The 115,343-nt window shown below is 68.8% G+C and carries 100 protein-coding genes and 1 pseudogene (2 of these 101 running past the window's edge); 53 read left to right on the top strand and 48 right to left on the bottom strand.

All coding sequences use genetic code 11. The features are described 5' to 3' along the window. A protein-coding gene (locus tag ASE01_RS21400) for an HAD-IC family P-type ATPase (RefSeq protein ID WP_082606293.1) crosses the window boundary here: on the bottom strand, window positions 1-549 show its 5' portion. It extends 213 nt beyond the left edge of the window; the window shows 549 of its 762 coding nt (coding positions 1-549); it begins with the start codon at window positions 547-549; its stop codon lies beyond the left edge, outside the window. 107 nt (window positions 550-656) lie between these two features. Between ASE01_RS21400 and ASE01_RS21405 the strand changes: the two genes are divergently transcribed. The 3 genes from ASE01_RS21405 (at window position 657) to ASE01_RS21415 (ending at window position 2,632) form a co-directional block, all read left to right on the top strand. After that, window positions 657-1,739, top strand: coding sequence for a sulfite exporter TauE/SafE family protein (locus tag ASE01_RS21405; RefSeq protein WP_056757503.1), 1,083 nt, complete (start codon window positions 657-659; stop codon window positions 1,737-1,739). 19 nt (window positions 1,740-1,758) lie between these two features. Next, window positions 1,759-2,040 carry a cation transporter gene (locus ASE01_RS21410; protein ID WP_200958945.1) on the top strand — a complete coding sequence of 94 codons (282 nt, stop codon included), beginning with the start codon at window positions 1,759-1,761 and terminating at the stop codon, window positions 2,038-2,040. Window positions 2,041-2,173: 133 nt separating this feature from the next. Continuing rightward, complete coding sequence (locus ASE01_RS21415; RefSeq protein ID WP_056757506.1) at window positions 2,174-2,632, top strand: DUF2752 domain-containing protein; 459 nt, start codon at window positions 2,174-2,176, stop codon at window positions 2,630-2,632. Between the two features lie 300 nt (window positions 2,633-2,932). Here ASE01_RS21415 and ASE01_RS21420 read toward each other — a convergent pair whose 3' ends face one another. Both ASE01_RS21420 and ASE01_RS21425 read right to left on the bottom strand, forming a co-directional pair. Continuing rightward, on the bottom strand, window positions 2,933-4,036 hold the full coding sequence (locus ASE01_RS21420; RefSeq protein WP_200958947.1) for a sensor histidine kinase: 1,104 nt from the start codon (window positions 4,034-4,036) through the stop codon (window positions 2,933-2,935). Beyond that, the gene (locus tag ASE01_RS21425; RefSeq protein WP_056757509.1) at window positions 4,033-4,761 is read right to left on the bottom strand and encodes a response regulator transcription factor; all 729 of its coding nucleotides are present in this window, start codon (window positions 4,759-4,761) and stop codon (window positions 4,033-4,035) included. The genes ASE01_RS21420 and ASE01_RS21425 overlap by 4 nt, the downstream gene beginning before the upstream one ends. Before the next feature lie 378 nt (window positions 4,762-5,139). Between ASE01_RS21425 and ASE01_RS21430 the strand changes: the two genes are divergently transcribed. From ASE01_RS21430 to ASE01_RS21465, 6 genes are all read left to right on the top strand, one after another. After that, window positions 5,140-5,328 (top strand): hypothetical protein, encoded by a 189-nt coding sequence (locus tag ASE01_RS21430; protein ID WP_056757512.1) that lies wholly within the window; start codon window positions 5,140-5,142, stop codon window positions 5,326-5,328. 69 nt (window positions 5,329-5,397) lie between these two features. Beyond that, complete coding sequence (locus ASE01_RS21435) at window positions 5,398-6,024, top strand: DUF305 domain-containing protein (protein WP_321164156.1); 627 nt, start codon at window positions 5,398-5,400, stop codon at window positions 6,022-6,024. Between the two features lie 78 nt (window positions 6,025-6,102). Beyond that, window positions 6,103-6,684 (top strand): class I SAM-dependent methyltransferase, encoded by a 582-nt coding sequence (locus ASE01_RS21440; RefSeq protein ID WP_235536142.1) that lies wholly within the window; start codon window positions 6,103-6,105, stop codon window positions 6,682-6,684. Window positions 6,685-6,961: 277 nt separating this feature from the next. Further along, window positions 6,962-7,627, top strand: coding sequence for a DUF3152 domain-containing protein (locus tag ASE01_RS24865; protein WP_162260329.1), 666 nt, complete (start codon window positions 6,962-6,964; stop codon window positions 7,625-7,627). A gap of 722 nt (window positions 7,628-8,349) precedes the next feature. Then, a complete protein-coding gene (locus tag ASE01_RS21460; protein ID WP_056757525.1) occupies window positions 8,350-8,601 on the top strand; it encodes a metal-sensitive transcriptional regulator in 252 nt (83 codons plus the stop codon). A 169-nt stretch (window positions 8,602-8,770) separates the two neighbouring features. Beyond that, on the top strand, window positions 8,771-11,152 hold the full coding sequence (locus ASE01_RS21465; protein WP_414858546.1) for a heavy metal translocating P-type ATPase: 2,382 nt from the start codon (window positions 8,771-8,773) through the stop codon (window positions 11,150-11,152). A 409-nt stretch (window positions 11,153-11,561) separates the two neighbouring features. Here ASE01_RS21465 and ASE01_RS25450 read toward each other — a convergent pair whose 3' ends face one another. The 3 genes from ASE01_RS25450 to ASE01_RS21475 form a co-directional block, all read right to left on the bottom strand. Beyond that, window positions 11,562-11,834, bottom strand: a complete 273-nt coding sequence (locus ASE01_RS25450) for a DUF305 domain-containing protein (RefSeq protein WP_157537738.1) — start codon at window positions 11,832-11,834, stop codon at window positions 11,562-11,564. A 176-nt stretch (window positions 11,835-12,010) separates the two neighbouring features. Then, window positions 12,011-13,039, bottom strand: a complete 1,029-nt coding sequence (locus tag ASE01_RS21470; RefSeq protein ID WP_082606329.1) for a DUF4192 domain-containing protein — start codon at window positions 13,037-13,039, stop codon at window positions 12,011-12,013. Beyond that, complete coding sequence (locus tag ASE01_RS21475; protein ID WP_056757536.1) at window positions 13,039-13,380, bottom strand: hypothetical protein; 342 nt, start codon at window positions 13,378-13,380, stop codon at window positions 13,039-13,041. Before ASE01_RS21475 ends, ASE01_RS21470 begins: the two co-directional genes overlap by 1 nt. 346 nt (window positions 13,381-13,726) lie before the next feature. Here ASE01_RS21475 and mobF point away from each other — a divergent pair, with 346 nt between their 5' ends. Next, entirely contained in the window at window positions 13,727-19,828 is a 6,102-nt protein-coding gene (gene mobF, locus ASE01_RS21480; RefSeq protein ID WP_082606330.1) for a MobF family relaxase, read from the top strand. Between the two features lie 897 nt (window positions 19,829-20,725). Further along, on the top strand, window positions 20,726-22,687 hold the full coding sequence (locus tag ASE01_RS21485) for a hypothetical protein (protein WP_157537693.1): 1,962 nt from the start codon (window positions 20,726-20,728) through the stop codon (window positions 22,685-22,687). A gap of 208 nt (window positions 22,688-22,895) precedes the next feature. On the opposite strand, the gene ASE01_RS24635 is transcribed toward ASE01_RS21485, so the two are convergent. The 5 genes and pseudogenes from ASE01_RS24635 to ASE01_RS21510 form a co-directional block, all read right to left on the bottom strand. Then, window positions 22,896-23,681 carry a hypothetical protein gene (locus ASE01_RS24635; RefSeq protein WP_157537695.1) on the bottom strand — a complete coding sequence of 262 codons (786 nt, stop codon included), beginning with the start codon at window positions 23,679-23,681 and terminating at the stop codon, window positions 22,896-22,898. Window positions 23,682-24,495: 814 nt separating this feature from the next. After that, a pseudogene (locus ASE01_RS21495) lies at window positions 24,496-25,404 on the bottom strand (IS3 family transposase); the annotation flags it as partial. A 21-nt stretch (window positions 25,405-25,425) separates the two neighbouring features. After that, entirely contained in the window at window positions 25,426-26,718 is a 1,293-nt protein-coding gene (locus tag ASE01_RS21500; protein ID WP_056757544.1) for an ISL3 family transposase, read from the bottom strand. Between the two features lie 99 nt (window positions 26,719-26,817). Beyond that, a complete protein-coding gene (locus tag ASE01_RS25080; protein ID WP_200958951.1) occupies window positions 26,818-27,123 on the bottom strand; it encodes a transposase in 306 nt (101 codons plus the stop codon). 180 nt (window positions 27,124-27,303) lie between these two features. After that, window positions 27,304-28,740, bottom strand: coding sequence for an IS1380 family transposase (locus tag ASE01_RS21510; RefSeq protein ID WP_056757548.1), 1,437 nt, complete (start codon window positions 28,738-28,740; stop codon window positions 27,304-27,306). Between the two features lie 388 nt (window positions 28,741-29,128). On the opposite strand from ASE01_RS21510, the gene ASE01_RS24645 reads away from it, so the two are divergent. The 7 genes from ASE01_RS24645 to ASE01_RS21540 all read left to right on the top strand — a co-directional run bounded on the left by ASE01_RS24645 (window position 29,129) and on the right by ASE01_RS21540 (window position 33,677). Beyond that, the gene (locus ASE01_RS24645; protein WP_157537697.1) at window positions 29,129-29,284 is read left to right on the top strand and encodes a hypothetical protein; all 156 of its coding nucleotides are present in this window, start codon (window positions 29,129-29,131) and stop codon (window positions 29,282-29,284) included. Window positions 29,285-29,369: 85 nt separating this feature from the next. Further along, a complete protein-coding gene (locus tag ASE01_RS21515) occupies window positions 29,370-29,675 on the top strand; it encodes a TraR/DksA family transcriptional regulator (RefSeq protein ID WP_056757551.1) in 306 nt (101 codons plus the stop codon). Window positions 29,676-29,776: 101 nt separating this feature from the next. Further along, complete coding sequence (locus ASE01_RS21520) at window positions 29,777-30,298, top strand: hypothetical protein (RefSeq protein ID WP_056757553.1); 522 nt, start codon at window positions 29,777-29,779, stop codon at window positions 30,296-30,298. 50 nt (window positions 30,299-30,348) lie between these two features. After that, window positions 30,349-30,669 carry a TraR/DksA family transcriptional regulator gene (locus ASE01_RS21525; RefSeq protein WP_056757556.1) on the top strand — a complete coding sequence of 107 codons (321 nt, stop codon included), beginning with the start codon at window positions 30,349-30,351 and terminating at the stop codon, window positions 30,667-30,669. Beyond that, on the top strand, window positions 30,666-31,961 hold the full coding sequence (locus ASE01_RS21530; RefSeq protein WP_056757558.1) for an NAD(P)/FAD-dependent oxidoreductase: 1,296 nt from the start codon (window positions 30,666-30,668) through the stop codon (window positions 31,959-31,961). The genes ASE01_RS21525 and ASE01_RS21530 overlap by 4 nt, the downstream gene beginning before the upstream one ends. Window positions 31,962-32,544: 583 nt before the next feature. Then, window positions 32,545-33,213: a molybdopterin oxidoreductase family protein gene (locus ASE01_RS21535; RefSeq protein ID WP_056757561.1), complete on the top strand. Its 669-nt coding sequence runs from the start codon at window positions 32,545-32,547 to the stop codon at window positions 33,211-33,213. Next, entirely contained in the window at window positions 33,213-33,677 is a 465-nt protein-coding gene (locus ASE01_RS21540) for a hypothetical protein (protein ID WP_056757565.1), read from the top strand. The genes ASE01_RS21535 and ASE01_RS21540 overlap by 1 nt, the downstream gene beginning before the upstream one ends. 202 nt (window positions 33,678-33,879) lie before the next feature. On the opposite strand, the gene ASE01_RS25340 is transcribed toward ASE01_RS21540, so the two are convergent. The 12 genes from ASE01_RS25340 to ASE01_RS21600 all read right to left on the bottom strand — a co-directional run bounded on the left by ASE01_RS25340 (window position 33,880) and on the right by ASE01_RS21600 (window position 47,521). Beyond that, entirely contained in the window at window positions 33,880-34,092 is a 213-nt protein-coding gene (locus tag ASE01_RS25340; protein ID WP_235536143.1) for a hypothetical protein, read from the bottom strand. 162 nt (window positions 34,093-34,254) lie between these two features. Further along, entirely contained in the window at window positions 34,255-34,734 is a 480-nt protein-coding gene (locus tag ASE01_RS21550) for a hemerythrin domain-containing protein (protein ID WP_056757567.1), read from the bottom strand. Between the two features lie 2 nt (window positions 34,735-34,736). Beyond that, complete coding sequence (gene narI, locus ASE01_RS21555; RefSeq protein ID WP_056757570.1) at window positions 34,737-35,465, bottom strand: respiratory nitrate reductase subunit gamma; 729 nt, start codon at window positions 35,463-35,465, stop codon at window positions 34,737-34,739. Continuing rightward, window positions 35,462-36,157, bottom strand: a complete 696-nt coding sequence (narJ, locus tag ASE01_RS21560; RefSeq protein WP_056757574.1) for a nitrate reductase molybdenum cofactor assembly chaperone — start codon at window positions 36,155-36,157, stop codon at window positions 35,462-35,464. Before narJ ends, narI begins: the two co-directional genes overlap by 4 nt. After that, window positions 36,154-37,803 carry a nitrate reductase subunit beta gene (narH, locus tag ASE01_RS21565; protein WP_056757575.1) on the bottom strand — a complete coding sequence of 550 codons (1,650 nt, stop codon included), beginning with the start codon at window positions 37,801-37,803 and terminating at the stop codon, window positions 36,154-36,156. The genes narJ and narH overlap by 4 nt, the downstream gene beginning before the upstream one ends. Before the next feature lies 1 nt (window position 37,804). After that, a complete protein-coding gene (locus ASE01_RS21570; RefSeq protein ID WP_082606297.1) occupies window positions 37,805-41,536 on the bottom strand; it encodes a nitrate reductase subunit alpha in 3,732 nt (1,243 codons plus the stop codon). Next, window positions 41,533-42,771, bottom strand: coding sequence for an MFS transporter (locus ASE01_RS21575; protein ID WP_056757578.1), 1,239 nt, complete (start codon window positions 42,769-42,771; stop codon window positions 41,533-41,535). Before ASE01_RS21575 ends, ASE01_RS21570 begins: the two co-directional genes overlap by 4 nt. A gap of 122 nt (window positions 42,772-42,893) precedes the next feature. Next, window positions 42,894-43,226, bottom strand: a complete 333-nt coding sequence (locus ASE01_RS21580; RefSeq protein ID WP_056757581.1) for a cupin domain-containing protein — start codon at window positions 43,224-43,226, stop codon at window positions 42,894-42,896. An 826-nt stretch (window positions 43,227-44,052) separates the two neighbouring features. After that, the gene (locus ASE01_RS21585) at window positions 44,053-44,637 is read right to left on the bottom strand and encodes a class I SAM-dependent methyltransferase (RefSeq protein ID WP_235536144.1); all 585 of its coding nucleotides are present in this window, start codon (window positions 44,635-44,637) and stop codon (window positions 44,053-44,055) included. A 384-nt stretch (window positions 44,638-45,021) separates the two neighbouring features. Next, complete coding sequence (locus ASE01_RS21590; RefSeq protein ID WP_056757588.1) at window positions 45,022-46,248, bottom strand: Fic family protein; 1,227 nt, start codon at window positions 46,246-46,248, stop codon at window positions 45,022-45,024. A gap of 455 nt (window positions 46,249-46,703) precedes the next feature. Further along, on the bottom strand, window positions 46,704-47,171 hold the full coding sequence (locus ASE01_RS21595; RefSeq protein ID WP_056757591.1) for a hypothetical protein: 468 nt from the start codon (window positions 47,169-47,171) through the stop codon (window positions 46,704-46,706). Then, window positions 47,168-47,521, bottom strand: a complete 354-nt coding sequence (locus tag ASE01_RS21600; RefSeq protein WP_082606299.1) for a GntR family transcriptional regulator — start codon at window positions 47,519-47,521, stop codon at window positions 47,168-47,170. Before ASE01_RS21600 ends, ASE01_RS21595 begins: the two co-directional genes overlap by 4 nt. Before the next feature lie 132 nt (window positions 47,522-47,653). On the opposite strand from ASE01_RS21600, the gene ASE01_RS21605 reads away from it, so the two are divergent. The 10 genes from ASE01_RS21605 (at window position 47,654) to ASE01_RS21650 (ending at window position 56,575) form a co-directional block, all read left to right on the top strand. Further along, the gene (locus tag ASE01_RS21605) at window positions 47,654-47,935 is read left to right on the top strand and encodes a DUF427 domain-containing protein (RefSeq protein WP_082606300.1); all 282 of its coding nucleotides are present in this window, start codon (window positions 47,654-47,656) and stop codon (window positions 47,933-47,935) included. A gap of 152 nt (window positions 47,936-48,087) precedes the next feature. Beyond that, window positions 48,088-48,915 (top strand): amidohydrolase family protein, encoded by an 828-nt coding sequence (locus tag ASE01_RS21610; protein ID WP_056757594.1) that lies wholly within the window; start codon window positions 48,088-48,090, stop codon window positions 48,913-48,915. A 59-nt stretch (window positions 48,916-48,974) separates the two neighbouring features. Beyond that, window positions 48,975-49,502 carry an MSMEG_0572/Sll0783 family nitrogen starvation response protein gene (locus ASE01_RS21615; RefSeq protein ID WP_235536145.1) on the top strand — a complete coding sequence of 176 codons (528 nt, stop codon included), beginning with the start codon at window positions 48,975-48,977 and terminating at the stop codon, window positions 49,500-49,502. Between the two features lie 19 nt (window positions 49,503-49,521). Further along, a complete protein-coding gene (locus ASE01_RS21620; protein ID WP_056757597.1) occupies window positions 49,522-50,604 on the top strand; it encodes an MSMEG_0568 family radical SAM protein in 1,083 nt (360 codons plus the stop codon). A 1-nt stretch (window position 50,605) separates the two neighbouring features. Beyond that, the gene (locus tag ASE01_RS21625) at window positions 50,606-52,033 is read left to right on the top strand and encodes an MSMEG_0567/sll0787 family protein (RefSeq protein WP_056757600.1); all 1,428 of its coding nucleotides are present in this window, start codon (window positions 50,606-50,608) and stop codon (window positions 52,031-52,033) included. Beyond that, entirely contained in the window at window positions 52,033-52,929 is an 897-nt protein-coding gene (locus ASE01_RS21630) for a carbon-nitrogen hydrolase family protein (protein WP_056757603.1), read from the top strand. Before ASE01_RS21625 ends, ASE01_RS21630 begins: the two co-directional genes overlap by 1 nt. A gap of 1 nt (window position 52,930) precedes the next feature. Next, window positions 52,931-53,227: an MSMEG_0570 family nitrogen starvation response protein gene (locus ASE01_RS21635; protein ID WP_235536171.1), complete on the top strand. Its 297-nt coding sequence runs from the start codon at window positions 52,931-52,933 to the stop codon at window positions 53,225-53,227. Then, window positions 53,224-54,573 (top strand): MSMEG_0569 family flavin-dependent oxidoreductase, encoded by a 1,350-nt coding sequence (locus tag ASE01_RS21640; protein WP_056757609.1) that lies wholly within the window; start codon window positions 53,224-53,226, stop codon window positions 54,571-54,573. Before ASE01_RS21635 ends, ASE01_RS21640 begins: the two co-directional genes overlap by 4 nt. A gap of 21 nt (window positions 54,574-54,594) precedes the next feature. Continuing rightward, complete coding sequence (locus ASE01_RS21645) at window positions 54,595-55,476, top strand: carbon-nitrogen hydrolase family protein (protein WP_056757613.1); 882 nt, start codon at window positions 54,595-54,597, stop codon at window positions 55,474-55,476. A 1-nt stretch (window position 55,477) separates the two neighbouring features. Then, the gene (locus tag ASE01_RS21650; protein WP_056757616.1) at window positions 55,478-56,575 is read left to right on the top strand and encodes an MSMEG_0565 family glycosyltransferase; all 1,098 of its coding nucleotides are present in this window, start codon (window positions 55,478-55,480) and stop codon (window positions 56,573-56,575) included. Window positions 56,576-56,899: 324 nt separating this feature from the next. Here the strand turns inward: ASE01_RS21650 and ASE01_RS21655 are convergent, their stop codons facing one another. Beyond that, the gene (locus ASE01_RS21655) at window positions 56,900-58,657 is read right to left on the bottom strand and encodes a sensor histidine kinase (RefSeq protein ID WP_056757619.1); all 1,758 of its coding nucleotides are present in this window, start codon (window positions 58,655-58,657) and stop codon (window positions 56,900-56,902) included. Then, window positions 58,654-59,301, bottom strand: a complete 648-nt coding sequence (locus ASE01_RS21660; protein WP_056757622.1) for a response regulator transcription factor — start codon at window positions 59,299-59,301, stop codon at window positions 58,654-58,656. The genes ASE01_RS21655 and ASE01_RS21660 overlap by 4 nt, the downstream gene beginning before the upstream one ends. Before the next feature lie 152 nt (window positions 59,302-59,453). Between ASE01_RS21660 and ASE01_RS21665 the strand changes: the two genes are divergently transcribed. Then, window positions 59,454-59,846, top strand: coding sequence for a hypothetical protein (locus ASE01_RS21665; protein WP_056757625.1), 393 nt, complete (start codon window positions 59,454-59,456; stop codon window positions 59,844-59,846). Between the two features lie 47 nt (window positions 59,847-59,893). Here the strand turns inward: ASE01_RS21665 and ASE01_RS24650 are convergent, their stop codons facing one another. Beyond that, window positions 59,894-60,049 carry a hypothetical protein gene (locus ASE01_RS24650; protein WP_157537701.1) on the bottom strand — a complete coding sequence of 52 codons (156 nt, stop codon included), beginning with the start codon at window positions 60,047-60,049 and terminating at the stop codon, window positions 59,894-59,896. Window positions 60,050-60,235: 186 nt separating this feature from the next. On the opposite strand from ASE01_RS24650, the gene ASE01_RS21670 reads away from it, so the two are divergent. The 3 genes from ASE01_RS21670 (at window position 60,236) to ASE01_RS21685 (ending at window position 64,222) form a co-directional block, all read left to right on the top strand. Further along, window positions 60,236-61,804 carry a peptide chain release factor 3 gene (locus ASE01_RS21670; protein WP_056757627.1) on the top strand — a complete coding sequence of 523 codons (1,569 nt, stop codon included), beginning with the start codon at window positions 60,236-60,238 and terminating at the stop codon, window positions 61,802-61,804. Between the two features lie 97 nt (window positions 61,805-61,901). Next, window positions 61,902-62,408: DUF222 domain-containing protein (locus tag ASE01_RS25345; protein WP_235536146.1), on the top strand; the 507-nt coding region annotated here is incomplete at its 3' end. A 1,391-nt stretch (window positions 62,409-63,799) separates the two neighbouring features. Next, window positions 63,800-64,222 carry a hypothetical protein gene (locus tag ASE01_RS21685; RefSeq protein ID WP_056757642.1) on the top strand — a complete coding sequence of 141 codons (423 nt, stop codon included), beginning with the start codon at window positions 63,800-63,802 and terminating at the stop codon, window positions 64,220-64,222. Window positions 64,223-64,245: 23 nt separating this feature from the next. Here the strand turns inward: ASE01_RS21685 and ASE01_RS21690 are convergent, their stop codons facing one another. Next, window positions 64,246-64,605 (bottom strand): hypothetical protein, encoded by a 360-nt coding sequence (locus ASE01_RS21690; RefSeq protein ID WP_056757645.1) that lies wholly within the window; start codon window positions 64,603-64,605, stop codon window positions 64,246-64,248. 224 nt (window positions 64,606-64,829) lie between these two features. Beyond that, complete coding sequence (locus ASE01_RS21695) at window positions 64,830-65,564, bottom strand: hypothetical protein (RefSeq protein WP_200958953.1); 735 nt, start codon at window positions 65,562-65,564, stop codon at window positions 64,830-64,832. Between the two features lie 324 nt (window positions 65,565-65,888). Between ASE01_RS21695 and ASE01_RS24660 the strand changes: the two genes are divergently transcribed. Continuing rightward, complete coding sequence (locus tag ASE01_RS24660; RefSeq protein WP_157537707.1) at window positions 65,889-66,278, top strand: hypothetical protein; 390 nt, start codon at window positions 65,889-65,891, stop codon at window positions 66,276-66,278. A 507-nt stretch (window positions 66,279-66,785) separates the two neighbouring features. Here the strand turns inward: ASE01_RS24660 and ASE01_RS21705 are convergent. Next, window positions 66,786-67,199, bottom strand: a complete 414-nt coding sequence (locus ASE01_RS21705) for a hypothetical protein (RefSeq protein ID WP_056757654.1) — start codon at window positions 67,197-67,199, stop codon at window positions 66,786-66,788. A gap of 109 nt (window positions 67,200-67,308) precedes the next feature. Next, complete coding sequence (gene wrbA, locus ASE01_RS21710) at window positions 67,309-67,902, bottom strand: NAD(P)H:quinone oxidoreductase (RefSeq protein WP_056757657.1); 594 nt, start codon at window positions 67,900-67,902, stop codon at window positions 67,309-67,311. A gap of 176 nt (window positions 67,903-68,078) precedes the next feature. Here wrbA and ASE01_RS21715 point away from each other — a divergent pair, with 176 nt between their 5' ends. After that, complete coding sequence (locus ASE01_RS21715) at window positions 68,079-69,593, top strand: sensor domain-containing diguanylate cyclase (RefSeq protein WP_056757660.1); 1,515 nt, start codon at window positions 68,079-68,081, stop codon at window positions 69,591-69,593. A gap of 1 nt (window position 69,594) precedes the next feature. Here ASE01_RS21715 and ASE01_RS21720 read toward each other — a convergent pair whose 3' ends face one another. Continuing rightward, entirely contained in the window at window positions 69,595-71,052 is a 1,458-nt protein-coding gene (locus ASE01_RS21720; protein ID WP_056757663.1) for a protein adenylyltransferase SelO, read from the bottom strand. Window positions 71,053-71,083: 31 nt separating this feature from the next. On the opposite strand from ASE01_RS21720, the gene ASE01_RS21725 reads away from it, so the two are divergent. Then, entirely contained in the window at window positions 71,084-72,592 is a 1,509-nt protein-coding gene (locus ASE01_RS21725) for an acetyl-CoA hydrolase/transferase family protein (RefSeq protein WP_414858543.1), read from the top strand. 21 nt (window positions 72,593-72,613) lie between these two features. Here ASE01_RS21725 and treZ read toward each other — a convergent pair whose 3' ends face one another. From treZ to ASE01_RS21755, 6 genes are all read right to left on the bottom strand, one after another. Next, window positions 72,614-74,374, bottom strand: coding sequence for a malto-oligosyltrehalose trehalohydrolase (treZ, locus tag ASE01_RS21730; RefSeq protein ID WP_056757665.1), 1,761 nt, complete (start codon window positions 74,372-74,374; stop codon window positions 72,614-72,616). Then, on the bottom strand, window positions 74,371-76,716 hold the full coding sequence (gene treY / locus ASE01_RS21735; RefSeq protein WP_056757668.1) for a malto-oligosyltrehalose synthase: 2,346 nt from the start codon (window positions 76,714-76,716) through the stop codon (window positions 74,371-74,373). Before treY ends, treZ begins: the two co-directional genes overlap by 4 nt. Then, window positions 76,713-78,887 carry a glycogen debranching protein GlgX gene (gene glgX / locus ASE01_RS21740; protein WP_056758199.1) on the bottom strand — a complete coding sequence of 725 codons (2,175 nt, stop codon included), beginning with the start codon at window positions 78,885-78,887 and terminating at the stop codon, window positions 76,713-76,715. Before glgX ends, treY begins: the two co-directional genes overlap by 4 nt. 130 nt (window positions 78,888-79,017) lie before the next feature. Continuing rightward, window positions 79,018-79,341 carry a hypothetical protein gene (locus tag ASE01_RS21745; RefSeq protein WP_157537709.1) on the bottom strand — a complete coding sequence of 108 codons (324 nt, stop codon included), beginning with the start codon at window positions 79,339-79,341 and terminating at the stop codon, window positions 79,018-79,020. A 10-nt stretch (window positions 79,342-79,351) separates the two neighbouring features. Then, window positions 79,352-80,572, bottom strand: a complete 1,221-nt coding sequence (locus tag ASE01_RS21750; protein ID WP_056757675.1) for a fatty acid desaturase family protein — start codon at window positions 80,570-80,572, stop codon at window positions 79,352-79,354. A gap of 78 nt (window positions 80,573-80,650) precedes the next feature. Beyond that, the gene (locus tag ASE01_RS21755) at window positions 80,651-81,742 is read right to left on the bottom strand and encodes a ferredoxin reductase (RefSeq protein WP_056757679.1); all 1,092 of its coding nucleotides are present in this window, start codon (window positions 81,740-81,742) and stop codon (window positions 80,651-80,653) included. Window positions 81,743-81,876: 134 nt separating this feature from the next. On the opposite strand from ASE01_RS21755, the gene ASE01_RS21760 reads away from it, so the two are divergent. From ASE01_RS21760 to ASE01_RS21770, 3 genes are all read left to right on the top strand, one after another. Continuing rightward, window positions 81,877-82,338, top strand: coding sequence for an SRPBCC family protein (locus ASE01_RS21760; RefSeq protein WP_056757682.1), 462 nt, complete (start codon window positions 81,877-81,879; stop codon window positions 82,336-82,338). Between the two features lie 181 nt (window positions 82,339-82,519). After that, window positions 82,520-83,308, top strand: coding sequence for an MBL fold metallo-hydrolase (locus ASE01_RS21765; protein ID WP_056757686.1), 789 nt, complete (start codon window positions 82,520-82,522; stop codon window positions 83,306-83,308). Window positions 83,309-83,380: 72 nt separating this feature from the next. Continuing rightward, window positions 83,381-83,833, top strand: coding sequence for a hypothetical protein (locus ASE01_RS21770; RefSeq protein ID WP_056757688.1), 453 nt, complete (start codon window positions 83,381-83,383; stop codon window positions 83,831-83,833). On the opposite strand, the gene ASE01_RS21775 is transcribed toward ASE01_RS21770, so the two are convergent. Further along, complete coding sequence (locus ASE01_RS21775) at window positions 83,824-84,708, bottom strand: oxygenase MpaB family protein (protein WP_056757691.1); 885 nt, start codon at window positions 84,706-84,708, stop codon at window positions 83,824-83,826. The genes ASE01_RS21770 and ASE01_RS21775 overlap by 10 nt on opposite strands. A 91-nt stretch (window positions 84,709-84,799) precedes the next feature. Here ASE01_RS21775 and ASE01_RS21780 point away from each other — a divergent pair, with 91 nt between their 5' ends. Then, complete coding sequence (locus ASE01_RS21780; RefSeq protein WP_082606301.1) at window positions 84,800-85,573, top strand: GTP pyrophosphokinase family protein; 774 nt, start codon at window positions 84,800-84,802, stop codon at window positions 85,571-85,573. A gap of 1 nt (window position 85,574) precedes the next feature. On the opposite strand, the gene ASE01_RS21785 is transcribed toward ASE01_RS21780, so the two are convergent. The 3 genes from ASE01_RS21785 to ASE01_RS21795 all read right to left on the bottom strand — a co-directional run bounded on the left by ASE01_RS21785 (window position 85,575) and on the right by ASE01_RS21795 (window position 88,175). Next, on the bottom strand, window positions 85,575-87,326 hold the full coding sequence (locus tag ASE01_RS21785) for a DUF429 domain-containing protein (protein ID WP_056757694.1): 1,752 nt from the start codon (window positions 87,324-87,326) through the stop codon (window positions 85,575-85,577). A gap of 3 nt (window positions 87,327-87,329) precedes the next feature. Continuing rightward, window positions 87,330-87,671, bottom strand: coding sequence for a DUF1801 domain-containing protein (locus ASE01_RS21790; protein ID WP_056757698.1), 342 nt, complete (start codon window positions 87,669-87,671; stop codon window positions 87,330-87,332). 63 nt (window positions 87,672-87,734) lie between these two features. Beyond that, window positions 87,735-88,175 (bottom strand): Lrp/AsnC family transcriptional regulator, encoded by a 441-nt coding sequence (locus ASE01_RS21795; protein ID WP_414858547.1) that lies wholly within the window; start codon window positions 88,173-88,175, stop codon window positions 87,735-87,737. Between the two features lie 185 nt (window positions 88,176-88,360). On the opposite strand from ASE01_RS21795, the gene ASE01_RS21800 reads away from it, so the two are divergent. Genes ASE01_RS21800 through ASE01_RS21815 form a run of 4 tightly spaced genes read left to right on the top strand, consistent with a single transcriptional unit; the run spans window position 88,361 to window position 92,316 of the window. Next, window positions 88,361-89,512: an ABC transporter substrate-binding protein gene (locus ASE01_RS21800; protein ID WP_056757704.1), complete on the top strand. Its 1,152-nt coding sequence runs from the start codon at window positions 88,361-88,363 to the stop codon at window positions 89,510-89,512. After that, on the top strand, window positions 89,496-90,662 hold the full coding sequence (locus ASE01_RS21805) for an ABC transporter ATP-binding protein (protein ID WP_056757707.1): 1,167 nt from the start codon (window positions 89,496-89,498) through the stop codon (window positions 90,660-90,662). The genes ASE01_RS21800 and ASE01_RS21805 overlap by 17 nt, the downstream gene beginning before the upstream one ends. Beyond that, the gene (locus tag ASE01_RS21810; RefSeq protein ID WP_082606302.1) at window positions 90,662-91,510 is read left to right on the top strand and encodes an ABC transporter permease; all 849 of its coding nucleotides are present in this window, start codon (window positions 90,662-90,664) and stop codon (window positions 91,508-91,510) included. The genes ASE01_RS21805 and ASE01_RS21810 overlap by 1 nt, the downstream gene beginning before the upstream one ends. Further along, complete coding sequence (locus tag ASE01_RS21815; RefSeq protein WP_056757709.1) at window positions 91,507-92,316, top strand: ABC transporter permease; 810 nt, start codon at window positions 91,507-91,509, stop codon at window positions 92,314-92,316. The genes ASE01_RS21810 and ASE01_RS21815 overlap by 4 nt, the downstream gene beginning before the upstream one ends. A 549-nt stretch (window positions 92,317-92,865) precedes the next feature. Here ASE01_RS21815 and ASE01_RS21820 read toward each other — a convergent pair. Next, window positions 92,866-94,263: an aspartate aminotransferase family protein gene (locus ASE01_RS21820; protein WP_056757712.1), complete on the bottom strand. Its 1,398-nt coding sequence runs from the start codon at window positions 94,261-94,263 to the stop codon at window positions 92,866-92,868. Window positions 94,264-94,386: 123 nt separating this feature from the next. On the opposite strand from ASE01_RS21820, the gene ASE01_RS21825 reads away from it, so the two are divergent. From ASE01_RS21825 to ASE01_RS21845, 5 genes are all read left to right on the top strand, one after another. After that, window positions 94,387-95,838, top strand: coding sequence for a gamma-aminobutyraldehyde dehydrogenase (locus ASE01_RS21825; protein ID WP_056757715.1), 1,452 nt, complete (start codon window positions 94,387-94,389; stop codon window positions 95,836-95,838). Between the two features lie 219 nt (window positions 95,839-96,057). Further along, a complete protein-coding gene (locus tag ASE01_RS21830; RefSeq protein WP_056757717.1) occupies window positions 96,058-97,266 on the top strand; it encodes a saccharopine dehydrogenase family protein in 1,209 nt (402 codons plus the stop codon). Continuing rightward, window positions 97,263-98,633, top strand: a complete 1,371-nt coding sequence (locus ASE01_RS21835) for an NAD(P)/FAD-dependent oxidoreductase (protein ID WP_200958955.1) — start codon at window positions 97,263-97,265, stop codon at window positions 98,631-98,633. The genes ASE01_RS21830 and ASE01_RS21835 overlap by 4 nt, the downstream gene beginning before the upstream one ends. A gap of 123 nt (window positions 98,634-98,756) precedes the next feature. Beyond that, on the top strand, window positions 98,757-100,862 hold the full coding sequence (locus ASE01_RS21840) for a fibronectin type III domain-containing protein (RefSeq protein WP_056757724.1): 2,106 nt from the start codon (window positions 98,757-98,759) through the stop codon (window positions 100,860-100,862). 15 nt (window positions 100,863-100,877) lie between these two features. Continuing rightward, the gene (locus ASE01_RS21845) at window positions 100,878-101,549 is read left to right on the top strand and encodes a hypothetical protein (RefSeq protein WP_056757729.1); all 672 of its coding nucleotides are present in this window, start codon (window positions 100,878-100,880) and stop codon (window positions 101,547-101,549) included. 221 nt (window positions 101,550-101,770) lie between these two features. Here ASE01_RS21845 and ASE01_RS21850 read toward each other — a convergent pair whose 3' ends face one another. Beyond that, window positions 101,771-102,385, bottom strand: coding sequence for a hypothetical protein (locus ASE01_RS21850; protein ID WP_056757731.1), 615 nt, complete (start codon window positions 102,383-102,385; stop codon window positions 101,771-101,773). A 138-nt stretch (window positions 102,386-102,523) separates the two neighbouring features. After that, window positions 102,524-103,762, bottom strand: coding sequence for an NAD(P)/FAD-dependent oxidoreductase (locus ASE01_RS21855; protein WP_056757734.1), 1,239 nt, complete (start codon window positions 103,760-103,762; stop codon window positions 102,524-102,526). Window positions 103,763-103,823: 61 nt separating this feature from the next. On the opposite strand from ASE01_RS21855, the gene ASE01_RS21860 reads away from it, so the two are divergent. Beyond that, window positions 103,824-104,741, top strand: coding sequence for an NAD(P)H-dependent flavin oxidoreductase (locus tag ASE01_RS21860; RefSeq protein ID WP_056757737.1), 918 nt, complete (start codon window positions 103,824-103,826; stop codon window positions 104,739-104,741). Window positions 104,742-105,020: 279 nt separating this feature from the next. Here the strand turns inward: ASE01_RS21860 and ASE01_RS21865 are convergent, their stop codons facing one another. From ASE01_RS21865 to ASE01_RS21880, 4 genes are all read right to left on the bottom strand, one after another. Further along, a complete protein-coding gene (locus ASE01_RS21865) occupies window positions 105,021-105,581 on the bottom strand; it encodes a hypothetical protein (protein WP_157537711.1) in 561 nt (186 codons plus the stop codon). Window positions 105,582-105,705: 124 nt separating this feature from the next. After that, window positions 105,706-109,173 carry an ATP-binding protein gene (locus tag ASE01_RS21870; protein ID WP_235536147.1) on the bottom strand — a complete coding sequence of 1,156 codons (3,468 nt, stop codon included), beginning with the start codon at window positions 109,171-109,173 and terminating at the stop codon, window positions 105,706-105,708. Further along, on the bottom strand, window positions 109,170-109,952 hold the full coding sequence (locus ASE01_RS21875; RefSeq protein ID WP_082606303.1) for a DUF4194 domain-containing protein: 783 nt from the start codon (window positions 109,950-109,952) through the stop codon (window positions 109,170-109,172). The genes ASE01_RS21870 and ASE01_RS21875 overlap by 4 nt, the downstream gene beginning before the upstream one ends. Next, window positions 109,949-111,451 carry a DUF3375 domain-containing protein gene (locus ASE01_RS21880; protein WP_056757744.1) on the bottom strand — a complete coding sequence of 501 codons (1,503 nt, stop codon included), beginning with the start codon at window positions 111,449-111,451 and terminating at the stop codon, window positions 109,949-109,951. Before ASE01_RS21880 ends, ASE01_RS21875 begins: the two co-directional genes overlap by 4 nt. A gap of 165 nt (window positions 111,452-111,616) precedes the next feature. On the opposite strand from ASE01_RS21880, the gene ASE01_RS21885 reads away from it, so the two are divergent. The 4 genes from ASE01_RS21885 to ASE01_RS24170 form a co-directional block, all read left to right on the top strand. Continuing rightward, the gene (locus ASE01_RS21885; protein ID WP_056757747.1) at window positions 111,617-113,245 is read left to right on the top strand and encodes a class I SAM-dependent methyltransferase; all 1,629 of its coding nucleotides are present in this window, start codon (window positions 111,617-111,619) and stop codon (window positions 113,243-113,245) included. After that, a complete protein-coding gene (locus ASE01_RS21890) occupies window positions 113,245-114,237 on the top strand; it encodes a hypothetical protein (RefSeq protein ID WP_056757750.1) in 993 nt (330 codons plus the stop codon). The genes ASE01_RS21885 and ASE01_RS21890 overlap by 1 nt, the downstream gene beginning before the upstream one ends. A gap of 237 nt (window positions 114,238-114,474) precedes the next feature. Beyond that, a complete protein-coding gene (locus ASE01_RS24665; protein ID WP_157537713.1) occupies window positions 114,475-115,323 on the top strand; it encodes a hypothetical protein in 849 nt (282 codons plus the stop codon). A gap of 4 nt (window positions 115,324-115,327) precedes the next feature. Then, a protein-coding gene (locus ASE01_RS24170; RefSeq protein ID WP_082606304.1) for a DUF262 domain-containing protein crosses the window boundary here: on the top strand, window positions 115,328-115,343 show its start. It continues 1,619 nt past the right edge of the window; only the first 16 of its 1,635 coding nucleotides appear in the window; its start codon is at window positions 115,328-115,330; the stop codon falls past the right edge of the window.

Below are 115,343 nucleotides of genomic sequence, written 5' to 3' on the forward strand. Positions count from 1 at the left end.
AGCGTCGTTCACCCCATTACCGGCCATCGCGACGACCTTGCCCTCCGCCTGCAGGCGCTTCACGTGGGCGACCTTATCCTCCGGGTGCACCTCGGCGATGACCTCGTCGATGCCGACCCGGGCCGCGACATGTCGCGCCGCGGCCTCATTGTCGCCGGTGAGAAGAACCGGGGCCAGACCCAGTATCCGCAACGCGGCTACGGCCTCGGCACTGGTCGGCTTGACGGTGTCGGCAACCACGAACCCGGCCCGGACGGCGCCGTCTCCGGAACCGCCAGCTCCTTCGGCCGCCGGCAAGGTCGCGCCGTACCCAGTCGCCTCCGCGCTCTCCACCAGATCCGATGACGACAGGTCGGCCGGAAAGGAGACACGGGCACTCGCAGTCGCGAAGTTCACCGTGGCCAGCACGCCAGGAACCCTGTTCAGGCTACGCTCGAAGCGGTTCACGCAAGAGGTGCACGTCATTTCGGTGATCGCAAGGTCGACCGTGCTCGACGATGGTCCAGACGGTTCTGCTCCGGACTCCTCGACGGATGTGGAGGCGCTCATGGAGTTGCTCTCTCGTAGCGGGCTTGACCCGAGGCATTAATACTATCTGACATAGTATTAATGCTTGGCGCAACCGTCGGGCCAAAGACCTCAGATCGGACACCCGCATGAACCTCCTGGCAGTGTTCCTCACCGGCTTGCTCGCCGGCGGCGTCTCCTGCGCCGCCGTCCAGGGCGGGCTGCTCGCCGGACTGGTGACCCGTCAGAAGGCAACTGCAGCCACGTCGGGTTCGAGGGCCAGGACCAACGGCAAGTCATTGACCACCGCAGTCGCTCCGAGGTCCGCTTGGCGCACCCAGTTGGGTGACGACCTGGCACCCGTTGGTGGGTTTCTGGCCGGAAAGCTCGTGTCGCACACCCTGGTCGGCGGTTTGCTCGGCGCACTCGGGACCCTGATCGCGTTGTCGCCGCACACCCGTGCCCTCGTCCAGGTCGCCGCCGGGCTCCTCATCATCGCGTTTGGTCTGGCCCAGCTCGGAGTCCGCGGCTTCCGAGGCTTCACCCTGACTCCACCGGAGTACTGGATCCGATTCCTGCGCGGCCGGGCCCGCTCGAGCTCTGCCATCGCCCCGTCGATCCTCGGCTTCGCGGCCATTCTCGTCCCCTGCGGGATCACCCTCTCGGTGATGGCGCTCGCGATGACCTCCGGGTCAGTGTGGGCAGGAGCCGCGACCATGGCCGTCTTCGTCGTGGGCAGCGCTCCCCTGTTCACCCTGATCGGGTACGCCGCGAACAAGGCCGCCACCGCATGGAAGGGCAGACTCGCCGCGGCGACCGGCATCGTCGTACTCGCCTCCGGCCTCTACGCCCTCAATGGCGGTCTCACCCTGATGGACTCGCCGTTCGCCGCGAAGAACCTCACGGCCACGCTCGGCATCGGTCAGCCGGCCGTACCCGACTCCTCGACCGTCTCGGTGGCCGCCGGCCAACAGACCGGCGTCATCACCGTGACACCGGGCAGATACTCGCCGGACAACCTCGCCATCAAGGCCGGGGTCCCGACCACACTGGTCTTCCGCTCCGATAACGCCCGCGGTTGCGTCGCTGCACTGGTCATCCCCTCACTCGGCGTCCAGACTGTGCTGCCTGAAAACGGCGACACCAAGATCGACCTCAGCACTCCCGAAGCCGGCCGCATCGACTACTCCTGCGCCATGGGCATGTACTCCGGCACCATCACCATCAACTGAACCCACGAGAGGACCACCGGTGGACACCACCCAGACCCAGCAGACCATGACCTGGAAGGTGACCGGCATGCACTGCAGCAGTTGCAGCATCCTCATCGACGAGAACGTCGAGGACCTCGAGGGGGTAACGTCCTCCAACACTTCGATGAAGAAGAAGGTCACCACCGTCACCTTCGACATCTCCCGGTGCAATCCTGCCCAGATCGCCGCTGCCATCATCGGCGCCGGCTACCAGGCAGCCCCCGCCACCGATGCCCCCCGCACCGCGCGCCGTTCCTGGTTGCGTCGTGCGACGGGATGAGCGAACCGACCCCGACCGCACCGGACACACACGATCATGACCAGCAGGAGCCTTGGCCGTGGTGGATGTACCTGATCCTCGGGCTCTTCGCGTTGGGGATCGCAGCCGCCCTCCTGGGGACCCGGACGTGTCTATGACCGTGACGACCCATGCCCACGTCGGGCTCACCGTCGATTCCCAGGACCGCTACCGGTGGATCACCCTAGCTTCGATCGGGCTGCTCGCGGTCGCGGCCGGCATGGCCGCTCTCGGCCTGCCACAGTTCGACCTCCATGGGCCGCTCCACTGGTTCGGGATCATGGATCCGCTCTGCGGAGGGACCCGCGCCGCCCGCTACACCGCACTGGGCGAATGGGATCTGGCCTGGAAGTACAACCCGCTCGGCATCGTGACCGTCATCGCGGTCGGACTGCTGGCTCTTCGGGCGGGCGTCGGTGTACTCACCCGCCACTGGATCACGCTCGACATCACCTGGACCAGGCGCGGCCGCTGGGTTGCGGTCACCATCGCCGCGCTGCTCGTGATCGCACTTGAGATTAGGCAACAAGGTCGGGCCGAGCTGCTCATGGCCGGCACCTTCACGCTCGTCTGAGTTCTTTGCCCGGACGATCGCCCACCACGGCCGGCTCGGTTTCCCGGGTATCGCCGAACTTGGCGTCAATGCCCGACCGCCGCATCGCCGAACTCCTGCCACGTGCTCACCGAGCGCGAACACGAACCTCCGGTCGCGATCGACACCAACGAAGGTCTGCGGTCAGACTAGTTTCCGTGCCTTGATCCGCGCGACCAGGCCGACCAGGCCGACCGCTCCTGGCTCACTTCCCCATCAGAGTTTCCTCCGGCCAGGTTGGCAACCTGTCGCATGGTATGACGCGTCTGCTGTCCTGTACGGTCACTGGGCCGCGCGTGTGAACCTGATCGTGAACACAGCCCCGCGCCCTTCGCCGGCGCTATGCGCCGTGAGGCGGCCTCCGTGCGCCTCGACGATGGCTTGCGACACGGTCAAACCGATGCCTGATCCTTGGTGCTCGCGGTCTCGGGCTGTGTCGCCGCGGTAGAACCGTTCGAATAGGTGCGGCAACTGTCCCTCCGGAATCCCGTCGCCGGTGTCGGCAACTGAGACTTCCACGGCCCCGTCAGCGGCCTGCCGTCGGCGGATCATCACCGCGCCGCCAGGGGGTGTGTGCCGAAGGGCGTTGTCGAGAAGGTTGGTTAGCACTTGGAGCATCCGCGGACGGTCGATGGTGATGACGGTGTTCGAGCCGGGTTCCGCAACCAGTTGCACTCCCTTGATGGCGTAGGCGTCGAGGTGGCTGCGGACGGCACCTTTCACGAGGTCCTCCAGCGGCTCGGACGCGAGCTCGAGGTGAATCCGTCCTTCCTCGGCGCGTGAGACAGAGTCGATGTCGTTCGCCAACCGCGAGAGCCGCTCGACCTGGTCGACCAAGACCGTCCGGGTGCCCTCGGTCCACGGGGTGATGCCGTCCTCAAGACCCTCCAGGTAGGCGCTCAACGTCGCGACCGGTGTGCGCAGCTCGTGCGCGAGGTCGGAGAGGAGTCGTCGCCGGGTGTCCTCGGTCTGGGCCAGTTGGAAGGCCATCGTGTTGAACGCGGTCGCGAGTGAGTCCATCTCCGGTCCGGCACCGCCCACGGGAACTCGGGCCTCGTACTGGCCGTCCGACACGGCCGACGCCGCTTGGGTGAGTGCTGTCAGCGGGGCCTGGAAGCGACGTGTGAGGTACCAGGACACGAGAAGTGCGATGAGGGTTGCAGACGCCATAGCGACGCCGAGGGAGAGGACGCTCGCGGTCTGGTAGGCCTCCTCAACGTGGTGGACCTCGGAGGGGGTGGCGTCATGCTCGGCTTGGAGCAGATGGGCGTGGAACAGTGATGGGCCAACCAATGCGGCGATGGCGCCTGCGGTCGCGATCGCTGCGACGAGGACCAGCGCTTGGGCGAGAAGAAGGCGAGTGCCGATCGACCAGTTCGGGATCACTGCGGAGCCCCGCCGATGAATCGGTAGCCGACGCCGCGGACCGTGTCGATGAACTGCGGAGCCGCCGCTTCGTCCTGGAGCTTGCGGCGAGTGTGCGCGATGTGCACGTCGACGATGTGCAGGTCCCCCACCCAGTCCTCGCCCCACACGGCGTCGACCAGTTGGCGTCTGCTGAAGGCGCGCCTGGGCTTCTGGGCGAGGGCAACCAGAATGTCGAACTCCGTGCGTGTCAACGCAACCGGCTCAGACCCGAGGAGCACCTCACGGGCGGCCACGTCGACCGACAACCCGTCGAAGAGCAGCAGGCCATCGACTGACGGGGCCCGGACCATCTTGCTCGCCCGCGGTCGACGCAGTGCGGCCTGGACGCGCGCCACCAGCTCGCGCGGCGAGAACGGCTTCGTCAGGTAGTCGTCGGCGCCGACGCCCAGGCCGATCAGCTTGTCGACCTCGTCGTCTCGAGCGGTCACCATCAAGACGTAGCAGTCGGAGAAGGTGCGGATCTCGCGGCACACCTCCACGCCGTCTTGGCCCGGCAACCCGAGATCGAGGATGACGAGGTCCGGGTTCAGATCACGTGCAGTGGACACGCCGTCCGGACCGGTGTGGACCTGGACCGCCTCGAACCCCGCCCGGGCCAGGTAGTCGGCGACGATCTGCGCCAGGGCGCGCTCGTCCTCCACGACCAGGATGGGTCCAGATGGCGGCGACTCGACTGACAGCATGATCAACAGTCTCCCTCGTCTGTGATGACCCGGCCTGCCGTCCGAGCCTTCCATGACGCCGGGGCGCGGGGATCTTCGTCAAACCTTCATGGTTTCGGTGCCGAATCCCAATCCGGAGCCGTCAGGGTTCGTGAGGTGAGCGAGGAGTTCGCGTGATGTGGCTGTGGGTCAGTCTGGGATTGGCGTCCCTGTGGTGCGCGGTCTGGGTTGCTGCCCGGTGGCTCACGACCCCGCGACGAACGTCGGAACCACCAAATGCGTTAGAGGTCCTGAGCGAGCGGCTCCGCCGGGGTGAGATCACCGACGAGCAGTACCGCCGCGATAGGCGGACGTACACGACCGGCCACTAGGGCAACGATGAACCGACGGAGGTGGGAAGTGAGCCACGAGGACGCCGCGGTTCGACGACACCATCGCGCCGCACTCTGGGCCTGCCTGGTGGCTGTGCTGGTCGTCGCGGCGCTCCTGACCTGGGCTGAGCTGCCGGGTGAGGTGTTCGCGGCGCTGTTCGCTGTCACGGTGATGGCTGGGGTGATGTTCGTGACGAACCGCATCGAGAACCACTGACCGCTGACGGTTGGCGCCGGGCTCACATCGTGATGCGCCTGGCAACCCTGCAAGGAGACCTGAGGAGAGATGATGCGACGGAAGAGTTGGGCCACCTTGGCGCTGCTGGTTGCTGCGGTACCCGCACTGGCGGCGTGCGGCGACGAGGGCAACGACCACGAATCGATGACGGGGACGGACACGCCTTCGCGTGGCGACTCCTCGGCCGGCGACTCCACGGCGGAGTTCAACGACGCAGACGTCGAGTTTGCGACGGGCATGATCCCCCACCATCAGCAGGCGGTCGAGATGGCAGCCCTTGCCGAGACCCGCGCGCAGAGCCCAGAGGTGAAAAAGCTCGCCGCCGACATCAAAGCCGCCCAGGACCCCGAGATCCAGACGATGACGGGTTGGCTGGAGAGCTGGGGCGAGCCGGTGCCGGGAAGTGAGCACGGCGGCCACGACATGTCCGAATCGATGCCCGAATCGATGCCCGGCATGATGACCGCCGACGAGATGACCGAGCTGGAGGGCCTCTCGGGCGCCGAGTTCGACCAGATGTTCCTGACCATGATGATCGAGCACCACGAAGGTGCAGTCGAGATGGCGCAAGCCGAGCAGACCGATGGCCAGTTCCCCGATGCGATCGCCCTCGCTGAGGAGATCGAGACGGCGCAGAATAAGGAGATCGCGACGATGCGGGACCTGCTCAAGTAGCAGCAACTACGTCCGCGCCTCCCGCCGAGCGCCATCAGCTCGGATCCAACCGGCCAGGAGATTCGCACCGTGCCCGTCATGTCCGCAGTCGAACGCGCCTTCTGCCGCAGCGCCGCGTGGGGGAGCTTCGCGCGACACGTCGTCCTTCCGTGGGCGCTCGAACGGCGCCCTCTGAGCGGGGACGTCCTCGAGCTCGGTGGTGGTGCCGGTGCAATGGCCGACGGAGTAGCACGCAGGTTTCCCGACCTACGGCTGACCGTCACCGACCTGGATCCCGCAATGGTCGACGCGGCACGGCGCCGATTGACCCTTCGCGGAGTGACGGTGCAGCAGGCGGACGTGACGGCCATGACGTTCGAGGACGCCTCGTTCGACTACGTCACCTCCTACCTGATGCTCCATCACGTCATCGAATGGAAGACGGCGCTCGCCGAGACCAGGAGGGTCCTGCGCCCAGGGGGCCAGCTTCTCGGCTACGACCTCACCGACACTCCCACAGCCCGATGGATTCACCGCCTTGACCGATCTCCCCACCGGTTGCTGCGGCGCGACGACCTCGCGGATGGACTCGCCGCGGTCGGGTTCGAGGAGATCACCGTGTCCCCCACCCTCGGCGGGCAGGTCATGCGGTTCCGGGCAACGAAGGCGATCGATGCCTAGAAGGACCGAACACCGGGGCGCACCGCCCGGTCGCCGGGTCGCTGAGTCCGGCGAACATCGAGCCCACCGCGAGCCCCCGCCGCCTCGTGGACAACACCGGGCCGCCCGACCGGGGCGCCGACGCAAGCAACGCCGTCGCACCCGGGCCGTCGCAGTCGGTGTCGCGATCGGTATAGCGGCAGTGGCGTCCATCGGCGGCGTGGTCGCCGCCCCCCGGAATCAGGAGCCCGGCGCCCGGCAGCACGCAACCGACGGGGCGTCCCGCCTGCCTTCACCGATGCCCACGGCACACTCGACGGACGTTGCCGCCGCGCAGGCTGCGGACATCGAGACCGACGCAAGTCGAGGGTCGAGCAACGAACTCAACCAAAACGTGCCCCCGGCCGGTGATGGCGCGGCCAAACTCATCGTCCCGGAGCGGGGCTCCGGCAGATTCGCCGTCGCGCCAGGTGCCTCAGTCACCTCCGGCCGCGGCAACCTGGTGACCTACTCCGTGGAGATCGAGAGCGACCTGGACCTGCCCCTGGTAGAGGTGGCCCGCCTGGTCGACGAGACGCTCGCGGACCGTCGCGGCTGGACCGCCGTCGCGGGACGCGCACTGCGCCGGGTCTCCGCGAACCCGATGATCCGGATCCGGATCGCGACCCCCGAGACAGCCGACCGACTGTGTGCGCCCCTCGACACCGGCGGCCGCCTGTCCTGCCGCAACGGCGAGAACGTGGTCCTCAACGCGTGGCGCTGGGCGAACGGCGCCGGCGGCTATGAGAGAAACCTCGCCAACTACCGGCGCTACCTGATCAACCACGAGGTCGGACACGCCCTCGGCTTCGACCACGCCTCCTGTCCGGGCCCAGGGGCGATCGCGCCCGCCATGCTGCAGCAGACCAAGGGCCTCGATGGCTGCACCCCCAATCCCTGGCCGGCCACAGGAGGGGCGCGCTGAGAGCGATTCAGAGGACATCTCCGTCGATCTCACCCACAGGCGTCCGGATTCGGCGCATGGATCTCCAAGACCTACAGCCTGTCGTTCAGGCTCACCTGACGACGTTCCCGAGAGGGTTCTTCGCGCGTCTCGGTTCGCGGTTCCTCACCCGCTACTTCCGCACGTTCCTCGACGGTCCCCTGGCGGTAGCGCTCGTGGTCGAACGCGACCGGTCCTTCGGGGCTACATCGTCAGTGTCCTGGACCCAGTGCCGCACCGCCAGCTGTTGCTGACCTACCACGGTGCATCGCTCGCACTGCTCGGTCTACTCGGTCTCATGCGACGCCCGCCCCTGCTGATCGGCTTCCTGCGGACCAGGATTCGCCGGTACCGGGCCACCCTCCTCGGACTCGAGGTCGGCACGAACAACAGCCAGGACAAGCAGCGCGACCAGGACCGAGAAGCCCGCCATCGCTATGGTCATGGCCAGCCAGCCGGGCCAACCCCAATCGTGGTCCCACCACATGACGACATCCCTTCGATTCCTTGCCTCCCCTCTCATCCTGACCACCCGGACCCGCACGGCACAGGGCAATTGGCCCTTGAACGCAGCCCCAAAGGACCTGCCAAACCCGGGACCTTCGCGGCTTGCGCAAATACCCCTAAGGGGTAATGGTCGAGTCATGGTCGAAAAGCCGAGCACCAGACCGGCCACACCCGCGTATCACGCTGATACTCACGCGTTGGTCAACCGACTGCGCCGCATCGAGGGACAGGTCCGCGGCCTGCAGCGCATGGTCGAGACCGAGGCCTACTGCATCGACATCCTCACCCAGGTCTCCGCAGTTACCAAGGCACTGCAGAACGTTGCGGTGTCCCTGCTCGACGACCACCTGCGCCACTGCGTCACCGACGCCGCCCGCCTCAGCCCCGAGGAAGGCAGCCACAAACTCGAGGAGGCAACCCATGCCATCGCCCGACTCATCCGCTCCTGAACAACCCTCGCCGGACGGCCGCCCCGAAACCGAAACCGAAACCGAGCCCGGCTTGAGCCTTCCGCTCACGACCGGCCTTGCTCCACGCGCCACGACGGAGAACATGAGCCCCCACACCCCCGGAACCGAGTCGGTGACCGCGCAGACCGCGACCGACCCGGTGTGCGGGATGACAGTGGACCCCGCAACGGCCGCCCACCAGACAACCTACGAAGGCCACGTCTACTCCTTCTGCAGCGCTGGATGCCTGGACCGCTTCACGGGCGACCCCGCCCGGTACGCCCACCACGACACACCCGACGGGCATGAACCAACAGCTCACGCGGCACATCACACAGTCGAGGACCATCTCGCGACGAGCACTGCACCAGCCCCGTCGACGGAGACATCTGCAGCCGTTGATGAAGCGACCGAGTGGACCTGTCCGATGCACCCCGAGATCCGCCGACCCGGGCCCGGGGCGTGCCCGATCTGCGGGATGGCCTTGGAGCCAGTCACCGTGTCGGCCGGCAATGGGCCGAGCGCCGAACTGGTCGACATGACCCGCCGGTTCTGGATCGGCCTTGCACTATCGATCCCCGTCGTAGCGCTGGAGATGGGGACACACTTCCTTGACTGGGTCGGCGACGCGGTCCCACAATCCGCGTCGAACTGGATCCAACTCGCCCTCGCCACGCCCGTCGTGCTCTGGGCCGGCTGGCCGTTCTTCGTGCGTGGCTGGGCCTCGGTGCGCACCCGGAACCTCAACATGTTCACCCTGATCGCGATGGGCACCGGCGTCGCGTGGCTCTACAGCGTCATCGCCACGATCGCCCCCGGAATCTTTCCTGACTCGTTCCGCTCCGCCTCCGGCATGGCCGACGACATGAGCGCGGGCGCCGTCGACGTCTACTTCGAAGCAGCAGCCGTGATCACCGTGCTGGTCCTCCTCGGTCAGGTGCTGGAACTGCGAGCACGCGAACAGACCTCAGGCGCGATCAAGGCACTCCTCGACCTCGCACCCACCACCGCACGCCGGGTGCGCCCCGACGGAAACGACGAAGAAGTCGGGCTCGAGGACGTGCAGATCGGCGACACGCTCCGCGTCCGACCAGGCGAGAAAGTCCCTGTTGACGGCGAAGTCCTCGACGGCCGGTCCAGCCTGGACGAGTCGCTCGTCACCGGGGAATCCATGCCAGTCACCAAAACCACCGGCGACCCGGTGATCGGCGGCACCATCAACACCACCGGCGCCCTCCTCATCCGTGCCGACCGCATCGGACGCGACACCATGCTGTCCCGGATCGTCGCCCTGGTGGCCGAGGCCCAGAGATCTCGCGCACCCATCCAGCGGATGGCCGACCGGGTCGCCGGGATCTTCGTGCCCGTGGTCATCACGATCGCGGCTCTCGCATTCGCCACCTGGGCCGCGGTTGGCCCCGACCCCCGGTTCGCCCATGGCCTCATCGTCGCCGTCGCGGTACTGATCATTGCGTGCCCCTGCGCGCTGGGCCTAGCAACCCCGATCAGCATCAAGGTCGGAGTCGGCCGCGGCGCCACCCACGGCGTCCTGATCAAGAACGCCGAAGCCCTCGAGCGGATGGAGAAGGTCGACACCCTCGTCGTCGACAAGACCGGCACCCTGACCGAAGGACGACCCTCCGTCACCGACATCGTGCTCACCTCAGCGGCCAGTACCGAGGACGAGCTGCTCAGGGTCGCCGCCGGCGTCGAACGCGTCTCCGAGCACCCGCTCGCACGCGCCGTCGTCGAGGCCGCCACCTCCCGCGGCCTGACCCTCCCCGACGTCAGCGACTTCGACTCACCGGTCGGCCGCGGCGTCCTGGGGACCGTCGAGAACCACCGAGTGGCCCTCGGTAGTGCCGAGTTTCTAACCTCTCAAGGCGTCGACCCCAGCGAGGTGGCCGACGAGGCCGACCGGCTCCGCGGCACCGGCGCGACCGTCATCCTGGTCGCCGTCGACCAGCGCCTGGCCGGGGCCCTGGCGATTGCCGACCCGGTCAAGACGACCACCCCGGCCGCACTGGCCGACCTCCGGGCCCAGGGCGTCCAGGTCGTCATGCTCACCGGCGACAACCATGTCACCGCCCAGGCAGTGGCCAACTCACTGGGCATCGACCGGGTCGAGGCCGGCGTGCTGCCCGACCGCAAAGCCGACGTCGTCCAGCGGCTGCGCGCCGAGGGCCGCGTGGTCGCGATGGCCGGCGACGGCGTCAACGACGCGCCCGCGCTGGCCGCCGCCGATGTCGGGCTGGCGATGGGCTCAGGCACCGACGTGGCGATGGAGTCCGCCGGGATCACCCTCCTCCACGGCGACCTCACCGGCATCGCCCTCGCCCGACGCCTGTCAGCGGCCACCATGCGAAACATCCGCCAGAACCTGGTCTTCGCGTTCATCTACAACGTCGCAGGAATCCCCATCGCCGCGGGCGTCCTCTACCCGTTCACCGGGCTCCTGCTGTCACCAATCATCGCCGCAGCGGCCATGGCGCTGTCGTCAGTCAGCGTCATCAGCAACGCCCTGCGACTCCGAACCACCCAGCTCGACTGAGCCAGCGACCGGTCTGCGCGCGTTTGAAGCAGGCAACAGTGGTGATCGCGGGACCGATCCATGTTTCGGGAAGGTCGCAACACCCAGGTGCTACGGCGTCCGCCGCGAAAGCCCGGGAGGAAGCCTTCAACGCACGGCGATCACGCGCCCGACGGCCGGGCGCTCGCGGACTTCGCCTTCCACGAGCGCCCGACAGGCTGGCCGTGGTCCACGCAAGACCCTCAGGCATGCGCGACCCAATGTCCGGCCCTCACAACGGCCTGCGTGATCGACGATGTACGGAGGTTCCGTGCGCAGGGCCCGAACGCCGATCCGCCGACTGACGCGTTGCGGCGCCTACTCATTCCCGAGCTGGGTCTCCATCTCGTCGATCTCGGCCTCTTGCGACGCGAAGATCATCTCGGCGAGGTCAACGGCGGCAGTCTACTCCCCCCTCGGACGTCGCCGCGCTGGCCGTCTTGATGGCGCCCTCATGGTGCTCGACCATCATCTCCTGCCACATCTGCTCGAGCGCCTCACCCTCGGCTGACTCGAGTGCGTTCATCTCCTCCACGCTCATCATTCCCGGCAGATCTGATCCCGGCTCGCCGCCGCCTGTTTGACAATCGCCGTGGCCATAGCAGGTCCGGATCTGTGAGGAATCGCCCAAATTGGTGCCTCCGTAATCCCGTGTGATGCGCATGAGGCGGTAGCGGCTGTCGCCAGACGTGTCGTCGACCACAAGGGAGGCGCAGGCGCGTGCTCGCCGTGAAGGCCACGGGAGTAGGCGTGGAAGTGATGAGGCGCAGTAGCCGCCTTTCGTTAATGCGGTGCGGAACCGACGCGTCACCTTCGTCGCAACCCATTGCGGTGGTCTTCTTAGCGTCCCGGTGCTGGTCGGCCTCCGCTCGGCTGAGTGCGCGACTGGTCACGCGGCGGGCCGATGGGCTTTGGCAGGAAGGACTCGTCAACGTCGCAGGTCAGGCCTCGCAACCTGGCCTGGTGCCGCTCCCACTCTCTGGGATGAATGCCGTCCTGAAGAACCGAGGCAACGACTGCCGCCATGGGATACGGCAGATCTGCGGGCACTTGATCGAGCGCACACCACGCCTTCGCACCATCACCGCGCAACCAACAGGCGAAGCCGAGCAGGGAGGCTGGTGCCGCGCGAACACCGTCAGGGCCGCGGCGGGTGAGATCACTCCAGACTGCTACGTGGGAACTGGAGCTCTCCACACTGATGTCATCCCAGACCGCGTCCCGGGTACTGAGCGTCTCCAGGGCCACCAGCATCCGGGCACCGTCGACATCTGAGAGTCGGTTGCCGTCGGCGTGAAACTGGTCGAGCCGGCCCAGTACCCACCTGTTCTCCGTCGCCCGGCCGCTGGTCTGTGCAGCGGCTCGCGCCTCGGCTAGCAAACGGGAGATTGGTGCGCGGCTACCGACCATGGAGGCCGCGAGGGCTGCCCGGTTGGTTGCGGGCTGGGCGATGCCGGCCAGCACGGCCGCCGCAGCGATGCGCTCAGCAGCCGTATGCGTCTGCAGGCCGGTGACACCGCTGTCGAACTCGCGCCAGCGGTCGCCATCGGACCACAACCGGAGGTGAGTATCGATGCCCAGACTCGCAAGGCGGTCAGACAGGTCCTCGCTGCCCAACCTTGCGAAGAGCCGGTTCTCGGTGAAGCAAAGAATTGCGACCCGCGCACCAGGGCGTGCGTGACGCCCGTAGGGGCCACTCAGGGCGTCCCAGACCTGCTCCCGGTCCGATGCCGACTTCGGCATGTCGACGCGGGTGACCGGCAATCCGGGACGGAGGGGAAGAAGCACGATCGACTCTTCCGGGTTGAATCCAAGAATGTGCGGCACCGCGGCCAGCAGCTCATCCGGCGTGTTCACGACAAGATCCATCACGCACCCGCTCCTCCGCCCGCAGTGCCGACTGGTCCGCTCGGCCTGTCGGTGACGTCCAACTGCCGTAGCCGCCTGGCCTCGCGCAGGGTCAGGGACTCGCCGCACCACTCGACGGCCTCGCCCAACGACAGGCCCTCCGCCACGGTCAAGTCGCGCAACGCCTCCCCGGCACGTTTCTCTGTCTCAGACACGGCCGCGTCTCGTTCGCCGATCGCGACCATGACCTGCTCGGCCAGTTCGATGACCCGTCGCTCCCGTTCGGCGCGTTCGCTCCGTCTCTTGTCGGCCATCTCGCGTGCCGTACGCCGTGCCTGCTGTCTGATGGTCTGCTGACTCATCCGGTCCTCACTTGTCTCCGAGGCAAGCCCACGTGGGCTCTGACAGTCACCTAGGACACCCGCCGGCTTCCGTGCGATCACGAACATGAAGATCTGCCCTCTGCACCAGCGCGATTCAGACCTGCGATCCGAGCCGCGAGCTGCCGTCCGAACACGTACGCCTCGCCCGTCATCGACCTCGATCAGCGTCCCCCCAACTTTTTGCGACCGACGAAGTGCCACACACCTAGTGCATTCCCGGTAGTAAGGCCGCGTGTCCACTCCCCGTTGACGATGACGAACGCCGGCGTTGTGGCCTGAATTCCGATCGCACCCATCGCGCTTCTGCCCCTTGTTGGTTGTGACGATGAGCCTCCACAAGCTGACCGCGGGGTCTGGGTACGACTACCTGACCCGCCAGGTCGCAGCTCTGGACGCCACCGACAAGGGCCACACCGGGCTCGCGAGCTACTACACCGAGAAGGGCGAAACCCCTGGCGTCTGGATCGGATCCGGCATGGACGGTCTCGAGGGGCTCGACGCCGGAGACATCGTCACCGCGGATCACATGCAGAGCCTGTTCGGCTCCGGCCACCACCCGCTGGCCACCCAGCGAACCAACGAGCTGAACCTGCGAATCGGCCGCCCGATCAACGCGGCCGGCGTCGATGTCGGCTCAGAGCAGCCGACCCGGGCGGACTACAAGAAGGCGGTGCGCTTGGGCACGCCCTACAAGGTCTACGACAACGACATCAGCCCGTTCCGGATCGAGGTCGCCAAGCGCATCGCGGCCATCAACGAGGCCGCCGGCCTGCCCGGCGACTGGCCCGTCCCCGCTGCTGACCGGGCCAGGGTCCGCACCGAAGTCGGCACCGAGTTCTTCCGTGCCGAGCACGGCCGCGAACCCGGCCAGGGCTCAGAGGGTGCCCGCGAGCTGGCCGCCGCGATCGCCAAGCACTCCCGCCCGAAGACCAACGCGGTGGCTGGCTACGACCTGACCTTCTCCCCGGTCAAGAGCGTCTCGGTGCTGTGGGCGATCTCCGACCCGAATACCGCCGCCGTGATCGAACGCTGCCACCAGGCGGCGATCAAGGACGCGCTGGACTTCATCGAGAAGAAGGCCCTGTTCACCCGCGAGGGCACCAACGGCATCCGCCAGGTCAACGTCCGCGGCCTGATCGCCACCGCGTTCACCCACCGTGACTCCCGCGCCGGCGACCCCGACCTGCACACCCACGTCGCCGTGGCGAACAAGGTCCAGACCCTCTCCCCTGACGGCACCGGCAAGTGGCTGGCCATCGATGGCCGGCTCATGTTCAAGGCCAAGGTCTCCGCCTCCGAGACCTACAACACCGCGCTCGAGCGACACCTCACCGAGGCGCTCGGCGTCCAGTTCGCCGAGCGCCCGAACACCGACGCACGCAAGCGCCCCATCCGCGAGATCACCGGCGTCGATCCCGAACTGAACACCCGCTTCTCCAAGCGGCGCGCCAGCGTGGAGGTGCGTCGCAAGGAGCTCGCTGCGATCTTTCAGGCCACCCACGGTCGTCCTCCAACACCGGTGGAGACCATTCAGTTGTCGCAGCAGGCGACCCTGGAGACCCGCGAGGCCAAGCACGCTCCGCGCACCCTCGAAGAGCAACGTCAGGCCTGGCGCCGCGAAGCTCTCGATGTTCTCGGCACCCCGCAGCACATCGACAAGATGATCGACCAGGCGCTGGACCCGCAGGGCGCCGGCGCTCAGTTGGCGGACCCAGCAGTCAGCGCAGCGTGGTTCGCCACGACGACCGCCCGGATCGTTTCGACGATGGAAGGCGCCCGGTCCACGTGGCAGTACTGGCACGTCTACGCCGAGGCACAACGCCAGGTCCGGACCGTGAACGTGGCCTCCGACCAGGTCGACCAGCTGGTCACGATGCTCGTCGAAGACGTACTCGACGGGCAGTCCGTCCGCATCACTCAACCGCTCGACTCAATCATCGAACCCAACGAGTTGCGCCGCGTCGACGGCTCCTCGGTCTACACCGTCGGCGGTGTCCACCTGTTCACCTCAAACAAAGTTCTGGCCGCCGAGCAACGCCTGGTTACCGCGGCAGGCCGACATGACGGGTACGCGGTCGAGGCGTCCTCGGTCGATCTAGCGCTGCTCGAGTCGACCGCCAACGGCATCACCCTCAACGCCGGACAGGCCACGCTGGTCAAGGAGATGGCCACCTCCGGCGCCCGGCTGCAGCTGGCGATCGCACCCGCCGGATCAGGCAAAACCACCGCGATGCGCGCCCTGGCCAGCGCCTGGACTGATGGCGGCGGCACCATCATCGGCCTGGCTCCCTCTGCGGCGGCCGCGGACGCCCTACGGTCCTCCATCGAGTGTCACGCGGGCGCACAGATCGATACCCAGACCGACACCCTCGCCAAGCTCACCCACTCCCTCGAGCAGGCCCGCGAGTCCGGCACTCCGCTCCCCGACTGGGTCGCCAGCATCAACTCCTCCACCCTCGTAATCATCGACGAAGCAGGCATGGCCGACACCGTCTCCCTCGACCTCGCGGTGGCCTCCGTCCTCGAACGGGGCGGCAGCGTCCGCCTGATCGGCGACGACCAGCAGCTCTCCGCGATCGGCGCCGGCGGCGTGCTCCGCGACATCCGCGCCACCCACGGGGCACTGCAACTGAGCGAGCTCGTCCGGTTCAAGGACCCCGCCGAGGGCGCCGCCTCTCTCGCGCTGCGCGAGGGCAAAGCCGAGGCACTGGGCTTCTACCTCGACCACGAACGGATCCACGTTGGCGACCTGACCACCATGACCGAGGAAGTCTTCGCAGCCTGGCAGGCCGACCGCGCCGCCGGCCTGGACTCGATCATGCTGGCCCCGACCCGCGACCTCGTCAGCGACCTGAACCAGCAGGCCCGCGCCCACCGCCTCGCCCAACAGTCGGGAACCGCGGCCGCCGACCCAGCCAGCTACCCCACCAACGGGCCGGTTCGCCGGCTCGCCGACGGCAACGAAGCCTCGATCGGCGAACTGATCATCACCCGCGAGAACGACCGTCGACTGCGTACCTCGGCCACCGACTGGGTGAAGAACGGCGACCGCTGGAACGTGCTGGAGATCCACGACGGCGGCGACCTCACCGTCCAACACACCGGTCGCAATGGGCACGGGCGCATCGTGCGGCTGCCCGCTGACTACGTCGCCCGATCCACTGAGCTCGGCTACGCGTGCACCGTCCACACCGCCCAAGGCGTCACCGCCGACACGATGCACGGCCTGGCCACCGGCAGTGAGTCACGCCAACAGATGTACACGATGATGACCCGCGGCGCGCACGCGAACCACGTCTACCTCGAGGTCGTCGGCGACGGCGACCCGCACTCGGTGATCCACCCGACGCTGGTCCGGCCGCTCACACCGACCGACATCCTCGAACAGGTACTGGCGCGCGACGACACACAGCGATCCGCAACCAGCATCCTGCGCCACCAAACCGATCCGGCCACCCGCCTCGGCGAAGCCTCCCAGCGCTACCTCGACAGCCTCTACGTCGCCGCCGAGAACCTCTTGCGCCACGACACGATCGACGGCATCGACGGCACCCAGGTCAACGTGGTCGACGCCCTGGACACCGCGGTCGAAACACTCGTCCCCGGGCTCGCCGACGAGGCCGCCTGGCCGACCTTACGAGCCCACCTGCTGCTGCTCGGCGCGGCCGGCACGAACCCCGTCAACGCGCTCCGGGCCGCTGCCGGCAACGGGGAGTTGATCAGCGCCCACGACCGTGCCGCGGTCCTCGACTGGCGCCTGGACGCCTCCGGACTGCGCAACGCCGGCGCCGGGCCGCTGCCGTGGATGCCCGCAATCCCCGCCCGGCTGGCTGAGGACCCGCACTGGGGCGACTACCTCGCCCGGCGCGCTCACCTGGTCGAGCAGCTCGCCGACCAGGTCCGCACCCGCACTACCGACCAGACAGATAAGGGGGCGTTGCCGGCGTGGGCACGGAACGGACTGCGGCCCGAACCCGCCACGATCGCCAACGTCGAGGTCTGGCGGGCCGCCATGCAAGTCCCAGTCGACGACCGCCGCCCGACCGGTGCACCGCAACTACAGAAGGCCTCCGCGACATGGCAACGACGCCTCAACCGGTCGGTCACCGGCGATCAAACGCCTGCTCTCAAGGAATGGCGCCAGCTGCTCTACTTGCTCGCCCCGCAGGTCCGCGACGACGAGTTCACCCCGCTGCTCGCCGAGCGACTCGCCGCGATGTCGCGCGCCGGCATCACCGCCCACGACCTGCTCCGCGCGGCGACCGCGCCCAACCACCCAGCCGGGCCGCTGCCCGACGAGCACGCCGCGGCGGCCGTGTGGTGGCGCATGGCCCGTCAACTCACCCCTGCCGTTGCCGCCCAGATCAGCGACGGCTCCCACCAATCGACCCGGGAAGGCGTCACCACCGAGTGGACTCCACGGCTCCCGGACCTGTTCGGCCCCGAGCGCGCCGCCAGCATCCAGACCAGCACATGGTGGCCCGCACTCGTCGCGAACGTGGACCACGGCGTGCAGCGCGGTTGGCAGGTCGAGGCCCTGCTCGGCGCCGGGCGGGCACAGACGGATCGGGCGAGCGACGGCGGGGATGACCCGCTCGATGGGATTGATGAGTGCCAGGCCCTGGTGTGGCGGACCTCGATCGCACTCGAGACCGCTCCCGACGAACACGCGCACTCCTACGACTTCGCCGAACCGCCGGCGGACCTGTGGGATGGGATCGAGCTGGCTCCGACGACACTCACCGACTGCACCGTCGACCCCACCTTCAACGACGCCACCGACGCCGATTGGGGCGACTGGCCGCTCGCCGAGGACCCGGTCCCGTACGACGAGCACTTGGTCGACGCTCCCGACAAGCACCTGGTCGACGTCGACGGAGACCAGTTCGTCGAACCCGATCTGACGCTGGCCGCCTACATCCGCGACCTCGGCGGCAGCCAACTGGAGCCCACCGACGCCGACCTCCGGCACATGTACCAGCGCGCCGACGAGTGGCACTCCTCCCCCGTCTCACGTGAGCGCATGCTGCAGATCAACGACATGACACAGGCCTTCTTCGAGGCCCGGTTCCAGTCACTATCGGGCTCGTGGGGCCGCGACTACCTCACCGACCGGCTCGGCGTCGACCTCGCCGGCGACGAACGATTCCGTCCCGGCCAAGCGCCGGCCGGCTGGACCAACCTGGTCGACCACCTGCGCCGCCGCGGAGTCAGCGACGCCGAGATGATGGCCACCGGCGTCGCCACCCAGGCCAGCACCGGTCGCCTCATCGACCGGTTCCGCGACCGGGTGATGTTCCCCGTGATCCACCACAACAACGGACAACACGAGGTACTCGGCTTCGTCGGCCGCCGCCGGCCCGACCTCACCGACGCCGACCAAACCAATGGCAAGGGCGGACCGAAGTACCTCAACACAGCCGACACCCCGCTGTTCCACAAGGGCACCCAGCTGTTCGGTGTCGTCGACAAACTGCTCGCCGAAGGTGCGATCCCGGTGATCGTCGAGGGCCCGATGGACGCCGTCGCCGTCACGATCGCCAGTCACGGCCTCTACCTCGGCGTGGCGCCGCTCGGCACGTCCCTGACCGACGAGCAGGCCGCCCAACTGGCCTCGATCGGACGCGATCCGATCGTGGCCACCGACGCCGATCTCGCCGGCAAAGTCGCGGCCGAGCGGGACTTCTGGATGCTCACCCCGCACGGCATGGATCCCGGCATTGCGCGGTTCCCCGACGGCCTCGACCCCGCCGACCTGCTCGCCCAGCGCGGGCCCGCCGCGCTCACGGCCGCGGTGGCCAGCGGCCAGCCGGCCTTCCGCGCACTGGGCGACCAGCTGCTCACCGAGCGACTCGACAACCTCGCCCCCGAGCACGCACGCATCGCGGCCATTAAGATCCTGTCAGCCCGTCCGACCCGCGCCTGGGAGCCGGGAGTCAACCAGGTCCGGGCCCGCCTGCAGCTCTCGCAGGTGCAGGCGCGACGAGACCTGCGCGACGCAATCAAGAGCTGGGATGCCGACCCGCGCAAGGCGGCACTGGTCGAGCTCCACAAGAGCAGCGAGGTACGCGCCCGCCTCTCGGCAGCAGCCGAGAAGGCCCCGGCCGAGCGGTGGGCTTCCCTGGCCCGCGAACTCGACCCGCGGCTGCTCGAGCAGGGCGACTGGCCCGCAACCGCCGCGATGCTGCAACAGGCCCACGAGCAGGGTCACGACGTCGACGCCGCCACACGCGGCCTGGTCGCTGAGAAGCCGCTGGGCCACAACCCCGCGCGTGACCTGCGCTACCGGATCGTGTCTCGCCTCGAGATAACGATCGACACACCCTCGCCCCTCGACAACCCCACGGTTCGCCAAGCCCACAGAACGGATCCTCCTTGGTCAACGCCGACTGGCGATCGCCGAACGCCACCGACCCCTCGACGATGAGCGGCGTACGTGGCCACGCCAATCGCCGGCCACGAGCGAGCTGCATAGCGCCGCACACGGTGTTGGCACCGCAGTTCGCAGGGACGGGTCGGCCTGCCGGTCGGATACTGGGGCGATGACTTCGATAGACCTAATGCGCAGCGCCGCGCTTGACGCCTACGAACGAATGAGCGACGTCTTCTGGCAAAGGGATCCCGATACCTACTTTGCGCCGCTGTCGGAGACGCTTGTCTGGCTCACGGCTATCGCAGACGCCATGGGCAGACTTCAAGAGCCTAGCTACAGCGGCATCGCCTACGCCCGCAACTGTGTGGTGCACGGGTTCGTCATCGTCTCCGACATCTACGTCCAGAATCCGCGTGAGCCGAGCTCCTTCAAGGGAGACCATGCTCGAGTGGTGTTCCAGGGTCCGTCCAAGGTGTGGGGCTTCACCCCGGATCCGCAGCCACACGACCCCGCCAATGGCAAGGAGCACCACCGAGCCCGCCGCGCGGCCTACAACAGGCACGTTGCTGAGCACGCAGTGCACGGGATAATCCCCAAGCTCCTACTCGGTGTTGGCGTGAACATCTGGGCTGTTGACGACAGCGATCGCACTCTGACTCCGAGGCGCCCTCCACGGCAGGCAAGCGTCCCAGCGGGGTATGTCCCAACATTCACGGACCGCTCGACGCTGAGGTCGAGGCACGAATTCGCGCGACACGACCGTCTGGGCAACCGGACACCCAGATGTGACGACCTATGCCGACGGCGCATCTTGCGCCGCGTAGCGTCGGGGTGGCAAGCCGAGGAAACGGACTCCCGCTCAGCGCGACGATCAGTCTCGGGAATGAGAAGCGTCTTGGGTTCCCGTCGGATCCTGCTGCTAAAACGGTCTTCGACCAATGGAGGAACCTCATGAAGACCCTTGGCTCGCCGCGCCCTTGGCCTCCTGAGGTGTGCGACGAACTTCGCCACCATTTGTCGAGGTACTCCTGGGCTCAAAATGAAGCCGCAGCAGTTGATGACCTGTTCGCGCTCGTGGAGGAACTCGGAGGGTGGCTTGGTGACGAGCGGCCCTACGATCGAAGCCACCGAAAGGACGAGTGGGCCTCCCTCATCGAGGACGTGAAGGCTTCGTTCGCTCTTGTCGGAAGCGAGCTTGGAGGTTTGTTGCCGTCGATGGGCTCGCTTCTCGTTGGACTCCATGACGGCCTGGGGCCGAGGAAGAGCGAGCGCGACGCGCTGCACCTTGTGTTCGAGCAGGTTCGGACCGAGCTGTGCGATGCGGCGGCGCCTGGAGCAGCGTTCGCCGACCTCGTTGCTGCCGTCCAAGATCCGGGCACCCGAACCGACGTTATCGAGGGCAGGGTCGACCTGATTGATGCGCTGCTCCGGTTCAGCGGCCGATCGCTCCGCGGCGTTGCGTCCAGTCTGCTTGGAATTCTGAACAACGACGCGACTTACGTTAACGGGGCCTTTTACTTGCTCGATGACCGCGAACCGCCACAAGGGTTACAGGTCGACGAGGACGCTGGCCTGGGAGAGGACGAGCGGTTCGAACTCGCTCGCCGCCTTATCGGCCGCAGCCAGGAAAGCAGACACCACGTCGTGTGGGTTTTCTACGGGAACGCGCGCATCTCTGGGTGGTGCCTTCCGGTCGGCGCGTGCGAGTTCTTCGACGGCCCAGCCTTGATGGCGGCGTTCGGAGGAATTGACGAAATGCTCGACGGCGGCGGTTCCTACTCCGCGGTCCTCCAGCAGTTTCATCAGGTGCCGACAGAGCTCATCGGCGATGAGACGCTCGGCAAGTACATTCGTGGCCACCTGAAGTGGCCGTCTGAAGACGCTTGGGTTGCGGTCCGCGTCGACCTCGGCGTTGGCCCGTTCTACGACATGGTGGAGACGGCCCGGGAACAAGTTCGAGCGCTCCTCGCGTTGGCTGTGTTCGATGTCGGCCAGACGTCATGGACGGAGTTGACCGGGTACAGGCACTTCGCCGACGGTACGGAGGGCGGCAGTTCTATGCCGTTCCGCGAGGTCGGCTTCGAGCGGCGCTTGGCCGCCAGCGACCGCACGGACTCCTGGCTGCATGACCACCGGTCTGAACTAGCCGCACGCGTGACCGCCGACCCCGCCATGCTGCATTTGCCGGAGGTACAAGCAGTGGTGACCGCGACGTCGGTTTTCGCTGCCACCGCAGACGCGACACCGGCGCTCACCCTGCTCGAGTCCGTCCGCGTGATCGAAACCCAGGCCAGTGTCCTGCGCATCCACTGGAAAGACCTAGTGGACCAGTACGCGACTCCGGGGAACGCGCTAAGGCGTGCTCAGTTCGGAGCGGCGCAGGCGATCGAAGCCATTGCATACAACGACGAACTCCGCGTTCAGCTTCCGCACCTGCATGACCTGCCAAACGAGTTCAATGTCTATCGGAACGGACAGCATCTGATCGACATGTCCATCGCTCACGACAGGATTCCACATGTGGTCGCTGAGCTGCCGACGTACAACAGCGCGTGCCGCAAACTCCGCCACGTCGCTGACGACCTGGCGACACCTGCCAGCATCGCAGCTTTCGTACAGCGCGAAAGAGAACTCGACCTACGACTACTCCGACGGGTCCACCGCGTTCGCAACAGCCTCACCCACGGCGGCCCGTCTCACCCCACCATCGTTCGCATCTCCAGCGACTTCATCACCGTCAAGGCTAAGCACGTCACAGGGGTGAACGTTCAAGCGCTCCTAGACGGCGAACCGCTCACGACGACGCTGCAGAACTACAAAGCAGAGATGACCAAGTGGATCGCCAACATCGCGACTGCAGCCGACACCACCGCAGCTCTGTTTCCGGCCAAGGTGAGGCGCAATACCACCTGATGCGCCCGGGTCAACGGCAGCAGGACCGCCGTCAGGTGGTCGCCGCCAACACTCGAACTCAAGTTCTCGAACCTGAAGTGCAAGCTGACTCGGCACCGGTTCTTCAGGTCCGTATACCGATGAAGCAACGTGCCAAGGGCGCCCGGGTGGTCGCGTCCTTTCGCCGCGACACGGCGCCCAGGTTGATGCGCGTTCCCGAGCGGAACAGTCAATTGCCGTACCGCGCGCACCGCTCCTCGTCCCGCCAGGCAGCGAGATCGGTGCCCGCCAGCAGGTCGCTCACGAGTTCTTGCAAGGGGTTGAGCCACTCGGCGAGATCACCAGGTTCGCTGCGCTTTCCGCCATGCGTGAGGCGGCTGCGAACGCCGTAGCACCGGCCGAAGAAGGCGCCCGGATTCATGTCCCGGTACGTTCGCTGGCCGAGGCGCTCGTTGAGGTACCGCCGACAGGCGGAACCCACCGACTCGTCGCGAAGATTGTTCAAGGCGCTGATCAACGGGAGCCGCTCGTCATCCGTCATGTCGGCTTCCTTGGTCATCTGCACCAGCGCATCGACGTGCGCACGTGCGGCGCCCGGCCGGGGCCTGGCTTCGGCTAGGACCTCAATCGCCATGACGAGCATCAGAAACCTCGCCTCTTCGCTCCCCGAAGCCGCGGCGGCTGTGTAGATCGAATAGGCCACACGCTCGTCGTCAGGTTTGTCCATCCAGGCGGCTGGCGACCTTAGGGCCGCGTCTAGCAGTTCGGCGGGAACATCGGCCCGCCCCTCCGCAGAGAAGCCAAGAAACGCAGTTGTTGGGGTAGTCGGATACACCGTGAGGCCGGCGTTGTCCGGCGCAATCAACTCGCCCGTTCTCTCTCGGACATGGTCAACAAGCGCCCGCGACAGGCTCAGTGAGCCGCGAGCGCGGCCGTCAAAGTAGGCGCCGATGCCAAAGGCGGCGAAAACTCGTTCGAGCGCCGAACGCGCCCTTCTCGCTTCCGCTTCTGCCAACTCCGCTGACGGGAAGCCACGGCCTACGAGGACTGGTCTCTTGCTCTCGTACAGGGTCTCCGATGACCCTCCCGGGACCATGCGGATCTGCCATCGGTCACCTGCGATCACCAACCACTCGCTGGTCCGAAACGGAAGACGTGGACCAACCGGGAACGCCAGGGGCCAGCGAAACGAGTAGGTCACACTGCATTGTTGTCGAACGACATCGAAAATCTGGCTGCGTCCAGCATCGGACCGCCGCGTCATGGCGCCGCTAGGGTCCAACTATGGTCTCGAAGCCAACGAGTCGCCCAAACACACCGTCCGAGGATGCCAATATTGCGCCCACGGCTGGAATCGCCGTCGTAGAAGCCGCACTCGCGTACCTCGCTGAACCAGATGGTCTAGACGACGGCCGCGACTGGACGCACTTCGTGGAACCGCTCGAAAGATCTCGCGCCGAACTTCAGGCAATGGATCTGTCGTATGCGACGAACGACAAGGTGGATCCCGACGACATCGATGCCTTTCGGCGTGCAGACCGGGCCGCCGAGAATGTGAGAACTCAGACGCGAGCCGATGACGTGAAGGTCCGTGTAGGCGCTGCTCTGGACGATTTTCGAAGCCTTTGGTCCAACGCTGCGAGAGGTACCTAGATCTTCTGCGGCTCGCTCAACGACGCGCCACTAGGGCCTTCTTGGCCGTGGTCCGCGGCCAAGGTCACCGCAATCGGCACATCAGCCATGTGTCGATTAGCGCCGCGACCCCGGCGTTGACTGAATCGTTGATATCGAAGCTTGGGTCTGCTGCACGAACTGGTGACAGTGATTAGTCACGCAGCCTGAGTGGCTGGCGTGGTCATGATGGCTTCGTACTCGATGGGGGTCAACCGGCCGAGACCTGCTTGCCTGCGGCGTCGGTGGTAAGTCCGCTCGATCCAGGTCACGATCGCGATCCGTAGGTCCTCGCGGTTGTCCCAGGTGCGGCGGTCGAGGACGTTCTTCTGGAGCAGCGAGAAGAAGCTCTCCATTGCCGCGTTGTCGCCCGCGGCTCCGACGCGGCCCATCGATCCGACCATGCTGTGACGGTTGAGAGCGTGGACGAATTTCCGGCTTCGAAATTGCGATCCTCTGTCGGTGTGGACCACGCATCCGGCGACGTCGCCGCGGCGTGCGACGGCGTTGTTGAGTGCCGCGACAGCGAGCCGGGACTTCATCCGTGAGTCGATGGAGTAGCCCACGATCCGGTTCGAGAACACGTCCTTGAACGCGCAGACGTAGAGCTTTCCTTCGTTCGTCCAGTGCTCCGTGATGTCGCCGATCCAGAGCTCGTTGGCGGCGTCGGCTTTGAACTTGTGCCGGGTCCGGCCCTTCTCGTCGGTTACGGCGCAGAGGTCGTCGTGGACCGGCGGGCCGGGCAACTTGTGGTTCTTGCCGCGCTTCTTCCCGAACGCGCTCCACCAGCCGTTGTCTGAGCAGATCCGCCACGCGGTGCGTTCAGCCATCGCCATGCCGGCCTCTTTGGCTTCGTCGGCCAGGAACCGGTAGCCGAACTCGGGATCATCGAGGTGGGCGTCGAACAACGCGTTGGCGCGGTAGGCCTGGTCGAGTTCGGCGTCGGTGACCGGGTTGGTCAGCCAGCGGTAGTAGGGCTGGCGGGCAATCTTGAGTACCCGGCACGTCACCGTGACGGGAATCCCGTCCTCGGCTAGCTCGCGGACGAGCGGGTACATCATTTTCGGCTCTTCTGACTGATCCGTGGGTCATCGGCCGGGCAGGGCGGGTCGGTGGCCGCCGAGGTTGAGCATGGCCAAGGCGATGAGGGCGTCGGGTGAGCGGAACCCGAAGGCCATCCTGGTGATCAGCCGGATCTTGGTGTTGACCGACTCAACCAGGCCGTTGGACAGGCCGTGCTCGATCGCGGCGAGGATCTCGTCGCGGTGCTTGGCGATTCGCTGCTGGATCTTGACGAAGGACTCGACCCGACAGCGTCGAGCCCACGCGATCCAGCGATCGAGGGCATCAGCTGCTTCGTCGGGCGGCAACCGGAACACAGTGCGCAGGCCCTCCTTGAGGAGGTAGGCGCGGTAGAGCCTCGGGTCGGTCTTCGCGATCCAGGCAAGCTTCGCCTGCTGATTCTCGGGGAGGTTCTCAGGGTTCTTCCACAGCGCGTAACGGGCGTTCTTGAGGGCTCGAGCATGACCGGTGGACACGACGAGTCGACGACCAGCCGCCCACCCGTAGACCTTGGTGTTTCCAGCGCGACGGGCCTGGTTCCAGGCGTCGCGGCGCACGGCGTCGAGGGCGTCAGTCGCCCAGCCGACGACGTGGAACGGGTCAGCACACCGCACAGCCTGGAGACATCGCTCGCGCACGACGTTGGCGATCCACTCTGCGCCATCAGCGGTGACGTGGGTGATCTGGGCGCACCTGCCTTCGCCGGAGGCTTCCAGGGCGTCGAAGAACTCCTCCATCGTGGCGCGGTCGCGTCCGGCCTTGGCCCATACGAGTCGGCCGGTGTCGTGATCGACCACGACGGTCAGGTACTTGTGCTTGCGCTTGTAGGAGATCTCGTCGATCCCGATGCGTCGCAGGCCGGCGAACGCGTCGATCCCTTCGGCGGTGTCGGCCCAGACGCGGGTGATGATCGCTCCGACGGTGCGCCACGCGATCCGCATCAGTTGGGTGATCGCGGACTTTGAGGACTGGGTCGCCAGCCAGGCGACCTGCTGGTCGAAAGCGAGCGTGTGGCCGGCGGCGTGTCGTGCCCACGGCACCTGCCTGACGGTCGGCCCGTGGGTCGGGCAGTTCACGCGCGGCGCGTCTGCCTCGAGAAACACCTCCACGGTGCCCAGGTCCAGGCCGCGCCAACGGCGGCGTCCTTCGCCGGGGTCGTACCAGGAAGGTCGTGTGCCGCATCGACCACACCGGCCGCGGGCAGCTCGTCGTGGTCGCACATGCGCGACGACCACCTCGCCTACTTCGTCGAACTCGATGTCCTCAATGACGGTCTTCTCGACGCCCAAGAAGGCGCGCCATAGGCTGGCGTTTCGCACGCCGTTCTCCGCTCTGCAGTTTCGGTTCTAGACAAGCCAGAAACCTAGAGCGGGAGCGGCGTGTGGCCGTTCAGGCGCGGTCAGCGACCCACGGAAGAGTCACAAGAGCCTCATTTTCCCGGCAGATGAGCCTGCGACAGATAGGCAGTCGCACGGGCGCAGCACTTCTACTTCTTGCTCGAGGGTCCTGATCCGCCGCTTCGCTTCACGCAGCTCAGCTGACTGCACTTCGGTTGTGCCGGGCCGGTCGCCCTCTTCGATGTCGGCCTTCTTCATCCACGAGTACAGGGTCGTGAAGTGGACGCCGAAGTCCTTCGCGATCTGGGAGAGCTCGACGCCCGGCTCACGGTTCCTCGCGACACGCACGACATCGTCGCGGAACTCTTTGGGGTACGGCTTGGACACGGTGAACATCCTTCCAGCCCAACCATCTGGTTAGGCCTCTCGGTTGTCACCTATTCGTGCAGCAGACCCTTGATCGTCAGCGCTGTGCGGTGAGGATGTCGGGGCGTGCTGATTCGCCGGACCTCGCTTGTCCGGGGTGTTCCATGTGCTCCTGGTCGCGCCGCTCTCGCTGCTGTGTTGTCAGGCCGCGAGGTAGGAGGGCGGGTCGCTGACCCGGTCGAACAGTGCCGTCCAGGGGCTCTCCCAGGGCCAGGCTTGTGGCAGATGCAGGGTGACCCGTCGCGCTGAGGTCGCGACTCGTGCCGGCACCGTGATCAGCTTGCGACGGATCGTCGCGGTGGTGGCCTTCGCCAGCTGCGGGTCGGTGAGGCCGGCGGCAGCACGGGTGAGGTTGAACGCCATCACGGCCAAGACGAGCCAGGCGGCGTTGGCGGTGAACACGCCTGAGGGCAGGTGCGCCAGAGCGGCGCCTTTGAGGTCGGCGTGAACCTGCTCGATGACCGCGTGATGGCGGTGGGTCTTGTCCGCGGTGACGGTGTCGAGCACGTCGGCGTCGGTGGTGGTGAAGAACGCGTGGAATCGCCAGGTGTCGAACAGGGTGTCCTGGCCGGCGGCCTTGTTCTTCTCGGCGTTGAAGTCCGGGATCCGCCGGACCACGAGCCGGCCCGGGACGTGGTCGATTTTCTTCTGTGCGGCGAACGCAGTGAAGTCGATCTCGGCGACCTCGGCCTGTGAGATCCACTGCTGGCTGGCCTCGTCGAAGATGGCGTCTGTGTACTCGATGGTGGTCCACGCATCGTCGCTGATGGTGGTGATTGCAGCCTTGACTCGCTTGTCCATTCGCACGGTCACCGAGACCGCGGCCCCGCCGGACAGTGCGGCGTGAACTGGTCCGCGGCCGTAGAACGCCGAGTCCATCCGCACCAAGACCGGGTGGCCCGTGCCGAGCAGCCTTCGGGCGGTCCTCACCGCGTCGCCGACCAGTCGCTTCGCCCCGCGTGGAGACCCGGTCGAGCCCTTGCGGAGCCGTTGGGCCACGACCACCGGGACAGCACCGGCAATGGTGAGGGTGGCGAGCAGCGCGTTGAGGCCGCGGACCCCGGAGTAGCCGAACCCCGCGCCCTGCTTGGCGTGGCCGTGAACCTCGATGATCGTGTCATCAACATCGAGCAACGCGTACCCGCGATCGGTGCCGACATCACCGGCTGCGGGACCTGCCGATGCGCCGAGCAAGCCGGTGAGGCCGGCCAGTGCGATCAGGAACCTCGAGGCGATCGCGTCGAGCTGGCGCACGTGCCCGAAGGTGAACGCCCGCAAGAACGAACCCAACGTCGAGGGCGCGTAAGCGCGGGCGAAGACCCGCCCCATCCCGCCGTGGCGCAACAACGCCATGTCATCGATCGAATCCGCGCCAGCGACCATGCCGCCGACCAGCGAGGCGACCTTCAACCCCGCATTCGCACCCTTGTCGGTCGGCACCGTCAAGTGCTGATCGGCAAGATCGCGCAGACCGGCGGACTCGGCCAACGCGAGCACCGGAACCAGACCCCCGGCCGACACGAGATTCGGATCGTCGAAGACCGCCGACGTCGCCCGCGGCGTGTGAGAGAGTTTCACCTCAGAGATGTCCCTTGTGTTCGGTCGAATCGTTCCGTGAAGAAGTCCGATTCTCCCGCTACACAAGGGCATTCTCGTTCTACGGCACGCTCACCCGACCAAGTTCATCGGTGGATCCGGGCTTAGGGCCCGACCACGTCGGCTGTAAGTCCCTCAGGGTGCCGTCTGCGTCCGATGCGGTCATTCTCGACTTCATCGGACACTGACCCGAACCCCCACGGAGTGAAGGACAACGCTGCGCACCAATCGCGTGCGCGAGGGTCGCGGCGTGTTAACCGGAGTCCTGTTCGCTGGAGCGAAAGGCGCACCCGCACGGGCCGCCGAGCGGCAGATCCCAGTGTCTCGCAGCAAGTCCTGCCGGACGCCTAGTCGGTGCTATGGTCCGGGCATGGCACCCTACGACGAGGCACTTGCGTTGACGGCTGAACCGTCGCACGTGCCCTCTGGTGCGGCTCTGCTCGCTATCGAGCTGAGTGAGATCGCCCGCGGGATCCGCGGTCTCGACGTGCTGCGCCGCAGCATCGACCGCGCGCCGCCCGCCTGACCTGTCGCTAGCACCAATACCAGGCACCCGGACTCGTCCTTGACGAGTCCGTGGCTAGTGCCTATTCAACGACAGGACACGTCCCATGCGTGTTTCACATCAGCTCGACCAGCAGTCACCTGACCACAGCACGGACCATTTCGCCGACCTGCTCGCCGAGGCCGAACAGACTCGTCGCAACCAGCTGGCCGGCCTCCCGCCCGACACCAGCTTGGTCTCGGCCGCACACCGGGCCAGCGTCACGCGGATCCTCAACTCGATCCTGGCAGCGCAGGCACGACTCAACGCCGGCACCTACGGCCTCTGCGACGACTGCAAGCACGAGATCGACAACCGGTCCCTACGCGCAAGGCCGTGGACAACACTCTGTGACCCATGCATTCGTCGCTGACTTAGCTCAGCACTGCACCCCCACCACTTCGCCGACCGGACTCGGCGCCACGCGCCACAGCAAAGCGCGCCTAGAACCGGTCCCCACCCGGGAGGTCTTCCATGATCCAGGAAGTCAACGGCATCACTGCCGCTTCTAGCTGGGTCGGACTATTCGCAGCGGTCTGGCTCAACAGAACAACTCAGGAGGAGCAGAGCCAACGGCCCGCCCGACGCGCCCCGAAACCCACGTGCTCCGCCGCACCACCCTCGGCCGGTGATGAGTCAGAGGCCCAGATCTGTTCCGATGTCCTGGCCCTCATCCAGCCGCTGACGCGGTCGTCATCGCGACGGTTCGACGACTTCGTCGCCATCCCCCTCGATGCCCCCCATCGTCTAGACGAGATCATCCGGATCGTGGGAGTCGCCCTGACGCGGCTGCCGCCGACCCACCAGCTCAGCCACCGCACCGTGCTCGCTCGGGCGAATCTTGAACGGATCGCGCGCGACGCGATCCGTGCCCGCACCCGCCTCGCTGACGGCACCTACGGCACCTGCACTGACTGCTCCGGTCCCATCTCCCTCTTCTCGCTTAGCGAGAAGCCTTGGACACCGCGCTGCATCTACTGCGCCCTTGACATCTGAACGCCCCAGGAGCGAGACAACCGCTCACCATGACGCAAAGGAGAAGCACCGTGACGACCCTGGACACCGCCATGCCGACCTCACGCACCGAGGAGCTGAGGAACGTCGACCGGGCGCTCGAGGGTGCCGCCACCAACCGACGCAACCAGCTCGAACGCGTAGCCGACCCTGGGGATGACCCTGTCGCGGTTCTCCAGCGTGCCGCGCTCCGACAGACCCTGACCGAGATCGCCGCGGCGCGACAGCGGATCGTCGCTGGGACCTTCGGGGCGTGTACTGCCTGCCGGCAACCGATCTCCCCCGACCGACTCGAGTTCCGCCCCTGGTCGGCCACCTGTATCCGTTGTGCGGGCAAGGTGACCAGGCCATGACTACTCCTCCACGCAATGTTGCCGTCGTCGGCGCCGGCATCGTAGGTCTGAGCGTCGCTTGGTTCCTGCAGGAGCGAGACGTCGCCGTCACCGTCTTCGACACCGACGATGCAGCGCGCGGAGCATCCTGGGGCAATGCCGGCTGGCTCGCTCCTTCATTGACGACGCCTCTGCCGGAGCCTGACGTCCTCCGCTACGGACTTCGTGCGGTCCTGCGACCGTCCTCACCGGTCTACGTGCCACCGCGCCTTGACCTGGCGACGTGGCGTTTCTTAGCCGGTTTCGCGCGTCACTGCACCAGCCGACAATGGCAGCGGGGCATGCGGGCGTACGCCACCGTCAACCGGATGTCAGTCCGTGCCTTCGACGACCTCGCTGACGCTGGGGCAGTGCCGCGCCCACTCGCCGCACGGCCGTTCCTGGCATGTTTCCGCACCACCACCGAGGCATCGGCGATGCTGCAAGAGCTCACCCAGATCGAGCGCGCCGGCCAAGCAGTCCGCTGCGACTATCTGACGGGCCACCAGGTCCAGCAGGCCGAACCAGCCATCGGTGGCGACATTGGTGCCGCCATCCTCCTGCACGGCCAGCGCTACATCCATCCACCCCAGTTCGTCCGTTCTCTGGCGGACTCCGTCGTTGCCCGGGGAGGGAAGCTGCGCGAGCGTTCACGGATCACCGACATCAGCACCGAACCGCAAGCGACCTGGCTCACCGACTCGCACGGAGACCAGCACCGGTTCGACGGGGTCGTCCTGGCCACAGGCGCCCTTCTGGGCCGGCTGGCTCGCGAGTTCGGCGTCCGGCAACCCGTCCAGGCAGGGCGGGGATACTCGTTCACTGTCAGTGGGGACCAGGTCCCCCAAGGCCCGATCTACTTCCCCCAGCAGCGGGTCGCCTGTACGCCGTTGCACGAAGCGCCGACGGCGACCACTCAAGCGATGCAGGGCAACGAGCCGGAGCAGCTGCTCCGAGTCGCCGGCATGATGGAGTTCCGTCGGCCTGACGAACCGCTCGACCCTCGCCGCATCCGCGCGATCGTCGACGCCGTACGCGAGCACCTTCCCGGCGTCCGCCTCGACCAAAGGCGCGACGAGTGGGTCGGGTCGCGACCCTGCACCACGGACGGCCTGCCGTTGGTCGGACCCACCAAGGACCCGAGAGTCTTCGCCGCCGGCGGCCACGGCATGTGGGGTGTGGCTCTTGGTCCGCTCACGGGGAAGTTGCTTGCCGAGCAGATCATGACGGGCCTCGCGCCTCCGGCGTTGCTTCCGTTCAACCCTCTGCGATGAACGCCAGGCACCGCACACCGGGGAGCTCTCGCGAGTCGTCGACCGCCGAGCCGGCGTCCGAGGGGAGGAACAAGGGGTCTCGTCCGCGAGAACGACTGCGACGGATCGCTGCGGCCCTTGTTCCGCGAGGACGTGTTCTACGAACTCGCCGAGGCTGACGCGCCGGCGACCTCATACATCGGGCGGTAATGTCTTATCGACGTCGGCCCCGGCCGATCCACCGGAAGCGACACTCGAGCGACCGGACGACGCTGGCAAGTCGTCTTCTCCCCGTAACGCCTCAGCCGCACGGGGTCGACATCGCGTCAAGCACGGGCTAAGAACTCGAGCAATCCGCGGCCGCTGTGGCAGTGAGCACCAGCGTCCCTCACTTGTCACGCATCTCGGTTCGGCCGCCACCCGCGAGACCGCTTGAGGCATCAGTTTGTGGCGAGCCAAAGGGTGAAGAACCGCCCGAGATGACGTCCACTACTGTTCGCTGCTCGTGCGGCTCGCGAGGAAGTCACGAAGCACGGTCGTACGAGCCCCACTTATCCGGCTCACCTGTTCCCCGCCACTGCACGACCTCCTCACCGGAGGCAGCGTGACCGAGTCCGCCCACAGGGCCATGGCACCGGCCGGGCGGGCGTTTCTCAAGGGAGCGCCGTACACGCCGCCGCACGAGGAGCCCTCCGAGGAGTACCCGCTGCGCTACACGACCGGACGCACCGTCTACCAGTTCCACACCCGTACCAAGACCGGCCGGTCCCGTTCCTTGAACGACGCCGCCCCGGACGCGTGGGTCGAGCTCGCGGTGGCTGACGCCGAACGGCTGGGCATCACCGAGGGTGACTGGGTGCGCGTGGAGTCGCCACGCGGCGCGATCGAGGTCCGAGCACGAGTCGGTCAGGTCATGGAAGGCGCGGTCTTCGCGCCGTTCCACTACGGACACTTCGACCCCGATGGGGGGACCACCGACGCCGGCCACCGGCAGGCGAACGCGCTCACCAAGACGGTGTGGGACCCGGTCTCCAAGCAGCCCTACTTCAAGACCGCGGCCTGCCGCGTCACCAAGGTCCGCGACGGTGAGGGTCCGGCCCCGGCACCCACCACGACAGTCTCCGCACCGGCGTCCGGAAGGTCTTCCCACCCAACGCCTGACACGGCCGGCGGTGCGCCGACGAGCAGCCGGGTGCTCGACAAGACTCCGCACTACAACCTCGACGCGAGCCAGACCACCGTCGGCGACCCGGATGTCACCGGGAGGCCGTAATGCCGCACCTCAGCACCTACATCGGCCTCGCCGACCACAGCGAGAAGACCCTCGCCGAGTCGCTCCGTGCCGTCGCCGGAGGACACGCCGCCGAGGCAGACGTCTTCCACACCTGTCAGATGCTCGCCCAGTGGAGCGAGGAGCACCGGCACCGGCTCGCGCCGGTCATCGAGCGGTACGGGGCGGACGACGACGTCACCGAACCCGAACGTCTCCACGCCGACGGCCTCGCCGAGGTCCGCTCCGGTCCGGTCGGGCTGCTGCGCGACCTGCAGGACCTGCACGTCCTGGCCTCCCTCGTCCAGACGACCTGGACCGTGGTGGCCCAGGGCGCCCAGGGTTTGCGTGACATCGAGCTGCTGCAGGTCGCGAGGGCCTCGAACGCCGAGACGTCTCGACAGCTCACATGGCTGAACACCCGCATGAAAGCCGCGGCACCCCAAGCCCTGATGGTCGATACCTGAGCATCCGCACAAGCGAAGACACCAGTACCCGGACATCCACGCGGGGTGCCTTCGTGCGCAGCATCCCCGACCGACCGTTGCCCGGCAGACATCGAAGGGTTGGCCGGGAAGCGGTCAGAGGTCACCGGCACCGTGTCCGAGCGGTCGTCAAACAGCGGATCTGCCCTGAATTCGGTGTTCGGACCTGAGATGGCTCGTCGCGTCAGCTTCGCATGGCCACCGTCAGGAGGACCACCGAATCGTCGACTGCCTCGAGCGCGTGCCGGGACTCGGGGATGGTCATCAGATCCCCGGGTGATCCGTTCCACCTGTTGTCGCCCGCGATCAGCGTCACGCGGCCGTGGAGGACCTGGAGTGTCGCTTCGCCCGGGCTCTCGTGTTCGTCCAGGTCCGAGCCGGCACGCAGAGCGATCAAGGTCTGGCGAGGCTGTGTTCGTGACCTCCATAGATGGTGTGCGCACTGCGGCCGCTGGACGCGGCCGATGCCGTCTCCAGATGGTGAAGCACGAGCGCGATCAGTGATTCTTTCTGCATCGGTTCTCCTTGTTGCGGGTGATCGATCGGGTGTGTTTGTGGCTTAGGACAGAGGTGCTGACGCGTCGTACAGGAAGCTGGGCGACTCGGCATGGGCGTCGTCCACGATGGCCCAGCCGGTGGCCCCGAGCGTGACGACTGAGACCGGGAAGATGCCGAGGTCCTCGCGCTCGATGTGCTGGTCCAGGTCGTCTAGCAGCCGGGTGAGGGTGGCCGCGAAGTCAGGTGCCGCGACGTCGAGCACGGCGATGGTCGACTCGAGGTCGCGGTGCTCGCCCTCGAGCGCGTCGATCTCCTCGAGGAACTCCCCGCTCGCGCTCAGGGCGCGGAAGATGCCGTCCTCCTCGCGCGCGACGTGCCGGGTCAGGTGGTCGACCATGCCGCGCAGCAGCGCCAACGCCTCGCGGTGGTCTCCGGCGCCCAGTGCTTGACGGACGTGGTGGGACTCGTGGCCCAGCGCCGAGTGCTCGGTCATGAGCTCACCGATGGGCTCGACGCCCTTGCAGCCGCAGTGCTCGCACATGCTCAGCCGACCCGGTCCCAGCCGCGGCGGGGGCGGTGGCTGCCCAGGCCCTGGTCGTCGCGGCTCCGGTAGACGATGTAGGGGCGGGTGAGGTAGCCCAGCGGGGCGCTGAAGACGTGCACGAGCCGGGTGAACGGCCAGAGCGCGAAGAGCGCGAAGGCGACCAGCGCATGGAGCTGGAAGCCGAGCGGTGCCTCACCCATCAGGTCGGCGTCGGGCTGGAACGCCAGGAACGAGCGGTACCAGACCGAGACTCCCTCGCGGTAGTTGTACTCACCGCCGAGGGTGAGGATCGAGCCCGCGATGGTGTTCCACATGCCGAGGACGATCGCCGCGGCGAGGAAGGCGTACATGACCTTGTCCATGACGGTCGTCGCGGAGAACACGGGTCCGACCGTGCGGCGGCGGTAGATCAGGATCACCATGCCGACCACGGCCATGATGCCTGCGAGCAGGCCGCCGCCCACGGCCACCACGTGGTAGGCCTCGTGGCTGATGCCGACCGCGTCGGTCCACGACTGCGGGATCAGCAGGCCGATCACGTGGCCGCCGACGACGCCGAGCATCCCGAAGTGGAACAGCGGGCTGCCGATGCGCAGCAGCCGGTTCTCGTAGAGCTGGCTGGACCGGGTGGTCCAGCCGAACTTGTCGTAGCGGTAGCGCCATACGTGGCCGACGACGAACGTCGTCAGGCAGACGTAGGGCACCACGACGAAGAAGAACTCGTTCATCGGCGTGCTCCCGGGAAGGACGGCATGGGCAGGAGGGTGGTCTCCGAGGAGGCCCCCGGGCTGAACTGCGGAGCGGCGAAGGGCGCCAGCCCCACCTCCTCCTCCGGCGGGCCCTCGGCGGCGAGGCGACGTACGGCGTCCCGCTCGTCGCCGCGCAGCGGCGGCAGGGTGGCGCTGACCGCGTCGATCAGCGGCGCCCAGGGCGAGGACATGTCCGCCAGCGAGACCCGCAGCAGCTCCAGGCCCGCCCGGTGGTCGAGCATCAGCTGCCGGCCGCGCTCCTGGTCGACGGTCGCCGCGAACTCCAGCACCACGCACAGGTGGTCGGGCAGCTCGGAGTCGGTCAGCTCGAAGCCGGCCTCGAGATAGGTCTGCTTGAAGCGCAGCAGGGCCATCCCCCGCTTGCGGGTGTCGCCGTGGGCGAAGTAGGTCAGGAACAGGTTGCACCGGCGACGGTTGTCGAAGGTCTCGACGTACTCGGCCTGGAGCTCGGCCAGCGACGCCCGCTCCAGGTGGCCGGCGAACCCTCGGATCGAGTCCCCGATGCCGACCGGCAGCCGCTGGGAGGCGGTGCGGATCACCTCGAGTCGTCCGAGCATCTCCTCGTCCGGGTAGTCCAGCAGCAGCGAGACCGACTGCCAGGCGATCGTCAGCTGGTGCACCGCCAGCGCGCCCTTCGACCGGCGGCTCACGAGTCCTTCCCCTGCGGCGGGAAGAGGCCGGAGGGCGTGCCTCTGCCGTCCCAGTTGAGCAGGTTGACTCGGCCGCTCTTGTCGGCGGGGCTCGCCACGGTGTCGGAGGTCTGACGGTCCTTCAGCGCCTGGAAGTTCTCGGCCGCGAGCGGCGTCGGCATCCCGGAGCCCTCGCCGAACAGGTCCTGCTGCCCGCCGCCGTAGTCCTGGACCGCGCACTCGGTCGCCAGCTCCTCGAGCGCGTGCGCCTGCTCGGCGTGCGCCGGCGGGATCACGTAGCGCTCGTCGTACTTGGCGATGGCCAGCAGGCGGTACATGTCGTACATGTCCTCCTCGCTCATCCCGACCGCGGCCGGGATCGAGCCGTCGGGGTCGCGGCCCATGTTGATGTCCCGCATGTAGCAGCGCATCGCGGCGAGCTTCTTCAGCACCAGGTCGACCGGCGCGACGTCACCGGCGGTGAACAGCTCCGCGAGGTACTCGATGGGGATCCGCAGCGCGTCGATGGCCGCGAAGAGGTTCCCCTTGTCCTCGGCGTCCTCCCCGGTCTCCTGCACGACGTCGACCACGGGCGAGAGGGGCGGGATGTACCAGACCATCGGCATCGTGCGGTACTCCGGGTGCAGCGGCAGCGCGACCTTGTAGGTGTTGATCAGCGCGTAGATCGGCGAGCGCTGCGCCGCGTCGACCCAGTCGCGGGCGATCCCGGCCTCCTCGGACGCGCGCATGACCTCGGGGTCGAACGGGTCCAGGAAGACCTCACGCTGGGCCTCGTACAACCCCTGGTCGTCGGTCGTGGAGGCCGCCTCGAGCACCTTGTCGGCGTCGTACAGCATGAGGCCGATGTAGCGCAGCCGGCCCACGCAGGTCTCCGAGCAGACCGTCGGCAGGCCGACCTCGATGCGCGGGAAGCAGAAGGTGCACTTCTCGGCCTTGCCGGTCTTGTGGTTGAAGTAGATCTTCTTGTACGGGCAGCCGGAGACACACATGCGCCAGCCGCGGCACTTGTCCTGGTCCACCAGGACGATGCCGTCCTCCTCGCGCTTGTAGATCGCGCCGCTGGGGCACGACGCGGCGCACGAGGGGTTGAGGCAGTGTTCGCAGATGCGCGGGAGGTAGAACATGAAGGTCTGCTCGAACTCGAACTTCACCTTGTCGCCGATCTTCTTCAGCATCGGGTCGAGGTGCGCGGTGGCGGTGGACCCGCCGAGGTCGTCGTCCCAGTTGGCGGACCACTCGATCTTCATGTTCTTGCCCGAGATCAGCGACTTCGGCCGCGCAACGGGCGTGTGCTCCTGGGCTGGCGCGTCGGTGAGCGTGGAGTAGTCGTAGGTCCACGGCTCGTAGTACTCCCCGATCGAGGGGAGCTTGGGGTTGGAGAAGATCGTCGCCAGCTTCTTGAACCGGCCACCGCCCTTGAGCGCGAGCCGCCCGCGCTTGTTGAGCTCCCAGCCGCCCTTCCACTTCTCCTGGTCCTCGTAGGTGCGGGGATAGCCGAGCCCGGGCCGGGTCTCGACGTTGTTGAACCAGATGTACTCGGTTCCGGTCCGGTTGGTCCACGCCTGCTTGCAGGTCACCGAGCAGGTGTGGCACCCGATGCACTTGTCGAGGTTCATCACCATCGCCATCTGGGCCATGACGCGCATGTCAGTACTCCACGTTCTGTGAGCGCTTGCGGATGATGGTGACCTCGTCGCGCTGGTTGCCCGTGGGGCCGAGGTAGTTGAATGCGAAGGCCAGCTGGGCGTAGCCGCCGATGAGGTGCGACGGCTTGACCAGGAGCCGGGTGAGCGAGTTGTGGATGCCCCCGCGCTTGCCGGAGGTCTCGGCGATCGGTACGTCGATGAGCCGGTCCTGGGCGTGGTACATGTACACCGTGCCCTCGGGCATCCGGTGCGACACGATGGCCCGGGCGACGACGACGCCGTTGCGGTTGACCGCCTCGATCCAGTCGTTGTCGACGATCCCGACCTTGGCGGCGTCGCGGTCGCTCATCCAGATGTTCTGACCGCCGCGCGAGAGCGAGAGCATGAACAGGTTGTCCTGGTACTCGGAGTGGATCGACCACTTGTTGTGCGGGGTCAGGTAGCGCACGGTGAGGCCCTCCACCTCCGCCCCGCTCCCGTCCGAGACGGTGCCGAGCTGGGGCTCCGCGAAGAGCGCAGCCATGTTGAGGGGCGGCCGGTAGACCGGCAGTCCCTCCCCTAGCTCGGTCATCCAGTCGTGGTCGAGGTAGAAGTGCATGCGCCCGGTCAGGGTGTGCCAGGGTTTCTTGCGCTCCACGTTGATCGTGAACGGCGAGTAGCGCCGTCCGCCGGTCTCGGAGCCCGACCACTCCGGCGAGGTGATGACCGGGACCGGTGGGCCCTGGGTGTCGGCGAAGGTGATCTGCTTGCCCTCGTGCTCGGCGGCCAGGTCTGCCAGCTGGACGCCGGTGCGCTTCTCGAGGGTCTTGAAGCCCTGCACCGCGAGATGGCCGTTGGTGGTCCCCGACATCGCGAGGATCGCCTCGCACACGTGGACGTCGCGCTTGAGCGAGGGGCGGCCGTCGGCGACCCCGCCGCGGACGGCGCCGTTCTTGTGGCGCAGGTAGTCGACCTGCTTGCCGAGCTCGAAGGTCACGCCCTTGGTGGTGGCGCCGAGGGTGTCCATCAGCGGGCCGAGGGCGTTCATCTTCTCGTAGACGGCGCCGTAGTCGCGCTCCACCTCGACCAGCTTGGGCATGGTCACGCCGGGCACGGGCTCGCACTCCCCCTTCTTCCAGTCGCGTACGACGCCGTGCGGGTTGGCCATCGCGTCCGGGGTGTCGTGGGTGAGCGCCACCGCCACGACGTCCTTGCGTACGCCGAGGTGGGTCTCGGCCAGCTCGCTGAACCGCTTGGCGATGGTCTGCCAGGCGTCCCAGTCGGTGCGGGTCTGCCACGGTGGGGCGATCGCCGGGTTGAACGAGTGCACGAAGGGGTGCATGTCGGTGGTGTTGAGGTCGTGCTTCTCGTACCAGGTCGCCGCCGGTAGGACGACGTCGGAGAAGATCGTCGTGCTGGTCTGCCGGAAGTCGATCGTCATGAGCAGGTCGAGCTTGCCCTCGGGCGCCTCGTCACGCCAGGTCACGTCGACCGGGCGGTGCTCCTCGGGCGTCTCGGTGGCCCGCACCGAGGAGTCGGTGCCGAGCAGGTGCTTGAGGAAGTACTCGTTGCCCTTGCCCGAGGACCCGAGCAGGTTGGCGCGCCAGATCGAGAGGATGCGCGGGTAGTTCTGCGGCGCGTCGGGGTCCTCACCGGCGAAGTCGAGGTCGCCGGACTTCAGCTGGTCGACGACGTACTCCCCCACCGGCTTGCCGGCGGCGGCCGCGTCGTCGCTGAGGTCGAGCGGGTTGCGGTCGAACGTCGGGTAGGACGGCATCCACCCCATCCGCGCGCTCTGGGCGATGACGTCGGCGGTGGACTTGCCCGCGAGCTGGCCCTTGCCGGTCGTGGCCGACAGCGTGTCGGCGCCGAACTGGTCGTAGCGGAACTGGTCGGTGTGGAGGTACCAGAACGCCGTCTGGATCATGTTGCGCGGCGGCCTGTTCCAGTCGAGCGCGTTGGCGATCTGCGTGTAGCCCGTGATCGGGCGGACCTTCTCCTGCCCGACGTAGTGCGCCCAGCCACCGCCGTTGACACCCTGGCAGCCGGTCAGGTTGGTCAGGGTCAGGAACGCGCGATAGATCGTGTCGGAGTGGAACCAGTGGTTGGTGCCCGCGCCCATCACGATCATCGAGCGACCGCGCGACTCCTCGGCGTTGGCCGCGAACTCGCGGCCGATCCGGGCCGCCGTCGCTGCCGGCACGCCGGTGATCGCCTCCTGCCACGCCGGTGTGTACGGCGCACTCGCGTCGTCGTAGCCCGAGGCCCACTCGCCCGGCAGGCTCCGTCCGCCCGCGCTGCGCCCCACGCCGTACTGCGCGAGGAGGAGGTCGAAGACCGTGGTCACGAGGTGGCCGTCGACGCGGCGCACGGGCACCCCCCGGGGCAGGTCGGCGGCGGCGCCGTCGGCGGTGTCGAAGCGCGGCATCCGCACGGTGACGGCCTCGGCGGTGTCGTCGAGCAGCGTGAGCATCGGGTCGACGTCCCCGAGGTCGAGGTTCCACTTGCCGACGCCGGCCTCGCCGTAGCGGTGCCCCAGGGAGCCGTGGGGCACCACGGCCTCACCGGTGCGCGCGTCGATCAGGACGGTCTTGAAGGCGGCGTTCTCATCGCTCTCGTGGCCGGCCAGGTCCGAGGCGGTCAGGAACTTGCCCGCGGTGAAGGTGCCGTCGGCGCTCTCGTCCAGACGGACCAGGTGGGGCAGGTCGGTGTAGCTCTTCACATACTCGGTGAAGTACGGCGTCTGCTTGTCGACGAAGAACTCCTGGAGCACCACGTGGCCCATCGCCATCGCGAGCGCCGCGTCCGTGCCCGGCTTGGCCGCGAGCCACTCGTCGGCGAACTTCACGTTGTCGGCGTAGTCCGGCGCCACCGCGACGACCTTCTGGCCGCGGTAGCGCGCCTCGGTCATCCAGTGCGCGTCAGGCGTGCGGGTCACGGGCAGGTTGGAGCCCCACATGATCAGGTACCCGGCGTTCCACCAGTCCCCCGACTCGGGTACGTCGGTCTGGTCACCGAAGACCTGCGGCGAAGCCACCGGCAGGTCGGCGTACCAGTCGTAGAAGCTCAGCATCGAGCCTCCGATGAGGTTCACGAACCTGGCCCCGGAGGCGTGCGAGACCATCGACATCGCGGGGATCGGGGAGAAGCCCGCGACCCGGTCGGGTCCGTACTCCTTGATGGTGTGCACGTGGGCGGCGGCGACGATCTCGGCTGCCTCGTCCCACGTGGCCCGCACCAAACCACCCTTGCCGCGGGCGGACTTGTAGGCCTTGGCCCGCTGGGGGTTCTCCACGATGTGCGCCCAGGCCTTGACCGGGTCACCGCCGTGCTGCGCCTTCGCCTCGCGGAACATCTGCAGCAGGACCCCGCGGACGTAGGGGTAGCGCACCCGCGTCGGCGAGTAGGTGTACCAGGAGAAGGCCGCGCCCCGCGGGCAGCCCCGCGGCTCGTACTCCGGCGAGTCCGGCCCCACCGACGGGTAGTCGGTCTGCTGGGTCTCCCAGGTGATGATCCCGTCCTTGACATAGACCTTCCACGAGCACGAGCCCGTGCAGTTGACGCCGTGGGTCGAGCGCACGACCTTGTCGTGGCTCCAGCGGTCACGGTAGAAGTCGTCGGCCTCGCGACCGCCCTTCTTGGTCAGTGTCCGGAGATCCTCGGACACGGTGCCCTTGGTGAAGAACCGGCGGCTGCGCACGAGAGCGTCGGCCAGCCCTCCGTCGATCCCGAGGTCCTGGCGGGGCTTGGTCACGTGGTCTCCTGTGCCTGGGCGGTGCGGCGGACGATGGTCAGGGTGAGGACGAGGGTCAGCGCGGCGGCGAGGGCGAGCAGCCACAGCCCGATCGCGTAGGAGTCGGTGCGGCCGTAGACGTAGCCCATGACCAGCGGCGGCACGAACCCACCGAGCCCGCCGGCCGCGCCCACCAGACCGGTCACGCCGCCGACCCGAGCAGGCTCGGTCACCTTCGCGATCAGCGCGAACGTCGCGCCGCTGCCGCTGCCCAGCGCGGCAGCCATCGCCAGGAACGCCGCGGTGCCGACGCCGTCCAGCGGCGGCGTGCCGGCCGAGATCGCGGCTCCGACGACCACCACGGCGTACCCCGAGGCCAGCACCGGGACGGCACCGAAACGGTCGGAGAGCCAGCCGCCGACCGGGCGCATGATCACCGCGACGAGCACGAACCCCGCCATCCGGTTGGCGGCGTCGCTCGCGCTCAGGTCGTGGGCCGTCTTGAGATAGCTGGGCAGGTAGACCGAGAAGGCCACGTAGCCGCCGAACGCGACGGCGTAGAGCACGCAGGCCTGCCACGTGATGGCGAGGCGGGCGTTGGCCGAGAGACGAGTCGCCAGTGAGGTGCTGGGCACCACCCGACCCGGGGCGTCACGCAGCACGACCCACGCGACCACGGCGTAGACCGCGAGTGCGACAGCGGTGAGGAGGAACGGCGATCGGGTGCCGAGGCCGTCGTAGAGCTTCACCGTGGTGAGCGCGCTGATCGCCGTGCCGCCCATGCCGGCGCCGAACACGCCGACGGCCAGTCCGCGACGCTCGGGCGGGAACCACGCGTTGACGAAGGGGACGCCGACCGCGAAGGCCGTGCCGCCGACGCCGAGGAAGAAGCCACCGACGAGCAGCAGGGCGTAGGAGTCGAGGGCGAAGAACGCGATGAAGAGGATCGGGACGATCGTGGCCAGCGAGACCAGCGGGAACATCACGCGGCCGCCGTAGCGATCCGTCAGGGCGCCCACGATGATCCGGCCCAGCGAGCCGACGACGACCGGGACGGCGACGAGCAGCGCGACGTCGGACTCCGTCAGCGTCCCGAGGGTGCCCTCGTCGTGGAACAGCGGCCCGAGCGGGCTGAGCAGCGCCCACGCCCAGAAGTTCACGACGAACCCGAGGGTGGCCACCACCAGCATCAGCCACGGGGAGCCGGTACGTCTCTCCGTCCCGGCTCCCTGTCTTCGGACTTCGACCTGGTCCATGCGTCACGCCTTCCGCTGAGATCACTTATGCGGCCGGTGGCCGCCTCCCCCCATTGGATGTTGGACGCGAGACCCGGCAGAAGGGACCAAGGTCCTCCGTAATCAGGTCGTTCGCGGGCGCGTCAGACCTGCACCGCGACGGTCAGCAGCACCACCGAGTCCTCGGTGGTCTCGAGCGAGTGCCGCGCGTCGGGGATGACCACGAGGTCACCCGTGGTCGCGGCATGCCGGTCGGCCCCCGCGACCAGGGTCACCGCGCCGGCCAGCACCTGCAGCGTCGCCTCGCCCGGGCTCTCGTGCTCGTCGAGCCGCTGCCCCGACGCGAGCGCGATCAACGTCTGTCGCAGCCGGTGCTCGTGACCACCGTGGACGGTGTGCGCGCTGCGACCGCTCGAGGCCTCACGCGCGATGTCGAGGTGCTGACGGACCAGGTCCGAGAGTGACTCTGCCTGCATGTAACGACTCCTGGTGCGGCTCGCCGGGCACTTCCACCAGCACCATAGACCCCGCCGGAGGGCGTCAGGTCAGCTTGCCGTCGAGCACGCTCCATGCGTACGGCGTATTGCGGCTGGACATGCCCCGACTCGGACGGCTCAACCGGACGGCGGGCGGCGGGGTCACAAACACTGTCGGCGAGCTTCCAGACGTAGCCAGTGTTGGCCGTGGTTCTGCGTCCTGGTGAGGGCAGATTGAGGGCAACAGGAATCGTCAAGTGTCCTGCTCACGTCACTCGTCCGATGCCGTGCAGCACTTGCGCCTTGGCTGTGAAACGTCGTCCTATCGACTGGCGCCGCCGACCATCGCGGCGAATGCCCCGCTCTGACTTACCAAAACCTTCCCGGCCTGAGTGAGCAGCCCTACACTGACAGAATTGGCAGTCGTTCCAAACCCGGGGCACGCCGAGGGCCCATCAGCACGGCGACGTTGAGTGATGGTGATCGCGCGGACCGTCGCTCCGCGCAAACGTGACCAGCAGGACCTTGGCCGGCCCGGTTCCGGTCCATGTCGGACCGTGCTAGTTCGCATGATCGACCCCGCTCGCGAGGAAGCTGCGACGGAAGAGGCACGTCAGCGCGCCGAGGGGACGGGGGTATCGACGATGCAGCTGCACGGGCACCGACCGCCGTCACACTCCTCTCCCCCGACACCGAGGTCACGCGGGTGCACCAGACCAGCGCAATGGGTTCGTTCGTTCGCTGGGAACATCAGTGCTCCCGGGCCGGTCCGGACGCCACTGAGATAGCCGGATCCTCACTGAGGTGTCCGATGCGCGTAGCAGTTTCAGACGGGTCTCAGGAGCGCAACTAAGAACTCGGAGCCTTCGCTCCACGGACGCAGGTCCCACGTGGACAAGAGCAGCTCGGGCTCCAGCCCAACTTCGCGGGCGTCGGTCAGGAACGCAGAGAACTCGTAGTCACGGTCGGCCCCGAAGCCGATGACGACCCGTCCCTCAGCATGGACGTGACTTCTGAGGCGCCGCAGCACCTCGACGCGAGTGCTCGGCGCAAGAAACGTCATCACGTTTCCGGCACAGACGATGGCATCGAAGCGCTCGGACATACTGCGCGCCGGCAGGTCAAGCTCCGCCAGGTCCTCGACGATCCAGCGTGGGCCCGGGTGATCCTGGACCGCGGCCTCGATCAGCACCGGATCGACATCGACGCCGGTCACGTCATGCCCGAGTTGGGCCAGCTCTGCTCCCACGCGCCCAGGGCCGCAGCCCGCATCGAGGATGCGCGCCCCACGCGGCACCATCGCGTCGACCAGACGGGCCTCGCCAGCCAGGTCACGACCGGCCGCTGCCATCGAACGGAAGCGCTCGACGTACCAAGACGAGTGGTTCTGGTCCGCCGCAACCTTCCGCATCCAAGAACTCTGTTCCACCATGTCTGCATTGTGCCGTCCATGGCTCCGTCGCTGGCTTCGGACCTGCTTCTAAAGAACCGCCAGATTCTGTCCAATCTAGGCGGCTGTCCGACGCCAGCACTCCTGCGAGAAGGGCTAGTCTGTTACAAGCCCGGTACATAAGGCTGGGTACTCTCGACGTTTGCGCAGGTCAGCATGGGTGAGTCAGTCAGTATTACGACATCTGACAGACGTCCTCAGCCCGACGGGGCCCCTGACCTGCGCTTGTGCAGGACAGGGGCCCTTTTCGTTGGCAGGAGGTTCCGCTGAGATTGTCGTCGGCTCGCGGTCAGATCAAGCAGGTCTCCGGTCGCACGACCAAGGGCGGTGGCGGCGTCCTCGCCGTCAGTGACCGCGACGACCAACGCGCTCGGCGAAAACATCAAGTGCGTCGATGACGTCTTGTGCGATCCAGACGCGATTGCGCTGGTTGCCGTTGGTGCGCGTGATGATCTCAGCATCCTCCAACTGCTCGACCGCTCTTTGTGCTGCCGACAGGGCGACCCCCGTGACGGCCACGATGTACGCGACGTTGACGGCGGGCTGGTTCAGCAGGTGCGGAAGCAGGCGGCGTGCCGCTGACCCACGTCGCGCGGGGAGCTTCTCGCTCCAGTCCTCGTAGACCTGCTCCAGGTCGTCGACGAGAATCCGTCCGTTGCCGATGGCACGGAAGGAAGCATTGATGAACTGTCGGATGATCGCCTCGACGTACCCCTCGCGGTAGTCCGTCAGCGCGTGGAAGTAGGCCGACGTGTCGGTCAACAGGCCGGCAGAGACCGGGACCGTCAGCGTGCGGGTGACGCCTGAGCGGCGCAGCATCGCGTGGACGAGGGTCCGCCCGATGCGACCGTTGCCGTCGTTGAAGGGGTGGATCGTCTCGAACTGCGCGTGCGCGATGGCGACCTGGACCAGCACGGGCAGGTCGACGCGGTGGACGAAAGCAATGAGGTCATCGAGAGCGGCCGGAACCCGTGATTGATGCGGCGGCACGAAAGATGCCGTGTGCGGGCTCAGCGCGTTGCTGCCGATCCAGACCTGCTGGTCCCGGAGTCGGCCAGGAGCGGCATGGGCATGCTGGTCGAGCAACGCCTGGTGGGCGGCAAGGATCGTGTCGATGCTGATGTTGTCGGCCAACGCGACAGCGCGCCGCATGGCAGTGACGTTCGCCGTCACCAGTTGAGCGTTCGGCCCAGCCTTCGCATCGATGGCAGCCATCGCCAGCGTGCGAGCACCAGCGGTCACGCCCTCGATCTCTGACGACGATGCTGACTCGGTGCGCAGGAGCACTGACGCCAGCGGTGCGAGCTCGGTGGCCGCGTCGTCGCCTTCGCGGGCGGCACGACGTTCGGCGATCGCAGTGACCTCGGCATCGAAGCGGGTGATCTCGCGAACGGCGTCCTCGGCCTCAGCCTGGAGCGCGCCATCAACCTGGAGCTTGGATTCAGCGACAGCTACCGGCAGAGCCGCTTGATACGGGCCACGAGCCGAAAGCTGCTGGCGGCGCGAGACAGCGTGGTCGGGTTCGCGGTCCCAAGGATGGGTCTCCCAGGCGACAGCGAACTCGGGCTCCAACTCGCCTCGGGCCTGATTCACAGCCTGATCTTATACCACTTTATGAGAACAAGGTGGTGCAACGCGGCAGATCGCACCTCTCGGACCACGAAGCGTCCACTGCTCCCGTCGACCGGACCGGCCGGTCAGGGAAAGTTGCGCTGGCCGCACACCGCGCACGTCCACCAGAACAGGACAACACTTCCGCCCTCGTCGACGAGCTGCCGTGGCCCAGGGGTGTGGTCGACCACGACCTCGCAAGCGATGCACTCGACGGGCTTCACGTCCATGGCTGATGCTCTCGCGTTGTGGTCGGGCTGGCTGCGGTCGGTCGACCCGGCCTCGCACGGTTCTTCGTCACCATCGTCCGGGCGGATTTCGGGGACGGCCGAGCGTCGGGGCCGTGACCTGACTTCCGGGCCGCGGCGGTCTTTCCCACACGGACCGCTACCCCAGATCGAGGGATCCGGCAGCCGTCAGCCGACCTCGGCCCGGTTGGCCTCCAGCGCAGCCAACGCCGCGCGCGGATCGGGAACGGTGATGGTGACGGTGCGACCGCTGAGGAGCTGGAGCCGGAGCGCGGGACCCCGGCGTACGGTGCACACCGTCCGGGTGGGCGTCCACCAGAACCCGTAGCTCACGGAGTGCCAGGGAATGTCGACGACCCAGGCGTCCTGGATGTCGTCCAGGGCATAGCGCGCTCGGGGCCAGCCGAGGAAGCCCCAGTTCACGGCGACGCCCCGCGGGCCGCACGTGGCCCGGACGTCCGATGCGGTGATCACCTCCGCGAGGAAGCCGACGAGGGCCACCGCGAGGATCAGTGCGCCGAGACTCGGCGACGACCCGGACGAGAGGCCCATCCCCAACAGCGGGATCAACAACAGGCCGCTGATCACGACACTGAACCAGTTGGTCGCTCGACCGGTGTAGACGGTGGTGTTCAACGCATCTCCTTGATGAGGGTGACGACATCATCGGAGTCCAGCCCGTAGCGACGGGCGAGCTCGATGACCGACTGGACGGCTTCACGGATCGGTGCGAGGTCGCCGGTCGTCGCCGTGTCGGCGATACGGGCACCGCGCCCGCGGCGGAACTCGAGGACGCCCGTCTCGCGGAGCTGCCGGTAGGCGGCGAGGACGGTGTTGCGGTCGACCGCCAGTGCCCTCGCCAGCTCGGCAGCAGGCGGGAGCTGGTCGCCGACGGCCAGGTCCCCGCTGCGCACACCGCGTACGACGCAGGCCGCCACCTGGTCCTGCAGGCGCTGCGCCGCCGTGTGATCGATCCTCCACTCCATGGTGCTAATAGTACTAGCACCATAAGCCGTTGTCATCAGGGCGCTCACTCAACTCCTCGGACGCCCTTGTGCCGGAGTGGCACGCTCAAGAGGCACCCCGCTGCGGGCGCACCCGACCTGGAAGGAATCCCCATGAAGGCAATGTGGAACGGCGTCGTCGTCGCCGAGAGCGAGGACACCGTCGTCGTGGAGGGCAACCACTACTTCCCCCTCGACTCGCTGGATCGGTCACTCGTGCAGCCGTCGTCGACCCACACCATGTGCGGGTGGAAGGGCCAGGCGTCGTACCTCACCCTCGAGGTGGACGGGAAGACCAACGCAGACGCCGCGTGGTTCTACCCCGAGCCCCTCGCCGGCGCCGAGGAGGTCGCGGACCGCGTGGCGTTCTGGCGCGGCGTCCAGGTCACCGACTGACCCGGCGCGGCAGCGAGAGCGGACCCACTCCGCAGGTCCCCGACCCCTGATCGGTCGCATCGACAGCAGGTAACCGCGAACTTACCGACCGGGTAGCACTCCGTATTCCAGGCGCAACCATTCCGAAACAGCGCCCCGGTGAACTACTCGACATGAGCCAGGCCACCCACGACGCCCATCGCCACATCGGCGTCCTGCCGTCGTACGGCTTCTACGGCGGCCCGCCCATCAGTCCCGACACCACGGCCCGCGCGACGGTCCGGGAGTTCTTCGCCGACCTCGATGCCGAGCGGACCGAGCGGGCGCTCGTGCTGCCGAACTACGGCGTACCCGACCCCGACGTCGCCTTCGACCTCAACAACCTGGCCATCGAGGCAGCCCAGTCCGACGACCGGGTCCGCTGTGGGCTCTGGGTCTCCCCCAAGGCCTCCGACAGCGCCCGGAACGACAAGGCGCTCGGCCTCGCGGGCGAGGACGGCGTCGTTGCGCTCAAGACCAGCTTCCTTCTCGGGGGCTCGGTCGACGGTCCGGACTCCGTCGAGGAGCTCCACAAGATCTTCACCACGGCGGCCGAGAGGGACCTGGTCGTGCACGTGCACACCTCCCCCGGCGCCGCCTCCGACGTCGACCAGATCGGCAAGCTCGTCGAGCAGTACGGCGCCGACGCCCGCATCCACCTCGTCCACCTCGGCGGTGGGATGAGCGGGCACCTGAAGCTGATCGGCGGCCGGTTCTTCGACTGGATCGAGCGCGGCCTCAAGGTCTACACCGACACCAGCTGGGCGATCGGCTTCGCTCCCGCCTGGCTGTGCCAGGAGATCGAGCGCCGCGGGATCGGCCACGACCGCGTCCTGTTCGCCACCGACACCCCCTGGGGCGACCACGCCGGCGAGTACGCCCGCCTGGCCGCCGCCACCGACGACCCCGAGCTCATCGCCGCGCTCTTCCGGGGCAACTTCGAGGCCCTGTACGGGTCCTGACCGCACCACACCGCTGCACAGCCCCACACCGCATTGCCACCCACCAACGAGGAGCAACCGTGACCACTGACATCGACGCCCAGATCAAGGCCAACATGGAGGCCTCGACCGCCGAGATCCCGCACCCGTCCCAGCCCGCGGGAACCAACCTCTACGGCTCGACCAAGGTCTTCCCCGACTACCAGGCCGAGGAGGGCGAGACCTACTTCACCCTCGTGCACGGCATCCCGCACGAGTCCTCGGTCAGCTTCGTCGCGATCCTGCAGGCCACCCGCGCCCTCCGCAAGGGCTTCGAATCGGCCATCTACTTCTACGGCCCCGGCACCCTCGCCTGCATGTCGACCCGCGGATTCCCGACGGTCGGCGACGCCGGCTTCCCGGGCGAGCTCAACACCAACGGCTCGATCGAGACCTTCATCAAGGAGGGCGGGACGATCTACTGCTGCCGGTTCGGACTGGCCCTGCACGGCCTTCGCGAGGAGGACCTGATCGAGGGCGTCGTACCGACGCACCCGCTCGACGTCCAGGACGCCCTGATCCACTACGCCCGCAAGGGCGCCATCATCAACTCGACCTACCAGCTCTGAGCGCGGACGGGACCTGACGATGGCCGCGCCGACCGACCTCCAGAGCACCAGCGCCACCCGCGTGGACCTGGCCATCCAGGGCATCCGGCTCGCCGACGCGCCGGTCTCCCGCCGCGCGGGGGCCGGACCGAGCGACGACGGGCACCTCCTGCTCGACGGTGTCGGCGCGGCCATCCCCCTCAACCCCCGCAGCCCCTACACCGTCCAGGGCGGCAAGCTGCTGCTCGACGGAGCCGACACGGGCATGGGGGTCGAGACCATCACCCGCCCCCGCTTCTACGACCTGGCGACGGCGGACGGCGTCCCGTACGAGCAGATCGCCCGGCTCCACTCCGCGCGGGTCCTCGCCACGACCGTCGTCCAGACCTGCGTGCGCTACGACGAGGCCGAGCGCTGTCGCTTCTGCGCGATCGAGGAGTCCCTGCGCCAGGGCAGCACCATCGCGGTGAAGAGTCCCGCACAGATCGCCGAGGTCGCCCAGGCCGCCCACGACCTCGACGGCATCACCCAGATGGTGATGACGACCGGCACGTCCAACGGCCGCGACCGCGGCGCCGTCCACCTCGCTCGTTGCGTCCGCGCGGTCCGCGAGGTGCTGCCCGACCTGGCGATCCAGGTGCAGTGCGAGCCACCGGGCGACCTGTCCGTCATCCAGGACCTGTACGACGCCGGAGCCCGGTCGATCGGCATCCACGTCGAGTCGCTGGACGACACGGTCCGACGGCACTGGATGCCGGGCAAGGGCTCGGTGCCGATGGCCGAGTACCGCGAGGCATGGGCCGAGGCGGTGCGGGTGTTCGGCTGGAACGAGGTCTCCACCTATCTCCTCGTCGGTCTCGGCGAGGACGCCGACGAGATGATCGCCGGCGCCGAGGAGCTCATCGCGATGGGCGTCTACCCGTTCGTCGTCCCGTTCCGGCCGTTGGCCGGCACCCTGGCCACCGACGTCGACCGGGTGCCTGCGCCCGACCCACGGACCGTCGCCAAGGTCACCACCCGAGTGGCGGCCGCACTACGTCGTGCCGGGATGCTCGGCAGCGCCCAGTCCGCCGGATGTGCCGCCTGCGGCGCCTGCTCGGCCCTGTCCTGCGAAGGAGCCTGACATGGGTCTCGACGTCTCGGTCCTCACCGGCCGTGCCCGGCACGCAGCTCCCGACCGGCTCCTCGATCCGTCGTACGTCGTCGTGGAGGCGGATCCCGCCGGGCTGCTCGCCTACCGGCGTCTCCGCAGGGACGTCTTCGTCCGCGAGCAGGGACTCTTCGTCGACGACGACGCCGACCTCGTGGACGACGACCCGCGAACTGTCGTGCTCGTTGCCCGAGCCACGGACGGCGAGGTCCTCGGTGGCGTCCGGCTGCATCCCGCTCCCGGCCCGGACGGCGCCCCTCCGGCACGAGACCTCGGTTGGTGGCGCGGCAGCAGGCTGGCCGTCGCGACCGACGCCCGGTTGCACCTCGGTGTCGGGGCGGCCCTCGTCCGGGCGGCGTGCGCCCGGGCCGAGGCCGAGGGTGCGCTGCGCTTCGACGCCGAGGTCCAGGCCCAGCACCGACGCCTGTTCGAGCGGCTCGGCTGGGTCGTCCGCAGCGAGCGGCTCCTGCACGGCCACCCGCACCTCGTCGTCGACTTCCCGATCACCCGGGTCCAGCGGCTCGCCGATGCGACCAAGTCCGCATTGGGCGGGCTCCTCTCGGAGCTCGCCGCCGGCGTGCCCGGAGGCTTCGTGGGCGACGATGCTGCGCCGGTGCCGGGCAGCGACCTCGTCGCGGCCTGCGACGCGATCCTGCCGTCGATGGTCGAGCGTGACCCCGAGTGGGCCGGGTGGTGCAGCGTGCTGGTCAACCTCAACGACCTGGCCGCGATGGGCGCCGCCCCCGTGGGCCTGCTCGACGCCGTCGGTGCTCGTGACGCCTCCTTCGCCCGACGGATCCTGCGCGGCCTCACCGATGCGGCTGCCGCCTGGGGGGTGCCGGTCCTCGGCGGACACACCCAGCTCGGCGTGCCGGGCCAGCTCGCGGTGACCGCGATCGGCCGTACGGCGCAGCCGGTCCCGGGCGGCGGCGGAGCACCCGGGCACGCGCTGCGCCTCACCGCCGACCTCGGCGGCGGGTGGCGCCCGGGCTACACGGGTGCGCAGTGGGACTCGACCTCCCACCGCAGCCCCGCCGAGCTGCGCGCCCAGGCGGGCGTCGTACCTGCCCTGCGACCGAGCGCGGCCAAGGACGTCAGCATGAGCGGCCTGGTCGGCAGCACGGGGATGCTGGCCGAGGCCAGCGGCTGCCGGGCGGTGCTCGACGTCGCTTCCGTGCCGACGCCCGTCGCGGCATCGACCGCCGACTGGTTCACCTGCTTCCCCGGCTTCGCCATCATCTCGGCCGAGACCGGCCCCGGTCGTCTCGACGACCTGCCCGCCCACCTGACCACCGCCGTCTGCGGCGAGCTCGAGCCGGGGCACGGCGTCGGGCTGCGCTGGCCCGACGGCGTGGTCACCGACGCCATCACACACACCGTCACCGGAATGGGGACTGCCTGATGACCTCCACCCACCATCGCTCGGCCGTGGCCGCTGCGTGCGCAGGCTTCGGTCGCGACGTCGCGGAGAACCTCGACCAGATCACCGCCCTCGTGGAGCAGGCCAGGGCGCGCGATGTCGGTCTGCTGGCGCTCCCCGAAGCCTGCCTCGGCGGCTACCTGTCCGCCCTCGGCGCAGGCCGCGACGGCAGTCACGACGAGCAACCCGAGGACCTGCCTCCGGTGATGGACATCGCTGGGCCCGAGCTGCGTCGCGTCGCCGAGATCGCCGGCGAGATGACCCTCGTCGTCGGGCTCTGCGAGTCCGACGGAACCGACCGCTACAACACGGCCGCGATCGTCTCCGGCGACGGCGTCCTCGGCATCCATCGCAAGGTCCACCAGCCCCTCGGCGAGTCGCTGTTCTACGCCGCGGGCAACGAGTTCGGGTGCGCGGACACGCCGGTCGGCCGCGTCGGGGCCCTCATCTGCTACGACAAGGCCTTCCCCGAGGCGGCCCGCGCCCTCGCCGTCGACGGCGCGGAGGTCATCGCGTGCATCTCGGCCTGGCCGGCCTCCCGCACCGCCACCGCGACCTCGATCGCCGACGACCGGTGGACCCACCGGTTCAACCTCTTCGACGCCGCCCGTGCGCTGGAGAACCAGGTCGTGTGGCTCGCGGCCAACCAGCACGGCACCTTCGGCAGGCTCCGCTTCGTCGCCAACGCCAAGGTCGTCGGTCCCGGTGGCGACGTCCTGGCCACCACCGGGACGGACGCGGGTCTGGCCGTGGCGACCATCGACGTGCCGAGCGCGCTCGAGACCGCCCGGCGAGCGATGTTCCACCTCGGCGACCGCCGCCCCGACGCGTACACCGCCGTGACCGACCTGCCGCTCCGGGAGGCCGTCGGTGCCTGAGATGACCTTCACCGTGCGCTGGCCCGACGGACGCGAGGTGCACCACTACTCGCCCTCGCTCGTCGTCCACGACCACCTGGACCAGGGCGCGAGCTACTGCGTCCACGAGTTCCGGTCCCGGTCAGCGACCGCCCTGGGCATCGCGAGCGACCGGGTGCGTGCCCGGTTCGGCTTCGCCTGCACCTCCGCCGCGGCCAGCCTCGAACAGATCGACGCCCTCGCCGCTTCGTACCCACCAGACGCCGAGGTGAGAGTCCTGCGCCTCCACCCGCCCCTTCCCCAGGAGACCTCCGCATGAGCAGTCCCCTCGCCCAGCGCCCCGTCCAGCGCACCACTGTCGTCGTCGTCGGCGGCGGTCACGCCGGGCTGTCCACCAGCTGGTTCCTGGTCCGCGACGGCGTCGACCACGTCGTCCTCGAGGCCGGTACGGCGACCCATGAGTGGGCCGACACCCGCTGGGACAACTTCACGCTGGTCACACCCAACTGGCACTGCCGGCTCCCCGGCTACGAGTACGACGGGCCCGACCCCGACGGCTTCATGACCCGGGACCAGGTCGTGGAGTGGCTGGCCGGCTACGCCCCCACCTTCGGGCCACCTCTGCGCGAGCACACCCGGGTGACGTCCCTGACCGAGCTGGCCGACGGCGGGTTCCGCCTGGAGGCGGCCGGCCCCGACGGCGCGGAGGTCTGGGAGGCCGAGCACGTCGTGGTCGCCACCGGTGGCTACCACCTCCCGATCGTCCCGGCGTGGGCCCCGGCGATCGACCCGTCGATCCGCCAGCTCCACTCCGCGGACTACAGGAACGCCGCCCAGCTGCCCGAGGGCTCCGTCCTGGTCGTCGGCTCCGGGCAGTCCGGGGCGCAGATCGCCGAGGACCTGCACCTCGAGGGTCGCCAGGTCCACCTGGCTCTGGGCGACGCGCCTCGCGTGGCCCGCTTCCACCGGGGACGCGACTGCATGACGTGGCTGGCCGAGATGGGTCTGTACGACACGGGCGTGACCCAGTACCCCGGCGGCCTCGCGGCACGCGAGAAGACCAACCACTACGTGACCGGGCGCGACGGCGGGCGCGACATCGACCTCCGTCAGTTCGCCCGCGAGGGCATGCGGCTCCACGGGCTGCTGGACTCCGGCGCCGGCACCGAGCTGACCTTCCTCCCGACCCTGCGCCAGGCGCTCGACAGTGCCGACGACACCTACCGCTCGATCTGCCGCGACATCGACCGCCACATCGAGGCGGGGGGCATCGATGCGCCACCGGCCGCGCCGTACACGCCGGTGTGGGAGCCCGAGGACGAGACGACCACGCTGGACCTCGCGTCGGCGGGCATCGGCACCGTCATCTGGGCGATCGGCTACCGACCCGACTACCGATGGGTGCACGCCGGCGTCTTCGACGGCGGCGGGCGACCCACGCACACCCGTGGTGAGACGGGCCTCGCCGGCCTCCACTTCCTGGGACTCCCCTGGCTGCACACCTGGGGCTCGGGGCGCTTCGTGGGCATCGCAGCCGACGCCGAGCACGTGACGGGCCGGATCACCGGGCGCGCGGCCGGGCACGTCGTGACCGAGCCGGCCGCCGAGCTGGCGCGTCGCCGCTCCCCCGGCCCGGTCACGGCGACCGTGGCGCTGGTCGGCTGAGACGCCACTAGGTTGACCTCCGTGGGAGTCCTGCGCATCGGCGCCGTTGCGGCGCACTTCGGACGCGACCTCCACCGCGCGCTCGCGAAGATCGAGGGCATCGTGGCCGATGCACGCGCCGCGGGGGTCGATCTGCTCGTGCTCCCCGACGCCACCCTCGGCGGCTACCTGTCCGACCTGCGCCGACCCGACCCGAGCGCGCTGCCGCCCGGTCTGTCGGAGGACTCGTGGGAGATCCAGCGCATCGCCGCGCTCGCCGGCGACATGGTGATCTGCTTCGGCTACACCGAGGACGCCGTGCTCGACGGTGAGCCGAGGCTGTTCAACACCGCGCTCGCGGTCACGGGCAGCGGTGTCCTCGGCCGGCACCGCAAGGTGCACCAGCCCGCCGGCGAGTCGCTCGTGTACGACGCCGGCGACACCTTCGCCGCGTTCGACTCCCCCGTCGGCAGGCTCGGACTGCTCATCGACTACGACAAGACCTTCCCCGAGGCCGCACGGACGCTCGCCCTGGACGGTGCCACCGTGCTGGCGTGCCTGTCGGCCTGGCCGGCGTCGGTCACCGACCGCGCGTCGCGCCTCCCGCAGGACCGCCAGTCGCGCCTCTTCGACCTCTACGACTGTGCGCGTGCGGCCGAGAACCAGGTGGTCTGGGCATCCTCCAACCAGACCGGCGTGATGGGCGGTCTCCGTTTCCTCGGCCAGGCGAAGGTCGTCGGCCCCGGAGGCGACATCCTGGCGCGCACGTCGTCCAAGGGCGGGCTCGCCGTCGCGGAGATCGACGTGGAGACGGAGGTGGCCAGGGCCCGCCGCGTGCTGCACCACCTGCGCGAGCGCACCCCGTCGGCCTACCGGGCGCTGCAGGCCGCCGACGACACCGAGCGCAACCAGGGGACGGACTGAGATGCGGATCGCCCTGCTCACCTACTCGACCAAGCCCCGCGGCGGTGTCGTGCACACCCTGGCGCTCGCCGAGGCACTCGCCGCGCTCGGCGAGCAGGTCGACGTGTGGACTCTCGGTCGCGACGGCGACACCACCTTCTTCCGACCGGTCGACCCCCGCGTCGGCGTACGTGCCGTGCCCTTTCCGGCGGTGGACGGCGAGGACGTCGGCGCACGGATCGTGCGCTCCATCGCAGTGCTGCGGGCGGCGTTCGGGGCCGAGCGGGCGGCGTACGACGTCGTGCACGCCCAGGACTGCATCAGCGCCAACGCAGCCCTGCCGTGCCTGCGCACCATCCATCACCTCGACCAGTTCACGACCCCCGAGCTGGCCGCCTGCCACGAGCGGGCCGTGGTCGAGCCGATCGGGAGGATCTGCGTCTCGGAGGCAGTCGCCGCCGAGGTCGAGCAGGGCTGGGGGCTGAGGCCGACGGTGATCCCCAACGGCGTCGATGCCGACCGGTTCGCCGCGGCGTCCGGGGACCTCGTCGGCCGGGCCCGGTGGCGCGAGCGCATCGGCGGACGCTACGTGCTCGCGCTCGGCGGGATCGAGCCCCGCAAGGGCAGCATCGACCTGCTGGAGGCCCACGCCGAGCTGGTCTGCCGTGAACCCTCGCTGGCCGACGTCCGACTGGTGTTCGGTGGCGGCGAGACGCTCTTCGACTACCGCGCCTACCGCGCGGACTTCGAGGAACGCGCCGCTGCCCTCGACACCGCCCCCGTGGTGCTGGGTCCCGTCCCGGACGACGACCTGCCGGCGCTGGTGGCCGAGGCGTCCGCGCTCGGATTCGTGTCGACCAAGGAAGGCTTCGGGCTCGCCGCGATGGAGGCCCTCGCCGCCGGTGTCCCGGTCATCGCTCGCGACCTGCCGGTGCTGCGGGAGGTGTTCGGTGACGCGGTGCACTTCGCCGGGGACGTGCCCGGCATCGCGCGCGTGCTGACAGGAGTCCTGGTCACGCGACCCGACCCCGCCCCCGGACGTGCCCTCGCCGCGTCGTACACGTGGTCGGCCGCAGCCCGCGCCCACCGCAACCTGTACGCCGACCGGCTCAGGTCGTGACGACCGGCTTTGCCGGCGTACGTCCCGTCCTCCAGGCCGCGGTGCCCCTAGTCCGGCGGCTCCGACCACCCGAAGCGCTCGGCTCCGGGATCGTCGGCACGCGCAGGCGCACCGACCGTCTGGAGCTCATCGATGGGCAGGACCGCCGACTCGATCGAGTCGAAGATTCCCCGCGCCCGGTCGGGCGTGCATGGTGACGCGTTCACTGGGGCTCCCCGAAGGTGGATGCCGATGCCCGAGAGGGCGCCGCCGGAGGCTCGACGGCCTTCAGCCAGTACCCGCTCGAGCCCATCCCAGACTGCCCGGAGCCCATCGCGTCCGGAGTCAACCGGCGGGCAGCGGGATCGTGGCTTCGACCAGTCCCCCGGCGGGCCCCGCATCAGCTCGCAGCGTGCCGCCGACCTGGTCGGAGCGCACTCTCATCGAGGTGATGCCGACGCCCGGCGACCACGACTCGCTGGACGTGCCGTCGTCGCGCACGGCGACCACGAGCACCCCGTCCCGGGTGTCCAACGAGACCGAGGCGCGGGTCGCCCCCGCGTGCTTGGCGACGTTGGTCAGTGCCTCGACCACGATGCGGTAGGTGGCCACCTCGGTCGCCGCCGACAGCGTGGGCAGCGCGGGCGGCACCGCCATGGTGACCGTCAACGGCGTGCCGGAGGCAGAGTGCAGGGTCACGGCGTGCTGCTGGATGGCCCCGAGGAGGCCGAGCTCGTCCAGGGCAGGCGGCCGCAGGCCCTCGACGAGCCGTCGGATCTCCGCGATCGCGCCCGCGGTGTCGGCGCGCAGCCGGACGAGGAGCTCCTCAGCCAGGTCCGGGTTGCCACGCAGCTGGTTGCGAGCGGCATCGGTGGCGAAGGCCACTCCGCTCAGCGTCGGACCGAGACCGTCGTGCAGGTCCCGCCTCAGCCGCAGGCGCTCCTCCTCCACCGCGGCGACCACGGCCTCGCGCGACTGCTGCAGCTCACGGCTCAGCGCGCGGGCCCGCAGTGTCTGGGCGAGCAGCGGCGCGACGATCCGGAGCACGTGCTCATCGGCCGAGGACAGCCGGAGGTCGCCGGCACGCAGTCCCACGACGACCTCACCGACCTCGTCGTCGCCGAGCCGCAGCGGCAGCACCCGGGTGTGGGTGACCTCCGACCCCGACGACGCGAGCACCGCACCGCCGGCACGGAGGCTGGCGAAGGGCAGCACCAGGGCCTCCCGGAGGGCGTCCAGCGCCAATGTCGGGTCGTCCCCGATCCGGTCCACCAGCGATGTCGCTGCCGCCAACGGGTCCGGCCTGTCGCCGAACAGGAGCTGGTCCACCACCCCACGCAGGAGCACCTGCAGGGGGCGGACGCCGAAGGCGAGCAACGCACACAGGACGATCGCAGGTGTCGCGGCGAGCGGCTTGCCGCTGAGCTCCCCGATCGCCGAGGAGACGGCGGCGGCGACAGCGACCAGGGTCGTGAACACGGTCGCGGTCACCACGGCTCGGGTGACGAGCCCACGCACGTCGACCACATCGGGACGGACGGCGCCGACCACCATCGCCACCGGACCCGCCACGAAGCAGGCCAGGCAGACCGCAGAGAGTCCCGTCGCGGTCCCCCGCTCCAGGGACTCACCCCAGAAGGCGAGGAACGCGGCGAACAGGGCGGCACCCGACCAGGCCAGGGCGCTCCACGTCAGCGCCCGACGCTCCTCCACCTCGCCGCGCTCGAAGGCCCACCACACGTGCAGCAGCAACGCCCCGACGACCACATATCCCGCGACCGCGAACGCCGTCTCCCACACCGCGCCCGACAGGCCCGCGGTGACGACGACGGCCGCGAGGACTCCCGAGAAGGGATCGCGCCAGTCGTGGCGCGGGTAGGTCAGGAAGGCCACGGGCAGGAACAGGCATCCAGCCAGCCGGAAGAGGACGGGTACGCCGCCCTCGAGGTCCAGCAGCACCGCCGCGACGCCCAGCAGCAGGAGCGCGCCCGCCAGCAGCAGCGAGGCGGCGGACAGCCGCGAGCGACCGGTCTGCCAGATGAACCACCCGGCACCGGCCGCCGCGACACCGACCGCCATGGTGGCACCGAGGACCGCGGTCACGAGCCGCCCAGCCCGTCCTGCCGTGCCCGCACGATCGCCGCGGACCGGTCGGCGACGGCGAGCTTCACGAAGATCGACGAGATGTGGTTGGCGACCGTCTTGGGCGCGAGGGACAGCTCTTCGGCGATCGTCGCGTTGCGCTTGCCCGCCGCCACCAGGTCGAGGACCTCGCGCTCGCGCGCGGTGAGCTCGGGAAACGCCTCCGCGGCCGCTGGAGGAGGAGACGCGAAGTAGCCGAGCACGCGCTGGGCGACTCCCGGGCTGAAGATCGCCTCGCCGGCGACCACCGCCCGGATGGCACGGTCGATCTCGGTCTGGTCCGCTCCCTTGAGCAGGTAGCCCTGCGCTCCCGCGCGCATGGCGCCGAAGACGGTGTCGTCGTCGTCGAACATCGTCAGCACGAGCACGGCGACTCCGGTGCTCGTCGCCCGGATGCGGCGGGTGGCCTCGAGCCCGTCGATGCCCGGCATCCGGATGTCCATCAGCACGACGTCGGGCCTGCTGAGCTGGACCTCGCGCACCGCGCCCTCCCCGTCGACCGCCTGGCCGACGACCTCGTAGCCGACCAACGACTCGAGGAGCGCCCGCAGGCCACCGAGCACCACAGGATGGTCGTCCACCAGGACGACACGGATCGGCTCCATGGACCCATCGTCGCGCCTCCAGCCGATCCTGACCCGGGAACCAGCACCTAGGCGGACCGGGAGATCTCCCGCAGGATGGGGACCGTGCGCCGATGCCGGCAGGACCCCCGCGGGCGACCGTGGTGACATCAGCATCCACCGAAGGAGTCACCATGAGCACCACCACCGCACAGGACACGGCCGCCTCGACCCGCTGGAGCCGGAAGAACAAGGTCGGCCTCGGCCTGGCGATCGCGTACGCCGTCGTCAACATCCCCAGTGCCGCGATCCCCGCCCCGGACGGCGAGGAGGGGCCGCCGCTGGCGATCCTCGTCGTCTGCTCGGTCCTCGGGGTCGTCGCCCTCGTGGCCGCCGTCGTCGCCTGGCGCAGGGGCAGCCGCCCTGCCGCACGGCTCTCGGCCGCCAGCCTGGTCGTCGTCACCGTGACCGCCCTGCCGGCCTTCTTCGTCGACGTACCCGCCGGCATCAAGGTGATGGTCGCGGCGAGCGTGCTGCTCACCGTCGCCATCGTCGTGCTGATGTTCTCGCCCTCGGACCGCGACTGACCGAGGAGCCGGTGGACCGGACCGGTCGACGCCTGGTCAGCGCCGGGTCAGCGCCGGTCGCCGTGCTCCTCGTGGTTGCAGCGCGGGCACACGAGTCGCGCCGGACGGCCGGGCTCGTCGCCGCCCGGGAGCTCTACGTGGTCCATCGCGGAGCCGCACTCCGGACACGTGTCGTCAGGTCTCGGTTCGGTCGGGGAAACCATCCGTCGATGGTACGTCGGCCTCCTTGCGCCCGGTGGCACGATCGAGTCGTGCCCCACCGCGGGGAACGGCAGGGCTCTGGGACGGCCACCTCGTCCTGCGCCACGGCGACCCGGGGGCCGAGCTCCGAGGCCGCGTGGCATGCGCGCATTCCGCGCGCGCGGGTCCACGCCGGTAGATTTCGGCCAGTGCCCGACACCCGCCCCCGGCGTACCTTCGCCGTCATCAGCCACCCCGACGCCGGCAAGTCCACGCTGACCGAGGCGCTCGCCCTCCACGCGCGCGTGATCACCGAGGCCGGAGCGGTCCACGGCAAGGGTGACCGTCGCGCCACGGTGTCGGACTGGATGGCGATGGAGAAGGCCCGCGGCATCTCGATCACGTCCGCCGCGCTGCAGTTCGTCTACCGCGACCACGTCATCAACCTCGTCGACACCCCCGGCCACAGCGACTTCTCCGAGGACACCTACCGGGTGCTCTCCGCGGTCGACTCGGCCGTGATGCTGGTCGACGCCGCGAAGGGCCTCGAGCCGCAGACCCTCAAGCTCTTCCGGGTCTGCGCGCTGCGCGGCATCCCGGTGATCACCGTCATCAACAAGTGGGACCGGCCCGGGCTGTCTGCGCTCGGCCTGATGGACGTCATCCACGAGAAGATCAAGCTCCGCCCCACTCCCCTCACCTGGCCGGTCGGCGAGGCGGGCGACTTCCGCGGCGTCCTGGACCGTCGTACCGGAGAGTTCGTGAAGTACACCCGCACGGCAGGCGGCGCGACTCGCGCGCCCGAGCGCCGGATGGGCGCGGACGACGTCGACGAGGCCGACGCGCTGGTGTGGTCGCACGCGGTCGAGGAGCACGAGCTGCTCTCCCTCGACGAGGCTGACCACGACCAGGAGCGCTTCCTGGCCGGTGAGACCACGCCGGTCATGTTCGCCTCCGCGCTGCAGAACTTCGGTGTCGCCCAGCTGCTCGACCTCCTCCTCGACCTCGCCCCGGAGCCGCACGCCACCCCCGGCGTCGACGGGTCGGTGCGCGAGACCGAGGACGACTTCAGCGCCTTCGTCTTCAAGGTGCAGTCGGGCATGAACAACGCCCACCGCGACCGGCTGGCCTATGCACGCATCGTCTCCGGGTCCTTCGAGCGCGGCATGATCGTCACCCACGCAGCGACCGGACGACCCTTCGCGACCAAGTTCGCGCAGGCCGTCTTCGGCCGGGAGACGACGTCGGTCGAGACCGCCGAGCCCGGCGACATCATCGGCTTCGTCAACGCGCAGGCCCTGCGCGTCGGCGACACCGTGTACGTCGGCGACGCGATCGAGTACCCGCCAGTGCCGTCGTTCGCGCCCGAGCACTTCATGGCCGCCTCCGCTGGCGACATCAGCCGCTACAAGCAGTTCCGCAAGGGCATCGAGCAGCTGGACCAGGAGGGCGTGGTGCAGGTGCTGCGCTCGGACCTCCGCGGTGACCAGAGCCCGGTGCTCGCGGCCGTTGGTCCGATGCAGTTCGAGGTCGTCGAGGACCGGATGACCAACGAATTCAACTCGCCGATCCGCTTCTCGCGCCTCGACTACCAGGTCGCCCGCCGTACCGACGCCGCCGGCGCATCGGCCCTCGCCGGTGTCCGCGGCGTCGAGGTGCTGCAGCGCAGCGACGGCACCCACCTGGCCCTGTTCACGGACCGCTGGCGCGCCCAGTACGTCGCCAAGGAGAACCCCGACGTGATGCTCGAGGAGCTTCCCGCCGGCGGCAGCAGCTGATCACATCGGGAGGCAGCGCGACCGGTGTCGGGAGTTTTCTCCACAGCCCTGTCCGCACTGAGGCCTTTCCGTCGGACCCACCTGGTCCAATACTCGTATGAACACGCCGGTGCTCGAGCAGATGACCAGGACCGACGTCCTGGACTACGCCGAGTCCGAGCACGCCCACCGTTTGCAGGCTGAGCGCAACCTCATGGCGGCCGCGTACCAGTGGGCGATGCTGCACCACCCCGACAGGTCTGCGTCGGTCTCGAAACGAGCCCGCGACCGCTCGATGCCGGCAGGCGCGGCCGGTACGCCGCTGGTCACCGAGTACGCCGCCTCAGCCTTCGCGGCACGCATCCAGACCAGCCCGTACGGGGCGAAGAAACTCATCGCGGACGCCGTCGACATCCACCACCGCCTCCCCCGACTCGCTGCGGGCTTGAAGGCAGGGACCACCCGGGCCGGGCACGCCCGCCGCGTCGCCGAAGCCACCCGGGAGCTCACCGAAGCCCAAGCCGCGTGGGTCGACGCCGAGGTCCACGAGATCACCGACGGGCGCCTGGCGTGGTCCCGGTTCCTCGCGGTCCTGGACGGCAAGGTCGCCGCCGCCTCACCCGAGNGTCGACATCCACCACCGCCTCCCCCGACTCGCGGCGGGGGTGAAGGCAGGGACCACCCGGTCCGGGCACGCCCGCCGCGTCGCGGAAGCGACCCGGGAGCTCACCGAAGCCCAAGCCGCGTGGGTCGACGCCGAGGTCCACGAGATCACCGACGGGCGCCTGGCGTGGTCCCGGTTCCTCGCGGTCCTGGACGGCAAGGTCGCCGCCGCCTCACCCGAGGTCGCCCAGACCAAAGAGCGTGCCGCGGCGTTGGAGCGCGGGATCCGGATGACCAGGATCAACAAGCACGGTGTCGCGACCCTGACCATCCGCGACCACATCACGACCCTGATGGCCACCGACATCGCGATCACCGCAGTCGCGAAGGAACTTGAGGCCCGGATGCCTGCGGTTGATCTGCGTGACCGCAAGCTCGCCGCGTTTGCGATGCTCACCAACCCCGAGGCGCATCTCGACCTCGCAGTCGGGCCGATCAAGCCGAAGGTCAGGATCGACCTGCACCTGACTCCCGACTCCGAGATCGCCCGCATGGAGGACCACGGACCCGTCACCGTCGCGTGGGCGAGGCAGATGATCGCCCACGTCGCCGGGGCCGTGACTGTCCTGCCGGTGATCAACCTCGCCAACCAGGCACCCGTCGACGCCTACGAGATCCCCAACGCGATGCGCCAAGCAGTGCACCTCATCCACGGCGGCGACATCTTCCCCTACGCACCGAACACCACCCGTCGGGTCGACCTCGACCACAACCTCCCCTACTCCGAAGGCGGGAAGACCGAGCCCGGGAACCTCGGACCGATGACCCGCACCCACNCACCACCCGTCGGGTCGACCTCGACCACAACCTCCCCTACTCCGAAGGCGGGAAGACCGAGCCCGGGAACCTCGGACCGATGACCCGCACCCACCACCGCATCAAGACACACCACCACGAAGACGGCCAACGCTGGGAGTGTCGACAACCCTTCCCCGGGATCATCCTCTGGCGAGATCCCCACGGGGCCCACTACCTGGTCGACAACACCGGAACCCGCAAGCTCACGACACCAGCCCGTGAGCCATTCCGACCACGCCCCGACATCTACTNGGTGGGAGTGTCGACAACCCTTCCCCGGGATCATCCTCTGGCGAGATCCCCACGGGGCCCACTACCTGGTCGACAACACCGGAACCCGCAAGCTCACGACACCAGCCCGTGAGCCATTCCGACCACGCCCCGACATTTACTTCACCGATGTCGAGCTGGTCCACGACGCCGCCTGACAGCACCCAGATTCACACCGCCGATCCGCCCGGATCCGCCTGCGGGCGGAACGCTCAGCCGCAGCGGGCTGACAGACTGGAGCGGAGCCGAAGATGTGCGCGTCACGCGTTAGAGCATGATGTGCGCGTGAGGCGCGTGCGTGTGAGTGCGGTACAGGTAGTCATGTCGGCTCTCGTGGCGATCTCAGCGACAAGCTGCAGCGGCGGCGAAGTCATCTCTGCGGGTGAGGCAATGGTCCTCGTGTCGGAAGACCGAGGGGGTGCTGGGATGGCGTCGGCCGGAGGCGGGCGCCTGGAACTGCTCGGAGGTTGCCTGGGGGCAGACGGAGCGGTCGTGGTCTGGCCGCACGGCACCGAGGTCGCCGACGAGGACCCACTCTCAATCCGCATTCCGGACAACGGCATTTTCGACCTAGGCGATCAAGTGGAGTTCGGAGGTGGGTTCGTCCTCGAGCACTCCTCTGACGAGGTCGAGCCGGGGCCCTACGAGGTTGCCGGGGTCACGGTCCCTGCGGAGTGCGCCAAGTACGACGTCTTCCTCGCGTATTGACGTCGAGCGCACGCGCAGCAGACTTACGGAACGACTCGACGCCGAGCCGGATCAATCGCCAGCAGGAGGAAGAAAGCTAGGGCCATCCAGGCGACGATGAACACCGAAGCGAAGACGGCGCCCATCATCACGCCGAAACCGGTGGAGCCTGAGCCGATCGTCAACGCCACCGCCGCGACTCCATACGCCACAAGCCAAGCGACCGCGAGAACCGGCCTCGTCCTAGAGCGCCGCAATGCGAGCGCCGCGCTTGTGGCTACGACGTAGGCCAGGCTCAACAAGAAGAAGATCTGACTGCTCGCAAAGGTGAACGCTGCAACTGCTAACACTGCAAACCCGCCTGTGATGATGAGGGCTCCCATCTTCTTCTCGTCGACAGCCACGAGTGTCCCTCCCTTCAATGACCGACTTGCGTTCGCTCACCAGTCTATTCGGAGGCAGCGCTTCACTACCTGACGGGCTGAGCGACCGCCCAGCCCGGCGAGCCCCTACGAACGCACTCATCTGCCGCTGTCAGAGTTGCGCGCTCAACCGTGCCGCGCTGGCGGCGTTGAGTCCGAGCGCTTATGCAGCCACAGGGCGCCGCGCGGCTTAGGTCCTCTGTCGTTCAGCTACTGAGCAGCGCGGAGCGAAGGCGGCGCAACCACGACTCGGCCAGAGCGGGCTCCCCGGCCATCGCGTTAGCAATGCGCTGGCGACCGTCTCGGCCCCGGCCGTACGCGACGATTGCGACGGCCTCTGCCAAGGCGGTCCGAGTGCGCTCGTCTCGTCCTGGACCACCTTGCTCAGCGAGCCACCAGCTTGGCGCCCACGAACGTGTCAGCTTGACTTGGTGGTCACCGAAGTAGCTCCAGACCTGCGGCTCAAGACTGACACTGAGCACAGACCTCGCGGGCAACTCGGACGTCCAGAGCTGTTGCTGAGCCCACCGAACCGTGTTCGGGCTGGTCTTCTTGCGAGACGTCACGCCGACGAATCGAACCTTGGTCCTCGCCACGCTCCACGGCGCGCGGTCCTCGGCGACCCAATCGCGGATCAACTCGTACAGATCACCGAACGTTCCTCCGGTATGAGCGACATCGACGAAGGTAAGCGGGCTGGATCGGCGCACGAGCGCCATCGGCGTGCACCCCGCCGCCTCAAGAACGCCTCGGGCGACCTGCAGTTCCGACGCCGTAAGCGTCCTCCGTGAACGTCCCGCCCAATCGCGCGCGAAAGAAAGAGGAACCCGGTAGAGCGCCGGCGCATCTTGAACAGCACTGAGCGCACCGCTAAGGAGGTCATACATCGAGTCCAGACTGCGGCCGATGAAGACCAGATCGCCGTTCCCGCTACGCGCCACGACCTGACCGGAGCAACGCGCCAACTCAGGCCCGAAAGGCAGCGGCGGCTCGGGCACTCCCTCGAGCAGAGATCCCAGTTGATCCGGCGTGACGAGATCCCAACGGAACGGAACTCCTGTCACCGCGCACCAAGTCCTCTGACCAACATCCCAGGATTCTATGGTTGAAGTTGCCGCACTCGTGCTTGGCAGAACAGAGCAAATAGCCCGACCATGCCGCTGTCGGAGCGGAACGTCCCACCACGCCGAGGTACGGGCGGAGCGCCGACCTCGATGTCGCCGAAGGCCCAGCGAGGGAACCCCCGGCATGGTTCGCTACGTCAAGTGAGCATGATCAGATTTCTGGGGTCGGTGCTGGGTGTCGCTCTGTCAGGCCTCGTGCTGGTTGCTTGCTCCGCTGGCGCATCGGAACCGAACCCAGCACGCGCGGCCTCCGCATCGCCTGCGGATCACCCGGCTTCCACCAGCATCACCGTCCAAGTGAACCACTGCTTCGTCGAAACGCTGACCTTCGACGGCGAGCGCTGGAACGTGCCCTTCCGAGCTCAGTTCGGCAACGGCGGTTCCATGCCGACCGGGTGGGAAGGACGCGGGATGATCGAGCGAGTCAGCGAGGCGGAAGCCATGTACAGGGACAACGGCGGCACAACTTTGGTCTTCAGGCTCGCGGACGACCCATCCGTGAGGGAGGTCGACTCGGCCGTCTGCATGTAGGGCTCACCGTGCGGCGCGGGAGTTGGCCAGACGCCTGCTCATATGCCGCGTGGAGCGAGACGTCCGACCATGCATGACAAACTCGGCTGGTGCCCTTCGACGTCGAGCGAGCCCGGGATGACGTGGTGGGCGAGGTGTTCGGTGCACAGGCTGACGTAGTTCGCGACCCGATCCCGACTGGCCGGACTTTCACCGCCCTCTGCGCCGATCTGCCAACGGTGCCCGCGCGGCCGGCATCTGGGCCTCCGACGACTTATTTGTCGATCAGTTCCTCGACTTGGATCTGTCGATCTCGCTCTGGGAGTACCTCCGAGGCAACGGACAGGTGGAGTTCGCGCGCCGTCGGTCCCTGCGCCCGCCTGCGCCTGTGCTGACCATCGAGGACAGGCACTCGTGGCAGATCGGACGGCAGGTTAGCTCGTTGCGCTTTTGACGACTCCCGACCATGCTGCGTTGAAGGCATCCACCCTCGCCTAGATCTGCCACCTCAGGCAAAGGGGATCCCAATCAAGTCGACCTCTGCAGCTCGCGAACCCGTCGCCCGAGGTCGCGAAGCATGATGAGATCCGCACCCCCGACGTCGAAAACCTCCGCCGGATCCGCGCCGTTCAACCACTTGGCCACCTCCGCCGGGTGAACATGATCGCCCCACAACTCTCTCGCATCCACCCGGTCGGAGATGTTGCGATCGCCGTCGTCCTTGGACCAGCCGAAGCCACCCTCAGCGGTGTCGTAGAGCAGCCAGGTCGGAGCGGCGGCACTCTCCGTCATGCAAACGCAGAACCAGACGGCCCGATCGGCGACTGCTCGACCTCGCTGGACCGGCACCTCTTCGGCACGCTCGGAGGCCTCCGAGAGGATCGCCTCGACGACCGCTACCGACAATTTCTCCGACAGTGGCGAATCACGGCGCCCAAGCATGGACGAACCGTACCGTCGGAGTCTCTCGCAGCGCTCTGGCCGGGCATTGAGGAGGGACAGGCAGCGATAGCGGTAGGCAGCCCTGACGGTCGGTCAATGTCCACCGAGTTCAGGACGTCAGGCTGCCAGCGACCTTCAGCACCCGCGTGACCAAGTGGTCCAGCGCGGCGTTGGCCGAGTCGTCGAGGTCCCCTGAACCGTCGGTGACCACCCCGACGCCGTACGGGTTGCCGTCGTCGAACTTGAGCTGATCGGTGTAGCCGGGAGGGACGATGATCCCGCCGAGGTGGCAGAACGTCGTGTGCATCGCGAGGATCGTCGACTCCTGACCGCCGTGCTTCGTGGAGGTCGAGGTGAAGGCCGAGTAGACCTTGTCGGCGAGCTTGCCCTCCTGCCAGAGCGGGCCGAGGGTGTCGATGAAGGCCTGCAGCTGACTGGTGATGTGGCCGTAGCGGGTGCCGGATCCCATGATCACGGCATCGGCCCACGCGAGGTCGTCCGGCTCGGCGACGGGCTGGTCGGCCACCGAGGCGGCGTGCGCCGCCCAGGCGTCCACCCCCTGCACGACCTCGTCGGGAGCGGTCTCGCGGACCCGACGCAGTCGCACGTCGGCGCCCTGGCTCTCAGCCGTTGCGGCCAGGCGGGAGGCCATCGCGTGCGCGGTGCCATAGCTGGAGTAGTAGACGATTGCCAGATTGACCATGGGTCCGACGCAACCACGCACGACGCGCCTGGACAAGGGTGCGCAATTGTCCCGATCTCATACCGGTCGACTGCCGGTCGACTGCCGGTCGACCGCCGATCACTGAGGCCGCGACCGCGTGTAAAGAAATCGTGCTTCCACCTCGAACGCCGTCCCGGCGAGGCGAAGATGGGTGGATGGTGGGGGGAACCGGGGAGCTGTGGCGTGCGCGCCCGCAGGTCCGGCGTGCCCTCGAGCGTCTGCCGCGGGGCGGCACACTGGACGCCAGCTCGTGGGCCCGGCGCCATCGCGGCATCTGCAACCTGCTGTGGCTCCACGTCGCCCTGTTGCCGGCGATCACCGTGCTTCGCGGCGACACCCTCTGGCACGCGCTGCCAGAGGTCGCCGGCATCGCCTGGGTCGCCGTCGCTGCCGAGGTACGCCGCTTCGGTACCCGGGCGCGATCGGCAGCAGCAACCCTCGGCCTGATGGCCTGCTCCGCGGCAGCGGTCCATGTCTTCGACGGCGTGATCGAGGCGCACTTCCACTTCTTCGTCATGGTGGCGGTGGTCGCGCTCTACCAGTCGTGGTTGCCGTACCTGCTGGCTCTCGCCTTCGTGCTCGTGCACCACGGTCTGGTCGGGACGCTCGTCCCGGAGTCGGTCTACAACCACCAGGACGCCATCGACCGCCCGTGGCTCTGGGGCCTGGTGCACGGTGGCTTCATCGTCGCCGAGAGCATCGCCTGCCTCGTCTACTGGCGCGCGAGCGAGCTGGCCGTCGAGCGGGAGCGTCAGGCCCGGCTGACCGCCGAGCAGGCGAGCGAGGACCTTGCCCACGCACAGGAGCTCTCCGGCATGGGCAGCTGGGAGTGGGACGCCCACCTCAACCTGATCAGCTGGTCCGACCACCTCTACGCACTGACCGGGGTGGACCCGTCGTCGTTCATCCCGTCCCTCACCTCGTTCCAGGAGCTGGTGCACCCCGAGGACCGGGACCGGGTGAACCGCCTGATCCACGACTCTGTACGCACCGGAACACTGCTCGAGTACGAGTGCCGGATCGTTCGCGGGGGTGGTGAGATCCGCAGGGTGCATGCCCTGGGCCACGTCATCACCGACGCCGACGGTGTCGTCGTCCGGATCCGCGGCACCATCCACGACGTCACCGAGCGGCGGCGACTCGAGGAATCGATCACGCAGATGGCCTTCCACGACGCGTTGACCGGTCTCTGCAACAGGAGGCTCTACCTCGACCGGCTGAGGGACGCGCTGACCCGCACGAGCACCGACGGTACGACGTGCGCCGTGCTCTTCCTCGACCTCGACGGCTTCAAGGCCGTCAACGACGCACACGGCCACGCGATGGGCGACTCCCTGCTTCAGGAGGTCGCGATCCGGCTCCGCGCCGCCGTCCGCCAGTCCGACACGGTCGCGCGCTTCGGCGGCGACGAGTTCGCGGTGCTCTGTGAAGGGGCCGGACATCTCATCGCCCGGTCCACCGCGCAGCGCATCGAGCGCGAGCTGGACCGCCCGATCCTCGTCGACCGGGTCCACCTCGCCGTCGCGGTGAGCATCGGGATCGCCGTCGCCGAGTCCGGCAACGACGTCACTCCCGACGAGCTGCTGCGTCGCGCGGACGCCGCGATGTACGAGGTGAAGACCTCGGCCAGGCCGACCGACTCGCTCCCCCGTCGCACCCAGTCGGAGTGACTCAGGTGCCGCAGAAGGTCCGGTAGCGGCCGAAGTCCGCCGGCGCCGGCTCGGCGTACCTCTCGAGGCCGGGGCGTTCGTGGAACGGGGCACTGACCGCCTCGAGCAGGCGTCCCAGTGGCGCGAGGTCACCCCCGGTCGCCGCTGCCAGGGCCTCCTCGACGAGGTGGTTGCGCGCGACGTACAGCGGGTTGAGGTGGTCCATCGCCTCCGCGTCGGGCGACAGCGCACGCCACTCGACGAGCCAGCCGTCGATGGCCGCGAGGTCGAGGAACATTCCACGCACCGGCTCGGCGTCGTCGCGGGCCGCCGTCGCGAGGTGCCGCCAGAACGACGTGTGGTCGACGTGGCTCGCCTCGAGGAGCTCGAGCACGCTCGTACCGATCCGGTCGGCCTCGGCCGGGTCGGCATGGAGCACGCCGAGCTTGGCCCGCAGCCCCGTGGAGTACGCCGTGGCGTACTCCGTCCGGAAGGCACCGAGCGCCTCCGTCGCGATCTCCACCGCCCGGTCCTGCTCGTCGGCGAGCAACGGGAGCATCGCCTCGCCGAGACGGGCGAGGTTCCACTCGGCGGCCGCCGGCTGGTTGGCGTAGGCGTAGCGACCGCCCTCGTCGATCGAGCTGAAGACCGTCGAGGGGTCGAAGGCGTCGAGGAAGGCGCACGGCCCGTAGTCGATGGTCTCCCCCGACAGCGTCATGTTGTCGGTGTTCATCACGCCGTGCACGAAGCCGACCAGCATCCAGCGGGCGACCAGGTCGGCCTGCGCTGAGATGACGGCGCGGTAGAAGGCCAGGTGCGGCTGCGGGTCGGAGGCGACCTCGGGGTGGTGGCGCTCGATCGCGTGGTCGACGACGCGTCGCAGCAGGTCGGTGTCGTCGCTCGCACGGGCGAACTGCACGCTGCCGACCCGCAGGTGGCTGCTCGCGATCCGGGCCAGCACGGCACCCGGGAGGATCTCCTCGCGACGCACGCCGCGGCCCGTGGCGACGACGGCGAGTGACCGCGTGGTCGGAATGCCGAGCGCGTGCATGGCCTCGCTGACGACGTACTCGCGCAGCATCGGTCCGAGCGCAGCGAGACCGTCACCTCCGCGCGCGAAGGGCGTGCGTCCCGATCCCTTCAGGTGCAGGTCGCGCAGCCGCCCGTCGGCGTCGACGAGCTCGCCCATCAGCAGGGCACGGCCGTCGCCCAGTCGCGCGAAGCCCCCGAACTGGTGGCCGGCGTAGGCCTGCGCGACCGGCGTCGCTCCCTCCGGGACGACCGTCCCGGTCAGCAGGCCGAGGCCCTCCGGGGTCCGCAGCCGCGCAGGGTCGAGGCCGAGGTCGGCGGCCAGTGCGTCGTTGAGCACCACGAGCTGGGGCTGTGGCGCCTCGGCAGCGCGCGCGGCGTGCGTGAGCTCGGGCAGCGCGCTGGCGAACCGGTGCTGCAGGAGCGCGACGGGAGCAGGTGCCGTGGTCATCCTCCAAGGCTACGGTTGCAACAATGCCGAGGTGACGAACCGGATCACCTGCCCCGAGCTCTCCGCCAGGACGATGACCGCGGAAGCAGCGGCCGCCCTCATCCACCACGGGGACAACGTCGGCTTCAGCGGGTTCACCGGGGCCGGCTACCCCAAGGCGATCCCCGGCGCCCTGCACGACGCGATGGTCGCGGCGCACACGCGCGGGGACGCCTTCCGCATCGGGCTGTGGACCGGTGCCTCGACGGCCCCGGACGCCGACGGGGTGCTCGCGAAGGCGCACGGCGTCTCCAGCAGGCTGCCGTACAACTCCGACCCGACGATGCGCGCGCTGATCAACAGCGGCGAGGTGGACTACATCGACGCCCACCTGTCGCACTCGGCACAGCACATGTGGTTCGGGTTCTACGGGCGCCTCGACGTGGCGGTGGTGGAGGTGACGGCGATCCTGCCGGGCGGGCTGCTCGTACCGAGCAGCTCGGTGGGCAACAACAAGACCTGGCTGGACCAGGCACAGAAGGTGATCCTCGAGGTCAACCACTGGCAGCCGCGCGAGCTCGAGGGCTTCCACGACATCTACTACGGCGCCGCCCTCCCGCCCCACCGCCGCCCGATCGAGCTGACCGAGCCGATGCAGCGGATCGGCGAGCCCTACCTGCGCGTCGACCCGGCGAAGGTCGTGGCCGTGGTCGAGACCGACCGCCCCGACCGCAACTCCCCCTTCAGCCCTCCGGACGAGGTCTCGGCCGCCATCGCCGACCACGTCCTGGACTTCCTGCGCCACGAGGTCCGCGCCGGACGGATGCCCGCCGACCTCCTGCCGCTGCAGTCGGGGGTGGGCAACGTCGCCAACGCCATGCTCGCGGGCCTGCAGGGCAGCGAGTTCACGAACCTGACCGCCTTCACCGAGGTGATCCAGGACGGCATGCTCGACCTGCTCGACAGCGGGACGCTGCGCACCGCGTCGGCGACGTCCTTCGGGCTCAGCGACGCCGGCGTACGTCGCTTCATGGACGGCATCGCGTCGTACAAGGGCCGGATCCTGCTGCGCAGCGAGGAGATCTCCAACCATCCCGAGCTGGTGCGACGGCTCGGCCTGATCGCGATGAACGGGATGATCGAGGCCGACATCTACGGCAACGTGAACTCCACCCACATCATGGGCAGCGCCATCATGAACGGCATCGGCGGCAGCGGCGACTTCGCCCGCAACGCGTTCCTCAACTTCTTCGTGACCCCCTCGACCGCCAAGGACGGTGCCATCTCGGCGATCGTGCCGATGGTCAGCCACGTCGACCACACCGAGCACGACGTCCACGTCATCGTCACCGAGCACGGCCTGGCCGACCTGCGCGGGACCTCGCCGCAGGACCGCGCGCCCCGCATCATCGAGCACTGCGCCCACCCCCGTTTCCGCGAGGCGTTGCAGGACTACTTCGAGCGGGCGTGGAACGAGCGACCGACGGCACGGCACACCCCGCACCTGCTCGGCGAGGCGCTCAGCTGGCACCAGCGCTACCTCGACACCGGGAGCATGTGACCCGAGCAGGCGACGGCGACGTCAGCGCCGAACCAGCACCGCATTCCCCGGTGGTACGACGACCGCACGGGCCGCTGCCCCCACGGCGACCTCGTCCGTGGTGCTGAACAGCACCTCGAGGGCCGGGACCTCCCACGAGACCTCCCAAGGGAGGTCGCCGAGGTTGAGGTGGACGGCGAGGCGCCCCCGTTCGAGGGTCAGGCGCCGAGCGGCCTCGTCGACGGTCGCCTCACCGAAGCCGGGATCGGTCAGCTCGGGGTGCGCGCGGCGCAATGCGGTCAGGCGCCGATAGCCGTCGAGGACGCGAGCGTGCCGGCCCTCGTCGAGCTCGGTCCAGTTCAGCCTGCTGCGGGTGAAGGTGGCGGGGTCCTGCGGGTCGAGGACCTCGGCCGGGTCCCAGCCCATCCGTTCGAACTCCGCGAGCCGGCCGTCGGCGGTCGCCTTCGCGAGCTCGGGCTCCGGGTGCGAGGTGAAGAATGCGAACGGCGTGCTGGCGGCCCATTCCTCGCCCTGGAAGAGCATGGGCGTGAAGGGCGAGGTGAGCGTGAGCAGGGCCGCGCACAGCAGTCGCTCGGTGTCGAGGTGTTCCGCCGTGCGGTCACCGCGGGCGCGGTTGCCGACCTGGTCGTGGTTCTGCGCGCAGACCACCAGGCGCCACGCGGGCATCCGCTCGGTGTCGACCGGCCGGCCGTGGTCGCGGCCCCGGAAGCTCGAGTGGGTGCCGTCGTGGAAGAAGCCGCGGTCGAGCACCTTCGCGAGCGCTCCGAGTGGGGCGAAGTCCTCGTAGTACCCGGTGGTCTCTCCGGTCAGCGCGACGTGGACGGCGTGGTGGAAGTCGTCGCTCCACTGGGCGTCGATGCCGCGGCCGCCGGCCTCGCGGGGGGTGACCATCCGCGTGTCGTTGAGGTCGGACTCGGCGATCAGCGTGAGCGGACGGTTCTGGTGCGCCGACAGCGCCTGCACCTCGATCGCCATCTCCTCGAGCAGGTGCACGTCGGAGTCGTCGACCAGGGCATGCACGGCGTCCAGGCGCAGGCCGTCGACGTGGAAGTCACGCAGCCACATCAGTGCGCTGTCGAGGATGAAGTGCCTGACCTCGGCCGAACCCTCGCCGTCGAGGTTGACCAGGTCGCCCCACGTGTTGCGCCCGTCCTTGAGGTACGGCCCGAAGCGCGGCAGGTAGTTGCCCGACGGACCGAGGTGGTTGTGGACGACGTCCTGGATGACGCCGATCCCTGCGCGGTGGCAGGCGTCGACGAGACGCTGGTACGCCGCCGGGCCGCCGTACTGCTCGTGGACCGCCGACCAGAGGACCCCGTCGTAGCCCCAGTTGTGCACGCCGTTGAACGCGTTGACCGGCATCAGCTCGATGAAGCCGACACCCAGCGACAGGAGGTGGTCGAGGCGGTCGACGACGGCGTCGAACGTGCCCTCCGGTGTGAAGGTGCCGACGTGCAGCTCGTAGATCGTCGCCCCGGCCAGCTGTCGGCCGGTCCACGCCTGGTCACGCCACTCGTGGGCGGCGGGGTCGAAGGTGGCGGACCGCTCGTGCACGCCCTCTGGCTGTCGTCGCGAACGCGGGTCCGGCAGGGCTCGATCCTCGTCGTCGAGCAGGTAGCCGTAGCGGGTGCCGTCGGGCAGCGGGCCGATCGGCGTCGCCACCGTCCACCAGCCGCCCCCGGCTTCCGTCATCGGCACCGCGAGGTCCTCGAGGCTGAGCCGGACGCGGCGGGCGCGTGGCGCCCACACGTCGAAGGCAGGTCGTTGACGTGGGGTGCTCATGTGTCCTCCCGGACCAGCAGGGCGACGGGGAGCCGGTCGAGCAGGGAGCCGAGGTCGGCCGAGGCCGGACGATCGGTCACCAGGTCACGCCACTCCCCCACTGGCAGCTCGAGGCGGGTGTCGCTCCATCCGCCTGCGCGCTCCAGCCCGACGGGCAGCCGGGTCACCACCGCGACCACGCCGCCGCGGTCGAACGCCAGCGCGTGCCCCGCCGCCGACCCGGTCACGGTGACCGGCGTGTAGCCGGTGAAGAGCTCCGGCCGGTCCCGCCGCAGCCGCAGCGCGGTCCGCACGACGTGCAGCTTGGCCCCACCCTCGTCGAGTGGGTCGGTGGGCCGGTGCGGGACGTCGCCCTCCAGGGCCAGTCGCCGCCGGAGCGCGAAGTCGACCGGCCGGCGGTTGTCGGGGTCGACCAGGCTCTGCTCCCAGAGCTCGCTGCCCTGGTAGACGTCGGGCACTCCGGGGACGATCAGGCTCAGCAGCTTGGCCGACAGCGCGTTGCTCCAGCCCGGCGCGGCCAGTCGATCGGCGGCGGCGTCGACCAGCGAGCGGACCGCCGGGTCGTCGTACGCCGCGTCGACGAGGGCGTGCACCGCCTTCTCGTACGACGTGTCGGGCGCCGTCCACGTGGTGCGGTCGCCGGCCTCGCGCATCGCCTTCTCGGCGTACCCGTGCAGGCGATCGCGCTCCAGCGGCCAGGCCCCGACGGCGGCCTGCCAGAGCAGGTTGGCGAAGCCGGGATCGGGTGCCGGCGCCGCCTCGAGCAGGGAGGTGAGCGTGGCGGTCCACCACTCCGGGTCCTCGGCAAGCACCGAGATCCGGGCGCGGACGTCCTCTCCGCGCTTGGTGTCGTGGGTGCTGAGGGTGGTCATCGCATCCGGGGTGCTCGCCTGCCTGCGGGCCATCGCTGCATGGAAGCCTGCCGTGTCAAGGGCGAAGTGGTCAGGGTCGGCGCCGACCTCGTTGAGCGAGGTCAGCCGACTCCACCGGTAGAAGGCACGGTCCTCGACGCCCTTGGCCATCACCATCCCGCTTGTCTGCTGGAAGCGCAGCGAGGGAGCAAGCACACGGTCCTCCAGGACCGGCAGCACCAGGTCGAGCTGCTCGACGAGGTCCGGCCGGTCGCCGCGAACGATCTCGGCGGCCAGTCGCAGGTGCTCCTGCCCGTCGGGGAGGTAGCTCCGGTAGACGGGAAAGGCGGCAAGCAGCTCGACGAGCACCTGCTCCACACCCGCACGCCACTCCTCGTCGGCCGAGACGTCCAGCTCACGGGCGATCTCCCGCGCGATCCGGCGCACCTCCGAGTTGAGGATGCTCGTCGCGACGTCCCGCTTGTTGTCCCGGACGAGCTCCGCCCAGGGCGGCACCCCGCCGCGCAGCCGGTCGTCGAGCTCGGTGAGCGGGTCCTCGCCGGCCGGGTCGACGAGCACGCGATCGATCGCCGCGAGCACCTCGTAGCCGGTGGTCCCGGCGGTGCGCCAGTGCGGCGGCAGCTCCTCGCCGGTCTCCAGGATCTTCTCCACGACGATCCAGGCCCCGTCGGTCAGCGCCCCGAGGTCCTCGAGGTACGACGCCGGGTGGCGCAGGCCGTCCGGGTGGTCGACCCGCAGGCCGTCCACGAGCCCCTCCCGGAACCAGCGGGCGACCTCCACGTGGGTCGCCTCGAAGACGTCGCGGTCCTCCACGCGGACGCCGGCCAGCGTGTTGACCGCGAAGAAGCGGCGGTAGTTCAGGTGGGTGTCGGCAGCGCGCCAGCTGACCAGGCGGTAGTGCTGGCGCTCGTGCACGACCTGCGGGTCCCGGGAGTCGTCAGCCGTGCCGGGCGCGATGGGGAACCGGTGGTCGTGGTAGCCGAGCATGCCGTCCACCAGCTCCAGGTGGGCGGTCGGGCCGTCGGGGCGGTCGTCGTCACCGACGACCGGTATCAGGAGCCGGCCGTCGCCGGCAGGCCAGTCGACGTCGAAGAAGCGCTCGAAGCGCGAGCCCGGGCCGTGCATGAGGAGGTCCCACCACCACCCGTTCGTGGCCGGGCTCTCCACGCCGACGTGGTTCGGCACGATGTCCACCAGGACGCCGATCCCCCGCCGGTGCGCCTCGGCAGAGAGCTCGGCGAGGGCCTCCGGCCCGCCGCGGGCCGGGTCGACGCGCGTGGGGTCGACGACGTCGTACCCGTGGTCGCTTCCGGGATGGGCCTCGAGCAGCGGTGACAGGTAGATCCACCCGACACCGAGCTCATCGAGGTGCGGCAACAGCTCGCGAGCGGCGTCGAGGTCGAAGGACTCGCGCACCTGGACGCGGTAGGTGCTGGTCGGGACGCCGCCCGGACCCGCCGGCGCCGTCACTGCTCACCCGTCATCGACGCGACCGAGGCGGCCGGGCTGACGTCGGCCTCGGGCGCCGGCTCGTGCCACTGCTGGAGCACGACGACGCTGCGGTGCGGCAGCGCGAAGACTCCACCGGCCTCGACCCGCAGCTCGGGGTCACAGCTGCCGCTGGTGTCGACGACCACCTGCCATCCCGAGGCGTACTCCTCGTCCGGAAGGGCGACCTCGCGGTCGTCGGCGCCGTTGAACAGGATCAGGAAGTGGTCGTCCCGGATGGGCTGTCCCCGCGGATCGCGGCCGGCGATGCCGTCACCGTTGAGGTACATGCCCAGGGTCCGCAGGCCCTCCCAGTCGTCGTCCTCCATCGGACGGCCGTCGGGGTGCAGCCACACGATGTCGTTGAGCCGCTCGCCCTCACCGGTGCGCACCGTCCTGCCGGTGAAGAAGCGCTGGCGACGCAGGGACGGGTGCTCCCGCCGAAGCCGGACGAGCTCGCTGACGAACTCGCACAGCGGCCGGTCTGTCCGCTCCCAGTCGATCCAGCTCAGCGGCGAGTCCTGGGCGTAGGTGTTGTTGTTGCCCTCCTGCGTGCGCCCCAGCTCGTCGCCGTGCAGCAGCATCGGTACGCCCTGGCTGAGCAGGAGCGTCGCGAGCAGGTTGCGCTGGTCGCGCGCACGCGCCTCGTTGACGCCCGGCTCGTCGGTCGGACCCTCCACGCCGTGGTTCCACGAGCGGTTGTCGTCGGCGCCGTCGCGGCTGTCCTCGCCGTTGGCCTCGTTGTGCTTCTGCTCGTAGGACACCAGGTCGCGCAGGGTGAAGCCGTCGTGCGCGGTGACGAAGTTGATGCTCGCGACCGGACGACGTCCGGAGTGCTCGTAGAGGTCGGCGGACCCGGCGAGCCGACTGGCCAGCTCTCCCAGGTTGGCGTCACCACGCCAGAAGTCACGGACGCTGTCACGGTAGGCGCCGTTCCACTCCGTCCACTGCGGCGGGAAGTTGCCGACCTGGTAGCCACCGGGCCCGACGTCCCACGGCTCTGCGATCAGCTTCACCTGGCTGACGACCGGGTCCTGCTGCACGAGCTCGAAAAAGGTCGCGAGCTTGTCGACGTCGTAGAACTCGCGAGCCAGCGCCGAGGCGAGGTCGAAGCGGAAGCCGTCGACGTGCATCTCGGTGACCCAGTAGCGCAGCGAGTCCATGATCAGCTGCAACGAGTGCGGATTGCCGGCGTTGAGCGAGTTCCCCGTGCCTGTGTAGTCCATGTAGTACTGCTTCTCGTCGTCGACGAGCCGGTAGTACGCCGGGTTGTCGATGCCCTTGAAGCTCAGCGTCGGTCCCAGGTGGTTGCCCTCGGCAGTGTGGTTGTAGACCACGTCGAGGATGACCTCGATGTTCGCGTCATGAAGGGCCTTGACCATGGCCTTGAACTCCTGCACCTGGTGGCCGGGCGTCGACCCTGCGCCGTACCCCTCGTGCGGGGCGAAGAAGCCCAGGGTGTTGTAGCCCCAGTAGTTGCGCAGGCCACGCTGCAGCAACACGTCGTCGTGGACGAACTGGTGCACCGGCATCAGCTCGACCGCGGTGACCCCCAGGTGGTGCAGGTGGTCCACCACCGAGCTGTGGGCCAGCCCGGAGTAGGTGCCGCGGAGCGCCTCCGGGACGTCGGGGTGGGTCGCGGTCAGGCCCTTGACATGCGCCTCGTAGATCACCGTCTCCGCGTACGGCGTCCGCGGCGCCCGGTCCCCCTCCCAGTCGAACCACGGATTGGTCACCACGCCCAGGACCATCCGGTCCAGCGAGTCCTCGTCGTTGCGGGAGTCGGGGTCGCCGAAGTCGTAGCCGAAGAGGCTCTGGTCCCACTCGACGTCGCCGACCGTCGCCTTGGCGTACGGGTCGAGCAGCAGCTTGGTGGGGTTGCAGCGCAGGCCCTGGCTCGGGTCCCACGGGCCGTGCACGCGGTATCCGTAGCACTGCCCGGGCTGGACCTCGGGCAGGTAGGCGTGCCAGACGTAGGCGTCGGCCTCGGTCAGCTCGACCCGCGTCTCGCGGCGCCCTCCGGAGCCATCGGTGTCCAGGTCGACGAGGCACAGCTCCACCCTCTCGGCCACCTCGGAGAACAGGGCGAAGTTGGTGCCCGTCCCGTCGAAGCTCGCACCCAGCGGGTACGCCGATCCGGGCCAGGTCTCCACCACGTGCTCCACCTCCGCATCAGGCGACGTCGGTACGCCGCCGAGCGCTGGAGGTACCCCCGCGCGGCCACTTCACCCACGCAGGGAACCGAAGGGGTCGGAGATCACACGTGATCACCGCTGGCCGACCTCAGCCGACGGCGAGTCGGGAGTTGGGCTCGAACCTCGGCCTCGGATCCGGATCGTGGCGCACGGGCCGGACGAACTCGAAGCCTCCGGTGCGGACCAGCACGAAGCCGGGCCCGGAGGCAGCGAGCAGGTCCTGCGCGCAAGGGTCGTGCAGTGGGGGCACGTGGAAGCTGTTGCGGGCGTCCTCGTCGGCGTCACCGACGAAGACGACCGGACGTCCGAGCGTCTCCCCGCACATCCCACAGACCCGGGCGAGGGCGCAGCGAGTCACCTTGCGGCGGTCGAGCTCCCCGTCGGTCCAGGCGAACCCGGAGATCGTGTCCACGGCCACCGGCTCAGGCGGACGCCTGCTCGGAGCGCGACCAGCCGCCGAGCTCGCGGCGACGCTCCTGGCGCGCCTCCTGCCGCTGTCGACCGTGCTCGACCGTGACGTCGTCCCCCGTGGGCGGCTTGTCGTCGGAGGTGAGCTTGTTGGGCAGCGAGAGCTTCATGATCACGCGGAGCACCTGGCCGTACTGCTGGTGCAGCGGTCCGGTCGTGTACGGGATGTCGTACTTGTCGCACAGCGCGCGCACCCGGGTCGAGATCTCGGCGTACCGGTTGCTCGGGAGGTCCGGGTAGAGGTGGTGCTCGATCTGGTAGCCGAGGTTGCCGCTCATCACGTGCAGCAGCTTGCCGCCCTCGAAGTTCGCGGTGCCGAGGATCTGGCGCAGGTACCACTCCGACCGGGTCTCGTCGTCGATCTCGTCCTCGGTGAAGTGCAGGGCGCCGTCAGGGAAGTGGCCGCAGAAGATGATCAGGTAGGACCACAGGTTGCGCATCAGGTTCGCGCTCGCGTTGGCCTTCATCGTGGACTTCCACTGCCGCCCGCTCAGCGCCGGGTAGAGCACGTAGTCCTTGAGGATCTGGTTGCGCCCCTTCTTCACGATCTGCTTGAGCTGGCGCTTCATCTCCTTCGGGTCCTTCTCGCGCTTGCGGATCGCCTCGATGTCGAGGTCGTGCAGCGCGACTCCCCACTGGAACAGGCTGGCCAGCAGCGCGTTGTAGACGGGCTGACCCAGGTTGACCGGGTGCCACTTCTGCTCGCGCGCCATCCGCAGGACGCCGTACCCGATGTCGTTGTCGTAACCGAGGACGTTGGTGAACTGGTGGTGGATGTAGTTGTGGCTGTGCTTCCACTGCTCGGCCGGCTGGCCGGTGTCCCACTCCCACGTCGAGGAGTGGATCTCGGGGTCGTTCATCCAGTCCCACTGGCCGTGCATGACGTTGTGGCCGATCTCCATGTTCTCGAGGATCTTGGCCAGGCCGAGGCTGATCGCGCTGAGCGCGACCACCGGGCGGCGCACCTTCGGGTCGAGGGGCGCACTGACGATCATGCCGATCCGGGCGACGGCCGCCATCCAGCGCTGGGTGGTGATCACGCGGTTGATGTAGGCCGCGTCGGCGTCCCCGCGGGACTCCTCGATCTCCTTGCGGATGGCGTCGAGCTCGAGCCCGATCTGCTCGACCTCCTCGGCGGTGAGATGGGTGTACTGGGCGACGTCGGCGATGGCCATGTCTTCTCCTCGAGTCCTCGTGGGTCTGCGTGGGTCTGCGTGGGTCTGCGTGGGTCTTGGGGTCGGGCGGTGGGGCGCTCAGATGTCGAGCACGCACGCACCGACCGGGACGGTCACGCAGGTCTGGACCTGTTCGTTGGGCTGGTCGTAGTCGTTGCCGTTGCGCAGGTCGCGCACGGTTCCGGAGATCTTGGTGACGGTGCAGGTGTGGCAGATGCCGACGCGGCAGCCGTAGGGCATGCCGACACCTGCCTGTTCCCCTGCCTCGAGCACCGTGGTGGCGCCGTCGACGTCGGCCTGCTTGCCGGAGTTCTGGAAGGTGATCTCCCCGCCCTCGCCGCCGTCCCCGCTGACGGCCAGCGAGAAGCGCTCCAGGTGCAGCTGGTCGGCGAGGTCGGCCTGCTCCCAGTGCTGTTCCACGGCGTCCAGCATCGGGGCCGGCCCGCAGGCCCAGGTCTCGCGCTCGCGCCAGTCCGGAGCGATGGTGTCGAGCGTCGCCAGGTCGAGGATTCCCTCGGTGTCGGTGTGCCGCTCGACGAAGGTGAGCTGGGGGTGCTTCTCGTGGAGCGAGCGCAGCTCGTCGCGGAAGATCATCCGGTCGGGCGTGGTCGAGGAGTAGTGCAGGACCACGTCGGACATCGTGTTGCGCCGATCCAGGGTCCGCAGCATCGACATCACGGGGGTGATTCCGCTGCCGCCGACCAGGAAGAGCGACCGAGGCGGCGGCGGGTCGGGCAGCACGAAGTCGCCGCTCGGGGTGGCCAGGCGCACGATCGTGCCGGGCTCCAGACCGTTGACCAGGTGGTCGGACAGGAATCCCTCCGGCATCGCCCGCACCGTGATCGCGAGCGTGCGACCGGAGCGGACCGGCGGCGAGCTCACGGAGTACGACCGCCAGTGGTACTTGCCGCCGATCTGCACCCCGATCCCGACGAACTGGCCGGGCCGGTGGAGGTAGCGCCACCCCCACCCGGGCCGGATCACCAGCGTGGCGGCGTCGTCGGTCTCACGGATCACCCGCTCGACACGTCCACGCAGCTCGCGCGAGCTCCACAGCGGGTTGATCAACGTCAGGTAGTCGTCGGGCAGGAGCGGCGTGGTGAGCTTGTCAGCCGCTTTGCGGACCTGCTCCCAGGTCGGTCCCGATCGCTCGCGAGTGGCCCCAGTCATACGACTCAGTGAACACATGCTCACTCAGATTCGTCAAGCGATCCGTCCACGGCTGTCACTCCCCGGGTGAGGGGCGACCGCTCGGGTACTGCCGGGAGGAACGTGACAGCGAAGACGACAGAGAGGCAGTCATCATGAGCACGATCCAGCAGTCCATCGACGTCGAGGTTCCCGTGCGGACCGCCTACAACCAGTGGACCCAGTTCGAGTCGTTCCCGCAGTTCATGTCGGGAGTCGAGTCGATCACCCAGCTCGACGACAAGCACCTGCACTGGGTGACCAGCATCGCCGGCGTCGAGCGCGAGTTCGACGCGGAGATCACCGAGCAGCACCCGGACGAGCGCGTCGCGTGGGCGAGCACCGGCGGCGACGCGAAGCATGCGGGCGTCGTCACCTTCCACCGCCTCGACGACACCACCTCGCGCGTGATGGTCCAGATCGACTGGGAGCCGTCCGGCCTGGTCGAGAAGGTCGGTTCGGCGGTCAACGTCGACGACCACCGCGTCAAGGGCGACCTCACGCGCTTCAAGGAGTTCATCGAGGGCCGGGGCCACGAGTCCGGCGCCTGGCGCGGGGACGTCGACGCCCCGAGCTGACCTCCCACTGATGTCGGGGCCGTCGTGGTGCGCGAAGTGCCCCCTTTTCTCCCGCGAAGTGTCACCGTTTCTCCATCGAGGTGTCCCTGATAGGAGATCTCGGTGGAGAAACCCACGCACTTCGCGGGAGAAAACCACGCACTTCGCGGGCGACCGGGCCTGAGATCCCTAGAGTCAGCGCATGGCTCCCACCAAGGTCACCCACATCGGCGGACCGACGACGCTCATCGAGGTCGGCGGCTGGCGGATCCTGACCGATCCCACCTTCGACCCGCCCGGCAAGCGCTACTTCTTCGGCTGGGGTACGACGTCGCGCAAGCTCGTCGGACCATCGATGACGCCCGAGCAGATCGGGCCCGTCGACGCCGTGCTGGTCAGCCATCACCACCACGGCGACAACCTCGACCCGTCGGCGCGCGAGTTGCTGCCGACCTGGGGCACCACGCTGACGACGAGGAAGGGCGCAGCGAAGCTCGGCCGTGGCGCCATCGGTCTGGCGCCGTGGGAGAGTACGACGCTGGAGGCCCCGGGCAAGGAGACGATCACCGTCACCGCCACGCCGTGCCGGCACGGGCCGGTCGGCAGTGAGCCGATCACCGGCCCGGTCATCGGCTTCGCACTCGCCTGGGCGGGCCAGGAGAACGGTCAGCTCTGGATCACCGGCGACACCATCCTCTACCCCGCGCTGCGCGAGGTGCCCACCCGGATCGACGTCGGGACCATGCTGCTGCACCTCGGCTCGGTGAGGTTCCGCTACCTGTCCGGCTGGTTCCGCTACACGATGGATGCCCGCGAGGGGGCCGAGCTGATCGGCCTCGTCGACCCGGCGCACGTCGTACCCGTGCACTACGAGGGGTGGTCGCACTTCCAGCAGGGCCGCGGGCCGGCCGAGGCCGTCCTGGCCCGCTCCCCGCTGGCCGATCGGATCACCTGGCTCGACCCGGGCGAGGACGTCACGCTCCCCGTCTGACTGCAGGAGGAGTCGGGTACCGCTGCTCCGGACGGGAACGAACCCGCCCATTCGACCAGCGAAAGGAACCCCGTGACCCGTACCAACCCGATCGGCCTCATCAAGGACGTGGCCGTCGAGACCCTCAAGGTCCCCGCGAACATGGCGGGAGCCGCCGTCGGCCTCGCCAAGGGCGCGACGCACAAGGCCACCGGCGTGGTCACCTCGCTCCTCGACTCCCACGGAGACGGCAAGGGCAGTGGACGCGAGTCCGGGACGGCGCCTGTCCGGGACGCCGTGGCCAGGACCACCGAGGACGTCGCCGAACAGGCGAGCAAGGTCGCGGAGAAGGTGCAGGCCAGCCCCGACGAGCCTGTCAACGTCACCGAGGAGCTCGGCCTGGATCCCTCCCCCGTCGCCAAGCCGAAGCCGGCTCGCAAGACGGCGACGCGCAAGCCGGTCACCAAGATCGACCGCGACGCCGACGCGAGCGCCGTCGACGCCACGCCCGCCGATCTCGCCGACCGGGCCGAGCGTCAGGACTGAGAGACGCTCGCCGGGGCGGGCGGGGTCATCGCCCAGCGAATGGCGCCGACCGCCACCCGCCCCATCCCGCGCACGACGGTCCGCTCGGCCACGGGCAGCCACGGCAGGCGCAGATGACGCCTGGTCCACACCGGCATCAGCGCGACGGCGGCCGCCACCAGCACGCCGTACGGCGCCCGGGCGGCCAGCGGCAGCGGCGGCTTGAGGAGCAGGTAGCGCACCGCCTCGCGGGCGTCGTCCGATCCCCTCAGCTCGGGGCGGAAGTCGGCCAGCACCGCACGCAGCTCGGCGTACGTCGTGGGCGGGTCGAGCACACCGAGGCGTCGGGCGATCTCGGCGGTCTGGGCGACGTACTCGTCGCATCCCGCCTCGTCGAGCGGCCGGTCGCCATAGGTCTGGTGCGCCAGCAGGAAGCTGTCGATCTCGGCGACGTGGACCCACAGCAGCAGGTGCGGGTCGCTGGCGACGTACGGCGCCCCGTCGGGGCCGGTCCCGGTGATCCGGTCGTGGATCGAGCGCACGATGTCGACAGCCTGCTGCGCGTCGTCGGCCGTCCCGAACGTGGTGACGGCCAGGAAGCGGCTGGTGCGCGCGAGCCGGCCCCACATGTCGCCACGGAAGCCCGAGTGCTCCGAGACCGCCCGCATCGCGACCGGGTGCAGGGTCTGGAGGAGCAGGGCGCGGATGCCGCCGACGAACATCGACGCATCGCCGTGGACACGGGTGATCGCGCTGTCGGGCTCGAACCACCGCGGACCAGGCGTGTCGTGGATGCGATCACGGTGCTGAGCCCCGTCGGGGCCGGCGACGCGGTGGAACAGCGCCTCGCCCAGCCGTCCGCGCAGTGCGCCGAGGTCGATCAGGGTGGCCGCCATGGCTCCAGTCTGCCGTCCCTGGCCAACCCCCGGGTCGAGGGACTTGAGTGCTCAGGGATGCTGGATCTGATCACCAGGAGGAATCCCCACGATGAGTGCCGAGCCCGCCCCGCCCGTGACCCGACCGCCCGGGCCCAGTGCGCGGCCCAGCGGACCCGCGTCCGAGGTGCTCCGCGAGCTCTTCACCGGACTGCTCGGTGACTCCGAGGAGGTGAGTGCCCGCGAGGAGCACCTGGCCGCGCAGTTGCGCGAGCTCCAGCTGGGGATGACCCGGTTCCGGATGCGCTACAAGTTCGCGCTCGACGAGGTCACCACGAAGATCTCGATCCTGCGCGAGGAGTTCGAGCAGACCCACGACCACAGCCCGATCGAGCACGTCCGGACCCGGCTGAAGTCGCCCGAGAGCCTGTTCGCGAAGGTCGCCCGGATCGGCTGCCCGCCCACCCTCGAGGACATCGAGGCGCGGATCCAGGACATCGCCGGTGTGCGCATCGTCTGTCCGTTCGCGTCCGACGTCTACTGGATCAGCGACATGCTGACCGGCCAGCCCGACGTGACCGTGCTCGAGGTCGAGGACTACATCGCCCGCCCCAAGCCCAACGGCTACCGCAGCCTGCACCTCATCGTCACGCTGCCGGTCTTCCTGTCCGACCGCACCGAGAACGTCCCGGTCGAGCTGCAGATCCGCACCATCGCGATGGACTTCTGGGCCAGCGTCGAGCACGCGATCTACTACAAGTACGACGGCGTCGTACCCACGACGCTGCTCGACGAGCTGCACCACGCGGCCAGCACCGCAGCGTCCCTCGACCAGACGATGGGCCGGCTGCGCAACGAGGTCCGCGAGCTCGACCCCGGCTACTGACTCAGGTTGCCGGAGCTCCCGGGACGCTCGCCCGCATCTTGGCCAGACGGGCCTGCAGCGACGGCACCCGATGAGCGTTGGCGCGCAGGTCGACGTACTCCTCGCCGTAGGTCCACAGGAGCGCATCGTCGAGACGGCGTACGGCGCCGGGCGGGTAGCGGTAGCCCATCCGCTCCTTGAGCAGGTCGGCGTCCACGGCCCGGAGCGTCTCCCCCAGCGCTGCGAGCGAGGTGATGCCGAGCTCGAGCACCACGGTGGAGATCCACACGTAGTGGTCGGTCCGCGACCAGCCGGAGTCGGCGTACTGGCCGGCGAGGAAGGCGGCGAGCTCGCGCGGCGGGATGCGGGGATCGTCGTCGGCCGTCACGTCGCCCGCATCAGTGGGCCCGGGCAGCAGCCGGTCGCGGATCGTCGAGAACTCCTTGTCCGCGAGCTCGAGCAGGCCGGCGGCGAGGGTGAAGCGACGGTCGAACTCGTGCACGTGCTCCTCGGGGATCGTGCCCTTGTAGCGGATGTCGTGCTCGAACTCGGCCCACGCGTGCTGGAGGACGGTGCGGATCTGGACCTGGGCCCGGTGCGCATGGCCCTCGACGCCGATCAGCAGGTGGCGGCTGGCGTACCCGAAGCGTCCCTCGCTCGCCGTCTCCTGGCCCATGTCGCGGTCGTCGAGAACGATGACCTGCTCGGCAAGCAGGTCGGCCACGGCCTGGACGTCGCTGTGCACGTAGGTGATGACGCGGACGCCGATCTGGTCGGTGATCTCGCGCAGCGGGTCGGCGTAGACAGGGTGCCCGACAGCGGTGCGGGCGGCCTTGGCGGCGAACGAGGTCACGGACTTCGCCCGCCCCGTCACCGTCAGGTAGTTGATGCCCGCGTCGTCGAGGATGGTGATGACCCGCTCGACGTACTCCTCGGTCGCGGCACGCGTGGCCGGCCAGCCGTTGGCGTACTCGCGGACCGCGAACCCGATGTCGGGGGCCGTGGGGGTCGACGAGGAGCGCTTGCGTCGCGGGGTGGGGACGAGGTCCTCGGGCAGCGCGGGCGTGACGATGTAGCCGGACTCGAGGTCGCCGTACACGACGGTGTCGTCGCGCCGGAGGTCGGCGAAGATCGCGATGTAGGCGCACATGACCGCGTCGACCTGGTCCTCGACGACGCGCAGCTCGCTCTTGCGCTCCGCCACGGCGACCGCGGCGCGCAGCTCGCGCCAGGCGGGACCGTCGACCCGCAGCGCGGGCTCCGCGTTGGCCAGTCCCTCGATGAGGCGCATCAGCACGAGGAGCTCGGCACGGAGCTGGTCGACGTCGCGACCGGGCTTGTCCTTGTACTTCAGCGTCCGGCCGAGCCGGAACAGAGCGACGGTCGCGGGGTGCGGGTAGACCTCGATGCCCCGGCGTGTCCGGCGCGACCACGGGTTGATGTCGAGCCCCAGCAGGGCGGCGAGCCGCGCGGCGCGGGGCTGCTCGCTGAACTCGGGCTTGGCGGTGTTGGAGGGGTGCGCACCCGCGTCGAACCGGGCGAAGTCCTTGTTGAGCAGCTTCTCCGCCGGCCGGTTCCCCGACGCGTTGCGCACGATCAGCGGGGCGTCGATCGCGACGAGGCACTCCTCGTCGTCGTACGACGCCAGGAAGGCGACGATCTCCTCGTCGGTCCGCACGGCCGCGACCCCCAGGAGCGCGCCCTCGGCGTCGACGACCGCCAGTCCGGTGGGCTTGCGCTCGCCCCAGGCCAGGTCGACCCCGATGTACTGCACGCCTCAGGCCCGGTTGCGGGCGACGGCCTCGCGGACGAGGTCGACGAAGGCCGCGGTGTCCAGCTCGTCACCCTCGTGCAGGTCGATGGCCCGGCGGGTGCCCGCGTCGAGACTCGCGTTGAACAGGCCGGACGGGTCTGCGAGGGAGGCGCCCTTCGCGAAGGTCGTCTTGACCTTGTCCTTGTAGGTCTCCAGGGTGCAGATCAGGCCGTCCGCGGTGAAGGTGGGGACACCGTCGGGGTTGGACGCCTTCTTCCACTTGGCCTCCTCGATCACCGCAGGCTCGGCCTCGACGATGAGCGCACGGATCTGCTCGACCCGGTCACTGCGCCAGTCAACACTCATGAGGCGAACCTATCGCCCCGCGCGGGTTCACCGGGGTAGGCGGAAGGATCCACGCCACATCCCTCAGCGCACGCCCCAGGCGTAGGTCTGCTTGCGCAGGCGCAGGTAGACCAGCGTCTCGGTCGACAGCACGCCGGGGATGGTGCGGATCCGGCTGGAGATGACCTGGAGCAGGTGCTCGTCGCTCTCGCAGACGACCTCGGCCAGCACGTCGAAGGAGCCGGCGGTGATGACGACGTAGTCGACCTCGACCAGGTCGGCGAGGGCATCCGCGATCGGCTCGAGCTCGCCGGTGGCCTTGATCCCGATCATCGCCTGGCGGGCGAAACCCATCTCGAGCGGGTCGGTCACCGCGACCACCTGCATCACGCCGCTGTCGACCAGGCGCTGGACCCGCTGCCTCACCGCTGCCTCGGAGAGGCCGACCGCCTTGCCGATCGCGGCATAGGAGCGTCGACCGTCCTCCTGGAGCTCGGCGATGATCGCCTTGGAGACGTCGTCCAGTGGAGCGGGCTTCGGCTTGGTCACCCCCGAATCCTCACAGGTCCCACCGCCCCCATGCAACGTGGAGGTACGGATTCCGTTGCGTTCTTGTCAAATGTCTTCGGAATCCCTTGTTCCCGCAGCGGTGCCATGTCACGATGCGCAGACCGTTCAAGGGAGGTGGGGTTGCGTTGGTCTCGTCCCGGATGAGCCGCAGGACCGCGTTGCGCACAGGTGCAGGCGTGCTCCTCGGTGGCGCCAGCCTCGGGGTCCTCCCCCTGTTCGGCACGCCCGACCGCAAGCAGGACCCGGCCAGCTGTACGACGGCCGACCTCTCCGCCTCGGACAGGCGCCTGGTCGTGTCCAACTGGCCGGGCTACATGGACGAGGACGACGGCGACTACGTCTCGACCCTCACCGAGTTCGGGAAGCGCACCGGCATCACCGTCGACTACACCGCCGACGTCAACGACAACCTGGAGTTCTTCGCGAAGGTCGTCAACCAGCTCGGCTCGTGCGAGTCCTCCAAGCGGGACATGTTCATGCTCACCGACTGGATGGCGGCGCGGATGATCCAGGTCGGCTGGATCCAGCCGCTGGCCCGCGACAAGGTGCCGAACCTGCACGCCAACCTGATCGACTCCCTCGCCGGCGTCGGCTGGGACCCGGACCGGACCTACTCCGCGCCATGGCAGGGCGGCCTCACCGGGATCGCCTACAACAAGGCGAAGGTCAAGGAGGTGCGCTCCTTCGACGAGCTCCTCACCCGCAGCGACCTCAAGGGGCGGATCTCGCTGCTCACCGAGATGCGCGACACGATGGGCCTCGCGCTGCTCACCGAGGGTGCCGACCCCTCGCAGTTCGACGACACCGCGTGGGACAACGCCCTCGACCGGATCCGCAAGGCCCGCAAGGACGGCCAGATCCGCGCCTTCACGGGCAACGAGTACATCCAGGACCTCTCGGCCGGCAACATCCTCGCCTGCGAGGCGTGGTCCGGTGACGTCGCGGCGGCCGAGGACGAGAACCTCGTCTTCGTCGCACCGGAAGAGGGCCAGATGATCTGGGCCGACAACATGCTGGTGCCCAACCTCGCGACCCACCAGGGCAACGCCGAGGAGTGGATCAACTACTACTACGACCCCGAAGTGGCCGCCAAGCTCGCCGCCTACGTCTGGTACATCTGCCCGGTCAAGGGCGCCCAGGAGGCGATGGAGAAGGTCGATCCCAGCCTCGTCGAGAACACGCTGATCTTCCCGACTGCCGAGTCACTGGCCACGACGCACTCGTTCATGGCCCTCGAGGAGTTCAAGGTCCGCGCCTACGAAGGAGATTTCGCTGATGTCACTGGCGGCTGAGCGCGCTACCGACCCGTCCAACCCGCCCGGCGGGTCCGGGCGCAACCTCCGGCTCACGGCCCTGACCAAGGAGTTCTCGACCTTCACCGCCGTGCGCTCGCTCGACCTCGAGATCCCGGCGGGCACGTTCTTCGCCCTGCTCGGGCCGTCGGGCTGCGGCAAGACCACGACGCTGCGCATGGTCGCCGGGCTCGACCTGCCGACCTCGGGCACGATCCACCTCGGCGACGACGAGATCACCTACGCCAAGCCCTACCGGCGCCCGGTCAACACCGTCTTCCAGAACTACGCGCTCTTCCCCCACCTCGACATCCACGAGAACGTCGCCTTCGGACTGCGGCGCCGCAAGGTCAAGGACGTCGACAAGCAGGTGCAGGAGATGCTCGAGCTGGTCGAGCTCGAGAGCCAGGCGAAGAAGAAGCCGCCCCAGATGTCCGGCGGCCAGCAGCAGCGGGTCGCCCTCGCCCGGGCGCTGATCAACCGGCCCGAGGTGCTGCTGCTCGACGAGCCGCTCGGCGCCCTGGACCTCAAGCTGCGCCGTGGCATGCAGATCGAGATCAAGCGGATCCAGACCGAGGTCGGCCTCACCTTCGTGCACGTCACGCACGACCAGGAGGAGGCGATGACGATGGCCGACACCATCGCGGTGATGAACGCCGGCGTCATCGAGCAGATGGGCTCCCCCACCGAGCTGTACGAGAACCCCCGTACGACGTTCGTCGCCAACTTCCTCGGTCAGTCCAACCTGATCCCGGGCACGGTCTCCAGCGCGGACGGCGACGTCGTACGCGTCGACATGCACGGGACCCAGGTGTCCATCCCGGCCGACCGGGCCCACGTCACGAGCGGCAACGGCTGGGTGGGCATCCGGCCGGAGAAGGTACTGGTGGCCGCCGAGGGCGAGCCCCTCGACGCCCCCGGCAACCACATGAGCGGTGGCGTCGTGACGGACGTGAGCTTCGTCGGCGTCAGCACGCAGTACCTCGTCCGGATGCCGTGGGGCCAGGAGCTGATGGCCTTCGAGCAGAACACCGGCCGCCGCGCGTTCCTCACCGCCGGCACCAAGGTCGACGTCTCCTGGCGCCCCGAGTTCGCCTTCCTGCTCCCGGCGAGCCAGGACGTCAACGCCGGCGCGATCGAGGAGGCCTGATGCGTCGGGGGCGGCTCACCGGCTACTGGTTGATGCTGCCTGCGGGCCTCTGGCTCGCCGTCTTCTTCGTCATCCCGTTCTACTCGCTGCTCGCCACCAGCCTCTACGACCCCGAGGGCTCGGTCCTGACGGGGTACGACGTGGGCTACCGCTTCGCGAACTTCGTCGACGTGCTCCAGGAGTTCTGGCGACCGTTGCTGCGCTCCCTCACCTACGCCGGGATCGCGACCCTGATCTGTCTCGTGCTCGGCTACCTGCTCGCCTACGCGATCGCCTTCAAGGCCGGGCGCTGGCGCACCCTGCTGCTGGTCCTGGTGATCGCGCCGTTCTTCACGAGCTTCCTGATCCGGACCCTGTCGTGGAAGCTGATCCTCGCCGACGACGGCTTCATCGTCGACGCGCTGCAGACCCTGCACCTGATGGGCGAGAACGACCGACTCCTCGCGACACCGGTCGCGGTGATCGCGGGTCTCGTCTACAACTTCCTGCCCTTCATGGTGCTCCCCCTCTACGCCAGCCTGGAGAAGATCGACGGACGCCTCGTCGAGGCGGCCGGTGACCTGTACGCCTCGCCGTCGCGGGGCTTCCTCAAGGTGACCCTGCCGCTGTCGATGCCCGGCGTGGTGGCCGGAACGCTGCTCACCTTCATCCCGGCGGCCGGCGACTACATCAACGCCCAGCTGCTCGGCAGCACCAACCAGCGCATGGTCGGCAACGTGATCCAGGACCTCTTCACCGACACCGGCGACTACGCCGCCGCGGGCGCCCTGTCCGTGCTGCTGATGGTGGTGATCGTCGCGATGGTGATGGTCTACATCCGCAAGGCCGGGACGGAGGAGCTCCTGTGAACGGTCTCCAGCGCGCCAGCCGGTGGGTCAGCGACCACATCGTCCTCGCGGGCGGTCTGCTCGTCCTCGTCTACATGTTCGTGCCGATCGCCATCGTGATGCTGATGAGCTTCAACGACAACAGCGAGTCGCGCAACGTGTACGCCTTCCGCGACTTCACCTTCAGCAACTGGACCAACATGTGCGGCCCGGACGGCATGTGCGAGTCCGTGCTGCGCAGCATCGGCATCGGCCTGGCCGCCACCCTGGTCGCGACGATCCTCGGTACTCTCGCAGCCTTCGCCCTCGTGCGGCACAACTTCCGTGGCCGCTCGGTGATGAACACCGTGATCTTCCTGCCGATGGCCTCGCCCGAGATCGTGATGGGCTCCTCGCTGCTCGCGCTCTTCGTCTCCGGCGGGTTCGGCGGCCGGCTCGGCGTGGTCACGATCTTCATCGCCCACGTGATGTTCTGCCTGTCCTTCGTGATCGTGACCGTGAAGGCCCGACTCAGCGGACTGGACCAGAACCTCGAACAGGCGGCGATGGACCTCTACGCCAGCGAGGCGACCACCTTCTGGCGGATCACCTTCCCGCTCGTCTTCCCCGGCATCGCCGCGGCCGCCCTGCTCAGCTTCTCGCTGTCCTTCGACGACTTCATCATCACCAACCTCAACGCCGGCCAGACCGTCACCTTCCCGATGTACGTCTGGGGCGTCGCGCAGCGCGGCGTGCCGATGCAGGTCAACGTGATCGGCACGATCATGTTCCTGATCTCCCTCGCCCTCGTGCTCGGCAACATGTTCGCGACGCGCAAGAAGGCCTGAGGCCCCGCGGGTCGAGGAGGCCGCCCGCGGCCGTCTCGAGACCCCACGCCTCGGTGCACCGCAGCCAGACGTCTCGAGACGGTCGCTGCGCGACCTCCTCGACGAACGAGGAGACCACCGCCCGCACACCCCCGGTGGTCGAGGAGGCCGCCCGCGGCCGTCTCGAGACCCCCCGCCACGGTGCACCGGAGCCAGACGTCTCGAGACGGTCGCTGCGCGACCTCCTCGACGAACGGGAGCGCCACCGCCCGCGGGTCGAGGAGGCCGCCCACGGCCGTCTCGAGACCCCACGCCACGGTGCACCGCAGCCAGACGTCTCGAGACGGTCGCTGCGCGACCTCCTCGACGAACGAGGAGACCACCGCCCACACCACCCGTTGGTCGAGGAGGCCGCCCACGGCCGTCTCGAGACCCCCCGCCACGGTGCACCGCAGCCAGACGTCTCGAGACGGTCGCCGCGCGACCTCCTCGACGAACGGGACCGACAAGGAGCAGCACCGGGAACCTCCCCACGGGGCTCCCGGTGCCGAGTTCCTCGACCGCTGCCGGCTACAGCAGGGTCAGCGCCTCGGTGAGCACCGAGCGCAGCTTCTGCTCGATCTCGTCGAAGTGCTCCTGGCCGCAGATCAACGGCGGGGAGAGCTGGATGACCGGGTCGCCGCGGTCGTCGGCGCGGCAGTAGAGCCCGGCGTCGTACAACGCCTTGGAGAGGAAGCCGCGCAGGAGCCGCTCGGCCTCGTCGTCGTTGAAGGTCTCCTTGGTGGTCTTGTCCTTGACCAGCTCGATCCCGTAGAAGTAGCCGTCGCCGCGCACGTCGCCGACGATCGGCAGGTCGAGGAGCTTCTCGAGGGTGTTGCGGAAGGACGCCTCGTTGGCGCGGACGTTCTCCAGGACGCCCTCCTCCTCGAAGATCTGGAGGTTCTTGACCGCCACCGCGGTGGAGACGGGGTGGCCGCCGAAGGTGTAGCCGTGGGCGAACATCTCGGCGCCGTGGGCGAAGGGCTCGTAGAGCCTGTCGCTGACGATCATCGCGCCGAGGGGGGCATAGCCCGAGGTGATGCCCTTGGCGCACGTGATGATGTCGGGCTGGTAGCCGTACCGCTCGGCGCCGAACATGTGGCCCAGTCGGCCGAACGCGCAGATCACCTCGTCGGAGACCAGCAGGACGTCGTACTCGTCGCAGATCTCACGGACCCGCTGGAAGTAGCCGGGCGGGGGCGGGAAGCAACCGCCGGCGTTCTGGACGGGCTCGAGGAAGACGGCCGCGACGGTGTCGGGACCCTCGTTCTCGATCTGTACGGCGATCTGGTCGGCCGCCCAGCGGCCGAAGGCCTCCGGGTCGACGGAGCCGTCAGCGCCCTCGAGGAACGCAGGTGCCCGGTAGATGTTGGTGTTCGGCACCCGGAAGGTGGAGGGCACCAGCGGCTCGAACTGCGCCTTGAGGCCCGGCAGCCCGGTGATCGACAGCGCTCCGGCGGTGGTGCCGTGGTAGGCGATGGTGCGCGAGAGCACCTTGTGCTTCATCGGCTTGCCGACGAGCTTGAAGTAGTTCTTGGCGAGCTTCCACGCCGACTCGACGGCCTCGCCGCCGCCGGAGGTGAAGAAGACGCGGTTGAGGTCACCGGGGGCGTAGCCCGCGACCTTCTCGGCCAGCTCGATCGCAGACGGGTGCGCGTAGGACCACAGGGGGAAGAAGGCGAGCTCGGAGGCCTGCTTGGCCGCGACCTCGGCGAGGTCGGTACGGCCGTGGCCGAGCTGGCTCACGAAGAGCCCGCCGAGCGCGTCGAGGTACTTCCGCCCCTGGGCGTCCCAGATGTAGGGGCCCTCGCCGCGGACGATGACCGGCACGTCCGCGGTGTCGTAGGACGACATGCGGGTGAAGTGCATCCAGAGGTGGTCGCGCGCGGACTTCTGGAGGGTGGCGTGCTGCTCGGCGTCGAAGGTCACCCGCCCATCCTGACTCGTTCGGCGCAGGCAAGCAAGTGAATCCGTCGCAAGTTCACCCAATCGCAACGGATTTCGTTGTAGCGATGCTTCCCCACGGGGGTGATGCTGGCTAGGCTCGCCGCCATGACCACCCCCCTGACCACGCTGCGCAACCTGATCGCCGGGGAGTCCGTCGACGCGGCCTCCGGAGCGACGTACGACGTCGCCAACCCTGCGACGGGCGCGACGTACGCCACTGCGCCGGCCAGCGGTGCCGAGGACGTCGATCGCGCGATGCGGGCGGCGGCGACTGCGTTCGAGACGTGGGGCGAGACGACGCCGAAGGAGCGTCAGGAGGCACTCCTGCGGATCGCCCAGGCACTGGAGGACCGGACGGACGAGTTCGTGCGCGCCGAGTGCGAGAACACCGGCAAGCCGATCGGCCTCACCGCCGAGGAGGAGCTGCCGCCGTGCGTCGACCAGCTGCGCTTCTTCGCGGGCGCGGCGCGCGTGCTGGAGGGTCGCAGCGCCGGCGAGTACCTGAAGGACCACACCTCGTGGGTCCGACGGGAGCCGATCGGTGTGGTCGCCCAGGTGACGCCGTGGAACTACCCGCTGATGATGGCGATCTGGAAGATCGCCCCTGCGCTGGCCGCCGGCAACGCGATCGTGCTCAAGCCCAGCGACACCACTCCCGCCAGCACCACGCTGCTCGCCGAGCTCGCTGCGGAGTTCCTGCCGCCGGGCGTGCTCAACGTCGTGTGCGGCAACCGCGACACCGGCCGGGCACTCATCGAGCACCCCACGCCCCAGATGGTCGCGATCACCGGATCGGTGCGGGCGGGCACCGAGGTCGCCAGCGCGGCGGCCGCGGACCTCAAGCGGGTGCACCTCGAGCTCGGCGGCAAGGCACCGGTGGTCGTCTTCGACGACGCCGACGTCGCGGCCGCCGCCGAGGCGATTGCCACGGCGGGCTACTTCAACGCCGGCCAGGACTGCACGGCGGCGACCCGCGTGCTGGTCGCCGACGGGATCCACGACGAGTTCGTCGCCGCCCTCGCCGAGCAGGCCCGCGGGACGCGCACCGGTCTGCCGGACGACCCCGACGTGCTCTACGGCGCACTGAACAACCCCGACCAGCTCGCGCGCGTCAGCGGCCTGGTGGACCGGTTGCCCGACCACGCGCGGATCGATGCCGGCGGGTCGCGCCCGACGATCACCGGCGGGGAGGGCGGTTGGTACTACGAGCCCACCGTCGTGTCAGGCCTGCGCCAGGACGACGAGGTGACGCAGAACGAGATCTTCGGCCCCGTCATCACCGTGCAGCGCTTCGGCGACGAGGCCGAGGCACTGCGCTTCGCCAACGGCGTCCAGTACGGCCTCTCCTCCAGCGTGTGGACCCGCGACCACGGCCGTGCGATGCGGATGTCGAAGCGCCTGGACTTCGGCGTGGTGTGGATCAACACCCACATCCCGTTCGTCTCCGAGATGCCGCACGGCGGCTACAAGCACTCCGGCTACGGCAAGGACCTGTCGATGTACGGCTTCGAGGACTACACGCGCATCAAGCACGTCATGTCCTGGACGGGCGAGTGATGGCCCCCWCCCGTTCGTCGAGGAGGTCGCGCAGCGACCGTCTCGAGACGCCCCGCCACGGTGCACCCGACGCGGTACTGACTTCCAGCACCATGGCCAGAGGTTTCGAGACGGTCGCTGCGCGACCTCCTCAACCAACGGCCGACATCGCTGCGCGACCTCCTCAACCAACGGCCGACATCGCTGCGCGACCTCCTCGACCAACGACAAGGAACTGACATGAGGATCCTGCTGATCGGCGCCGGCGGCGTGGGTGGCGCGTTCGCCGCGATCGCGGCCCGGCGCGACTTCTTCGAGACGATCGTGGTGGCCGACTACGACCCGGCGAAGGCAGCTGCGGCGGCCGCGATCGACGGCCGGTACCTCGCCGCGCAGGTCGATGCCTCGTCGGCCGGGTCCGTCACGGCGCTGTGCCAGGAGCACGCGATCACCCACGTGATGAACGCGGTCGACCCGGTCTTCAACATGTCGATCTTCGACGGCGCCTTCGCGGCCGGCGCGGACTACCTCGACATGGCGATGTCCCTCTCGCGACCGCACCCCACGGCGCCGTACGAGCAGTGCGGGGTGAAGCTCGGTGACGAGCAGTTCGCCGTTGCCGAGCAGTGGGAGCAGGAAGGCCGGCTCGCCCTCGTCGGGATGGGCGTCGAGCCCGGACTGTCCGACGTGTTCGCGCGCTACGCGGCCGACCACCTCTTCTCCGAGATCGACGAGCTCGGCACCAGGGACGGCGCCAACCTGGTCGTGACCGACGACGACGGCAACGAGATCTTCGCGCCGTCGTTCTCGATGTGGACCACGATCGAAGAGTGCCTCAACCCGCCGGTGATCTGGCAGGACGGCGAGTGGTCGACGACTCCCCCGTTCAGCGAGCCCGAGGTCTTCGACTTCCCCGAGGGCATCGGTCCGGTGGAGTGCGTGAACGTCGAGCACGAGGAGGTGCTCCTCATGCCGCGCTGGATCGACTGTCGGCGCGCCACCTTCAAGTACGGGCTCGGCGACGAGTTCATCACGATCCTCAAGGTGCTCCACACCCTCGGTCTCGACCGCACCGAGAAGGTGCGGGTCAAGGGCGTCGAGGTCTCCCCGCGCGACGTGGTCGCCGCCGTGCTCCCCGACCCGGCCACGGTCGGGCCCCGGATGAAGGGCAAGACCTGCGCCGGGCTGTGGGTCACGGGCACGGGCAAGGACGGCGCACCGCGGTCGACGTACCTCTACCACGTGGTCGACAACGAGTGGACGATGCGCGAGTACGGCCACCAGTGCGTCGTGTGGCAGACCGCCATCAACCCGGTCATCGCCCTGGAGCTGCTCGCGACCGGCGCCTGGCAGGGCGCTGGCGTGCTCGGTCCCGAGGCGTTCGACGCCGTGCCCTTCTTGGACCTGCTGACGGCGTACGGCTCGCCGTGGGGCCAGCGCGAGCAGTGAGCCCCACCCGCGCCCATGCGCTCGCCGACGCCGCTGCTCCGGAGGTCCTCTGGTTGGACTCGGTACGACGTCCGGCGCCACGTCCTCCGGTGGTCGAGGCCGACGTCGACCTGCTCGTCGTCGGCGGCGGCTTCACCGGCCTGTGGGCGGCGCTGCGCGCCAAGGAGCGCCACCCGGACCGGTCGGTGCTCCTGGTCGAGCGCGACCGGATCGCCGAGCAGGCGACGGGACGCAACGGCGGGTTCTGCGAGGCCAGCCTGACCCACGGCGAGGCCAACGGTCGGGAGCGCTGGCCCGACGAGTACGACGCGCTCGAGGAGATGGGGCTGGCCAACCTCGACGAGATCGAGGCGGCCGTCGCCCGCTACGGCATCGACTGCGACTTCCGGCGCACCGGACAGCTCACCGTCGCGACGCGCGCGCACGAGGTGGAGGTCCTCGAACCCACGACCGACGGGTTCCTCGACGCCGCGGCCGTGCGAGGACTGGTCGACTCCCCCACCTACCTCGCCGGACGGCTCGACGCCGAGGGGTGCGCGATGGTCGACCCGGCGCGGCTGGCGTGGGGTCTGGCGGGGGCCGCCGAGTCGCTCGGGGTCGTGATCGCCGAGGGCACCTCGGTGACCCGGCTGCGCCGACGCGGCGACGTCGTCGAGGCCTCCACCCCGGGCGGCACGATCCGCGCTGGACAGGTGGTGATGGCGACCAACGCGTTCACGTCGCTGCTGCGCACGGCGCGCCGGCGCGTCGTACCCGTCTACGACCACGTGCTGGCCACCGAACCGCTGTCACCCGCGCAGCTCGCCTCCCTCGGCTGGGAGAGCCGGTGCGGCGTCGCCGACTCCGGCAACCTCTTCCACTACTACCGCCTGACCGAGGACGACCGGATCCTCTGGGGCGGCTACGACGCCGTCTACCACTTCGGCCGGTCGATCGACCCTGCCCACGAGCAACGCCCGCAGACGCACCGCGTGCTCGCCGAGCACTTCTACGAGACCTTCCCTCAGCTGGAGGACCTGGCGTTCAGCCATCGTTGGGGCGGCGTGATCGACACGTGCACGCGCTTCTGCGCGTTCTTCGGTCTGGCGAAGCGGGGCCGGGTCGCCTACGCCACGGGCTTCACCGGCCTCGGGGTCGGCGCCTCCCGGTTCGCCGCCGACGTGATGCTCGACCTCCTCTCCGGTGAGGAGACCGAGCGGACCCGGTTGGCGATGGTGCGCGAGAAGCCGCTGCCGTTCCCGCCCGAGCCGATCGCCTGGATCGGCATCCAGCTCACCACCCGCGCCGCCGCCCGCGCCGACGTCACCGGCAGGCGGAACCTGTGGCTGCGCACCCTGGACCGCCTGGGTCTCGGCTTCGACTCCTGACGCCGCGCCGCTCTGCCGCTCCGGCGGTCCGTCGCTCCGGGACCGGAAGGTAAAGGATCCCGACCGACGGGCCGTACCGGCGTGCTCCCGCGGTAGCGTCCGGGAGTCCGAAGGAGGGCTCCCATGCGGTTCCTGGCGCGCGTTCTCGCGGCTTCGCTTCTCATCACTCTCGTCTCCGGCGTCGGCCTGTCCACCGCGGCGGAGGCCGCGGCCCGGCCGACGGCTCCGCGCACGGTCAAGGCCGCTCCTCTCAACAAGGCCGTGAAGGTGACGTGGGCGGCGCCGGCGCGCTCGAGCGGGTCGCGGGTCGACGCGTACGCCGTACAACAGCGCAACAGCGGTACGACGAAGTGGGTCAACGTGAAGTACACGACCGGCTCCGGGCGGTCCGCGACGATCCCCTCCCTGCAGAACGGTGCCCTCTACTACTTCCGTGTGCTCGCGCGGAACCGCTCCGGTTGGGGCTCGGCGAGCGCCTCGGTGGCCGTCCGGCCACGCACGGTGCCGACCGCTCCTCGGGTCCCGGAGGCCGATGCCCACAACAGCGCGCTCGGGGTCTACTGGACCGTCCCGTTCAGCACGGGTGGTGCCGCGATCGACTACTACCGCGTCGAGATCTCGACCGATGCGGCGACCTGGACCACCCCGAAGTCGCCGAGGACCCTGCCCACCGCGGCCGCCCCCGTCCTCTACACCGGGCTCGAGCCCGGCGCTCGCTACTGGTTCCGGATCCGCGCCCACAACGCCGCTGGCTTCAGCCCGCCCACCGGTGCCGGACCGTTCCGTGTGTACGCCGCACCGGGGCCGGTGACCGACCTCGTGCCCACCCCCGGCAACGGCTCCGTCGCACTGACCTGGACCGCGCCGGTGCCCGCCTCACCGTGGGTGACCGGCGTCGCCGACTACCTCATCGAGCAGAGCACCGACGGGGAGACCTGGACGGACGCAGGCACCAGCGCGACGACCGCGTTCAACGTGTCCGGCCTGACCAACGGCCAGCCCTACTGGTTCCGGGTGAGTGCCCGATCGACCTTCCCGAAGGTCGGCCACGGCCCCACCACGGAGACGTCGACCAACGGGCCGACCGGCCCTCCGACGGCGCCGCAGAACATCACCCTGGGCTGGGACGAGACGACCGCGACCCACGTCCTCGACTGGGACCTGCCCGTCAGCGACGGCGGCTCCGAGGTCACGGGCTACGACGTCCGAGCGACGCAGGGTGGCGTCGCCGGCACCCCCGTCGACGTGGACGGCGGCGCGACCGAGCTCGCGGTCGGTCCGCTCGCGATCGCCAACTCCTTCGACATCCGGTCCTGCAACGCGATCGGCTGCGGTGACTGGTCGAACGACATCGGGCCGGTTCCGGGCAAGGTCACCGGCCTCGACGGCGAGGCGCTGCACGGCACGAGCGGGTACGTCGTGACGCTCACCTGGAGCGCTCCCTCGAACGGCGCCGTGGCGCCGGTGTCGCTCTACACAGTGCAGCGCAGCACTGACGGCGGCGCCTTCACGGCGCTGGGTACGAGCTCCACGCCCACCTACCAGGACACCACCGCGGTGGCTGACACCGACTACGCCTACCGCGTGGTCGCCGTCGGCGCCGACGGGAGGGGCGCTCCGGCAACACTGGACCTCACGACCGGTCCGGTGCAGGCAGTGTCCGCGCCGGTCGGACCCGTGGTCGTCGACGAGGGCGAGGAGACCAGCTTCCTGGTGACACTGGCCGCTGCCCCGGCCGTCGACACCGTCGTGGCCGTCACCTCCGACGACCCCGACGCGGCGGCTCCGACCGAGTCGAGCGTCACGGTCCTGGCCGGGCAGACGACCGCCACCGTCACGGTCGCGGGGACCGAGGACGACGACCTGGTCGCCGCCTCGGCCACCCTGACCGTCAGCGCAGGCGCACTCAGCGACACGGTGGTGGTCGACGTGACCGACGACGACACCCAGGCGGTGGTGCTGTCCGCGGACGACCTGACCGTCGTCGCCGGAGCCGAGGGCCAGGTGAGTGTCCGGCTGGCCTTCCAGCCGGTCGCCGACGTCACCCTCACCGTGTCGTCCGACGCCACCAACAAGGCCACCGTCACTCCGGCCGAGGTCGTCCTGACACCGGCGAACTACGCGACCCCGGTGGCACTCACGATCGCCGGCGTCTCCCACGGCTCGGCGACCGTCACCGTCAGCGCACCCGGCCTGCCCGACCAGACCATCGAAGTCACCGTCGACTGACCGTAGGATCGCGCCATGTCCGAGCCCCCATCGGAGTGGCGCACCTACGGCCAACAGCCGTCGTCGCCGTACGACGCAGGCGGCACCTTCACGCCGTACGACGCCCGCGGCCAGCAACGTCGTACCCGCACCCGGGCCGGCGGCCTGCTCCTCGGCTTCGCCGGCATCGTCGTCGGGCTCGGCGTGGGCGGCTGGGCGGTCATGTCGGCGTTGGGCGGCGGTGACGAGGCGGGAACCTCGACCACGACCGTCATCACCGACACCGACATCCGGAGCGACACCGACACCTGGACGAGCACCGGCTCGGACGTCGACCTCTTCACCAACCAGGGCATGGCCGACCTCGCCTTCGCGATCGAGGAGGCGACCGGCAGCACCGACGTGCTGCAGGCCGTCGTCTTCCAGGGCAATGCCGTGGTGACGGTGCCGGCCGAGGATGCGCGCAGCCAGCCGCGGGTCTTCCAGTGGAACGGGCAGCTCACCCCCGCCGGCACCACGATGGTCCCCAACGAGCCGTTCGACCTGCTCGACCTCGAGGGCGGCGTGCTCGGCGAGCTCTGCGGTCCCGAGCCGCTGGCCTGCACCGCCGTCGCCGCCCGCCCGCTCCCCACCGACCGCGGCGTCTGGTTGAAGGTCGCGAGCCCGAGCGGCGCCCGGCTGACCGACCTTCGGGGCAATCCCGCCTGACCCGCGAAGTGCCTGGTTTTCTCCACCGAGGTGCGTGGTCCTCTCCACCGCGGTGCGTGGGTTTCTCCGAGGTGCAAGCGCCAGCGAGCGTTCGCCGAAGCCAGGTCTGTGCGCCGGAGGTGACGGCGCCGAGGTCGTGGCGCAGGCGCGTCGTGAGGTCGGGCATGCGCCCCACGCCAGGCCTCGGGCCACCCTCCGGTCCCCTCAGTTCCGTCGAACCATCAGCGGAACCAGCCGGCGCGGAACACCGGGACCCGACCGGACACCGCCTCCCGAAACCACGTGGCCACCCGGTGGGCGACCTCCTCGACGCCGAGCTGTGAGGTGTCGAGCACCGTCATCGCCCACTCCGGACCGGGCTGACGCCCGACCCACCGGTCCCACCGCATCTCCGGCCATGCGTCGGTGGTGAGCGCCTCGGGGACGTACGACGGATCCACGGCATGATGCCGCATCCAGGCCGCGAACCCATGGTGCAGGTGCCGCAGCTCCGGAGGGTCCTGGCGCGCGTCGAGCCGAGCCGATTGGGTCGCCTCGTCCGCGTCGAGCAGGAGGACGGCGACGTCGATCCGGTCCGCCGAGGGAGCGGCGAGCACCTCGCCGGCGGCGATGGGGTCGCCGGCCAGCAACAGGTGCCGACCGTCCGCCTCGAGGTCGAGCGCGCGTCGTACCGCCACCTCGGTCTGCTCCTGGCGCCACGCGATCGTGGGCACGGCAGGGATGGGGCCGAGCGTGAACAGCTCGGCGCCCTCGAAGGACCCGTCGAGCTCGCGCATCGCGTGGACGCGCGCGACTGACTTGCCGACGCCCGAGGCGCCGGTGACCAACAACAACATGTGCTTCTCCTGGGATGTCTGAGCGCACCCGGCGCGATCGCGCGGGGTGCTGTGGCGAGGGCCGGCTCAGACGAGGGGGAAGAAGTACTGCGTCATGCCCGCCACGCTAGCTCGACGCAGCAGGCAGGCTCCACCGATTTACCGGACGCCGAGGTCGGCGCTGACCGCGCGTGCGACCCGTTCCCCGGAGACCAGCGCTCCCTGGATCGAGCTGGTGTCGCGGTGGTCGCCGCAGACGAAGACCTCGCCGTGGCGCACGGGCTTGCGGAAGTCGTGCGGCGCGGGCATCGCGGGCAGCGAGCGCGGGACGTCGTACGTCGCCAAGTGCTCCCACCCCGACGTCGACGTCCCGTGCAGCACCGCCAGCCGCTCGCGCACCGCCCGCTCGTCGAACGCCTGCTGGCGACCGTGCACCAGCGAGGTCGCGACGAGCGCCCGCCCGTCGGGTGCGTACGACGGCGCGGCGGCTGAGATGACCACGGTGTTGTTGACCGGGCTGGCCGGGTCGGGATCGAGCAGCAGCGTCGGCGTGCTCTGGGGAGCCTCGTCGGTGGCGTGGTAGATCGTGGTGACGCCCTTCCACTCGGTCGCGCCGAAGGATCCGCCGAGCAGCGTGTCGGCGCTGTCGGCGTCGGTCGCGACGACGACGGCCCGCGCCTCGAAGGTCCCGGCGTCCGTCGTGACCTGGCTGCCGGTCACCGACTGGACCCGGGTGTCGAGGCGCACGCTGCCATCGGGCAGGCGGACCGCCAGCTGCTCGGCGAGCTGCTGCATCCCGCCGGCCGGCAGCGTCGAGTCGCCGCGGGCGAACATCCGCATCATCAGGTCGACGAACCGCGACGACGTCGTCAGCTCCTCCTCCAGCAGCACGCCGCTGAAGAACGGCCGCAGCACGCGGTCGACCACGTCGCCACTCAGCCCGCGGCTCGCCCAGTGCTCGATCGCCGCCACGTCGTCCTGGCGCTTGATCCGCGAGGTCGGCTCCGCAGTCACCGTCGCGGCGTACGCCGCCAGCGCGGCCTTGCTGCGCACCCCACCCAGCGGCGCCGCGACTGCCCGCGGCAGCGCGAGCAGCTCGCGGCGCGGGTCGCCGACGCGGACGTTGCGGCCGTCGAGGTGCAGGAGCGCCGCGCGGTCGAAGCGCTGCAGGTCGAGGGCAGCGAGGTCGAGGACCCGGCGCGCGGCCGGGTAGGCGGTGTTGAGCACCTGGAACCCGCGGTCCAGCAGGAACCCGTCGACGCGGTCCGTCCGGATCCGACCGCCGACACCGTCGCTCGCCTCCAGCACGACGACCTCCAGCCCGGATTGGGTGAGGCGGTCCGCGGCGGTCAGCCCCGCGAGGCCGGCTCCGACGACGACGACGTCGCTGCGGGTCATTCTTGCTCCGTTCCGGCGCGCAGGCGCCCGTGGTCCGAGTCCTCGTGGTACCCCTTTCTTCGTGACCAACCGCGTTCAGGATTTGCTCGGGATCGAGATTCCCATCGTCCAGGCCCCGATGACCTTCATCGCCAACGCCGCTCTCGCGGTCGCCGTGTCCGAGGCCGGCGGGATGGGCGTCATCGAGACCCTGTCGCCGGGCGGTCGCGATGACCTCGCCCGGGTGCGCGAGCTGACGTCGCGTCCGGTCGGCGCCAACCTGATGATCCAGGGCTGGAAGAGGGACCCCTCGATCGTCGAGACGATCGCGGAGTCCGGCGTGAAGTACGTCGCCACCTCGGCCGGCGATCCCGCGCTGTTCACCGCCCGGCTCAAGGACGCAGGCCTCACGGTCTTCCACGTCGTCGGGACGCTGCGCGCGGCGATGAAGGCCGTCGACGCCGGCGTGGACGGGCTCGTCGTCGAAGGGGTCGAGGGCGGCGGCTTCAAGAGCGCCCTGGGTGCCTCGACGATGGTGCTGCTGCCGCTGGTGGCCTCGCGCGTCGACGTACCCCTCATCGCGGCGGGGGGCATCAGCGACGCCCAGTCGATGGCGGCGGCGTTCGTGCTGGGCGCCGAGGGCGTCCAGATGGGCACGCGGATGCTCGCCACCACCGAGGCGGCCGTGCACGCGAACTTCAAGGACGCCATCGTCGGCGCCGACGACGCCAGCACCGTCCTCATCTCTCCCCCGTCGAACCCGACCATGCGCGTGCTGCGCAACGGCCACTCCGACAACGTCCTCGCGGGCGGCCCGCCGGTGAACCTCCTCGAGAAGATCACCGACCTCTACTTCGGCGGCGAGATGGAGGCGAGCGTCGCCAACACCGGCCAGGTCTCCGCCCGGATCGACGCCGTCCTGCCCGTCGCGCAGGTGCTGGAGGAGATGTGGTCGGGGTGCGTCGCCGCGCTCGAGGCCGGGCGCGCCCGCCTCACCTGACCCGCCGAGCCCCGCCGTTGGTCGAGTAGCCCGAGCCCCCGCCGTTGGTTGAGGTGCGACGAGCGAAGCGAGGGGCCTCGACACCCCCGGCTCCGGTGCCGGGGCCCGACGCCGCCATGACCGGAAATCCGGTCATGTGACTGGATTTCCGATCATCCAACTTCGCGCCTCGGCCCGAAGTTGATCACCCTTCGCCGCGGCGAATGGATCTAATCAACTTCTCCCCCGGAGCCCTACGAACCAGCCCGTACGACGGCACTTGGTCCCTCGCCCGGGGGATCAGGGCCCGACGAAAATCGCTGCCGACAGTTCGTAGTCACAGGGCGAGAACTCAAACACCAAGTCATTCGGGTCCGTGACGGAGAACCCAACTTGGTACTTCGCCTCACGTCCGTCCAACAGCGTCGTGCTTGGGCTACCTTCGAGTCCCTTCGCGGAGTCGAAAATTTGCTCCGCCTCCTCGTTGCCGGACTGCAAACTGAATGAGTCACACGATGGGTCGTAGTTGGCACCCGTGCCGTTGACGACCGTGATGGTGAAGCTGATGTGAGTGCCCTTGCCCGCCATCGCACTGTCGCTGGGCTTGAACGGTTTCGTCTTGCTCACGGTGACGCTGAGGCCGTTCTCCCACGTAAAGGCAGTGCCGAACGCAGGGTTCTCAGGTGCCTCAGAAGTCTCGGCCTCGGTGGGCTCCTCCTCGACTACGTCCTCGGACTCGTCTTCCGAACCCGCGTTGGACCCAGCGGGAGGGTTGTCATCCACCTTGCCGCCAGTCTCTTCGGCGCATCCAGCGAGGGCCGCTGTCATCACAAGTGCTGAGATCGCAAGTGCTCGCTTCATGGCACCGAAGGTAGCGCTGGCCAAGCGGCCTGTCCTCGAAACCCGTGAGAACCGTCACCAAGGGGGCGAGGAACAAGTGCCGAGACCAAAGACGATGAACGTCTGGATGATTGTCGGCGTCGGCTCAGTCCTCCACGACCGCGTCGGTGATCGGCGTGATCCACGCCTGGTGCGTCTGCGCGTTCTTCGTGATCGCGAGCAGCTCGTCCATGTGCGGCTCGAGCCCGGTCACCTTGTCGAGCGGGACGCCGATGATCAGCTGGAACCCCAGCCCCCGCCACGCCTGGACGGCACGACCGGCGAACTCCGAGTCGGCCTTCACGAACCCCTCGTCGAGGAACACCGGCGCGAACCGCGGCCGCGAACGCATCTCGTCACCGAGCCGGAAGCGCAGCGCGGAGCCGACGATGAACGCGACCAGCTCCTGGCTCTCGCCACCGGACTTCTCCCCCAGCGTCCGGTACGTCGCGCGCACCTCGCCGGTGAGGAAGTCGTAGCGTTCGGCGCTGATCTCCACGTGCCGTCGTACGTCGAGCAGGCGGTCGCGGTCGGTGGGGCCGTCGGAGGTGTGGTCTGCGCGGCGCAGCTGCTTCATGAAGCGGCTGAGCTCGGAGAACCGCTTCTCGAGGTCCTCCTCCTTCAGCTCCGTGGTCGAGCCGGCGGAGAGCGCCCGGAGGTCCTTCATGAAGACCTGGACGTGCGCGGGCGAGAGCCGGCGCAGCCGGATCCGGAGCCGATCGCCTGAGGAGCCACCGAACTCGAGGCGCCGCAGGATCGCGTTGATCGGCTCGAGCCGGTCCTCGATCTCCTCGACGGAGGACGACATGGCGCCGAGCAGCGGCACGAGGTCCTGCCCGCTCCACTCGGTGAGCCTGCGGCGCCACTCGGAGCGGCGGTCGGCGAGGCCCTTGCCGCGGATCTCGTCGAGGATCCGGGCGTAGTCGGGGTAGGAGTCGGCGGTGGCGCCGAGGTTGGGCGAGTCCCAGGTGAACTTGTAGTGCCGGAAGATCGTCGCGAGGTCCTCCTCGCAGCGCTTCACCTCGGTGTCGGACTCGGCGAGCGCGTTGCGCAGCCGCTCGCCGAGGCGCTGGGAGTTCTCCATGAACCGGTCGAGGTCCTCGGGGTCCGCCGGGGAGGCAGCCGCTGCGAAGTCGGCCGTGAGGGCGGCGTCCTGCTCTTCGGTGAGGTCGGCGACACCGGCGTCCTGGATCGCGAAGATCCGGTCGTTGATGAGGTCCTCGGCATCGGCGAGCTCGCCGTGGTCGGAGTTGAGCTGGTCGCGGCGCTGCTCGAGCGAGAACCGCTCCTTGCGCGCCTGGCCGAGCCGCTCCCCGAGGTCGTCGATCTGCGCCTGGAGCACCTGCAGCCGGTCGTCGGAGGCGAGGATCGCGGCGCGCCGCTCCTCGAGGTCGGCGATGCGGCGGTCGCTGCCGGCGACGTCGACGTCGTCGAAGCGCACCATCACGATCGCCTCGTAGGCCTTGCGCTCGAGCTCGATGAGGCGACTGCGGCGGCCGAGCTCCCCGAGCCGCCCGTCGATCTCGGCGAGCTGCCGCTCGACCTCGGCGAGCTGGGCGTCGAGCTCGGCGATGGCGTCCTCGCTGGAGAAGCCGATGATGTTGCGCTGCTCGCTGCGCCCGTGGGCGCCGCGGCGTCCGTTGCGGGTCTGGCCGGCGACGGTGACCCGGAAGCCGGGGCCGTCGAGGTCGTCGGCGCTGTCGACGCAGAGCGCGTTGCGGGCGGGCTCCTCGACGTGCTCCTGCACCCACCCGGAGAAGGGCGACTCCTTGAAGAGCAGCTTGCCGGCGATCCGCTCGGGGTCGGAGGGACCGGTGTCGGGCAGGTCGAGCTCGACTCCCTGGAAGGTGAGTCGGGCCGGCAGCCGCAGGGAGTCGATGGCGGTGGAGAAGTCCTGCAGCCGGTCGAGCGGCACGAGCATCATCCGGGCGCTGCCGCCGAGCACGGTCTCGACGGCGGTGCGCCAGCGCGCCTCCTCGGGCGCGACGTCGATGAGCTCGGCGACGAACGGGAGCTCCTCGACGGACAGTCCGCTGGCGCGGGCGACGGCGGTGCGCAGGTCGTCGAGGTACGACGGGACGCGCCCCGCGCGGCTCTCCAGCGACGAGCGCTCCTGGCGCAGCACGCCCTGCTCCTGCGTGAGCGGGAACTGCTGCTCGCGCAGCACCTTCTCCCGCTCCGCGGCGAGCCGGTCGCGCTCCTTCTCACCGGATCGGAGCCGCTCGCGGGCCTGCTCCTGCAGGACGGTGAACCCGCTGACGTCCTCGAGCGCGGACTCCAGATCCGGGGCGTCGGCGTCGGTGAGCCCGACGAGCGGATAGACCCGCTCCTCGAGCTCGGCGAGCCGCCCGGCCCGCTCCTCGCGCAGGTTGCGCTCGGCCTCGGCGAGGGAGGCCAGCGCCTGCAGGTCACCACCGCCGGCGGCACGGTGGGCTTCCTTCGCGGCGTCGAGGTCGCCGGCGAGCTGGAGCTCGGCGGCCTGGGCGGAGGCGAGGGCCTGGGTGGTCGTGGTGCGGGCGTCGCGGTTGGCGGTGACCGCCGCCTCGATCAGCCGCAGGTGGGTCCGCAGCAGCCAGTGGCGCAGCGGCGTCTGGTCACCGGTGAGGGTGATGCCGTAGGCGTCGAGGTCCGCGAGGCGAGCGGCGGCCGCCGTACGGCGCTCGTGGAGGTCGGTGATCGGCTCGAGCAGCTCGAGCTTCTGCTGCTCGGTGCGCATGGCGGCGTGGGCGGCGTCAAGGTCGTCGAAGTGCTCGATGGCGCGGTCCGCGGCGGCGTACGTCGACGGCCGCTCCAGCACCATGTCCTTGTAGAGGTCGTCGACGCTGCGGACCTGGTTGCCGGCCTGGATGCGGGCGAGCAGGCGCAGCGCCTTGGCGCCGTCGCCGTTGGCGCCGATGCCGAGCCGCGCGTGGAGGACGGCGGAGAACTCGGCGTAGGTGCGGTGCACGCGGACGCCGGGGAAGAGCTTCTTGATCGTGTTGGCGTGGAACTTCTCGGGGACGGCGGCCTCGAGCTTGTCCAGCGGCAACGTGCCCTCGTGGGTCCACATCTGCATCTGCACGTCGCTGGAGCGCGTGGCGCGGCGAGGGACGTAGTAGGTGCGCAGTGCAGTGAAGCGCCCGCCCTGGTCACTGACGAACGTCATCGCGACGGCGCCCCACGTGTCGGCGCCCTTGCCGCGCAGCAGCTTCTCGACCGGTCGCCCGGTCTTGGGGTCGTCGACGACGTCTACAGCTCCGCGCAGGTACGACAGCAGGTTGCGCTGCCCGATGCTGCGCGCACGACCCGCGACGGCATCGTTGGAGGCGCCGTTGAACTTGGTGTCGGACGACATCATCAGAGCCGTGTAGGCGTCGAGGATGGTCGACTTCCCGACGCCGGAGGCGCCGGAGATCATCGTGGAGTCACCGGCGAGCGGGACGGTGGTCAACCCACCGAAACCGCCCCAGTTGACCAGCTGCAGCAGCGACGCGCGCCACTGCACGGTGTCGTCGGCCGGCGTCGCAACGACCTGCTGCTCGAACAGCCCGTCGGTCGCCCCGTCCTCGACCCGCTCGATGTCCTCGATGCTCACGCGTCGTCCTCCCCGTCGCCCTCGTCGAAGAGATCCGCGTCGTCCACCGTCTCGACAACCTCGGTCCCATTCGCCTTCTGCAACGCATCCAGCAGCTCCAACAACAGCTCGAGCGGCAGCAACGGCTCCACCGCCTCGCTGATCTCGAACCGGTCCTCCGTGGCCGTAGCAATCAAGAGTCCGGCCTTCACGATGCTGATGACGGCGTTGCGCGCCCGCTTCTCGTCCCCGGCCTCGTCGGTGGCATGCGTGGGGCGATAGCTGGCGACGTAGTCGAGCAGGTCGTCCCGGTCGATGAAGACGCGTACGTCGCCGCCGGCGAGCCCCGCCCGCAGCCGGTCCCGCAGGTGGACGAGGACGAGCGTCTCCTCCCGCGACCACGCGGTGTCGTGGAGCAGCGTCGGGAACCGGCCACCGCCCTCGGCCTGCGCCTGCCGCTTCCACGCGACCTCCCGGTCGCGGTCGATCTGGAGGTCGAGGAAGACGTCGTTGAGCCGGGAGCGGAAGATCCGCTCGTTCTCGACGAGCACCTGCCAGTCGCGTGGGTGGGTCCGGGCACTGATGAACCGCTGCTTGAGCAGCGCGACCAGGGTCTGCCGCTGCGCGTAGTCCAGCCCGCCCTCGTCGCCCTCGAACAGCGACACCGAGTCGGTGGCGTAGTCCTCCACCTCGTCGTACTCCCGCTGGTCGAGATCATCTCGTTGGTCGAGGGGGCCGCCCGCGGCCGTCTCGAGACCCCCGGGCCCGCTCTCGTCCAGGTAGTCGGTCTCAGTCGTCATGCGCGGGCACCTTCATGCTTCGGGTCACGTTCGAGGTCAGGATCAGGCAGCGGCGTCCGCGGCACCGCGAAGGTGCGCTGCGATCCGTCCGGCCGTACGGCGGCAAAGGTCTCGACCTCGTCCTCGGTGGCGAGGTCGCGGTTGGCCGCTAGGTGCAGCAGGCCGAAGATCTCCACCGGCCGGCGCAGGGACGGTTCGAGGCTCTCGAAGAGCTCCCCGAGCGAGCCCGCTGGCAGCAGGTCGCGCAGGGCGTCGTCGAGACGCTCGCGCAGCGTCCCGAGCTGCGGCCCGCCCTGCGCCATGAGCTCGGCGAGCGACAGTCCGGGGGCGTCGGCGGGGTCGGCGGCGCTGATCCGGTCGGGCAGTACGTCGTCGGCCGGGTCATGGAAGCGCTCGCGGAGGTGGTCGATGCCGACCCGCGAGGGCAGCAGGGACACGTCGTGGGCAGCGCGGGGGCCGGTGGTCGCCATCCAGGTCATCAGCTCGGACTCGACCTGGCGCAGCGTCTGCTCGAGCTCGCGGTCGCGGGCGGCGTCGTGGGAGACGATGTACTCCTTGAGCGTCGCGGTCACCCGCGAGCGCTGGGCGAGCACCCGGTCTAGCCCGTCTCGTACGAGCCGCACGGTGCCGCGTAGCTCGGCCCGGTCGGCGTCGCCGAGGATGTCGTCGGACAGCGGGTGCTCGAGCAGCGCGGTGAGGTCCTCGCGCAGCTGGGTGACGAGCGCGTCGTCGCGCAGGAGCGCGAACGCACCCTCGAACGCGCGGCCCTCGTGGGTGGCGGTCATGAGGGCGTCGGCGCGGGAGAGGTACTCGTCGATGACCTCACCGGCCGGCCGGTCCTCGGCCCGGAACGCAGCCAGGATCTCGGCCCGGATGATCGCGAACCGCTCCTCGACGCGTGCGAAGTCGCTCGGCAGCGCGGAGATCAGCGACAGCAGCTCGGTGAACCCCTCGACCATGTAGTCCTGGGTCGCGCTGACCATCTCTGCGCCGTCGACGAGCCGGTCGCGCTCGGCCTTGAGCCGCGCGATCTCGTCGTTGAGCAGGGTCACCCGCGCGGAGCGGTCGGGGTTCGCCTCGGAGTTGAAGCGTCGTACGGTGCCCAGGATGGTGGCGATCCGGTGCTCGCTGAGCGTGGCCCGGTCGCGGGCGAGGTTCTTGACCAGCTCGAGCGCCTGCTGGGCGTGGGAGGTGAGCGTGTAGACCTCGTTGCCCTGCTCGTCGAGGGAGCGCACCAGCCACTGCCCCCGCATCCAGCGCTGACAGATCTCCTTGCCACTGCCGTTGGGGACCTCGGTCTCCCCCGCCAGCCGGATCTCGGCCAGGTGCTCCTCGACCTGGGTGTGCAGCCGCGCGGTCGGAATGGGCTTGTTGTTGCGCCCGAACGCCGCCCGGAAGATCGTGATCACCACCGGCGCCTGCCGCTGGTGGAGCAGCGTCAGCGTCGGCTGCGCGAACGCACCCTTGACGCGCGCCAGCTCACCGGCGATCTCGCTCACTCCGCCTCCCCTGGCGTGGTCGTTGTGGACGGGACAGTCTCCCAGAGGGGTACGACGGGAGACGCACTGAGGCTTCTCATGTCCGGACCACGCCACGGGCGCTCCTCCATAGCATTGGCAGCGAGTCGTCGTACGACTCGAACAGATGTACGGCAAGATTGCAGAATGCTGCCCGGGGACAACGCCGACCTACGCAAGGCGCGAGGTGCCTTCTTCACCCCTGAGCCCATCGCCCGCTTCATCACCCGTTGGGCCATCCGAACCGACGCGGACGACATCGTCGAGCCCTCATGCGGCGAGGCCGTGTTCCTCCACCAAGTCGGCAAAAACCACCGCGGACGCATCGTTGGGATTGAGATCCATGCTGCCTCGGCATCTGAGTCTGAGCGCACGCTCAATAGGGAGGGCATCCCGGCGGTCGTCCACGCCTCCGACTTCTTCTTCCACGAAGAGTTCGGACAGTACGACGCAGCGGTCGGCAATCCGCCGTACGTCCGGTACCAAGACTGGGCCGGCGACGCGAGAGCGAAGAGCCGTGAGGCCGCGCTTCGCGCTGGGGTCAATCTCACCAACTTGGCGTCTTCTTGGGCAGCGTTCACGGTGCACTCTGCACTTCATCTGCGGACGGGCGGCCGGCTCGGTCTCGTACTCCCCGCCGAGCTCCTGACGGTTAACTACGCCGCTCCCGTTCGGAAGTTCCTTCTGGACTATTTCTCCGAGGTCACTCTTGTGCTCTTCGAGGAACGCGTGTTCCCAGGGGTGGAGGTGGAGGCCGTCCTCCTTCTCGCTGACGGCTACGATCCGACAGGTCAGTCGCGCACTGATCGCATGAGCGTTCATCAGGTACGCGATGCTGACGGACTCTCCGATCTCGCGGCGGCACGTCGATGGACTCCTCCCGCCCGAGGTGGACGCTGGTCTGCGGGTCTCATGAGCGCCGCCGGGCTCTCAGCGTTCACCGAGGTCACCGAGAGCGCAGGTTTTGCCACGCTGAGCCAATGGGGCGACACCACGCTGGGGATGGTGACAGGCAACAACAAGTACTTTGCTCTGAGTCCTGCGAAGGTTGCTGAGCTTGGCCTGGCTTCGACCGATGTCGTACTCCTGTCACCTCCCGGATCACGTCACCTACGAGGGCTTTCGTTGACATCGAGCGACCTGAGACGGCTCGGTGCCGACGGACAGGCCACCTTCCTGTTCCGCCCATCCGCCGAACCCTCGGATGCAGCATGGTCCTATATCCGTAGTGGCGAGGACCTAGACGTGCACACCGCCTACAAGTGCCGCGTTCGAAAGCCTTGGTGGAGGGTTCCATCCCTTCGTCCCGCTGACCTGTTCCTGACCTACATGAACGCTGATACTCCGCGTCTCTCGACGAACCGCGCTGGAGCACATCACTTGAACTCAGTCCATGGGGTGTACTTGAAGCAGGAGCATCGAAAGGGCGGGATGAGCCTCCTGTCGATCGCCGCTCTCAATTCGATCACGCTGCTCGGGGCCGAGGTCGTCGGACGCGCCTATGGCGGAGGCATGCTGAAGATCGAGCCACGGGAGGCCGACGTCCTGCCGCTGCCGTCGCCCTCCCTCGTCGACGGTCAGCGCGATGCCCTCAATGAACTTCGTCCCACCATCGCTGCCATGCTTCGCTCTGGCCTTCTGATGGAAGCGGTTGCCTCCGTCGATGAGATCCTCCTGACCAAGGGGCTTCGGATCAGCAAGAGAGCACTCACGGCCGCGCGGAGCGATCACGCGGATCTGGCTGCCCGTCGCATGGCCCGCGGTAGGAGCAACTGATGCCAGACAAGGTTCCAACGGCCAAGGCTCTCGCGTGGCCCCTCTTCGACGCAGTTGTGGCGTCGGCCCCCCTGCGAGGCCTCAATCCTTGGGAGGGCGGTCGTTTCGTCCCCGACCTGGACACCCTCAGAACGCTCCTCGGGGTCCCTCTACACCTCAACGCCCCGACAAGATCCGGCGTACCTGCACTCGCACTGGACGTCTGGGTGGCCTACGAGCTGCGCCGCGTGGGTTTCGACCCCGATGCGGTGTGGCCCCGAGCGCAACCGCCCCGTGTAATCGCCCGTGACGTCCTCGAGTTCGTCCGCGGCGTCACGCCAGCCGCAACGCGCAACCAGCTCTTGGAGCGGCTGCAGAAGGGATCCGGACCAGGCAATGTTGGAGGCGCGTCCGCCAACATTCTCGGCAAAAACTATTTGAAGCAGGTCGACGTCATCCTGAGCGGCTGGCAGACCGGGCCCGAACTACTCGTATCCACGAAACGCATGGATTCCTCTTTCGGAAAGAACGCTGCCAACCGGGTCGAGGAATCGTACGGCGACGCGAAGAATCTTGCGCTCAGACACCCCATGGCAGCCATGGGGTTCCTCTACTCAATGCGATCCACCGCCTACACCGAGGAACGTCGCCAGTTCGACTGGATTGTCGATCTACTCGGCAAACTCGGTCGCGAAGAAGACGCGTACGACGCCTGCTGCTTGGTCGTTCCAGAGTGGGATGGCGCAGGCCCCTCCGACGGAGGCGGAGATGTTGAAGCGCCCGCTCCGATTGAACCGGACGACGTCGAGTTGGAGGAACTGGGAGCCGAGACTTCCCGGGACGCAATCGAGTCGGTCATCGCTTCGCTCCCGAAAGTGGACCTCCGCCGGGATCTCGTGCCGGACCATCTGACCCCTGAGGCATTCTTCACCACCATGGTCAACCATGTTCTCGACTCGACCCCGATAACGATGCACGAGTCAGCGCGGCACTTGCGGTCCGCGGGACGGTGACTCCCAAGATCCCGACCGGCCGGCAGGCTGCTATCTGTCCTTCCCGAGCTTTCGCCGGCGGCCCCCGCGAGCTGGCACGAGTAACCAAACAGTCCCGAACCGACGCCAGGAGCACTCTCGACGGCGTATCGGGAGAGCTGGCCGTCACTCACGGCGGTCGGCACCCTCGCCGCAAACCGGACCTTCTCTACCTGCCTTTTCACACACTGCACTCGCCCGGCCCACTAGGATGCCTACGTGTCAGGAGCCATTGGGGATGAAGATTCTCTCAACCCGTTCAAGAATCGGGTCGTCGGGACCTCCATCGTTGTCAGCGTAGTCGCGGTGGCCCTTCTATTTGTGGTCGCGAGATTCCAGCCTGAGCCAGAGGTAGACAACAGGCTTGACCCCACTTCATACGCGGTGCTGACTCAATTTCTGTCGACAATCCTGAGCATCGGAGCGTTGGCGCTGCTGTGGGAATGGGTGCTACGACGGGATCATGCTCGATCTCTAAACCGGTATCTGGCCCTAAAGTCAGCCCTCGTCTCCTCTGGCCTGCGCTCAATTCGAGATCCGGCGACCTTTCACCCCGAGATAGACAACCTCATAGAAGGTGCGAGTATCATCCGCGCCGTGAGCCGCACGCCGACCGAATGGGTCACCCGATACTCTGGAGCCGTCCTGAGAGCGGCTCGCGCCAGAGAGATTCACGTAGAACTAATCGTTCCTGACCCAGGCAGTTCAGCGATCGACGCAATGGCTAGGAGCTTAGGCGTTAGTCAAACTGACCTCACCCGAAATATCAATAGCGCCGTTGAATCTATCAAGACCAGCTGGTCCCAGGCGCCCCACGCCTCAGATAAGTCGACCATATCGGTCGTTGCAGTTGATGTTGCCCTGTATGACATCCTAATTGTCGACAGGATGGCCTTGATTGATCTCTATGCGACAGTAGACCACCAGCCTGGCAAACCAGGGATGGCACTCCAATTTGTATCCGGAGAGAAAGTGGAATGGGCGATGGAGCAGGTCAAGAATCTGGTGCCGAACACCGGACCGCTCTGGGCGCATCCTCCGGGCCAACCTGACCACTTTAGGAACTGATCGGATGCGCACAATGGACC

The organism is Nocardioides sp. Root190, from assembly GCF_001428565.1.
GTDB lineage: Bacteria > Actinomycetota > Actinomycetes > Propionibacteriales > Nocardioidaceae > Nocardioides.

What these genes read in the sequence shown, in the direction of transcription:
- ASE01_RS21405 (WP_056757503.1), top strand. Translation starts at nt 657, where the DNA reads ATGAACCTCCTGGCAGTGTTCCTCACCGGCTTGCTCGCCGGCGGCGTC.
- ASE01_RS21415 (WP_056757506.1), top strand. Translation starts at nt 2,174, where the DNA reads ATGACCGTGACGACCCATGCCCACGTCGGGCTCACCGTCGATTCCCAG.
- ASE01_RS21425 (WP_056757509.1), bottom strand. Translation starts at nt 4,761, where the DNA reads ATGCTGTCAGTCGAGTCGCCGCCATCTGGACCCATCCTGGTCGTGGAG.
- ASE01_RS21435 (WP_321164156.1), top strand. Translation starts at nt 5,398, where the DNA reads ATGATGCGACGGAAGAGTTGGGCCACCTTGGCGCTGCTGGTTGCTGCG.
- ASE01_RS21440 (WP_235536142.1), top strand. Translation starts at nt 6,103, where the DNA reads ATGTCCGCAGTCGAACGCGCCTTCTGCCGCAGCGCCGCGTGGGGGAGC.
- ASE01_RS24865 (WP_162260329.1), top strand. Translation starts at nt 6,962, where the DNA reads ATGCCCACGGCACACTCGACGGACGTTGCCGCCGCGCAGGCTGCGGAC.
- ASE01_RS21465 (WP_414858546.1), top strand. Translation starts at nt 8,771, where the DNA reads ATGACAGTGGACCCCGCAACGGCCGCCCACCAGACAACCTACGAAGGC.
- ASE01_RS25450 (WP_157537738.1), bottom strand. Translation starts at nt 11,834, where the DNA reads ATGCGCATCACACGGGATTACGGAGGCACCAATTTGGGCGATTCCTCA.
- ASE01_RS21470 (WP_082606329.1), bottom strand. Translation starts at nt 13,039, where the DNA reads ATGGATCTTGTCGTGAACACGCCGGATGAGCTGCTGGCCGCGGTGCCG.
- ASE01_RS21475 (WP_056757536.1), bottom strand. Translation starts at nt 13,380, where the DNA reads ATGAGTCAGCAGACCATCAGACAGCAGGCACGGCGTACGGCACGCGAG.
- mobF (WP_082606330.1), top strand. Translation starts at nt 13,727, where the DNA reads ATGAGCCTCCACAAGCTGACCGCGGGGTCTGGGTACGACTACCTGACC.
- ASE01_RS21485 (WP_157537693.1), top strand. Translation starts at nt 20,726, where the DNA reads ATGAAGACCCTTGGCTCGCCGCGCCCTTGGCCTCCTGAGGTGTGCGAC.
- ASE01_RS24645 (WP_157537697.1), top strand. Translation starts at nt 29,129, where the DNA reads ATGGCACCCTACGACGAGGCACTTGCGTTGACGGCTGAACCGTCGCAC.
- ASE01_RS21515 (WP_056757551.1), top strand. Translation starts at nt 29,370, where the DNA reads ATGCGTGTTTCACATCAGCTCGACCAGCAGTCACCTGACCACAGCACG.
- ASE01_RS21520 (WP_056757553.1), top strand. Translation starts at nt 29,777, where the DNA reads ATGATCCAGGAAGTCAACGGCATCACTGCCGCTTCTAGCTGGGTCGGA.
- ASE01_RS21530 (WP_056757558.1), top strand. Translation starts at nt 30,666, where the DNA reads ATGACTACTCCTCCACGCAATGTTGCCGTCGTCGGCGCCGGCATCGTA.
- ASE01_RS21540 (WP_056757565.1), top strand. Translation starts at nt 33,213, where the DNA reads ATGCCGCACCTCAGCACCTACATCGGCCTCGCCGACCACAGCGAGAAG.
- ASE01_RS21550 (WP_056757567.1), bottom strand. Translation starts at nt 34,734, where the DNA reads ATGTGCGAGCACTGCGGCTGCAAGGGCGTCGAGCCCATCGGTGAGCTC.
- narI (WP_056757570.1), bottom strand. Translation starts at nt 35,465, where the DNA reads ATGAACGAGTTCTTCTTCGTCGTGGTGCCCTACGTCTGCCTGACGACG.
- narH (WP_056757575.1), bottom strand. Translation starts at nt 37,803, where the DNA reads ATGCGCGTCATGGCCCAGATGGCGATGGTGATGAACCTCGACAAGTGC.
- ASE01_RS21575 (WP_056757578.1), bottom strand. Translation starts at nt 42,771, where the DNA reads ATGGACCAGGTCGAAGTCCGAAGACAGGGAGCCGGGACGGAGAGACGT.
- ASE01_RS21580 (WP_056757581.1), bottom strand. Translation starts at nt 43,226, where the DNA reads ATGCAGGCAGAGTCACTCTCGGACCTGGTCCGTCAGCACCTCGACATC.
- ASE01_RS21585 (WP_235536144.1), bottom strand. Translation starts at nt 44,637, where the DNA reads ATGCGGAAGGTTGCGGCGGACCAGAACCACTCGTCTTGGTACGTCGAG.
- ASE01_RS21600 (WP_082606299.1), bottom strand. Translation starts at nt 47,521, where the DNA reads ATGGAGTGGAGGATCGATCACACGGCGGCGCAGCGCCTGCAGGACCAG.
- ASE01_RS21605 (WP_082606300.1), top strand. Translation starts at nt 47,654, where the DNA reads ATGAAGGCAATGTGGAACGGCGTCGTCGTCGCCGAGAGCGAGGACACC.
- ASE01_RS21610 (WP_056757594.1), top strand. Translation starts at nt 48,088, where the DNA reads ATGAGCCAGGCCACCCACGACGCCCATCGCCACATCGGCGTCCTGCCG.
- ASE01_RS21620 (WP_056757597.1), top strand. Translation starts at nt 49,522, where the DNA reads ATGGCCGCGCCGACCGACCTCCAGAGCACCAGCGCCACCCGCGTGGAC.
- ASE01_RS21625 (WP_056757600.1), top strand. Translation starts at nt 50,606, where the DNA reads ATGGGTCTCGACGTCTCGGTCCTCACCGGCCGTGCCCGGCACGCAGCT.
- ASE01_RS21630 (WP_056757603.1), top strand. Translation starts at nt 52,033, where the DNA reads ATGACCTCCACCCACCATCGCTCGGCCGTGGCCGCTGCGTGCGCAGGC.
- ASE01_RS21635 (WP_235536171.1), top strand. Translation starts at nt 52,931, where the DNA reads ATGACCTTCACCGTGCGCTGGCCCGACGGACGCGAGGTGCACCACTAC.
- ASE01_RS21640 (WP_056757609.1), top strand. Translation starts at nt 53,224, where the DNA reads ATGAGCAGTCCCCTCGCCCAGCGCCCCGTCCAGCGCACCACTGTCGTC.
- ASE01_RS21650 (WP_056757616.1), top strand. Translation starts at nt 55,478, where the DNA reads ATGCGGATCGCCCTGCTCACCTACTCGACCAAGCCCCGCGGCGGTGTC.
- ASE01_RS21660 (WP_056757622.1), bottom strand. Translation starts at nt 59,301, where the DNA reads ATGGAGCCGATCCGTGTCGTCCTGGTGGACGACCATCCTGTGGTGCTC.
- ASE01_RS21665 (WP_056757625.1), top strand. Translation starts at nt 59,454, where the DNA reads ATGAGCACCACCACCGCACAGGACACGGCCGCCTCGACCCGCTGGAGC.
- ASE01_RS24650 (WP_157537701.1), bottom strand. Translation starts at nt 60,049, where the DNA reads ATGGTTTCCCCGACCGAACCGAGACCTGACGACACGTGTCCGGAGTGC.
- ASE01_RS21705 (WP_056757654.1), bottom strand. Translation starts at nt 67,199, where the DNA reads ATGCTTGGGCGCCGTGATTCGCCACTGTCGGAGAAATTGTCGGTAGCG.
- wrbA (WP_056757657.1), bottom strand. Translation starts at nt 67,902, where the DNA reads ATGGTCAATCTGGCAATCGTCTACTACTCCAGCTATGGCACCGCGCAC.
- ASE01_RS21715 (WP_056757660.1), top strand. Translation starts at nt 68,079, where the DNA reads ATGGTGGGGGGAACCGGGGAGCTGTGGCGTGCGCGCCCGCAGGTCCGG.
- ASE01_RS21720 (WP_056757663.1), bottom strand. Translation starts at nt 71,052, where the DNA reads ATGACCACGGCACCTGCTCCCGTCGCGCTCCTGCAGCACCGGTTCGCC.
- treZ (WP_056757665.1), bottom strand. Translation starts at nt 74,374, where the DNA reads ATGAGCACCCCACGTCAACGACCTGCCTTCGACGTGTGGGCGCCACGC.
- ASE01_RS21750 (WP_056757675.1), bottom strand. Translation starts at nt 80,572, where the DNA reads ATGGCCATCGCCGACGTCGCCCAGTACACCCATCTCACCGCCGAGGAG.
- ASE01_RS21755 (WP_056757679.1), bottom strand. Translation starts at nt 81,742, where the DNA reads ATGACTGGGGCCACTCGCGAGCGATCGGGACCGACCTGGGAGCAGGTC.
- ASE01_RS21760 (WP_056757682.1), top strand. Translation starts at nt 81,877, where the DNA reads ATGAGCACGATCCAGCAGTCCATCGACGTCGAGGTTCCCGTGCGGACC.
- ASE01_RS21765 (WP_056757686.1), top strand. Translation starts at nt 82,520, where the DNA reads ATGGCTCCCACCAAGGTCACCCACATCGGCGGACCGACGACGCTCATC.
- ASE01_RS21775 (WP_056757691.1), bottom strand. Translation starts at nt 84,708, where the DNA reads ATGGCGGCCACCCTGATCGACCTCGGCGCACTGCGCGGACGGCTGGGC.
- ASE01_RS21780 (WP_082606301.1), top strand. Translation starts at nt 84,800, where the DNA reads ATGAGTGCCGAGCCCGCCCCGCCCGTGACCCGACCGCCCGGGCCCAGT.
- ASE01_RS21790 (WP_056757698.1), bottom strand. Translation starts at nt 87,671, where the DNA reads ATGAGTGTTGACTGGCGCAGTGACCGGGTCGAGCAGATCCGTGCGCTC.
- ASE01_RS21800 (WP_056757704.1), top strand. Translation starts at nt 88,361, where the DNA reads ATGAGCCGCAGGACCGCGTTGCGCACAGGTGCAGGCGTGCTCCTCGGT.
- ASE01_RS21805 (WP_056757707.1), top strand. Translation starts at nt 89,496, where the DNA reads ATGTCACTGGCGGCTGAGCGCGCTACCGACCCGTCCAACCCGCCCGGC.
- ASE01_RS21810 (WP_082606302.1), top strand. Translation starts at nt 90,662, where the DNA reads ATGCGTCGGGGGCGGCTCACCGGCTACTGGTTGATGCTGCCTGCGGGC.
- ASE01_RS21825 (WP_056757715.1), top strand. Translation starts at nt 94,387, where the DNA reads ATGACCACCCCCCTGACCACGCTGCGCAACCTGATCGCCGGGGAGTCC.
- ASE01_RS21830 (WP_056757717.1), top strand. Translation starts at nt 96,058, where the DNA reads ATGAGGATCCTGCTGATCGGCGCCGGCGGCGTGGGTGGCGCGTTCGCC.
- ASE01_RS21840 (WP_056757724.1), top strand. Translation starts at nt 98,757, where the DNA reads ATGCGGTTCCTGGCGCGCGTTCTCGCGGCTTCGCTTCTCATCACTCTC.
- ASE01_RS21845 (WP_056757729.1), top strand. Translation starts at nt 100,878, where the DNA reads ATGTCCGAGCCCCCATCGGAGTGGCGCACCTACGGCCAACAGCCGTCG.
- ASE01_RS21850 (WP_056757731.1), bottom strand. Translation starts at nt 102,385, where the DNA reads ATGTTGTTGTTGGTCACCGGCGCCTCGGGCGTCGGCAAGTCAGTCGCG.
- ASE01_RS21855 (WP_056757734.1), bottom strand. Translation starts at nt 103,762, where the DNA reads ATGACCCGCAGCGACGTCGTCGTCGTCGGAGCCGGCCTCGCGGGGCTG.
- ASE01_RS21865 (WP_157537711.1), bottom strand. Translation starts at nt 105,581, where the DNA reads ATGAAGCGAGCACTTGCGATCTCAGCACTTGTGATGACAGCGGCCCTC.
- ASE01_RS21875 (WP_082606303.1), bottom strand. Translation starts at nt 109,952, where the DNA reads ATGACGACTGAGACCGACTACCTGGACGAGAGCGGGCCCGGGGGTCTC.
- ASE01_RS21885 (WP_056757747.1), top strand. Translation starts at nt 111,617, where the DNA reads ATGCTGCCCGGGGACAACGCCGACCTACGCAAGGCGCGAGGTGCCTTC.
- ASE01_RS21890 (WP_056757750.1), top strand. Translation starts at nt 113,245, where the DNA reads ATGCCAGACAAGGTTCCAACGGCCAAGGCTCTCGCGTGGCCCCTCTTC.